Raw genomic sequence first — 109350 nt, 5'->3', positions numbered from 1 at the left:
TAGTCTGAATTAGACTAATAATTTACAATTAAAATAGCTAGTACAAGCTTGTTGAAAAAATATAATAGACCGAAATATGAACAGTAAACAGAGATATGTCGCGCCGAAAATTGAAATGCTTTTAATTGTATTGGAGAATAGCTTTGACAATTTCATCGACATGCACTCGTGCAATAAAGATAAATACATCCAGCCTAAAGAATGCAAGGTGTCAGGTTTATAATTTAACAATTACCTTAATGGACAAGAAATTAAAAATTGCATTTGCCGATGATAATGTATTGCACCTGAAAGTAATTGAGCATCTGGCCAGAGAAATGGGAAACTATGAGATGCTATACGCCTGCCATAATGGAAAAGAGCTTTTGCATCTGCTTGAGACAAATATGGAACAACCGGATGTGTGCATTCTGGATTTGCATATGCCGGAAATGGATGGCATGGAGGCCGCTCGCGTACTAAGAAGCCGCTATCCCATGATTCAATTGTTTGGTTATTCGGCCAGCGAAAGTGCAGATGAAAAAAAGAGGTTTCTTGATAGCGGTGTGAAAATCGTTTTCTCAAAACAATCTCCCCGAAAGATGTTGAAATCTATTTATCATTATACGAGGCTTTGTGAAAATCTGGACATTATTGATTTTGAAAAGAATTTATTAAGGAAATGGAATTTTGTAAATCAGCTGTAGCAAATGACGGGATGCAATTTGGTGCACTAAAACTGGCTGAATATGGTAGCAAGCTAGGTAAAAGGCTATACAGCAACTCGGTTTTTTCCATCATTCGAACATGCTCTCCTGTCAGCATAAAAATTGGCCCGACTATTTATGATTTTCCGAATAGTGAACTCATCTTTATTGGGCCGCATGATGAAGTGGAAATTCCCCAAGCTATCACTGGCGAAGGATATTTACTTTGGTTTACTGCAGATTTTTATCAAAGATCTAAACTCGATACCGAAATACTCAATTCCGAATTGTTTTTTGGAAGTCATTCCTTTCTTTCTATGCGGGACTATAGAACAGAGCTGGTGTTCAAGAATTTATTTGTAGAGCGTTTGAAAGGCTGCGCTGAGTACCGTACCATTGATATGATGGTTGCCCACCACTGCTTTGAGTCCTTGTTGCTCGAAGGATATCAAACTATGTTATCGCTAGAAACAACGTGTGGATCTGCAGAGATCGCTTCCGTTCAGCTGTTTAACAGATTTTCGGTCTTATTGCATAAGCACTACCGCGAACATACCAGTGTGCAGTATTATGCGGACCGTCTGCACCTCTCTCCACGAAAGTTGACCGAGTTGTGTTCTGCTGTCGCCGGAAAATCGGCTAAATGTGTGATATCTACTGTTGTGGCCCAACAGGCTTTGCGCTATATAAAGCATACTGATCTTTCGATATCTCAGATTTCCTATGAGATGGGCTTCTCGGATGAATCTAATTTTCGCAATTTTTTTAAAAGACAGACAGGTAGTAATCCGCTTGCCTATCGTCAAATTTAACTTTGGGAACTCGTTTATGCTTTTTTAGATTCTTTTTTGAAGTATAAATATGGACGCTTATTGGCCGGCATCCGGCGGGCAGTTCTCGGCAAGGCTTTTTTGTCGAGGATTCCACTGCCTAAGTATTTTAACAGCAAGGCATATAATCTTTCCGAGGTGAAAGCCGCCTGGTAATCTTTCCTAAAGTCGGCGACCATCGCTTCGAGTGTTTTTGGACTGTCGAAATAGTCGGATCGATAGATTATATAGGCGATGAGCTCGCGTTGTTGGCGATGGTGCTCGCTTTGGCTGTTGCTTTCATCAAATGAAGATGCCGGACTCGTTAATTCTTGATCCGCAAAGTAGCTCTTCTTAAATTCCTTTAAATCTGGTAGGTGTTCTTCGTCTATCTTTAAAGCTAAGGCCGCATCAAAGAAATCTGCTAGTTGAATGGCAAATGGCCGACAGATTTTTGAAAGGCTATCCACAGACAATGAACCGGTTTTACGGTAAGCACTCCGAATAGTGGATGTGGATACCCCTACAAAACTGGCCAGGCTCTCTAAGGTTAATCCTGTTAAATCGATGATTTCCAGTATTCTTTTTGAAATTAATTCTGCTATTTGCTGATCTGATATTTTTCCCATAATTCATCTTTTCTTGTCTACAGTTTTATCATGCGAGCGTATTGCAACACTGTTTAATCCATAAGTTCCACTAGGTACATGAGGGTCTACCGTTGCTTGTTTTAAGAAACTGATCTTCAAAGCTAGGTTAATAAAGTAATAAATAACGTGTAAGAAACAGGGATTATCGTGTGCAAATTCCCATTTCTTTCCAAAGTTCAGCGAGAGGTTTGTGTTATGACAAGAAATTTTCAAAATACCAAGCTGTGGAAATCTATATTTTTGTCCTACAGTCTGTTCTTTTCCTGTGCTCTACTTGCTCAGGAGAATAAAAATTTACCGGACAAGGTGCACCATGCTGAGCCCCTTTATAATGACCTTGTACGCGACCTTGGCGCAAGAAAAGGGGAAAAAGAATTTAATCTGGGAGCGGATATCAAACGAACAAGTCTAAAGGATGACTTTGGATATCTCATGGAGTATGAATTTGCACCAATTGATCGCTTAGGACTCGAGGTGGAAACGGATTTTGCCTATGCTAAAAGCCGTATTGCCAATGTACCTTCAACAAATCAATTGGAAAGATTGCGATTGTCGTCCCAATATTCATTCTATGTATCAAAAAAGAATGCGACAACCTTGGCTGTCGGGTATACACAGATCTTTAACTTTGTCAACGGTGGTACCGCCTTTAATCCTTTTTTTATAGCCGCCAAAAATTGGCAGCGTCATTGGCATACGTTAATTTACACCGGACCGGAGATTGCTTATCAATACGCCACATCCAAAACGGCTTTGAATTGGCAGGTCAATACGTCATTTCATTATACTGTACCGAATACCGATCATTTTGTCGGTGTTGAGATCAACCAGGAAATTTCGTCCGAAGGCATACATACAGTTTTGCATCCCCAGATCAAACTCGGCCTCAGCAATAAGTTGGCCATCGGTATGGCAGTCGGCTTACCGATAGGGGGAGCGGAAAATAGGCTAAGTTCCTTTTTGCGCATTATTTATCAGCTTTAGCGGAGCTGGTTTTTCTGATAGCAAAATGTTGCCAGCTGTCACCTATTTAACTTAAAGCAGTTATTTCTCCAGGTTTTAAAATCTCTTCGGAGGAAAATTTTATATCGATTATTAATATATAATTATTTTCAAATAACTATATTTGATCTGTCCATATTATTGAACTTAGTCGATTGTGTTTGAAAAAGCGCTAAAAATTCTATTGCTATTAAGCACTTTTTTTGCTATGCCTGTTTTTAACAGGTTAATGGCTTCAGGCTATTATGAAATCGAAATTCTTTCGGGAATTGATCCCTTTCACCGTAATATAGAATCTGTGGCCCGGGATAAACAAGGGTTTATCTGGTTTATTGCAGGAAGCCTTCTTTACCGGTATGATGGCATTGCAATAAAAGCATTTAATGAACTTTATACAGAACCTTTGGGTTTCACGGAAGTGAATAAACTGACCACCGATGATTTGGGGCGGTTATGGCTGGAGACAAGAAATGGGCTGTTCATCTTTGATACACAGCTATGGCGATTTATTCAAAAAGATATGTTTTCAAAAGGGCTCGTGGGCGAGGATGTCATTGCACTATTTAATCAAGGGAAAAATCTTTTTGTTGCAACCCGATCGGGTATTCTCTGGCAGATCAGCGGTTCTCGAAAAAAAAAGCTGATGGAGTTTCAGCCCGCTTTATCCGAAATGCGACGGCCGGTGGGTAAAAGTCTCCTTGCGGATGAAAGCAGGCTTTGGTTTGCTTACAACAGCTTACTCTTTTTTGTAGATTTAAAAACGGGGAAAACGCAGCATGTTCAGATGCCAAAAAGGGTCTATCAGGGGCTAGATGATCTATTTTTATTGGAAAATGGTCTGCTGCTGCGAAATTATGGCTTGGGTTATATGACCTTTGACGGAAGGGAATTTCACCAATTACATCTTCAGGGGCTCAATGCAGGTGATATGCGTGATTGGGCGCATTGGTCCTTTGCGGAAACGGAAAAGATCATATTCCTTTTCGGTGATGGCCGCTATTTTGAATTTAGAAATAACCTCGCAATGACGCTCTTACGTCAGGACAAACACGATATCCGCAGAAATCTGTTCAAATCAAGGCTCAACCAGCTTGATTTTAATGGGCACGAAGGTCTCTGTGCAACAGAGGATGGCTTGTATAGTCTTGCCAGAAGAGCCTTTGAGCTGAATTACTGGAACACGGGTACGGCCAGGGCAATCGTAAAACAGCAGGATAAGTACTATGTGGGGGGCTATGCTCCGTTAAAATATTTTACGCCAAATAACCTTGCCATAAAAGAATCAGCCCCGCTCAATAATTATTATGCTTTTCTGCCAATTGACAAAGACACTGCCCTTGTCGGTTTGGAGGGTAATTTTTTGGGTTTATTGGTCAATGGAAAATTTAGATCTTTATCATATAAAAAGGCTAAGGGCACCCTCGAGGATTTGTCCACCATGGTGTACAGCCTCTGTCACTATCGAAAAAACACCTATCTGGTTGGCACGTCCTGTGGACTATGGCTCTACAATCGCGATACGGGATTAGTTAGTCCGTTAAGGGATAGAATGGGAAAACTTGTTGGAATGGGCGAGCGTGTCAATTCCATTCAAGTACGACAACAGGTCATCTCCTATACCACCGAAAACGGTTATTTTGAATACTTGGCGGGCCGGCTGAGGAAAATTTATCCGCAACAAAGCGAGAAACTCCAGGTGTACAGCCATTCATTTCGGCATAATAAGGTTTTCCTGGCAACAAAAGGAAAGGGGCTGATAGCCATTGACGCAAGCACAGGACATGTTGATACCTATAACACGAATGGCGGGCTAGCACATAATGTGGTTTTTAATATGGCATGGGTGGATAACCTGTTGTTTTTGGGGACATTCCGGGGGCTGTCGATTTGGGACGGTAAAAATTTTTATAATGCTTATGCGATGCATGGGCTGCCATTTGAAGAATTTAATCAGGCTTCTATACTCGAAGATAAGCTTCAAGGGCAATTGCTTATCGGCGGTGTGCTCGGCTGTATTGCTATCCAGCCGCAGCAGTTTTTGTATAATCTGAAGCAGAAAACAGTGCCTCCGCCGGTATTGGCAACAATTTCTATGGGTACCGGCTCCGGGAATATCATAACTTCCTTCACACCAAAAGATGGCCAAGATACGCTGATTTTCGACAAAAAAATTGAATTTGCAAATCTTAGAATAGCAAAAATAGATGCCTATAAGCAAAATTATAAAATTTACTTTCGCCTCCGGCCTCACATAAAATCATTTCAGGAAGTGCCTGCGTCGGGAGAAATTAACCTTTCCGATCTGAAAACAGGCGAGTACGAACTTGAATTGAAGACGGTAAGCGACAATGGTCTAAGTGTGAAAACCAAGCGGTGGCTGTTTTATAAAAAGCCGAAATTTTATGAGACACAGCTTTTTTATGTGCTGGTTACGCTGGGGCTAGGCATTGTTCTTTATATCATCGCAATTATGCGATCTTCACAGCACAAGCGGGATAAAAAGCTCCGGCTGGAACTCGCGCGCGATCTGCATGACGAAGTTGGCGGCCTGCTTACGGGAATTGCGATGCAGACTGATCTTATGGCTATAGGTCAGCAGCCCGCGGGGCGGCATCAGTCGCTAGAAAAAATTGCAGCCTATAGCCGGGAGGCGGTACAAACGATGGATGATGTCATCTGGGCAATAGACTCGCGCAATAATAGCCAAGGAAGTTTAGAAGACCGGATGAGGTTTTTGGTTTCGCAGATCCTGCCGATGCAGGATGTCGATGTCAAATTTGATATAAATCTGCAGAGCGCCGGCCAGCTGCCTCAATATGTACGTCAGAATGTATACCTTATCTTTAAAGAAGCATTGCATAATATCTGTAAACACAGCCCAAATGCGAAAGTTGATATATTTTTAAAAATAGATCATCATCAGCTTATTTTAAAGCTGTCAAATTCCTTAAAGAAAATCGAAGGAACGACTTCATATCCAGCGTATGCAAGACGTCGCGGTCAAGGTACGATTAATATGAAACGCAGGGCAGAGGCTATAGGGGCTAAATTCGAAGCAGCAAGGTCCGAAGACCGTTATTGCATTCAATTAGTAGCGAAGTTTAAAGTGAATAAACTTTTTCTTGACTTTTTTAATTGATATGATGCAGCATAACCCTCAATTTTGGATAAGTTTAAGCTTCGCTATATTGGGGGGAGCTTTTTGCATATCAGGTCTTTTATTCCGCTTTTATCGTTGTTTTAAATACAGAGATATAGGACAGCTACTGATCAGTGTGGGGGTGATGGCCTTAATTTGGCATGTCATGATCTATTGCATGATCTATACGGGGGAAATTCAATATTATCCGCGTATTTATAACAAAGGGATACCCTTTTATTATCTGGTGGGCCCCTGCTTTTATTTTTATGTTTGGCTCAAATTTAATCCCAATGCCACACTGCCTAAATATTGGCTACTACATTTATTGCCCTTTTGCTTTGGATTGATTGATGTCATTCCGTATGCAATAGCCCCGCTAGAAGAACAGAAAAAACTGCTTAGGATGCTGGTGGAAGACATCCCCCTAGGATTTAAGCACCATTATGGTTTTGTGGATCAACAACTACATTATATGCTGCGATTTGGACTCGCTATTGCTTATATTATTGGACAATGGCGGTTATATTATAATGCAGATGTAGATGCGAAAGCCACAAAAAGAGAAGTGCTGATTTTTAACAGCGTTTACAGCATTTATCTTCTGCTGCAATGTAGTATCGTGTTAGCCATTATCCTTAACAGCAGTCAGGAGGCCTATATTCTTAAAAGTCTGGATAAGCTGGTCTGGGTAAGTTTTTGCTTTCTTTTGTTTAGCCTGTGGTTTATGCTGGATGGAAATAAAAAATCAAAATTATACTACATAAAATAAAACACACTTATCTTTATTTTTTATGCCAAACACAAAATTTAGACTTGCAATCATAGAAGACCGTATGCCTGTTCTCGAATCATTAAAATCTTACTTCGAGGATAACACTCAGTTTGATCTAGTGGTTGCTGCACGTGAACTTGATGAGCTGCTGGAAGCGAACTGGAGTCCTGAATGTTTAGATTTGCTGCTCTGCGATATTGGACTACCGAATAAAAATGGCATTGAAATAACTTGGTATATAAAGCGCAAATTTCCGCATATACAGGTCGTTATGTTTACGGTTTTTGATGATAAAGAACATATATTTCAGGCACTTTGTGCGGGTGCCGCCGGCTACCTGCTTAAAAGTACGCCGTTACCGGAGATGGAGCAGTTGCTCGTGGAAGTCATGAAGGGAGGTTCGGTGATGAGTCCGCAGGTGGCTCGTATGGTCATATCTCACTTTAACCCAGCACTCGAGCATAAAGTCGATTACCGGCATCGCGAACAGCTTACCCCTCGCGAGATCGAAATTGTTTCCCTTTTGCAACAGGGGTATACCTATAAAAAAGTTGCTGAAACTGCATTTATTAGTGTAGATACCGTGAAATTCCATATTAGGAATATCTATGGAAAATTACAGGTTAACAGCCGTTCGGAGCTTATGCTGAAATATAATAAACCGATTTGACAGAACTTCTTTTCGTGAAAAACAATACCTAAAGAAAATATGCTGCTCGTTTCAATCGATGGATTAACTATGCGGTGTGTACACTATCTGTTTTTGAGATCTTCTTAAGAGCATCTTAAGAAAATTCTATCTTACCGATAAATACCTATTTTAAGTTAAATTTTTTTGTGAAAACCACCCTTATGGGTAGGTAATCACTTTGCTTGTATTTTTAAATTTGTGATGCCATTTTAAAGCAACTTAATCTATTTAATTAAAAGTATGCAAAGTTATGATCTCCCACCTAAGCAATGTAGGGTGTTTTCGGTATTGCATGCAGACAGCGATCTGCTCATGCGAAAAATAATTTCAAATGTTTTCTCCAATGAAGCATTTCAGCTGGATTCCGCGGCCAATGGAAAAGAAGCCTTTGCCCTTCTGGAAGCGAAGGACTATCAGTATGATATCGTCATTACCGAAATGCATATGCAATATGCAAATGGATATGAAATTATCAATAAGGTGATGAAGGAATCGCCGCGCACCAGGACGCTTATCACATCCAACATGAGTTATCTCCATATCCGTGAGGGACTGGAAATTGTGCGTGAAGATTGTTTTAAAAAACCGCTGGTCGTGGGAAAACTATTGGAAAGAGTGAAGCTAATCATGGAAGGTGATACGGACGTTGCAGGACAATTACATCCAGAAGTTGGGTCGAAGGTCGTAAATATCTCCGAGAGCCAGAACAACGAAGCCGAGCCGCATCAAATGCAGTTAGATTCTTTCCTGCAAAATGCTAAAATAGCTCATTCCGAACAACCGCAGGGAATAGTTGCTGTACAGGATCTAATAGCTGTGGAGGAGCTGGTAGATGTGCATGAGATAGAAGAGGTACAGGAACAGATAGATATGCAGGCGGTGGTACGTGCGCAAGAAGATGCGATGAATGAGCTTTTTGTCGCTGAATATGTGGCAAGGGAAGAAATCTTGGCAATAGATATCGTACCTGAACAACCTGTTTTACTAGCGGCTACACAGAAGTTGCCAGTCATGTCAGGTAAACGATGGTGGTAAATAATTAGTACACACGAAAAATTTTATGTATACAATACAGTCATTCTCAAGCCTAATGCAGGCGACAAATTCCCCCTTGGTAAACACCGCCAATTCACTATTGACCGGCTTGAAAATACAAATGGGGCAGCAGTGGTATATCTGTGGTAAATTGGCACTAAATGAAGGGAATAGCCCTAGAAGACCGCTGAATGCATCTCCGGAATCATTGGAATGCCAACTGTTGTTTAAGGCAGCAATTTTAAGCAGTGGTGTCAACGCCGACACTCCGCTTATGGTAACCATCGGCTTGCCCAATAGCACCTATCGCTTGTATCGAGAAACAGCCGAACAAACGCTTCGTGGTAAACATATTATCCAGTCGGATCCCGCTGTTTATGGTGAGGACGGATCCGGTATATTACCAATTGAGGTCGCGCATATTGACGTTTTGCCGGAGGTGGTGAGTTGTATGGTGGCGTTGCGCAGAGGAGAAAGTTGTGAAAGGGGGGCTTTCTTCGTTTTTAGTTTTGGGTTTGGTACATTGGAAACTGGGCTAAGTACCGATGAAGGCGTAGTAGAAAATGCGATGGGGAGTGCTCCGGGTATGCATTATGCTGTCAATATCCTCCGCGAACAGCTGCAGCAGACGTATGACCTCTCTTTTCAGAGCATTCAGCAGCTCGATGAGGCTTTTCGAAACGGCTACCTCTATATTAACCGTAAAAAAATTGACCTTCAGGGACTGCGCAAAAAGGCGATACAGACCTATTATGCCGAAATTGTGTCACCAGCTTTGGGTGATGTGGTCAATGATAGAAATCTAGCTAAATCAAATCGAATCTTTCTATGTGGTGGTGGTGCGCATTATGGCGATCTCATCGACTGTATTCTCGAAGAGTTTGGGGATATTGCCGGTGTTAAAATTGTCGACCAGCCTGAATCCCTCGCTGTAAAAGGGTATTTACTCAATTCCATGCGTTACATTCAGGATCAGTCCAAATTGCCGGTCGGGATCGATATTGGGAATATACAAACGCGTGTTGCCCTTGCTGAAAATTAAGGTATGACGGTAGATCAAACTTTTATTGCGGTGATTCAAGGGATTGTGGCAACATCCTTTATTGGAACTTTTGTCGCTTATGCTGTGATCATGGTACTCCGTTTCCGAACGGCAAAAGCACAGCGTCGGCAAAATAAGCTTGACCAACTGATAGAAGATCGTATACTGCCGCAGTTTATTCAGGAAATGGGTAATGAAAGCGCGCATGTATCCATTGATCAGGCGGTGCTGGATGAGTTGGCGCTGATGGACAAAAGAAACCGCCAGACTCTAATTGATACTTTGATCCGTCTCCGATGGCATGTGGCCGGAACAAATGCGCTGATTCTTCATCGTATCTATGTGCTTCTTGGGCTAAATCTGGATTCATTGCAAAAGATGAAATCGCGCAAATGGTATCGCAATGTTCAGGGATTGCACGAGCTGACGCTAATGGACTACGCGATCTCCGATATTGATATTCTCCGATTCAATCTCAGTGAAGAATCTGAACTGCGCTCTGCCGCGCGAAGCGCTTTCATGCGTTTCAGCAAGAATGAGCCTTTCCGCTTTTTTGATGAAGTGCGCGATCCCTTGAGTATTTGGGAATTGATCGGTTTTTTTCGGATTCTCGAACAATCCCGCGATACCGTAAAATCCAATTTTGCCAACTGGATCCGTTATTCGCGCAACAAAACAGTTGTTATTTGCTGCATGAAGCTTGCTGCGCACGAGCAGAGCCTGGAGGCTATCGACAGTATTGAAGGATTGCTCAATGTGAACGACCATAGCCTGCGTTCGCATGCCATCAATGCGCTGGGGCATTTGAGGGCTGTACATACACAGGAAACGCTGATTAAAATGTATCCGAACCAGCCGGTAGACTGCCAGTGCGAAATCCTGTTTTCGCTCGGCATGTTTCGAACGCCGAGAGCCATGGAATTTCTGACGGAACAATTTCAATCGGCCTTTGATTTTGAAATTGAAAATCATGTTGCCGCGATACTCGCCCGTTTAGTACGCAACAAACAATTGGCCTGGAATCCTTTACATCTGCCTTCACGAAAAGAGCGCATTCTAAACTATTATCTGCACGAACAATAACGCACACAATATGATCCAAGATATAATTGACGTTTTCCAACTTTTTATATTTTCCTACAGTAGCCTGACCATGGTGATCTATGTCATCATGGCGGTGCTATCGTATAAGGGAATTATGTTATATAGACGGAAAAATAGAGAGCACTATACCCAAAATGTAATTTCGAGCCCACTTTCACCGGGCATCTCGGTCATTGCCCCGGCTTACAACGAGGGCCTGACAATCATTGATAATGTATATGCATTAATGCATCTGAATTATCCATTGTATGAAGTTATTATTGTCAATGACGGTAGTACGGATGATACATTGGAAAAATTGGTGCAGCATTTCGAACTTAAGGAAGTAGATCTCCCTTACAATGAAAAGATCAAAACGAAGACTGTGAAGCGCTTTTTTCGATCTACTAATCGTGCCTACGAAAAGTTGCTAGTCATTGATAAAGAGAACGGAAAAGGTAAAGCAGACGCTTCGAATGCCGGCATCAATGCCTCAAAATTTGATTATTTTCTCTGTACAGATGTAGATTGCATCCTGCATGAAGACACACTTTCCAGACTAATGCGTCCCATTTTAGACGAAAAGAGCCGGAGCCGCCTAAAAGACATCCAGGTGATACCCGATACCGGATACATCCACGTGGAGAACAATCAACGACGGGTCATAGCGGTGGGGGCGCCCCTGCGGATGATCAATTCGTCTGAAGTGGATAATGGAGTAATAACACGCTTTAAACCGCCACATAAAGTACTCCCACGTTTTCAGGAACTGGAGTATATTCGTGCATACCTGCTTTCAAAAATGGCGTGGAGCTCAATTAATTGTGTTCCAAATGTGTCTGGAGGACTTGGTCTTTTTGACAAGCATATTGCCGTTAAGGTTGGGGGCTATGATCCACGCTCATTTGCCGAAGATATTGATATGGTGACACGCATGAGTGTTTACATGATCCAGAATAATCACAAATATGCGATTCGGTATATTCCTGTTTCATTGTGCTGGACGGAAGGACCACAAACCTTGCCGGTATTCAGTAGACAACGTGTACGCTGGGCTAGGGGGTTGATCCAGATCATGCTGCTGCACCGTCATGTTTTATTTAATGTTAAGTTTAAAAGGCTCGGGCTGATAGTCTTTCCTTATAACTTTCTATTTGAGTTTTTGGCGCCTATTTTCGAGGTATTGGGGCTGTTGTTTTACATCTATCTTATTGTAATAGGCGCCATCAATTGGGAAAATACATTTACATTACTCGCTTTTCTTTATATGTTTTCCGTCTTGGTAAGCTCCATTGCCGTACTGTGGGATCAATTGATTGAAAGGCATTACCGCAAAACGAGTGAGGTGATAGGCCTTTGCCTGACGGCCTTTGCTGAGCCGTTTATTTATCATCCGCTCATTGTTTTTTTTAGTATTAAAGGCTACATACAGTCCATGTTCAGGCAAAAGCTGGTGTGGGGAAATATGCAGCGTAAAGGTTTTGCAAGCCAAAAATCTTCCGACAAAAATCAAGCTTAAGCTATTATGAATTTCCGTTATACTATTTTTATTCTCTTCCTGTTGTCTACACCTGTCCTGCAAGCGCAGACCTGGAATTCCGTGCGTGCCGAAAAATTGTACCAGCAGGCTTTGGTAGACATTAAATCTGCTCAACAGCAGAAAGCTTTAAAGTTATTGGAGGAGACCATAAAGCTGAATCCAGCCCATATCGATGCGCAGGTGCAACTTGCCCGAATCTATATGGCGCAGAAACAATATGATCAGTCGATCCGTACTGCACAACTGGTACTGCGTGCTTCGCCCCAATATGAAGATGTTTATTATTATATTATAGGTTCTTATTTATCAAAAAATCGACCTGCTGAAGCTTTGCGGTACGTCGAAATGGGATTGGCGCGTTTTGCTACCAATAAAGATTTCGGGATCAAAAAGCTTAATATATTGGATATGCTCAAACGCTATCAGGATGGAGATTCCTGGGCGCAGGTTCTTATACGGCGTTTTCCGACCGATGGGAGCGTAAGACTTGCTATGGCCGGTCATTATGAGGCAAAAGCGGATTGGTATAAAGGAAATAAAATGGATAATCTCGCCAATTCATATTATGAAAAGGCGCTCGAACTCGCGCCGAAAAATACAGATCTCATCGAAAAAATGAACAATATTGTGTCCCAAGGCGGTGATTATGATGCCCGAATTGCCAAGGCAAATGCGATATTGAACAGCGATAGTAAATCTTACAAAGCGTTATTCCAAAAGCTCAGTCTGCTACAGGAATCACATCGTTATGCAGAGGCACTAGAAGTGTTACGCCTGATCTTACGCTATTATCCGAAAGATAAAAAAGCCCTTGACCTAAACAATAGTTTACGGAAAGAAGCCGCCGGATATTATCAGAACACAGATACTTATGCTCTTTATCAGTCGATTTTGGATCAGAATCCAGGCGACCGGGAAGCCTTGGAAAAGGTGGTGGGCATCGCCGCTTCTCGGGGGGAGACGACACAGGCACTGTATTGGGTAGACCGTGCCTTACAGCGAAATGCAGCCGATCGTGTACTACTGCGCAGAAAAATGGATTTTGAATATCAGCTGCATCGCTATCAGACAGCGGCAGATATTGCTGTTAAGCTCTATGGGAGCAACGGTGATAAAGCTTTCCGATCAGAAGCATTGCAAATGATCAATGCCTGTGGGAGTTATTATTTGCAACAGCAACAAGTCGACAGCGCCATCGTTTACTACGATCGTACGCTTCACTTAGATCCGAGCAATATGCCAGCTCTGCAAGGGCGTATTTCCGCTCTTATCCTGCAAAACAATTTCTCCTCGGCCCTTCGGGAGCTGGAGCAGGCGATCAGTTATTATCCAAATGATGTCGATTTACAGTTAAAAAAGGCGGGTTTCCTGGCACAATCGGGCAAAATACAGCAGGCTGTAGCCTTAAGCGAAAAACTTTACGCCAATTATCCGGGAAATCCGAAAATTAAATCGCTTTATTTGGAGCAAAAGCTGGCCGCAGCCAATGCCTGCATACTGGTGGAAGAGTACGGAGAAGCGGAAACGCATTTTCGTCAATTACTCATTGAAGACAACGATAATAAAGAAGCCCTACACTACCTTTCTAATATTCTTGACCTCAGAAGACGCTATCCGGAAGCTTTGCTCGTTGTTCAGCAGGCCCTGCAAAGTTATCCGGGTGACCGCGAATTTCTTCAGAAGAAAGCTTCAATCCTTCATAATAGTACGCAGTATATGGCAGCTGCTCAGGTCGCCACTATGCTGCGGACAGAATATCCGTACAATCAAAAGTACCGTACAATGGTACAGGATGCATGGATGTCGGCGGGATTGGCTTTTCAAAAAAAAGGATTAGCCGATAGCGCAATCTTTTGTTTTGATCGCGTGCTCAAGGACAATCGAACAGATTCGCTAGCCTATAGTAATAAAATAAACCTTCTGATGGCAAAAGGAGACTTTGTATATGCCTTGCAGAGTGTGGATACGGCATTGCAGCATTTTGAGTATGCAGAACCTTTTCTCCTAAAGAAAGTAATCGTACTTGACAGTTTGGGGCGGTTTGTTGAAGCGGCACATTATGCCGATACACTCTCCAAGCGCTTCGATCTACGGAAGCACAGGGAATATGCAGCTCTTTTGCGAAGTAAAACCATGCAGAACGCTTTTGGAATTTCTTTGCTGAATAGCTCCTTTTCAGGTGTTGATGATAATCCAGCGCCACCTGCATACCGTATTGCGACACTATATTACACCCGTCGATTGTCGCCAAAAATAAGCTATGGTGCACAGCTGTTATTCACAGGAAGGCAATCTGGTACGGGCATTATGGGAGAAGGCGACCTGACGTATACGGCGAATAAATTGCTTTACTGGAATGCTTCGATAGGTATATCCAATAATGTGCTGCTCCCCAAATATAGATTGGCCTATTCGCTTTATCGACAGCTCGGAAAAGGTTTCGAAGGGGAGATTGGGGCGCGTTTTCTGGAAGTTGTCGCGATCAAAGCGGTATCAGTGGTTGCTGGTGCGAGCAAAAGTTTTGACCCTTTTCTGCTGAATGCACGAATCTTTGCCATCAAGGAGGAAAAGGATTTCTACTTTGCTTTTCAGGCAGGCGCAAAATATGAGCTTACTGAAGCCGATTTATTGCAGGCAAATTTTGGACTTGGAACTTCACCAGACGACAGAAGCAGGCTTATTCTATTGCCTGAATTGGGTGGTGTTATGAGTCGAAGTGTGGGCGCGGGATACAGACGTACAATAAATTATCGTACATCGATAGGTATAAATGGTACGTACACGAGTCAAAAAATTGGTATGGCAACATTTCGTAATCAATACGATCTACTGCTTGCTTTACAGGTGAAATTTTAACTCTAGCCAATAACTGAACAATGAATGGTACAATTTTAATTTTAGGCGCCGAAGGGTATTTGGGCTGGCCGCTAGCCATGAAGTTAGCGCTGCACCATCCAGACCAAAAAATTATATTGCTGGATAATGGCTGGCGCAAAAGCACGGTTGCCAATCTCGGATTTGGCCCTTGGTTACAGATCCCGCATCTCTCAAGTCGTATCGAAGTATTTTGCCAAAAATATGGTTTAGCTAATATGTGCGCTGTGCACGCTGAGGTTTGTTCGGACGAATTGGCAGAACTGATTCGCCGGGAACGGCCGCATACGATTTATCATCTCGCACAGCAGTGTTCGGCGAGTTATTCGATGTTGGGATTACAACAGGCTCTTTACACGATCCGTAACAATGAAGAAGGAAATATGCGTCTGCTCTGGGCAGTACGCGAGTATGTTCCGCAAGCCCATATTATTAAGCTTGGATCTTTTGGTGAATATGCCAAGGGCGGATTGCCGATCGCAGAAGGCTATTTTAAGCCTGGTTATCAAGGACAGTTGGCGTCGACGCCTTTACCTTACCCTAGGGCGGCAAACGATATTTATCATGTTTCCAAAATAAATGACTCGAATTACGTAGCGATGGCGGCGCGTACCTGGGGGCTTCGCATTACGGAAGTGATGCAAGCAACGGTCTTTGGTCTGCTAACATCCGAAATGGATGCCTCGCCTGATCTTTTTACCCGTTTTGATTACGATCCGATATTTGGAACGGTAGCCAACCGTTTTATAGCGCAGGTAGTTTCTGGTTCTCCGATGACAGTATATGGTAGCGGAAATCAGCGTACTGGACTCATGGCGTTGAACGATGCGGTCAATTCGCTGGCCCGATTTGCTGTAGATATACCACCGATGGGTGAACATCGTGTGGTGAACCATGTGACAGAAACACACTATTCCATCAATGAATTAGCGGCGGATATTGCTGACATCGCCAGGGGTGTTGGATTGGATCCCAAGATTTCTTTTACCTCCGATCTTAGAGGGGAAAGTGCTGCCAAGAAACCTATATACAGCATTGAGACAAGTTTGCAGGGAAGTCATTTGTATCATACCGATTTCCATACCGTGATAAGAGAATCCATTAGTCTTTTACAGAAACAATATAGTAGACTTCTATCGCATCATTTTTCACCCCATAGCGCCTGGAACGAATGTTCTGATGGGATAAATCTTGATCCTAAAAGAGTAGATGCCGTCCGAAAAATAGAAAATGAAGCGTATTGGGATCAGATCAGGATCAATACATTTCCTTCGACCCGGGTAAATCTGAATCCGGGCTGCCTGGCTACGTTGCCACAGGATCGGCTCGAAACCATCAAAAATCAGGTAAACGGCAATCCACTTTCTTTATATGCTTTAGGGAGGGAAGCTTTCAATGCCATACAAGAGGAATGTGCTAAATTGTGGCCGGCTATCGGTTATCGCTGTAATGTGACTACCAGCACATCTCAAGCCATGAATTTATTGGCATTGGCGCTTTTACGTAGGTTGGAGGAGGATGGGAAGAGGTGTTTTCAGGTCCTGACAAGTGAGCATGAACATCCGGGCGGTATTGGCCCCTTTGAACATTTGCCAGAATATAAGCTCACTTATCTCCCTGATGTTGTCCTCAATGACGCGGAGGAATTTAACAGATGCTTGCGCGAAATGCAACCAGACATCGTCTTCTTATCCCATGTCTATTATCCCACAGGAAAACTGATGCAAGACAAGTGGCGCCTGAGCAATATAAAAAAGGCTGTTCCGAATGCAATTCTGATTCTTGACGTAGCCCAGTCATTAGGGATTCAGCAACTTCCTTTTGGGGATGCCGATGTATTGATCGGGAGTACGCATAAATGGTTGCATGGACCGTTGGGTGGTGGTTTAGCTTGGTTCAAAGAAGATTTTGCAAGTTGGATCGGGGCCTTATATTGGAATAAGCAGCATCTTTTTGAAGATCCGCAAACCCATGGGTTCAGCATTCCAGGAGGGCAGGATTTCTTATTGTATGAAAGGTTGAGGCAAAGCTTAAAGCGCTATCGAGAAATTGGGCCGAAAGCGATCCTGGAGCGCAGTACCTATCTGGCAGCTTATTTGAAAAGAGAGCTTAATGGGATCTTGGGCCATGCGGGCATTACCCACTGTTTTATGGGAGATGATGTATCTCCGGTCGTAAGTCTACTGGTGTCAGATTATGATCCTTATCCGCTGTACGAGTTTTTGAGAAAGAAAGAAATCCATATTAAATGCATTAAGCACTGTAGAGTAGAAGCGAAGGTTGGACATGTACTGCGTTTTGGTATACCTTATTATGAAAATATGGGCCGCTTGCGCATGGTACTTGATACGATAGCTTCTTTTGTGGATTGTGCCATCATTGATAAGCAAGAAGTGGAGTTGACGGTATAGTTTAATGCGGGATGATGACGAATGCAAATTATAAACTGAACCTGTTCGTTCTTGTTGGATTACTGTTCATTAGCAGCTGTATGGCACAGCAAGTGGACATCGTTCGCGATAAGAAAGCCGAAACTGAAATCGTTATTTCCTCGCGTCCATCAAATTTGGAACGAAAGGCGGCTCTGGTATTACAGGAGTATATTAAACGTATTACTGGTGTACCATTAGCGATATTGTCGAGCCCTTCTGGGACGAAAAGACACGTAGTATATATCGGGAATAATTTTTATCAACAGCGGATTGGAAAGAAGGTTGGGCTTGGAAACGAAGGTTTTGAAATTAGTGTTCGGGACGGGCAAGTATATCTAACTGGAGGTTCAGGAAAAGGACTACTGTATGGAGTATATGAACTTATCGAGAAGCAATTTGGCGCTCGGAAATATGATCAAGGGCCTGCATGGGTTCCCAGGCGTTCGAGTCTGACGCTTCCTCAGGATTTCAATTTGCGTTTTGAGCCCCCTTTACGTTATCGGGAGTCTTACTACCCCGCTTCTGCAGATGCTGAATACCTGGATTGGCATCATTTGCATCGATTTGAGGACCTGTGGGGCTTATGGGGGCATTCATTTTTTAAAATTATACCACCGGAAGACTATTTTCAGCAGCATCCTGAATATTTCGCTTTAACAAACGGAAAGCGCAGTGCAACACAACTCTGTCTGACAAATCCTGACGTCCAGAAAATTGCAATCAATTATTTTCGACGGGCCATTGCCGATAATCCTGATGCGGTCTATTGGTCTATAGCGCCAATGGATGGAAAAGGTTACTGTACCTGTGATCGCTGTACAAAGGTTGATCAGGAGGAGGGAGGGCCTCAGGGTACGCTAATCCGATTTGTGAATCGTATTGCGGCTCAATTTCCAGAACAGAATTTTACGACCTTAGCCTATGGTTACACCGCAGAAGCTCCCAAAATAACTCGGCCATTGGACAATGTATATGTGTTGCTAAGTACGATAGATGCAACGCGGGAGCAGGGCCTGGCGGTTAATCCAACAGCTGCTACTTTTCGACGCCAGCTCAATGACTGGTCGAAGATCTCATCGCATATTTTCGTGTGGGATTATACCACGCAATTTACAGCTTATATAAATCCTTTTCCGATGTATGATCATTACCAGAGCAATATCGCCTATATGTATCAAAATGGTGTAAAAGGTATCTTTGAACATGGACCTGGCCATACGCTGGCTGATATGTCCGCCTATGCCAGTTATTTGCAGGCCAAAATCCTATGGAATCCTGAGCTAGATCAAGCTGAGGTGGAAGAGAATTTTTTGGACGGTTATTATGGTGCCGCATCAAAGGATATTAAAAAGTATCTAAAACAACTTATTGATGCTCGCAAAACAAGCCGCTCGACGCTTGATATATATGGTAATCCCATCCTTTCGCGACATGGATATCTAAGTTTAGAAAAGATGAGACTTTTTAAGGAACTTGTGAATAACGCGCAAAAAGCTGTAGCTGGGGATTCGAAATTTATAAGTCGCGTGAAATTGATTGCTTTAGGTCTGGAGTATGCAGCTTTGGAGCAGTCAAAGGCTTATGGTGATCATCCATTCGGCTTTTTAAACAGGAAAGCTGATGGTCAGTGGGTGGTCAATTCTAATTGGATGAAGCGCATTGATGAGTTTTTGGACCATGCACTTCGAGGCGGAGCTATCGAATTGGCTGAAACTGGTGGTAGTCTTGAGCAATACCGGCAGCAATGGATAACACTATTAAATAAACCCTATTTACCTTCATTGCTCCAAGGAATAAATCCTCAGTTTAAACCTTCTTTCTTGGAAGATTTTCCCGCCAATGGAAAAACAACACTGAATGATGGCTTATCGGGAACGACAGATTACAGTTACAATTGGCTATTATTTGATAGTAAGGATGTCGAGATTACTTTTCCTTTTCCGAATGAAACAATGGCTTCGCAAATTCAGCTTAATTTTCTATTGGATCCGGCGCATTATCTATTTCTTCCGGATGGAATAGCGGTAGAATCCTCAGAAGATAATATTTCGTACATGAACATCGGGACGTATAAGATCGATATTGGTCTTATTCCTGAAGGCCCGATATGTTTTCCAGTTTCATTTGGCCTAAAACAACAAAAAGCACGTTTTTTAAAAGTGAAAATTTCTTTTTCGCAGGAATTTCCGCATTGGTTTGAAGGGTCGAAGCATCGTAACCCGCTTTTTGCTATAGATGAAATTCACGTGAGAAAATAGAGACGGAGGATTTAGAAATATTTGGGTAATCTTAAAGGGAATTTTTCCTAAATTTATTGAACCGATTATCTGACCTAAGAAAATCATTATGTCATTAGGAAATGGTTTTTTGTCTTTTTTGCTGTATTTACCCTGTGCTATGCTTGGGGCTTTTTTTAGCTATAATTTGATTTGCTGGGGCTATCGAAAGGCTACTGTCGTTAATAGCGCAGGACTAATTTGGGAGCGGATAGCATTTTTTTGTTTACTTGCGCTCACGTTTTCGGCTATGTTAATAGCTGCTTTGAGTATCTCAGATAATGAATTGATCGTGTTGTGGCCGCAGAAATTATTTTATGCTTGTATTATTGTAGGAATTCCCACGCTCGTGATAACGACTTTTGTCATCCTTTTTAGATGTATAGAATCCTGGTCTGAATGCTGTTCGAGCCGCAGAAGAGCCCGATCTGGTTATTTGCTGTTTCTTACCATTTGGTTGTTTTGTTTTTTGGTGCAAGTTATCGTATACATCATGCTGATTAAGCAGATTAGCTGAATCGAGTCAGTAATCATCTTAGTATATAATGAATTAAGCTTGGAGTTTGAGTTCAAATCAAACCCGGAAATAGGTGTTTTAACGAAGTTTGTAAGGGTGTAAAAATAAATGGGGCGAACGCCTTCGCCCCATTATATCCATTAATATTATCAAGTCGAACGCAAAAAAAATGACTTGATGGCCCAAATGTAAAAAAATATTATTGAAATTCTCTAGTAAAAATTTACCATTATCGTGTAAAAATCTACGGGGTAGTTGAAGGGCTACATCATTCATAAAAAAAAGACGGCTAGAATTTCTAGCCGTCTTCGTTTGGTTGCCGAAGCTTTAATTATTACTATTTTTAGTTTGCACGTACGCAGCGAACGTTTTTGAATGATGTACTTAGTACATTTGCACCTAATGCGCTTACACCATTTAAAAGTTCTCCTGTATTGTTTGCCATATGGAATCTTGTCCCTAACGATGGAACAGGTAGTAGAGCGATTCCTCGGCCAGCATTACCATAATAACCCCATGTACCTGCGCCGACTAAGCCAACAATATTTGCGCCTTGTTCATTTGTCCACAATGTAGTTGCTCTACCGTAGCTGTCAAGAAGAGGAAGACCCAAGCTTACAACCTGGAAGTTTGAAATATCAACGCTAAGATCATTCAAGCCAACATTGGCTAAACCACCATTTCCAAGGAGAGGCAATATGTTTATATTTGAAATTTGCCCATTGTAATAGAAGCGTAGTCTGTTGGATGCGCTATTGATATCGCCAAAAGCATTGGAGCCTGAGGTGGGAGCCCCATTAGCTCCGGACGCAAGTGTGTATTGACCATAATTATATGGACTTGATGGTGCCAGTGATGAATTAGGAGCCGCCGTATTGACTAGTACAGATACAGTGTTTCCTAAAAGATTGGTAATGATGTTTAAAACACCGGTTAACCCTGTGGCATCAACAACTTGACCCAAACCTCCCAGCGCTCCTGTAAGAGAATTCAACTCGATGTCCCCACGAACCATATTGGCAAAATCTGCCTTTGCTGGTTGTTTCCAAAGTCCCGCTGGATAAACCAAAGCACAAGGATCTCCATTATTTGTCGTTGTGGTCGCAAATTGTCCAGGAACAATACTTCCGAAAGCAAAATAGCCATTTGCTCTAGCGGTCAGCTGATTATTCGCGTAGAATGCATAATTGCGGCCGTTTCCATTATTTCCTCTATAGAACAAGTTGGAGCGTGCCCATCTCACCGTACGGCCAGCATAACTTGTCACTAATGGAGATTCCACCACGTTTAACAACAAGCGATGGCTATTGCCCAATTGTGGTGTAACAGAAAATCCGAAGTTGGACGCTGTCGAAAAATAGGTGCGTGCTAAACTGCCGTCGACGTGGCTAATGTTTAGGTTTTGGACTTGAACATTAACTGCACTTTGTGCTGCTGTAGATGCGGTATAAACATAGGCAATTTTTGCATCATTGAAGGCAGGGTCAATATTTGTAAAGTTGGCATATGTTAAAGTTGGGGTAAAACTTGCTCCTGCAGTAACAGTTCCACCCAGCAATGCGATACTACCTGTTGCTAAATTTAAACCCGTTACGTTCACTGTAGGATTGCCTGTGATATTACCAAAAACGCCTTTGGTATTCAATTCAATTCCTATGCGTGAAAACTTATGACTGAATTGGATACTGATGTTTGAATTGGTTGCAAGGTTGACAGTTCCACTAGCATAAAGGACATCTTTATTTTGCGCAAGAGCAATTGATCCATTTGTTGGTGTAAGTGCAGGTTGATTAGCATCCGATGTATTGTAAGATAACGCGACCCATGTATACGTAGTCGCGGGATTAAGCCCTTCAATAGTACCTGCTGTTCCTGCCGTAAATTCCTTTGATGTAACTAACGTTGTTCCAGAATAGATATAAACAACATACTTTGTGCCGGATACCATATCTTCTGTGACACCGGGGGCAACATCAGCCGCTGGACCGCCGGAGCGTTTTACGCCGATCGCATCGCTAGTTATGGTTGGTAAATTGTTGTCCGTAGAAACAACCATGTCGACGTCCGAAAATGAATGTACTTTGCTGGTCGTGGCGTTCGATTTTGTCGAGCCGACCTTCACTGCGTCACCAGTACCGTTTGTCTTAATTCCGCCTACGGCGAAAGTAAGTACATTGCTTTTGTTTTCGACATTTTCAGTCTTGTTGTCCTTGGAACAACTTGTGATTAATGTCCCGGGGATTGCTAGCATTGCCATCGCAACAACCCAGTTCGCTCTTTTAGTCAGATTAAATCTCATTTTAGTGCTTTTTCGTGTTGTTAGAAATTTTGATGATAATGCGTTAAGCGCCTTCTCCGGTAGTGGTACCGTCTGGACCTGCTCCCCAACCGTCGGTTTGTGGTGTTACACCGGGTTGTGCCTGAGAACCTGCAGCAATACCTTGCTCAAGTTCTACAACGTGCTCCTTGATGGACGGAGCTACGTACATTTTTTTTGCGTTCTTATTCATGATAATATTATTTGGATAATCCATGCTGTTACCAACATGGGGTTTAAATTTAATGGACAATTTAACCCTCGTTTATTTGGTAGAAATACTTAAGCATATAACGGCTTGCCTTTGCGTATAGGCAATATATTGCTGTTATCACTTAGGTGCTCCTAAATTTTTTGTCTGTTTGTTGATTCCTAATTTAATTGTTAATACTTTTTTCGCTATCGGCTAGTAATACTTTTCCCGAATTGAATTGTAATATTACGACTTAATATCAACTTGTGCAAAAAAAAATTGTAAACTTTTTTTTCAACTATTATTGATTTTGTAATAAAACAACTTTCTTCATTGTTATTATTCTATAAAATGTTTCGGTTATTCTCTTTTATCGCTTTCAAATCTGAATTTAAGCGCGATAAAAGCTGGCCCTCTTCCTGCCATCTTTTTCATTAACAAGTCATCGTTTATTTTGTTTAACATTTTTTATAAAATATTTTTTTTGTCTAATTATTGTTTTATAATTAATATGTTTAAACAGTTTGTTTTTACAAGCCGATTATTCAATATTACGGGCTTTAATTGGAAATATATTTCCTGTTGTGATATGTGTGGTATTTTATTTTTATTTCTTTTTAGTAATTAAATATCTTTATATTCTTCTTTGTAGATGTTTAATTTGTCGAAATTCAATATTTTTATAGTCGTGTTATATTTTAATGATACACGATGTTGTTTGTGTTTTAAATTTTAAATTCATTTTATTTGTTTCTTTTGTTTCATCTTAGGAAAATTGCAGTTGCAACTAAACTGTTATCGCCTTAAGTTGTTGTGTTAAGAAGTGTTAAAAAACAGGCTTATTAATCTTAAAGTGAAGATTTATGGAAATGCCTGTTGGTTTAACTAAATGATTTTTTTGTTGTAAAATAAAAGATTTTTTGAGGGCTGTGTGGGGATAATTATCTAATATTTGTTTCGCCAACCTAATTGTATGCTATTTCATGTTAGTGTCTCTTATAGAATGGTTGGTAGATTTTAGTTGGAGAGCGACCTCTATAACGAACATTTGAGTTTTTCTGATGCGCTCTAAAAAACATATTGCAAACCCATGGTTTCTTTAGGAAATGAATTTTTTGTGTTTGGCTTTTATTTCCTAAATTGCCCCTATTTCAGTAATATGAATTGGTTGTCGGGCTTTATATGCATTAGATAAAAATATGGAATTTGGAGTTCATCGGGTCATTGGTGTAGCGCAGGAGCCTTCTGAAATTAAGGATGCAACAGCAAAAGAAAATTATGTTGTTCTTTTTGTGTCAAAGGGTGGCTGTAGCGTGGAGGTCAATAATCAGATTACAGAAATTGAAGAATTTTGTTTGGTGTTAATTCCAAGAGGTATAAAAATTGAAGCTAACCCAGATGAACAGCGGTCGTTTCTTATTATTTATTTTTCGGAAAGTTTTTTTGCACGTACGGAGATAGATACCGCTTTTCTGCATAACTTTAAATCATTCAATAAAAACGAATATACTTACCGTGTACTGCGTGTTCCTGCGGAATACGCGAGTTATTACGAATTTGTAAGCATGCAGCTTAAGCTTTCTAAGCAGAATTATAATCTGGCAATTTATCGCGATTTAGCGCATAATATCGTTAAACAGATTGTGCTCCTTGCGGCAATTTCTGCAGAGGATAGGCCGTCAAATGGATTAGTGGACCAAGGTGCTGATACAAAGCTGATAACACTTTTCCAGGAACTGGTCAAAAAACATGTAAAACAGGAAAAACAGGTCGCCTTCTATGCCGAACAACTCAAGGTCGGAAATAAAAAATTAACCAACTTAACTAAAGAAATTTTGGGAGCAACTCCAAAAGAACTTATTGTCAAAGAATTGCTACGTGTTAGTAAAAAGCTTATCGTTGAATCGTCGATGAGCATCAAACAGATCGCTTGGGAGCTTGGTTATGCTGATGTGAATAACTTCAGTACTTTTTTCTTGAAAGAAACCACCTTGACGCCCACTGAATACCGAAAAAGGTGGCAGAAATAACCCTTATAGTTAAATATCTTTTTGTTAGTTATAAACTCTTTTTGTAGTTTACGTTGCGCTGTTGTAGTTGAAGCGCTACAAGATTTGTGATTTATACTGTAGTTGTGTATTTTGCCTTATTCTCAGCTGAATTAGTTATATCTTTGCTTTAAACAGTTCGACCTTAATATTATTCGCAAAGCCAAGTATTAAAGTCTTGTGACATTTATGATGGGGCTGTTTGGTATTGATCTATTATTATTTAATTATGTATAACAGAAAAAGCTTAAATCTCTTCTTGGTGGGTCTTGCAGGGATTGTGCTCTTCGGGGCAAGTTGTTCAAAAGTAAAAGATTTGTACAACGAAACCGAAAAAGGATCTGATTCATCCACTCTTTTACCTGGGGGCGGCAATATTTCAGCCGATTTTATGTGGAATTCAACACGCTCTGTAGATGTGCGCGTTGCTGTAGACGATCAATTTAGCGGTAAATATTTTTATCGGGTTGAGATTTTTGATAATGATCCGACTTTGTCTAGCGGAGCAAATTTGCTGGCTGCCGGTCAGGCTAAATCAGGTCAGGACTTTGTTGGCAAGCTGATGATTCCGACAATTGCGAAATATGTCTATTTGAGAGAAACTAGTCCTCTGGGTATTGCTGCTATCAGCATGATTGAAGTTGGACAACAAAATACAATCACTGTCGACGGTGTAAAAGCCGGATCAAGCAGCAAAGCGAGTGTTTTGCGTGCTGCGACCACGACGAGTGCGTTGGCTAGTAGTAGCTTAAAGGCGGCAGCGGTTGAAGCTACATCAGTAGTGGTCCCTTCGGACGCGATCGCGCTATCGGGCAACTCGACAATTTCGGTCGAGTCCAATAAATCTTATGTCGTCAAAGCTGGTGTTACTTTTACAGGTAAGATCGATGCTAACAACGGGACGAGTAATGTGAAGATTTACGTACAGGGATCTTGGAAAAATACAAGCTTTGAACTAAACCTTGGAAGCAATAATGGACTATACATCACACAGGCGGGTTCGATTGACCTAGTGAATGTAACGCAGAATACAGTGGGTGGCTTTGTCAATTATGGCTCGGCTTCGCTTTCCAAAATGGAAACAAAAAACAATACCTTGTATGTAAACTATGGTACACTTACAGCTGATAAAGCGGATATCACCAATGGTAACTTTACCAACTATGGGGTGGCGACAATCCAAAATCTGAGCAGTACAACAAACGGTACAGTCGTGCGCAATGAGGGGACTCTTACTGTGCAAAATGCGACTTTGACCAATGCGACTTTGGAAGCTGTTTGTCATACGGTGATCAATTCATTAACAACCAATGGAGCAACTATTTCGGTTTCTCAAGGAGCTTTATTGAGTTTGGATAAATTAGATGCGGGTGGCACAAAAATTAATTTGGCAACAGCATCTATTTTGGAAGTGAAAACCCTAGCCAAATTTAACAGCCAGTCGAGCACCATGACTGGACCAAGTTCAGGTCAGGCATTGGCTCGTCTCAAAAAGGTTGATGTAAGTAACCAGTGGATGGCTATTACCTATGGTGGTAACCTAGAGGTAGCTTGCTCAGATCATACAGCGAATGCACAATGGAGCACCTATTATGTGATCAATAGTCCAGCAAAATTGGTTCCTTACGATAAATCGACCGTGGTGATTGCAGGGACTTCCTGTAATGCTGGCGGTAATAATGCCTCTGGTGGCAATCCAACAGATCAAACGGTGACTGAAGTTAATTTGGGTACATATTCTTACATCTTCGAAGATAAGTGGCCCGCTAAAGGTGACTACGACATGAATGACTGTGTGTTGGATATGAACATCACTAAATTTCAAAATACAGCGAATAAAGTGACTAAAGTGGCCTTGAAAGCAAAATTAAGATCAATTGGTGCTTCGATCCGTTTTTCGACCGCTGTGCAGCTTGATGGTATCGCAACGGGAAATGTCAAAAATGTGACGTATTCACGCAAGGATTTAGTAGGTTCTGCTCTCCCTCTCGGTGCAAATGGGACAGAGACTGGACAGACGTATGCTGTTCTTCCGCTATGGGATGATGCACACAAGGCTTTCGGTGTTTCTGATACGCGTTTTATATCGACTCAAACTGGTCAATATGCACCAGTGGAAGTGATTGTGACAGTGGAATTCAATACACCAATAGACAACTTTACGTATGGTACATTAAATGCCTTTATTGTAAACTTCAACCAAAACCTTGCTGGCCGAAATGAGGTACACCTCGTTGGTTATAAAGCGACCGATAAAATCAATAAAAGTTTGGTATTGAAGGAAACAGGCAACCTGTTGTCGGCTACCGATCCATTTAAGACAAAAGCGAATGAACCATTTGGTTTGTTAGTTCCGGTATCTTTTGTATATCCGTCCGAAGGACAGGCGATTACCACTGCGTATCCGCTTTTTGAATCTTGGGCGACGAGCGGAGGTAGCCAAAATACAGATTGGTATCTACATAGGAAATAATAAAATTTGCAACATCTTCATGTACCAAAGTAGTCTACTAGAAAGGAGTACTTTGGTATATGGAGATCGCTTAAATAACGCAATCCATACGCCTAAACCATTATATTCTAAAGACTGATGAAAAAAAAGATTCTAATAATTGATGACAAACCAGCAATTGGTCAGTTGATTACACTTTATTTAAGTGCAGATTATGACTTTCGTTTCTTTAGCAATGCGATGGACGCCTATAATTGGCTTAAGGAAGGAAATGTCGTGGATTTAATTTTATCGGATTATACCATGCCGGAGATGAACGGATATGATTTGTTGCTTATGATTAAGCAGAATGAATTTCTGAAGGGTATTCCAGTTATCTTTTTGTCTGGTGAGGATAGTTCCAATACGCGAATAAGCTTACTCGAAGCCGGCGCTGATGATTTTATATTAAAACCGTTCAATCCCCTTGAATTAAAACTACGGATTAAAAAAGCATTAAAATAATGCCTCAATATAGCGATTATATATACTTTGGTGATAATCTCGAAACTTTTGATTATTTTCATCAACAAGTCCAAGATATCTTGGGTGTTGACTTGAAGTTTTTTGATTCTTTCGAAGCCATGGATATGTATTTTCAAGAGCAAGAAGGGCAGTTTTTTTCTGTGGTATTCTACGAGAAAAGCAAAAGCCTAAGTAAAGATTTATCACGTTTGAAAAAGCTTGTCCAACATGGAAAAGATACATTGCTGATCTTGATAGGAAATGATCTTTCGCGTTTTGAGAAACAATCTTATTTTGAGGCTGGTATTACAAATACCATTAGTCCACGGGCGCATGCAGATGTTTTTGAAACGGTTAGAAAATATATTAAGCTATATTTTGAAGCGACAGCACAAACTGAGAAATTTAATACCACTAACACGTCTTTTCCTCAAATAGGCATCCCTTTAGGAAAAAGATTGTTTGATATTGCAGTTTCTTCGATTTTGATCCTCTTGCTTTCCCCGATACTGGCAATCGCTTATATTGCCATCAAATTGGAAAGTAAAGGTTCGGCAGTTTATAAGTCGAAACGGATAGGATCCGGCTATTATATGTTTGATTTTTATAAATTCAGATCCATGTATCCCGACGCTGACAAGCGTTTAAAAGAGTATATGGCACTTAATCAATATGCAGATGCATCGCTAAGTGTTAATCGTAGCACTGTGACCACTATGATAAGCGATGGTGATGCGCATCTTTTTACGACGGATGAGCTACGTGACGTACTTATTGATGATGATACGGTTGTAAAAAGTTCTGATAGTGCTGGAAGACAAAAAAAGGCGGCTTTTTTTAAACTTGAGAAAGATCCGCGTGTAACCAAGGTAGGTCGCATTCTCCGTAAATATAGCATTGATGAACTGCCCCAGTTGTTTAATGTACTTAAAGGCGATATGTCTATTGTGGGAAATAGACCCTTGCCGCTCTATGAAGCCGAGATGCTGACGACAGACGATAGTGTCGAGCGATTTATGGCTCCGGCAGGTATAACCGGTCTGTGGCAGGTAGAAAAACGTGGTGATAATGGAAGTATGTCTGATCAGGAACGAATAAAACTGGATATTGATTATGCACAGCATTATTCGGTCTGGATGGATTTAAAAATATTATATAAGACGTTTTCCGCATTCATCCAAAAGGCGGATGTTTAATAACATAAATATTTATTTCGATGAACTTATTGCTTAAAAGAGCTTTTTTGCTGTTGTGTTTAGTAGCATTCGGCCTATTGCTAAAAGCACAATCTGTAATGGATCCTACGGATATGGTTGATTTTACAAAGCTGAAATTGCCGCCCTTGGAGACCCTCTATCAAAATGCCAAACAAAGTCCCGGCGTGGAAATGTATGAGGCAAAAATGGAGGCTCAGGCTAATCAGCTGATAACCGAAAAGAGAAGCTGGTTAAAATATTTCAGGGTTGGTGGATCTTGGCAGTATGGCAATATCGCGATTAATTCAGCGTTTACGAATGAATATACTCCTCTTTTTTATCAGTCTTCTGGCGTAACCCAAAGCTCCTATTACGGAACTGCCGGAGTGAATATTCCTTTGGATGATCTCTTCGATCGAGGCAATAAAATCAAACGTCAGAAGATGGAACAGCGATTTACGCAGCTGGAATTGGACAAATGGCTTGATGAGCAACGTATCCGTATCGTCAACTCCTATACGAAAGTAAAAACAGCTCTTTCTACACTAAAGAAAAAAATTGAAGATTACAATATCGCCTTAGCGAATTACAAAATGACTGAGAATGAATTTAAGTCAGGCAATGCAAATATAAGCGATCTTAATACAGCAAAGAAGTTGGAGACAGAGGCTTATGAAATTCTGAAAACCAACGAATCTATTATTACCAATGAAATCCTTACCTTAGAAATCCTGAGTAAGACAAAAATTATAAGCCAATAGCATCATGAATATTTTCCATTATATCTTTCGGGCCATTTTCAGAATTAAGTGGTGGCTGTTGATTTTGCCGCTAGGTTTTGCCTTGCTGGCGATCTACCTGACTCGTCAAATGGATCGGCAGTATAAGACTGATATTACAATTTATACAGGTGTTATTTCAAGTTATGGAAGTGATCCGGGAGAATCCAATGCTTCGCAAGACTGGAACGTATTAAATAATTCGATCCAGAATATTATCAATACCATTAATTCGAAGGAAACGATCAAAAGGCTTTCCATGCAGCTTTATGCACGGCTTATGATTCACGGCGATCCTACTAAAGATAATGTCTATATTACCGCAAAACATTACAAGGAGCTTGTCGCAATTACCCCCAAAGACGTACAGAAGTTGATTGATAAGAGCTCGGAAGAGAATACGGTAAAGAATCTGGAAAAATATGAGAAAGCAGACCGTAATAATTTTGTCTACGGTCTTTTCAACTGGAACCATCCTTATTTCAGCTATAATGCTCTCCGCGAAAATATTAAGATCAACAGGGTAGACAATAGCGATATTTTACAGATCAACTATCAGGCAAACGATCCAGGGGTTGCTTTTCAGACATTGGATATTTTGAGTAAAGTTTTTGCGATCGAATATACCAATTTGCAATTCGGCAGTACCAACAATGTCATCCGGTATTTCGAGGCTGAGCTTGAACGTATAGGCCGGGAACTTCGCGGACAGGAAGATTCTTTGACAATGTATAACGTTGAAAACCGGGTGATCAATTACGATAAACAGACGGAAGCAATTGCTTTATTGGATAAAGAGTATGAACTACGACATCAGGATGTCTTATTTGTTTATAACAGTGCACAAGCAGCTATAAAACAATTGGAGTCGGGAATGGATGCCAATATGCGTGCGATCAAAAATAATACGGAGTTTTTGGCACGCATGAATCAGATTGCAGACATCAACTATAATATTTCAAAGATACGGACGTTGAGTGTAGATTCTCTTAAGCAAAAACAGGGCGGAGCTGATCTAGATGTACTGTCGCATGAACTGGATCAAAAGGAGAAGGGCTTCCGTTCGTTTATGGATCAATATACAGCGGAAAAATATACTAAAAACGGCTATCCAAATGCAAATTATGTAAAGCAATGGGTAGAAGAACTTCTACGTTTCAAACGCTCGGAGGCGGAACTTAATGTCGCCCGTGATTTTAAGCAGGAGCTGGATCATAAATACACCCAATATTCACCTATTGGCTCTGTCTTAAAACGTAAGGAACGTGGTATATCCTTTACCGAGCAGTCTTATTTGTCAATCTTATCCAGTTTAAATGCCGCGCGGTTGAGATTAAAGAGTTTGGAAATGAATTCGGCTACGCTAAAAGTGATCAATCCGGCAAGCTTTCCGTTAAATGCACTTCCGCATAGCAGAAAATTGATTGTATTTGCTGTCTTTTTTGGGACTGTGGCATTTATACTTGGAATATTACTTATTATTGAACTTTTTGACCGTACGTTAAGAGATAAAACACGAACCGAACGGATTACAAAAGGAAAAGTGATTGCAGCGCTACCTAAGCTTGGGAAAAGTGGTGTCAAACAGACTAAAATTGAAGAAAGAGCGATCCATGTTTTGGCCAATAGATTATATGGTTTTTACAACAACTCAAATCCTATAAATTTTATCAATATCGTCAAGTTCTCTTCAACACTAGATTTGGGCTCACTGACAGACATTTTAACAGCCTACTGGCAGGGATTGGGTATTAATGTACTGGCCTATAAAGAAGGAACTGATTTTAGTGCAGAATCGAGGGAATATTTAGTGGATGGTGCCTGGGCTGAAAAACTCGGTAATTATGATATTTCATTAGTCAAGCATGGCTCTATGGCATTACGCCCTATTCCTTCTCTATTTTTAGAGCGCGGGATGGCTACGTTATTGGTATTAAGGGCTGACTCGGTATGGAAAACAGAAGATGAGTTGATGTTTGCAGATCTATTGCAACGTTCTGCCGGTAAACCAATCGTAATTTGCCTGATGAACGCTGAAAAATATGTTGTGGAAGAGTTTACAGGAATGTTGCCTCCGTTTACCTTTTTGAGACGCCTGGAATATCAATTGGGTAATTTTGGTCTGACATCGCTGGGAAAATAGTGGGCTATGATGCAGTATGATCATACAAAATCGATGATAACCAGTCGGCATTTGCTCCTGCTTTTCCTTATACTCGGGGGATTGGCAGGGACTTGCATTTTTACTTTTGCAGGTGTGTCATCGGCTATGGTGTTCTATATGTTGCCTGTATTTCTATTGGTTATTATTGTCCTGCTGTCTTCGCCAATAAGTTGTTTCTTTCTATTATATATTGTATCCTACCTGGTGATGGGTTTTGGTCGCTATATCACATTTCCGCTCCCGGTAGGCGTCATACTCGATCTTTTGATCTTATTTAATTTTCTCTCGCTAGCTTTACATTTTATTCGGGGAAATCCTTTAGGCAAGGTTTACTTTAATTCTTTTCTCCTGATCTCCATCCTTTGGATGCTCTATTGCATGCTGGAGATTGTAAATCCAATGTCCAGTTTTGCGAACTGGATAACGACAGTCCGTAGCATTGGAATGCATATTGTCTTATTTCAATTATTGGTTTTTATTAGTCTGGATAATATTGCCAAATTGCGCTTATTTTTTAAAGTTTGGGGTATACTTGTTCTGTTGGGAGCTTTAAAGGCAATAGGCCAAAAATATATTGGTTTAGACCGATTCGAGTCTGCTTGGCTATATACATTCGGCGCTCATACGCATGTTATTTATAGTGGGATCCGCTACTTTTCGTTCTTTAGTGATGCAGCAAACTTTGGCTGCCATATGGGCTTGGCTGTGGTAGTTTTTACGATCTTAGCTATTTATGAGAAGCAGGCAAAAAGACGTTTTCTTTATATTTTTGTTGTCGCTTTTGCGGCTTACGGGCTAATGATATCCGGGACAAGGGCCGCTATTGCTGTTCCTTTTGCAGGCTTTGCTTTCTTCATTGTCCTTGTAAAGGAGTGGAAGTGGATAATCTTTGGTCTTTCTTTATTAATAATGGCTTTTGCTTTCTTTAATTTAACGACCATTGGCAATAGCAGTTCCGATATCCGTCGTATGCGGACGGCTTTCTCTTTTTCAAAGGATGCTTCCTTTAATGTTCGCTTGGAAAACCAGAAAAAAATGCGAACCTTTATGGGCGACCATCCGTTTGGTATAGGATTGGGCGGGTCTAAACATGCGAATGAAGGAGATGCAATACATGGTATCGCAACAGATTCTTCCTTCGTTTTTATATGGGTAGAAACGGGGATCTTCGGTCTTATTTGCTATATTATTTTATGTCTCACGATATTGGGATATGGCACATATTACGTGCTATTTCGACTGAAAGATAGGCGGATCAAGTCTATTGCAATGGCTTCTGCAGCCGGACTTGCAGGAATTATGGTCGCGGGGTATGCGAATGAAGTGCTCCATCAAATGCCTACTGGGCAGACCGTATACATTCTAATGGGGGTTATTATGCTTTCGCCTTATTTGGACAAAAAATTGAGCGATGACATCAGAACCGTATAAAATATCTTTCATAACGGTCAATTACAATGGATTGGCCGATACAATTTCCCTATTGGAAAGTATTCTAAATGCAAGACTATCTTTTGCATATGAGGTTATTGTCATCGATAATGGTTCGTTAAAAGATGAATATAGTCTGATCAAACATCAATTTCCTAATATCAAAGGCTATTATAACCGAATGAACCTGGGATTTGCAGGAGGAAATAACTTGGGGCTGGAAATCGCTACTGGTGAATTTATTTATTTCTTAAATAATGATACACTGCTTCCAGAAAACGCCGATAGCGAAATTTTGGGCATGTTAGAAGTATTTGCGCTAGATTCACAAGTAGGTGGAATTTCACCTAAGATAATGTATTATCAACCCAAGGGAATGATCCAATTTGCTGGGTGTACACCGCTGACATCAATTACCCTACGTAATAAACAGATCGGTTATCGGGAAATGGATAAAGGTCAATATGATACAAGCATGGAGATCCCCTATTTGCATGGTGCAGCTATGGTGGTACCCAAAAGAACGATCAGAGAAATTGGTATGATGTCGGAGCTTTTCTTTCTTTACTATGAGGAGTTGGACTGGAGCTGTCGGATCAATAAAAAGTATAAATTAGTGTATTTTGCAGCTGCCCATATCTATCATAAAGAAAGCGCTTCCACGGGCCAGGACTCCCCATTAAAAACATTTTATCTGACACGTAATCGCTTGTTATTTGCTTATCGAAATAGGTCGGGGATGAGCCGGATTTTGGCTTTTTTTTATCTTATTGGGATAGCGAATAGTACAAGATTGATTAAATTTGTTTTTTCGGGTATGTGGAGGCATATTGGCGCAGTATGTTCAGGGACATGGTCTGGGATTAAATTATTTTCTAAAAAGAATCTAAGCTGATGGAAACGGTTTTGTTTGTTATTGAAACATTGATTTTTATTCCTTTCCTTGTCTGGATCATGTATTTCTTTGTTTTTGCAGTCGGCTTTCGCATTCCTAAGAAATTATTCTTTGAACGATCGAATATTCAACATCGATTCCTTATCATATTTCCAGCATATAAGGAGGATGCAGTAATTGTTGATAGTATACGCTCTTTCTTAAAACAAGACTATCCAAAAGAGCTTTTCGAAATTATCGTTGTTTCTGATAGTATGACGAGAGAGACAAACCAGGAACTTGAAGAGTTAGGCGTTCGAATACTTATTCCTACGTATGAAAAAAGATCCAAAGCAGCTGCTCTAAATCTGACAATGAACGTTATCAAAGAAGAAGATTTTGATGGCGTTGTTATATTGGATGCTGATAATTTAGTTTCTCCAAATTATCTAGCACTCGTCAACGATTGCTTTGCATCTGGCGCGGTTGCCGTCCAAACACATCGCATAGCAAAAAATAGCAATACCGATACCGCATATCTCGATGGGATCAGTGAGGAAATAAATAATTCAATTTTTAGGCAGGGGCATGTGAACCTGGGGTTACCCGCCGCATTGACGGGTTCGGGCATGTTGTTTGAAATTAAGTGGTTTAAAAATACGATGGCTAAAATAAGCTCCATGGGAGAGGATAAAGAGCTGGAGTATTATTTGCTCGTAGATAAGATATTTACGGTTTATTTGGAAGATGTGTATGTACTAGACGAGAAAGTACAGAACCGTCGCGATCTATCCAATCAGCGAAAAAGATGGATTGCTGCTCAAATTGACACTTTTTTGAATACTTTGAAGCGATTTCGTACAATAATTCGTACCCGCAACTGGCCTATGCTCGACAAACTGATCCAATGGTCGATTCCGCCCCGCATTATTTTGCTCGGGATGGTTCCTATTTTGGGCTGTATCGTCTATTTGGTAGCTCCAGCATTGGCCTATAAATGGCTTATACTCTATGGCTTGTTTATCGTGTCACTTGCTCTGGCTATACCTAATAGATTTTATACGCGCAGGACTCTGCTCTGCTTTTTAAAATTACCATTTATTTTTATGGCAATCTTACGTAGCTTTATGGGAATCAAATCGGGACGTAATACTTTTGTGCATACACCGCATGGCGAAAAAAAAGAAGACAATAGTAATTGAGGCACAACGAATCTTTCGCCTTAATAAACACGGGATGGATTTTGTGGCATTGGAAGTAATCCGTGCGCTTCAAAAGTTGGATACCTTTAACCGGTATATTATTGCTGTTGGACCGGGAGAGGACCGCTGTTTGGAAGGTTCAGCAAATTTTGAGATTAAAGTTTTGGAAAGCTCTAATTATTTTATTTGGGAGCAACTTCTCTTACCTAAACTTATTAAAACCAGCAATGCGGATATCCTGCACTGTACCTCCAACACTGCCCCATTGGGGTTATCTATTCCCTTGGTACTTACGTTGCACGATATCATCTTTATGGAGAAAAAGATTGGTAGCAATTCGTCCATGTATCAAAACTTGGGCCGTATCTATAGGCGTTGGGTCGTGCCACGTGTATTGAAAAGGGTTCATACCGTCATCACTGTCTCTAACTTTGAAAAAAGAAATATCGAAGCGGCCTTTCCGCATCTACAGAAAAAACTTATCACAGTCTATAATGGTGTAAGTTCACGATTTAAATCGATGGATATACCTTCGGAAAGTACGTTTTTAAAGCTTGAGAAGGGGGCTTTTTGGCTTCTTTTAGGTAATACGGATCCCAAAAAAAACCTAAGGAATACTTTGATGGCTTATGCTTTTTATTTGAAGAGAAGCAATTACAAGAAAAGGTTGCTCCTGGCCGATTTAGATCATACATATTTGGAAAAATTATTAAAAGAACTTGATCTGTTGACAATAAAAGATTTTATTGTAGTCGAAGAATATATAGCTCATGACAAATTGGTTGAAGTTTACAATGGTGCTTTTGCTTTTTTGTATCCTTCTATCCGGGAAAGCTTTGGACTTCCCTTGCTTGAAGCTATGGCTTGTGGCACACCTGTGGTTACTTCAAATACATCGGCTATTCCTGAGGTAGCCGGGGATAATGTGGTATATACAGACCCGATGGATATCAAATCCATTGCAGCAGGCATGTTGAAATTAGAAGATGAACCACAGTTATATGGCTCGCTTGTTAGTAAAGGTTTGGCGCGAAGCGAAGCTTTCAGTTGGCAACATACAGGGAAACATACATTAGCAATATATGAAAGCGTACATTCATAATCATCCTAAGTTCAAGCGCTTACTGCACTGGTTTATCATGAATCCTGTGCGTACACGGCCGCGATGGTATGTTCGTATGCTGCAGTTTTTTTATGTTAAACGGGGGACGGGTTCGGTGATTTATGGTAGTGTGCGTCGTGATCTGGTTCCTTTTCGTACATGTATTATAGGGTCTCGATCCGTGGTCGAGTCATTTGCTGTATTGAATAACGCTGTCGGCGATTTATTTATCGGCAACAATAGCCGAATAGGAATTTCGAATACGATCATTGGGCCAGTGACGATTGGTAATAAAGTGAATATCGGTCAAAATGTTCTTATTTCAGGATTAAACCACGCATATGAAGATGTGACCAAAGCTATTGCAGACCAAGGAGTCAGCACCGCTCCAGTGACGATTGCTGACGATGTCTGGATCGGCGGGAATGTCGTTATTTTAGCAGGTATTAGCATAGGTGAGCATGCTGTAATAGGCGCGGGCTCTGTGGTTACAAAAGATGTTCCGCCATATAGTGTTGTCGTTGGAAACCCGGCCAAAATTGTGAAAAAGTACGATTTTAATCTTAATGCCTGGATCAAACCATGAATGAAAGACCGTTGATTAGCATTATAATGCCTGTTTATAATACAGCTATGTATGTTGATCAGGCTATACAGAGCATTATTCATCAGGAATATGCTGATGTTGAACTTATACTGATCAACGACGGTTCGACCGATCAAAGTCTCTCGATACTGGAAAAATGGAGTTCATGCGATAACCGTGTCAAATTATTTTCCCAGGAAAATCAAGGCCTATCTGCTGCCAGAAATAGAGGCCTTTCTCTTGCGAACGGCCAGTATATTTATTTTATGGATAGTGATGACCTGCTGCGTGCAGATGCACTATCCATGTGTTTGGATTATTGTGAAAAGAAAGACCTCGATTTTGTTTATTTTGATGCTTCGGTTTTTGCGGATAATTCGGATAGCTCCATACTAAAGGATTTTAATTATTCCCGACAAAAAATGCCGGCTTATACTGTTTTTAGTGGGTCGGACGCATTGCAACAGCAACTGAACACAGACGACTTTTTCTCTTCAGCTTGTATGTATTTAATTCGTAAAGACATACTTGATCGTAATGGATTTGGATTTGAACCCGGTATTGTGCATGAGGATGAGTTGTTTACAGTCTTATTGTATCTAGCGGCAGCTCGAGTTGCTTATATCCCAGAGCAATTTTTTCAGAGGCGTGTCAGGCCAGATTCCATTATGACAAGCCGATTAAAACTTTTTAATATAACATGTTACTTCACAGTTGCCCGGCGTTTGAGGGAGTACGGACGAAAGTATTCGGATAGCAGACAAATTATTGAGTTGTATCTGCATCGTATGTTGGACGCAGTGGTATGGAAAGCACATGTGCTATCGACCGCTGACCGCTGGAAAGTATTTCTGTTGGTTTTAACGCATTGGCGAAGATATGTTTCATTTAAAACGATCGGAGTTCTACTGTTTAAGAAAGGCTTTTTGCATGGATAACATAAAAAAGGAAATCGTTTCTGGGGTATTTTTCACGGCATTGGCCAAATATGCGAATTTGGTGATTTCGCTGGTCGTTACCGCGGTTTTAGCACGATTGCTCGCACCAGATCAGTTTGGCGTAGTGGCCATAGCTACGGTGGCGATTGCTTTTCTAAATTTAATAGCTGATTTCGGACTGTCTCCTGCAGTTATACAGCACAAAGAGCTGGATCGAAAGGCATTAGGCTATTTATTTTCCCTTTCTGTATATATTGCTATCACTTTGTCAGTACTATTCTTTTTGTCTGCTGAAATTATTGAGAAATGGTATGGACAGCCCCAATTGAAACCAATCTGCCAATTGCTGGCGCTAAGCCTATTTTTTTCGGGAATTACCGTAGTTCCTAATGCCTTATTTTTTCGCGATAGGTTATTTAAGTCGATCGCTTTACGAAGTTTGATTGTTCAAATTGTGGGCGGCGGTCTATCTATAATTGCTGCCTTTAAAGGAATGGGGGTGTACGCGCTTATTTTAAATCCGATATTCTCATCACTATTGATTTTTATTATTTCATATCTTAAGTATCCGTTAAAATTTAGCCTACGTTTTTCATTTCAACCTCTTCGGCCTTTATTTTCTTATTCTATTTTTCAGTTTTTATTTAATATTATCAACTATTTCAGCAGAAATTCGGATACGCTATTAATCGGTAAATATCTAGGCATGGTACCGCTGGGATTCTATGACAAATCTTATCGATTAATGTCATTGCCACTCCAAAACATAACGCAGGTGATTACACCAGTGATCCATCCGATATTAAGTCAGAAGGGAAAGGATAATGAATATCTTTATGAGGCAAATCTAAAATTAACCAGTTTATTGTCGCTGATCGGATTTCCGCTTTCTGTTTTCCTTTTTTTTTCGGCTGAAGAACTCATTTTATTATTTTTTGGACCGCAGTGGGGATTAGCTATTCCTTCCTTTAAAATATTGAGTCTAACGGTCGGGATCCAATTGATACTATCCTCATCGGGCTCCATTTTCCAAACAGCTGGTGATACCAAAAACCTGTTTATATGCGGCTTGTTTTCGGCCGTATTAAATGTTGCGGGAATACTATTTGGTGTATTTTACGCTAAAAGTATTGACGCAGTGGCTATGTGTTTATTGGTTACATTTAGTGTCAATTTTGTACAGGCGTACTGGCTAATGTATCGCGTGGTATTCAAACGGAGTATGGTTGGCTTTTTCAATAGCCTATGGCGCCCCATCTTTTTTGCACTCCTACTTGGGCTTATTTTTCATTTGGTAGTAGGGTACTATTTGCCCGATAATTTGGGGTTTCGCTTAGCACTCAAAACTGGTATCTATGTTTTTTCTATGATCTTAATGATTTGGTTCGGAGGGTATCGCAATCTGCTGTTGGCATTTTTACGTAAGTCATCAATTCAGTAAGATGATATTATCTATCAAACTTTTTCATTAAAGCATTTTGATCATTTTTTCTTGTATTGATATTCTTTTCGTATTTTCCAGTCCAGCAGCAAAAGTATTTAACAACAATCGAACGTGAAGGTTCCAGTGAAAGATAAATCGTATAAGGTACTTTTTTTAGTATTCCATGGTTTTAGTGAACATAATGGTATAAGTAAAAAAATATGGGGTCAAATTAATGGTTTGAAATCCAATGGCGTCGATGTGCAGCTTTGTTATTACACTGTAGAGAGGAATGGATCACGTGTATGGAAGATCGGAGACGAGATTCTTAGGGATTTCGGTAGAGGTCCAATAGCCAAAATACGTAAACGTATAGACTATCGGGCGATTTCAGAATACGTACGGAAAAATAAGTTCCAACTGATTTATATCCGGTCCGACCATAATGCCAATCCTTTCACATTAAACATGGTGAAGAAGATGCGGCTTTCGGGCGCAAAGGTGTTATTGGAGATTCCGACTTATCCCTATGATCAGGAGTATGTCACCTTGCGCATGCGCCTCGAATTGGCAATAGACCGTCTTTATCGTAAAAAGCTTGCAAAGCAATTGAATGCGTTTGTGACTTTTTCTGATGTCCGAACAATTTTTGGGCGGCGAGCGATCCCTATCTCCAATGGGATAGACTTCAGTGCCATTCCAGTTCGTAAACCGCAGGAAGGAGCAGAAAAACGAACGATCCATTTGTTAGGCGTTGCGGAAATCCATTATTGGCATGGATTTGACCGGCTGGTTCGCGGGCTTGGTATTTATAAACAAAGTCACCCTGATTGCCAAATCATTTTTCACTTGGTGGGACAATTCAGCAGCGAACGTGAACGCTCATCTATTTTGGAACCGATAGCACAATTCAATCTTCAGCAACACGTCGTCTTACACGGTCCGCTTTGGGGAGAAGAATTGGATGCCATATTTAATCTGGCCGACTTTGCAATCGGTAGTTTAGGCCGTCATCGCAGTGGTATACAGGTCATAAAAACCTTAAAAAATAGAGAATATGCAGCGCGCGGAATTCCCTTTATCTATTCGGAATCTGACGCTGATTTTGACAGTAAACCTTATGTAATTAAAGCGAGTCCTGATGAATCCGCTATTGATATCACTAAAATACTGGAATTTTTAAAGAAGGAGAAATTTGACCCATCCTGTATTCGAAATAGTATTTTGGACTTATCATGGGCCGAACAGATGAATAAAGTGCTGCAAGCAATTTAATGTTTAATAAAATAATTGACGCTAGGATGGCTAAATGGTATACACAATATGTGAAGGTCTATGACCAGGAAGTGGGTTCTGTAGATAACGATGTTATCGAAAAGGTTCGGGCACAGATTCAGCTTTCTTCAAGTTCTGACCCGATTATTAGTATTGTGGTCATCGCTTATAATGAAGAAAAGAAGCTTTTGGCATGTCTCTGGTCTTTAGCAGAACAGCGGTGTCATTTGCCCATGGAATTAATTGTCGTTAACAATAATTCGACGGATCAAACGGAATCACTTTTAAAGCGACTTGGTGCGACTTATCACAATGAACTAAAGCAGGGCCCGGGCTTTGCTAGGCAATGTGGTCTTGATCAAGCACGGGGCAAATTAATGCTTTGCGTAGATGGAGACACTATGTATCCCCCAGGCTATGCTGAAACGCATATAAAAGCATTAGATAGACCAGGTATATCCGCCACATGCAGTTTGTGGAGTTTCTTGCCCCGAGCTGGGCAGTCGAGAACTTTCCTTTGGTTTTATGAAGGACTTCGGGATATTTACCTGAACCTGCAATTTATAAAAAGGCCTGAATTATGCGTGCGGGGGATGGTTTTTTCCTTTAAGACCGAGCTGGGGCGCAAGGTTAATTTTAGGACAGATATAAAACGTGGCGAAGACGGGTCAATGGCTTTGGGACTTAAGGCCTATGGAAAGATTCATTTTATTAGAAGTTCAAAGGCGCGGGCGATGACGGGACAGAATACAATCTCTGCCGACGGATCTCTTGCGAATAGCTTTTTTGTCAGGTTGCGCAAAGCGATAACATCCATGGGTGGGCTATTTTCGGGAAAAAAGCATTACCAGGATGAGGAATCGAATAGGATTCAGTAAAAATAATTGTCTATTTTTGTCTAAATTCTATCCGCCTATGCTTCAATTTGTCTTCTGGACTTGTATATCCTTAGTGCTATATACCTATATCGGTTATGCTATCATAATTTATATATTGGCAAGATTATTTCCATACCCTATTGCCATAAAGGGGATGTTTCAAAATAGCGACGGGAATGAGCTTCCGCCATTGACCCTATTTATTACAGCCTACAATGAGTCCGAAATAATTGCAGATAAGATGCTGAACTGCCTTGAGCTTGATTATCCTAAAGATAAATTAAACATTCTTTGGGTTATAGATGGAAGTACTGATGATAGTCGTGAGCGGTTAGCAAAGTATCCGATGGTAAAGATTATCGGTTCAGCCCATAGGAAAGGTAAAACAGCTGCCGTTAATCACGGTATGGAATATGTGAAAACTCCAATTGTCGTCTTTAGCGATGCAAATTGTTTACTGAATGCCGGGGCGTTGAAAATTATTGCTCGCCAATTTGAAGATCCGACAATTGGCTGTGTCTCGGGTGAAAAAAGAGTGGCTTTTGATAATGACGATACTGTTTCTTCAAAAGGTGAGGGAGCCTATTGGAAATATGAGTCGCTATTAAAAAAATTGGATTACGAATTTTATTCTGCTGTAGGTGCCGCTGGAGAATTGTTTGCTATACGGACAGAATTATTCGCTGCGATGGAGGAAGATACCTTGTTAGATGATTTTATGCTATCCATGCGCATCGCATTAAAAGGCTACCGTATTGCATACACAGCGGATGCCTATGCTGTTGAATATGGCTCGCTGAATATGGAAGAGGAAGGAAAAAGGAAACGACGTATTGCTGCTGGGGGATGGCAGTCTATAGGAAGATTACTGCCGTTACTAAATGGCTTTAAATTTGGAAAGTTGAGCTTTCAATATATTTCACATCGTGTATTGCGTTGGTCTGTTACACCTTTTGCGCTTTTTACACTCTTCCCCTTGGCGGCAATTCTTGGATATCGGTGTTTGTCACCTCTCAATGTGTTTTCTGTCATTTTTGTGCTTCAGTGTGTCTTTTATCTTTGTGCGGTTTTAGGGTATTTGATGCGAAATAATCCCAATAGTACAAAGTTGTTTTATATTCCATATTACTTTCTGTTTATGAACATCAATGTAATACGCGGGATTTATTATTTGTTTAGTAGAAGCTTTATTGGTGGCTGGGAGAAATCTCAAAGAAAATAATCTAATGAATGTTATGGATAAAAAAATATTACATGATTTAAAGTTCTTGGAGAAGGTCTTGAATATGACTTGTGATACATTGTTGCTGGTGAATAAAGATAATATATGTGTAGATGCGATAATGAAGACAAACAATCCGGTTTTAAATTCCGATATTGATATAGTTGGGAAAAATTTGTTGTCTATTTTACCTCAGCCAACTTCGGCGCTTATCGAACATGAATTTAACTTTTGCCGCAAAACAGGAGAGACTTCCAATCTAAATTACGACCTGCCTACTGAAGAGCAGATGTATTATTTTAAGTTCGTCATTCACAAATTTGACGAGGAACATCTGATTTGCCAATATCGGGATATCACGCAGCGTAGTAACATGAAGTACCGCCTTAAATCTGCATTGACCGCCCAACTTGAGGTGGGGAAGGTCGCTATGATTGGGCATTGGACTTATGATCTGCAGCAGCAGGAGTTTACGCATAATGGCTATTCGAACCTTCGAAAGAAAAATCTTGAAGAGCCTGAGAAAATCGCTTTGCAGGATCTGCTCGCACAGGTTCACCCGGATGATAGAAAGAAGATGGAGGCTTTTCTGCATAATGACGCTATTGAGTATAGCACATTTGAGTACCGGATAAAACAGCCCGATACACCCATCACGTATGTACGGGCGACAAAATATGCGAAACGCCTTGAAAACAATATTCGTATCATAGATGGCTTTTCACAGAATGTAAGCGATTTTATTAAGAATCGAAATGAACTTGAAATGGTGCTTGCTGTTGTTGATAATGCACCATACAGTATTTTCGCATGCCATAAAAATGGGAAGATGGCTTTTGCGAATAAGGCATGCCGACAGCAAAATGGCCTGAAAGAAGAAGAGATCATTGCTGACTTAAAAGTTTTTGAATGCCTGCGGGAGTTTACAACAGAAGAAGCCTGGGCCTTATCTGTGCAAAAAATCATTTCTGCCTCGGGTTATTATCAATATCGTTGTGATACAGTGTATCCAGACCTGGATATAATTGGCTCAGAATGCAGTTCGTTGATGATCAAAAATGGTAACGGTGAAGATATCATCTGGACCATCAAGCGGGATATTTCGGATCAGCTTCGTTACGAGGAGCAGCTATTGCGTTCAAAAGAAGCTGCTGAGGAATCTGAGCGGTTAAAATCTGCATTTATCTCCAATATGAATCATGAAATCCGGACGCCGCTTAGCGCCATTATGGGCTTTGGAAGTATTATTGCCGATACGCCAGATCCTGAGCTGCGAAAGGAATATGGTGAGCTCCTCAATGCAAATAGCAGCCAGCTGCTACGGCTGATAACGGATGTATTGGAAATGTCACAGATGGATGCAGGTAAAGTAAGGTTAAAGAATTCGGACGTGTCCCTTAAAGGAATATTAAACGAGCTATCGATGAGTTTCTTGTCAGATGAGGAACAGCCAGCTATAATTTTTGACATTCCTGAAAAGGAATTGGTGACACGTTTGGATCGTGGAAGAGTGATTCAGGTACTTGTCAATTTAATTAACAACAGCTTAAAATTTACACCACCTGAGGGTACTATACACGTTGGTTACAGATTAAGTAATGATCATGTAGAATTCTATGTTATAGATAATGGTATTGGCATAGCCAAGGAAAATCAACAGTTGATCTTCAATAGATTTTATAAGATTAATTCAATGGATAAGGGTACGGGATTGGGGCTGGCAATTTGTAAAGGTATTGTTGAGCAGATGAATGGACAGCTGGGTGTCGAATCGGAGCTTGGACAAGGAGCTACTTTTAGCATAAGATTGCCCTTAAGCGAACAAAATTAAAATAGCATACAATGAGTAAAGATATTGAATTTAGGCCATTGAGCATCTCCGGGTTACTGATCCGGATTGTCATCCTAATGGTGGCTATGCTTTCCTCCTTATCGTTTTTGGCTTTGTTTATTTCCCCACAGACTACTGTTATTTTCCAATGGATTGGTGTGTTGTTACCAGGGCTTATATGTAGTAATTTTCTTTTTTTTATTATCGGGGTATATAAGCGTAGTTGGTACAGTATTTGCCCTTTAATAGCACTATTGGCCAACTTTCATTATTTCATAAAAGTAATTCAGATAAACGGGATAGCGCAAACAGAAACGACAGACATACGTTTCGCATCTTACAACGTTCGTGAATTCAAAATGATTTTTAATCTATCTTCGATGCAACAGATTGCTTCCTATATTGATTCGCAGCGAGTAAATACCTTATGTTTACAGGAAGTCCCTTCCGACTGTTCCGTGTCGGAACTCAAGCAGTCGTTTGGCCAGTTTCAATATTTCATAATGACAGGGAGTAAATCCGGGCAGAATCAACTTGCTATCTTAAGTAAATTTCCGCTGGACTCAGTACAGGCTGTTTCGTTTAAAGAGCGGCCCAATTGTGCACTTTTTGCCGACCTTTCCCTCAGAGGAGAAAAGATCAGGATCGGAAACTGCCACTTGCAAACAACAAATTGGAACCAGGTAAAAGGGGATTTACTGCCTGCTGAGAATACGACCTTTAAATGGTGGAATGCAATTAAAACAATGTCTGAAAATTTTAGGCTGAGAGGTGGGCAGGCTGATTATTTAAGAAATTTAATCGATCAATCTTCTTTTCCTACGGTTATTTGCGGTGACTTTAATAATAGTCCTAATTCCTATAGTTATCATAAAATTAAAGGAAACTTAAAGGATGCTTTTCGCGAAGCAGGGAATGGCTATGGATATACTTACAGTAATTTAATGAAGCTCTTTCGCATTGACTTTGTATTCTTTTCTGGAGCTACTTTTCAGGCTGTAAATTACAGAACAGGCGATGTAGACTATAGCGATCATCTTCCTGTATTGGTTGATTTTAAAGTAAACTGATATATAACATTTTTGCTACACAAATTATGGGTGCAATTATTAGTGTATTATTGATTTATGAATTTTATAAAAAGGATAGCATCCTTCTAGACAGTGTCTAAACAAGCTAATAATGATCTATGGAAATCGATTTTTCAATGTATAATATTCTGATCTTAGAGGATTCTGAGCTCAATCTTTTTGTGCTAAAAGAGATTTTAGAACGTGAGCACTTCAACGTATTCTCCGCTTCCGGTGCTAAAGGGGCATTTGAAAATTTGCAACAGCAAAAGATAGATCTTATTTTAATGGACGTCATGATGGGGAATACCAACGGATTTGATCTAACCAAGGAACTGAAATCCATGGAGCTCTATAAGCATATTCCAGTGTTATTTATTACGAACTTAAAATCGCCGGATGATGTTGTACGTGGATTTGATAGTGGCGGTGTAGATTATATTCCGAAACCTTTCAATAAAAAGGAATTACTTCAGCGCATCAAACATCAAATCAAGCTTATTGAATCGAGCCATACAATTGCAAAGCAGACAGCACAGCTTCAGGAAGCAATATTAAACCGCGATAGAATGTATGCTATTCTGGCACACGATCTCCGAAGTCCGATTTCTTCGCTCAAAATGATCTTAAATATTTTGACTATGAGTCCTGAGGGAAGTGATACTGGGTATGGAGATATGATCAATACAGGCAATGATATTGCGGAACAACTTTTCAGTGTTTTGGACAATCTGCTTAAGTGGACCAAAAACAGCCTGGGTGTATTGAGCTATATGCCACAAGAAATTGAGCTCGATGAAATGATCAAAGGTGTGGTGGAGACTCTTCAGCCTACAGCTAAATTAAAAAATATCGAAATTCAATTAACATTACAATCCGGATTACAAATCTTTTTTGATGCGGATATCATGAAAAGTATCTTAAGGAATCTTTTGATTAATGCTGTGAAGTTTAGCCATGAAGATTCCCTGATTAAGCTGAATTTATACCGAGATGGAGATGATGTTCTTGTTGAATTTGTCGATACGGGGGTAGGAATGAGTGTGGAAGCACAACGCCAACTGCAAGAGCAGATAATGGAAGAGGGAAAGATAACCCCTATGCGGGAGAAAGGTAAAGGTTTAGGTCTATGGGTAGTTTACCATTTTATCCATCAAAATGGTGGAGCATTCTTTTTTGAGTCGGAAGAAAATGTCGGCTCCCGTTTCGGTTTTCGTATTCCGCTAATGGACACAGCATCTAATCGGTAAAAACTCGAAATTATAAATTGATAATTTATGTATAACCTAAAAAAAAGAATTCTGGTTTCGGGTGGAGCTGGATTTATAGGGTCTCATCTTTGTGAACGTTTATTGAACGATGGTAATGAAGTGGTCTGTATGGACAATTTTTTTACTGGGGATAAATCGAATATTGTTCATTTGCTACAGAATCCCTATTTTGAGCTTGTGCGGCACGACGTGACGGAGCCTTTTTTGGCTGAGGTTGATGAAATATATAATCTGGCCTGTCCAGCAAGCCCTGTTCATTATCAGTACAATCCAATTAAAACCATTAAAACTTCGGTGATGGGAGCGATCAATATGCTTGGGCTTGCAAAACGGGTCAACGCACGCGTTTTACAAGCTTCTACCAGTGAAGTATATGGCGATCCGAAGGTTCATCCGCAGCAAGAAAGCTATTGGGGAAATGTAAATCCTGTCGGTATTCGATCTTGTTATGATGAGGGAAAGCGATGTGCAGAAACGCTCTTTATGGATTATCACCGACAGCATCATATTGCGATAAAGATCGTACGGATATTTAATACTTATGGTCCACGCATGCACCCTCAGGATGGACGTGTAGTTTCTAATTTTATTATGCAAGCTCTTCAAAATAAAGACATTACCATTTATGGTGAAGGCAATCAGACTCGTAGTTTTCAATATGTAGATGATCTGGTAGAAGGAATGATCCGCATGATGGCTACTGAAAAGTCTTTTATTGGGCCGGTAAACATTGGTAATCCCAATGAATTCACTATACTACAATTGGCGGAACAGGTGATTCTACAAACTGGATCAAAATCAAAGATTAAGTTTTTACCATTACCACAGGACGACCCACAACAAAGAAAACCAGACATTGAACTTGCGAAGAAAAGCTTGGGTTGGAATCCTACAGTTCAACTGGAAGAAGGACTGTCCAAGACAATAGCGTATTTTAAAACATGTTTATAAAGTATTAACGCCAATCTGTTATATTATTGCTTTATCCAGCGATAACTTGCGCTTTATGCTGCGTGATATGATCAAGAAGCGTTTCATTTAAAATTGGTGAGGTTTTCAACATCTCACGAATGGGGTATTTCTCAACAATATTTTTTAAAGCGTCCAGATGGCGCTGATGGTGCAGGTCAGTTCCCACAAAATCATACATGCCTGATTTCAATAGAGTCATAGCAATGGCTTTCACATCGACACCATAATATCGGCTTAATGAAAGGAGATTTAACTGTAGCAGACAACCTGCATCTTTAATTTGCTTATAAATATTAAAATTGCTATGGTAATAATTATAGCGTTCGGGATGCGCAAGAATGGGTTTATACCCTAATTTTTGAATATCTCTAATCGTGTGGAATAAAGCTTTCGATTCTGAAAGGTACGACATCTCGATCAGCACATAACCACCGGGCATGACGCACAATTCATTTTCACGAATTAGTAAAGGAAGATTTTCGTCAATCATATGCTCGGCAGCGCCAAATATATCCACATTATTGGCCGAGTTTTTTAGTCCCTCGACAAGCGAATCTTTCGCATGTTCAATACTGAATTTGGTGTTTTGATGAACACCAGCCATGATATGTGGCGTACAGATAAACTTTTTAAGGCCTAAGCGTTGAAGCTCCTGTATATAATGTAAGGACTGTTGTACAGAATCGCTCCCATCGTCAATACCTGGCAACAGATGATTATGCATATCTACTTCTAGAAATTCCAATTGCGCAAAAGAGCGAATAGATGAAGTCTTTTTCCCAAACAGGTTGCTAAAAAATCCCATGATGTACATTAATTATGTTGTGAAAAATAGTTTAGTTAAGGAGCGGCGTTTCAGTTTATATTAAGCGGAGAAGTAAAAATTTAATTCCTTTCCATGACTATCAATAAATTAACACAAACAATATGCCAATAATCATGTTAGTAACTAAGGTGTTGCATAGAATGCCGGATTGTATCGAAGGATGCCGGTAAATATTGGTCTTTTATGAGCCTGCATTTTAAATTATAATGATATTTCATAATATTTTGTCAATGTAACAGTTTCGGTATAATAGTTGCTTAATCCACGTTGATAAATTGATCGAATGATTAGGGTTCTTTTTTAATGATATTTTATCAAAGAGGTGTTTGACGTGTGAAAATTTGACTATCTTGCGTCTCCTTTGTAAAATATTGTAATAAAGCCATATCAGATCGTGTTCGTTTGTCGCAGACACGGTCAGTAAAATTTTAATTAAATAAGAGAAAAAGCTATGATGGGTTCTCTAGGAGATTTAAGAAGGCGCCTGAGAAAGGACAATCCAAGATGGGTCATTTTAATGATCGATATGTGGTTTGTATTTGCAAGCTACGTCTTTTCTAATTTTGTGGTCAATAACTTTAAGGGGGTATTTGATATCGGATTGATGTTGAAGAAAGTTGTCGTGATATTGCTGATATACCTTTTAATGTTTTTATGCTATGATACTTTTAGGGGTATCGTTCGGCAGACGGGTATTCGGGATACCATTAAAATCTTTAAAACAGTTGGTTCTGCCTATGTGATTTTAATGCTGTTCACCTTCATTATTAAAGCTATTTTTGAGAAAGGAACTTTGGCGGGAGATTATCTTAGATTGTCTTACGGTGTGTTGACTATGCAAGCCACAATATTGCTGGTTATTATGGTAGGCGCACGTGTAATCTATCGGACAATTTACGAATATCTCTTCTTGCCTAGCCGGAAAGGTGAAAATGTGTTGATATTTGGAGCTTCGAGACCAGGCCTAGTATCATTCTCCTTATTGAAGGAGGATCCGAGAACGAAATATCAAGTAGTTGCTTTTGTGGAAGATAAGATATCACGGATAGGAAAGCGATTAGCAGGAATTAAAATTAAAGATATTACCGAGATTACAAAAGACTATGTCGAAAAATGCCAAATTACTCAGGTCATCATCGCAGTTGAAAATAATGACCCCGAGCGTTTGGAATATGTATCAGACTGGTTCCAAAATATTGGACTTGAACTCAAAATCATGCCGCCGGCACGAATTTTACTTAATTCAGGAGCCAAACGTGAAATCAGGCCACTAAAGATTGAAGATTTATTGGGACGTAAGCCGATCAAATTGGATCATCCTGAAATTGAACAAGAGATGCAAGGGAAGGTGATTTTGGTGACCGGCGCCGCCGGATCCATCGGTTCGGAATTGGCCCGTCAGATCGCCAGACGTCACTATAAGACGTTGATTCTATTGGATCAAGCCGAGTCTGCGCTATATGATATCCAGCAGTCGATCAGGGCTACACAGCCTGAGCAGATGCATTGCGTGGTTGGTGATGTGCGTAATTATGCCTTTATGCAGAAAATTTTTGCGCAATACAAACCCGATTTGGTTTTTCATGCCGCGGCTTATAAGCACGTGCCATTAATGGAAGCGAACCCCTACGAGTCGATTCAGACCAATGTATTGGGAAGCAAAAATGTGGCTGATCTCTGTATGCAATATGGCACTAAAAAGATGGTCATGGTATCTACGGATAAGGCTGTTAACCCAACCAATGTGATGGGGGCGACTAAACGCATGGCTGAGATTTATGTGAGCAGTTGCAGTGGTAAATCCAATACGAGTTTTATCATTACACGTTTTGGAAATGTACTTGGTTCAAATGGTTCGGTTATCCCGCTCTTTGAGAAGCAAATGGCAGAAGGTGGCCCACTTACCCTGACCCATCCTGAAATCACGCGTTTCTTTATGACCATACCCGAAGCATGTCAATTGGTACAAGAGGCTGGCGTGATGGGTAAAGGAGGTGAGATCTTTGTGTTCGATATGGGCAAGTCTGTTAAAATCATCGATCTGGCAAAACGCATGATCAAATTGAAAGGTTATCGTTACCCGGAAGATATTGATATTAAAATTGTTGGGCTCCGTCCTGGCGAGAAAATTTATGAGGAATTGTTGGCAAATAATGAGAATACGGTAAAGACACACCATCCAAAAATCATGATCGCAAAAGTAAATCACGATGAATTGTCGCTTAAAGCAGAACGTATTAATGCGATCTGTCAGCGGATTTTGGATGCTGATACTAAATTGCCAGATTTTATGGAGCTTGTTGCCGGAATGAAGCAAATTGTTCCGGAGTTTAAATCCCAAAATTCGGAATATGAAGTGCTGGATACAGTGGCGGAGGAAAAGGAGATCGAATTGATTCATGAATCCGCAGCGGAGGTGCCGGTATATTCGTTGGTAAAGAATGTATTGTAATGCTATTATAAAACAGGTAAGTTTTAGATAATAGCACGATAAAGAAGTGAAAAGCCCTCTGAATAGAAGGCTTTTTTTGTTTATTCCATTTACTCATGGATTAAAACTTGTCAATTAACAAAAATCATCCTAATTTTAGCGAACTATTTGGTGAACTCATCATTCGCAGACCAATGGTCTAAACATTCGAGAATCATTATATGAATAAAACAATTTTAATTACTGGAGGAGCAGGCTTTATAGGTTCACACGTTGTCCGTGAGTTTGTTCTGAAATACCCTGAATATCAAATTATAAATTTGGATGCTTTGACCTATGCTGGTAATCTAGAGAATTTAAAGGATATAGAGCATTTGCCAAATTATACCTTTGTTAAGGCGGATATTACGGATCAGCAAGCTGTCTCGGCTATTTTTCAAGAATATCAGCCCGATGGTATTATCCATTTGGCTGCAGAGTCGCATGTCGATCGTTCAATTGTCGATCCCATGGCTTTCGTTATGACTAACGTGATTGGAACGGTCAATTTATTGAATGCGGCGAAGACAATTTGGAAGGATAATTTTGAAGGAAGGAGATTTCACCATGTATCAACGGATGAGGTGTTTGGCGCGCTCGGTGACACTGGATTTTTTACGGAAGAAACAAGCTATGATCCCCACTCACCGTATTCGGCCTCCAAAGCAAGCTCCGATCATTTTGTGCGCGCTTATCATGATACTTATGGCTTGCCTATTGTTTTAACGAACTGCTCCAATAATTATGGACCGAATCATTTCCCGGAGAAATTGATTCCGCTGTGCATTCATAATATTTTAAATCATAAACCGCTACCTGTTTACGGTGATGGGAAATATACTCGCGATTGGTTATACGTAATAGACCATGCAAAAGCCATCGACCTCGTTTTTCATGAAGGGAAAAATGGCGATTCCTATAACGTGGGTGGATTCAATGAATGGCAAAATATAGACCTGATCAAGGAGCTGTGCAAACAAATGGATGAGAAATTGGGGCGTGAAAAAGGCTCCTCAGCACAGTTGATTACCTTTGTGAAAGACAGACCTGGTCATGATTTGCGCTACGCCATTGATGCCACGAAGATTAATCAGGAATTGGGCTGGAAACCATCAGTAACTTTTGAAGAAGGTTTATCCCGGACGATAGACTGGTTCTTAGCTAATCACGAGTGGTTGGGTCACGTGACTTCTGGTGATTATCAAAAATATTACGACAACCAATACAAAGACGCATAGCATGACGTATACGGAAACAAAATTAAAAGGCTGTTTTATACTTGAACCGACTGTATTTGAAGATGAGAGAGGTTATTTTTTTGAATCTTTTAATGAAAACAAACTAACCGCCATACTCGGTTACACACCGCACTTTGTACAGGATAACCAATCCAAATCACAGTTTGGTGTGGTGCGAGGTCTACATTTACAGGCCGGTGAAAATGCGCAGGCGAAATTGGTCCGTGTTGTGGAAGGTAAAGTATTGGATGTCGCTGTCGATGTGCGTCCAGGATCACCTACTTTTGGGCAGCATATTTCGGTTGAACTTTCGACTGAAAATAAAAAGCAATTATTTGTTCCTAGAGGCTTTTTGCATGGCTTTTCTGTATTGTCTGAACATGCGGTCTTTTTCTATAAATGTGACAACGGCTACCATAAAGAGTCGGAAGATGGTGTAAATCCATTGGATTCAGAATTAGCGATAGACTGGCAAATTCCTAGCGAACGAATGATTCTCTCTCAAAAAGATCAGAAGGCACAATCCTTTGAAGAGTTACGTTTGAAATTAATATCATAGGATATGCGGATTGTTATAACCGGAGCTTCAGGACAACTTGGCTCAGAACTAAAAGATCTTTTGTTGGATAATACCCAAAAGGAGTGTTATTTTCTAGACCGGAAACAATTACCATTGGATCAAATTCAGATCATACAGCAAATTTTGGCAATGTATGAGCCGGACCTTATTATTCATGCGGGAGCTTATACGGCTGTGGATAAAGCGGAAGAGGATCAGGTAACGGCTGATTTGGTCAATCACGTAGCTTGCGAAGAGATCGCACAATACTGCCATCTACATGGTACACGCCTAATCGCTATTTCGACAGATTATGTTTTTGACGGGTCTTCTGCTTCTGCTTTAGCAGAAACTGCCCATACAGCCCCTATCAATGTATATGGACGAACGAAACTGGCCGGGGAACAGGCAATCCAAAAATGGTGTCCTGAAGCAATCATCATACGTACCTCTTGGGTATATTCCACCTACGGCAAAAATTTTGTTAAAACCATGTGTCGTTTAATGGATGAGCGTGATGAAGTAGGTGTCATTAAGGATCAAATTGGAAGCCCGACCTATGCGAAGGATCTAGCCTCGGTAATAGTAAAAATTGTAGATTCCTACGAATGGGAGGGTGGTATTTATCATTATAGCAACGAAGGTGAAATTTCTTGGTACGATTTTGCTGTAGCAATACGTGATTTCCGATCGTTCGATTGTCAGGTAAAACCGATTCCCACAAGTGCGTACCCCACACCTGCTCGCAGGCCAAAGTATTCGCTACTTGATAAATCAAAAATTAAGAGAATATTTGGCGTGGAAGTGCCGGATTGGAAAATAAGTCTGGGCGATATGCTCGCTGAAGGATTTAAAGATAATTAGAAAGAATAAGGAGACTTTGTCAATATCGTTGTAAAGTCTTTTTCGTTAAATAACAGTAAAATGAAAGGAATTATATTAGCTGGGGGCTCAGGGACTCGCTTACACCCACTTACATTGGCCGTAAGCAAGCAATTAATGCCTGTATATGATAAACCTATGATATACTACCCCTTGTCGACATTGATGCTGGCTGGTATACGCGAGATTTTGATTATATCGACACCGCAAGACTTGCCAAATTTTGAAAAGTTATTGGGGGATGGTTCGCAATTAGGCTGTCGCTTCGAATATAAAGAGCAGCCTAGTCCAGATGGACTGGCGCAAGCATTTTTGCTTGGAGAAGAATTTATTGGTGAGGATAAAGTAGCCTTAATTTTAGGCGATAATATCTTTTATGGCTCAGGGCTTTCAAAACTATTGCAATCATCGGCAGATCCTGATGGTGGGGTAGTCTTTGCCTATCCGGTGCAGGATCCGGAACGGTATGGTGTCGTTGAATTTGATGAAAGAAATAACGTTATTTCTATTGAAGAAAAGCCACAATTTCCAAAGTCGAATTATGCTGTTCCTGGCGTTTATTTTTATGACAACGAGGTGGTTAGGATTGCTAAGAATATAGAGCCTTCTCCTCGTGGTGAGCTCGAGATCACGGATATCAATAAAGAGTATCTTCGCCGGGGCAAATTAAAGGTCGGTATTTTTGATCGTGGCACAGCATGGTTGGATACCGGGACTATACAGTCGCTTATGCAAGCAGGTCAATTTGTGCAAGTAATCGAGGAGCGGCAAGGAATGAAAATAGGAGCAATTGAAGAAGTCGCTTACAGAATGGGTTACATTGATGTCCAGCAGTTGCTAAAACTTTCTGTACCTCTCTGTAAGTCAGGGTACGGAGAGTACTTAAAGCGAATTGTAAAAAGCTTTTAATCATTTATTAGCATTCTGTTTTCTGGGACAGAATGCTATTTTGGTATATGAACGATAAATGTACTTCCAAAACCTTCGCTACTTTCAACCGTAATCGAATAACCCATACGGTTTGCAAATTCATGGCAAAGCATTAGGCCGATACCTGCTCCCTTTTCTTCAAAAGTGCCTTCTAGACTGTGTTGCTGTTTCCCCATATTTTTAAGTGCAGCAATTTTTCGCTCGTCCATTCCAATTCCCTGATCTGTAATTGAAATAAGTACTTCGCTGTCTGTTTCCCGCTGGTCGAAAATAATAGTCTTACCACTAAAGGAAAACTTAATAGCGTTGTTAAAGATATTGCGAATAATAAATTCAAATCGTTTAACATCACTTTGGATGGTCAATTGAGGGGAAATACGGACGTCTATTGATAAATTTTTTAGATTAATCCGATCGATAAATAATGCCTCACATTCCCTAACAATTTGATAAGGTGAAATTTCCTGTATTTCAAGCTTTTCATTTGCCATTTGTTGCGAAGACCATACGAGTAGGCTGTCGAGCATTTTGGAAGCTGTTGTAACTTGATTGCCTATATTGATTAGCATACTTTTAATTTCGTCTGCTGGAAGGTCGACAATTTTGGATACAGCAAGCAGCGCTTGGAAAGTTGACAAAGGACTTCGGAGGTCATGGGAGACAACGGAAAAGATGCTCGATCGAAATCGATCTGCCTGGACAAGATCTTCATGTTGATGCCTGATCTCGGCGGCTTGCTGAACGACTTTCTGTTTTTCTTCACGTAATAGTCTGTTCTTTTTGATCAGTAACAGTACCATAACTGAGATAATTAAAAGGACAAAGAAGGTGGCTAGCCAAATCAATTTTATCCAATGGGCTTCTCGTTCTACATTCGCGTTTTTCAGTAATAAGTTTTTATTTTCAAGCTCTTTCTTGTCGCTTTCATACTTTTCGCGGAGTTCTTCCCGGATACGTACGCGGAGGACTTCGGCATCTTCGTGAAACTTCCGATCCGAACTATCTTGATCGCTCAGTATTAAATGTGCATCCTGCGCTTTGATTGCTTTTGCTATTTTGTCAAAATCCCCTTGAAGATCTTCCGTCAAATTTGTAAAACCGCTTTTTGCGATCACACTTTTGATAAGAGCTACTTCTTTTGCTGCCAGATCAAAACGCTTTTCTTTGACGTAAATATTGGCTCGATTAATACGGGCATAACTTTCACCAACAGGGTCTTTTTTTGTCGTGGTGATATCAATTGCAAGGTCGGTATAGTACGTACTCCACTCGAGTTTATCCGCCTTGAGATAGAGATAGCTTAGTAAAATGTAGGTGTTAAATAGATCAACTTCCGGCGCATTGGCTTTACAGAATTCAACCGTTTTTACTAAGTAGTTAATAGCATGGTCTACATCCTTCTTGTTTTCTCCATTCAATGCATTTTGCGCATATATATTCCCAATATTGGTTGATATATTGGCTCGATTCCTGGTATCATGAATTTCCTTTGAAAGGTCTAGTGCTCGTTGGTAGTATTTTAAAGCCTGATCGGGATCATAACTCTTATTAAAGACATTTCCTATGTTAAGGTAAGAAAGCATCACCCCTTTCTTATCGTTACGTTCTTCCCGCTTTTTGAGTACGTTAAAATGGGTTTTTACACTTTCATCGAACTTATTTAGCTTCAGATATATAACACCTTGGAGATTAAGCAAGTCAATTTCCAACGCTGAAAACTTCTTTTCTGAAGCCATATTAATGCCTTTTGAAACAATTTCCTGTGCTTCTTGGGGATTGTTGCGGTAAATTTCTGAGGCGGTTTTATAATAAGCCAATACTCGGGTCGAATCGTTGCTTGCTTCCGCGAGTTGCTTGTCTAACTTGTCCCAGCCACTATTTTGGCCGTAGGCAAAAGAGCTGAACAACATTGTTGAAATAAAAGTAAATAAGATAGAGAGGCGGCTCATCGGAATTTTTTTTCAAATATAATTAAGTTTTTAGTAAAGTTTAGATCGCTTTTGGTAGCGTTGTCAATCGCAGATAATGTTATTATCTTGAATTTTCCAACAAGGAAACTTGAATTTCTAAATAATAAAAATTATATTTATATAAATTGTTTTCAATCTATTTGTTGGTCTTAAGTAAATTATTGTGAAATTCATTTTTAACGTTGTTAATTTTAATTGGGTCTGAATTTTATTTTGGCTATTTTTTTCTTTAGAAACAATTTTAAGGACAGGTTTGTCTTTACTACAATAGGTTGATCAGACTGGGATGAATATAGCGTGAGAATTAGTTAAGCTTATAGTTTTCAATTTAATAAAATGTGAAATATCATGATTACAGTTGGGATAATTGACATAGATGAGAAACAGCGGATACAAACAAAGGAATATATATCCAGAAACAATAAATCTGAATCAACAATACCGATACATGTACTGTTTGATCAGGATACACTTGCTTCTTCCCGTCGCAACCAAATCCCTGATGTGATGATTATTGATATTGATCATCAAGATAGCTTGATTGTTGAACGGGTTAAAAGCCTGTTTCCACGTGCCGAAATAGTAGTACTGACCAATAATTGCGATGTAAAGGTGGTGCGTAGTTGCTTTAGACAAGGCGCTGTGGGCTATATGCTGAAGAAGACATGTCTGCAATCGTTAAAAAACGCGATAACAATGACCTTGGGAAATGGTTCTTTTATTAGTCCTTCTGTCAATCGTGCTTTGATTGAGCAGGCGTTCAGCGCCAAGCAATCTGAAAATCTGTTGACCGCGCGCGAGTTGCAGATCGCCAATGGCATTATTGAGGGGCTTAGTTATAAAATGATTGCCCAAAAATATGCGATTTCCTTGGATACCGTCCGTATTTATATCAAGCGAATTTATAGAAAATTTCAGATTAATAGCAAAGGTGAACTGATCGCTCAATTGACCGCTTAATAATTCGTTACATGAATATGTGACTGCCTAAATTTCGATCTCTTTAAATTTAGCCTGATTTTTATGGATACTTGAATGATATGCGATGCCAATAAGAAGCCTTTTAATTTTTGTGTTTCTTTTCTGCTATACTGCGCTTTTCTTATCCATAGCGAAAAGTCAGCAACGATACGATATTGCCTATCATTTCGAATACGATTCCCTTCGGATCACGCCATCCCAAACATTTTCAAACAAATTAATTATTGTTAACTACACGGATCGAGCAATTGAACTAAGCCCTGAGTCCAACGATACGAAGGCATTGCAGGGATTGATCAAATTGCCACCATTAATACAGCTGAAGGCACATGAAACGAAAAGCTTTCCCTTGAAATACATGACCGACCGGCGGACGATCTCGGATGCAATACAAAAATTTAGTATCGGGCTGCGTTCGAAAGAGGCTGCTGTCAATATACAGCCCCCGCAAATTTTCTATACAAAAATGGATGTTCAGGCAGCGCTATCGATTCAATCTGAACAACCGGAGTATTTTATAGATCAATCTACAGGGCAGGCACAGTTTCTGGTGCGTACTGTCAATACGGGATTGGTACCACTGACATTTCAGCTTCAGTTTGCAAATGTTCCTTCTGAACTTGAAATCATCGGGGAAACTTTACCAACCACCTTGGCGGCAGGGGGACAATCTGTTTTGCGATTTACAGCCCATATGCGAGCCAAGAAAGTGGCCACAGATGTCGACCTGTCGATGGTGGCGATCGGGGCTGGTGGCAAGCAACTGGCCGCCAATCGGGTCCACATTATGACCGTCGGGAGCGTGAAACGTTTTGGATCCGATATGAACTTACAGAATCAGCCCTACAGCAATATGGCTGCCTTACGTTATCTGAGTATGGGGCAGGATATCCATGTTTATCAACTTCAGGGCTATGGAAATCTTGAATTGAATAAGGGAACTTCGTTGAGCTATCGCATGAATATGGATTATTTTCAAGACCAGCATGCTTTTACGATGTACGATAGTTACCTCGATTATCAGACTGAAAGATGGGGGCTGAAGGCTGGTAATATTTACGAAAACCTGGATCAATATGTAAACGGCAGAGGTATGCGGGCAAGTTATAAGTTTGATAAGTCCCGATCCATTAGTGTATATGCTGTGCAAAATAATTATTTCCTATGGAATCAGCTGAATACTTTTTCGCCCGGAGGCGGGGTCCTGGGACTTAAGTATGCCTCGACATCTGAAAAAAATCAAGAAAGAAGCCTAGCATATTTGCATAGTAGCGATAATTATCGAAATGTCCGGAGTCACCTGCTCAGTGGAAAAGGATACAAAGACTGGTCGGAGAATCAAAATCTTACCTGGGAAGCTGGTACAAGCATCGAAAGGGTAGATATTGGTGGTCAAAAGGCGGCGTTCGCTGCTGGCATAAATTATAATGGGATTTTTGAGCAGTTCCAGATTTCAAGTTCCAATTATTATAGCTCACCTTATTATGTAGGGCTTAGGCGAGGGTTGCTGCAGTCGGATTCACGTATTGTTATTCCATTGGATGACATCAAAAGTCTCTCGGCCAGAATAAGCTTTATGGATAATCGGCCCAAGTATCAAATTGGCGATCGGAATTACTTTTTTAACAATAGTAATCGGATTGAAATTTATGAACTTGGGTATCGTACGGCGTTTGGGCGACTGAAGATTGATCTGCGGCCTTATTGGATGAAGCAAGGTGCTGATTATCACAGCTGGTTAGGACTGGGAAGTAATGCCGTAAACTGGAAGTCGAATTCAGTAAGAACCGTTGCGGACCTTAATTTTTTTACGAAATCCCATCGTTTCTCACTTCAGACCGACTATGGTTATACCTACAGAAATACCGCTGAAAAGCCGATAGCTCCTTTTCACTCCCTGCGGGTATCGGGTAACTATGACCATGCACTCGTTGGCTTTAATGCATTTGTTCAGATCAATCCTTATTATTTGAGTGATCTTTTGGCTACCTATACCAATTCGAACTATAGCATGTATTCGCTAGGACCTAATACACATTTTGAGGCATTCGGTCATAATCTACAGGTACAGCTGGCCACCATGTACAGTTATTATGGTTTTTCGCGGAGTAACAATTTGTCCATCAATGGAAATGCGCGTTGGCGAATGAAAGACAACTGGAGTCTCACTGCAGATATTTTTTATACGTTTATCAGAGGGAAATCACTGTTTATGACAGATCCAATAAATCCGCCACAACCGCAGCCACTAGATCGCTATTCCTTTAACAACAGGCAGATCAGAGTGGGGATAGAAAAGAGTTTTGGACGGACAGGTAGTTATAAAGGCTATAGCTTAGCGTTGACTTGTTTTGACGATAAGAACAACAATGGAATCCGGGATGATGATGAGCCATTTGTGGAATCTGTGTTGATTCGAATTGGAAAGGAAGCAGCCATGACAGACGCGAAGGGACGCGTTAAATTTGTTGAAATGGAAGCGGGTTCTTTTTCAATTCAAGCGGAGAACAATCAAGGCTGGATTTCACAGGGACCGTCGACCGTTGTGCTAACCAAGAACAAGTCTGTGGATATACCCCTTATCAAAACTAAATCTGCCAGGGGCAAAATACAGTTAATTGCCACTAAATACCTGGAGTCTAAGCCTGATCTGAGTGGTATCCGCATCACCGCCATTGACCGTCGGGGAAAGAAATACAATACATTGACCAACGAGGACGGCGCATATATTTTCTATTTGCCTGTAGGCTTTTATAAGTTGACGGTTGATTCGGAAGGGATGCCTTTTGTTATTGAAAATTCGAATTGCGAAGCAGAAGTGAAAGCCGAGGGACTGAATGAGCTTCCATCCTTGCGTTATCGGGATCAACGACGCAAAGTTGGCATTAAAAGATTTTAAGGAGCTACAAAGCTATAGATGATATTCGCGGTATAAGTACCTGCCGGTTTACCCAGCAGATTGCTGGTCTGCGAAGCGGGGATGCTGTACTGCATATTGAGTGTGCGATCGATGACGGGATCGGCATTTTGGATGAGCTGTTGGGCCGTTGTGGACAGGGTAACTGTGTTTACTCCAGTTTGGCCAGTCATTGGACCAATACGCAAAACACTTAGTGGAATACTGTTGACCCCAGAGGTAAAACTGGAAGTAGTGGCACGAACATATAAGTTGTAGGGCGTCGTCTTACTCAGTTTTAAATGGCTGGGCACATTTGTACTGACTCCGTTAACATAATTACTGGTCGTCGTAAAAGGAAGGTTAACGGTTTGCTGATTTGCGACAATTTCTCCGAGGTCGCTGACCACAATAGTTAAATTCCCACTGGCCTGCGCCTGTACCGGTGTTGTTGGATAGGTGGCCGATGACGACTTGTTCCAGGAATAAGTAAGAGGGACAGTATAGGTGCCGGCCTGTATAAAATTGCTTTTAAGTAAGGCCGATCCGATTGTATAGGTATGTGTAATCGAGCTATTGTTGTTGGTCGCAACAGCTATTCCGGCAGCGCTTGTCAGTGCCTGATAACTGGTTGACAGATTGGCCACGGTTGCTGTGCCGACTCCGCTTAGTGTGGCGCTCACTGTGGAGACAGGTGAAACAGGCAATGTATTGTAGGGAAGGCCAGTACTAAAACTAAACTGAGCGCTGCTTGTTCGGATACTTGGGACGTAAGGTACGGTGCTTGATACTGGTATAATCTGATTGGCGCTGATTCCATTGGCAGAACGGTAAAAACTAAGATCGTTTACAGCTATATTCGTTGTTCCTATACTGCTTGGGGGAATGATAAATCCGGGGATGGTGATGGATAGCGTGAAGCTTGCTGGAGAGATTGACCCCGCCAATACTCCTTGCGTGTAAAAGCTGACATCATTTGTAAATACCCCTGCAGTCCAGGTCTGGCTCGCTGTAGCAATGCGTGCATTGGCGTTTACCGCGCCCGAAGCGACACTAGCCACAGCCGCATAGAGTACACCGCCACTAGTTGATAGGGCGACTTCATTATTTGTGCCCAACCCAAGTAATACAAGACTGCCAATACTCGAAAGTTTCATATGCACTAAACTGGCCGGAAAACTTCCACTTGTCGTGCTGGTAAAATTTGCTGCAGTGGATTTTACGGAAAAAGAAGGAAGTAAGGTGATTACACTTGTATAGTTGCCCGCGTTAATAGCCGTATTATAGTCGGTTCTCGCCTGTATATTGGCTTGCGGTAAGGTGATGGACGTCGTTTGTGCATGAATATGCTGCCCAGAGAAGCTAAAAAAGCCCAGGAAACAAACCGCAACATTGCGCTTAATATGTAATTTCTTTTTCTGCAATTTTTAAATCATATTGGCTGCCCGCATCTAATATGGCGACGGCAAGATAACGTCCTGCGGCAAGTTTCTCTGGAAGATCGATTTGCACCCATTGATCCGAGCTCGGGAGCATCGCGATAGCGACGGCCTTAATAGGGATTTCCTCTCCTGTCTCTGTATTGGTTAGCTCAAAACGCACATAAGCATCCTTGTTAATCTGTCCTGTATTTTTAACATGTATATCCATCCGGCGCACAGATTGCCCCGTCTGACTTGGAATAATATGCCTATCCTCAACAGCAAGGAATTCCAGATCTCCAGGATTTAATCCGGAAGGAGTATGGTAAACCTGAATGCCTACCTCAATAAGCACGTTCATATTAAGGCCATGTTGAACAGCTGCTTTTTGTTCTTTCACTTGTGTGAAAAAAAGCATGGTGTTGCTTAGCTGCTGTGGAGCTGGGTCTTTGGGGATCGTCATAGAAAGATTCACCGATTTGGTCTCTCCCGGAGCCAGGCGTACCGTGTTTTCTGAGAGCGTAAGCCATGCCGCATTTGATTGCTGTTTTTGGCCCGGAGAATAATATTTTTTTACCCCAATGGAATCGCGGTCCCAATCTTTGAGGTTGGCGACAAAATAGAGCTCAGCGTTCGAGGTGTTGCTAAATGTAATCACCTGAGAAACCGTCTGTCCCGGCTCGCCAGTGAAAAAAATGCGGGAGGGAGAAATTGAAATACCCTGTCCATAGATCAGGGTATTACAGATGTAAAGGACGAATAGTGTTAAATAATATCTCACAAAAGAAAATTATCGTTCTAATTAGCGTTGTGTAGCAGTGTAAGTAACAGTTGTCGAATAGGCTGATGCAGCGAGATTAAGCAAAGAAGCTGGATTCGAAATCGTATAATCTACGGTGTAAGTTGCGCCTGTCGTGGCTGTTGAATTATTGACCAACGGTGCTGCTGTTGTGCTGAGCGGTACGTTGGTAACCGGAGTTCCGCCATTCGCTGTCGCTGGTGGAACAGTTACGGTGACAACATTCAATGCTGGTCCGCCTGCCGGCGCAAACGCTGCTGTTGCAGCAACAGTCAAATCGTAAGGCTTGTTGCTGACCACGGTGAAGTGTGCCTCCTTCTCTACTGTCTTAGCGCCCGCATAATCGGCTGCTGTCGTATAATTAAAATTGACAGTAGGAGCGGCCCCCAAGGTGATCGAAATGGCATCCGTCAAATTGATGTTGACGGTGACCGGAGTTGAGGTCGCTGTCACTTGTGCTTTGGCTTGATTTCCAAAACATATGGCTGCAAATGCAATGAGGGGTATAAATAGGTTCTTTTTCATAATTTCCTCTATTTTTGGGATTAAACTCTCGTAAAGTTACTCAGCAACTGTTCGAAATGCAATGTCGATAAGTCACATAATGATGTTATAAAGTTGAGTGAGATGGCTGTTTCTTTTTGCTGGAAAACCCCGTTGAGGGCATCGCAGCAGGTGGAGCGTGGCCTGTCTGAAAAATTACTGGAAACAGCGTATATTTGCAGCCAAATGTCTGAGTCCAAAAGAATTTACCAAATCGATCTGTTTCGTTTTATCGCAGCATCTGCCGTCGTATTATATCATTATTTATATCGGGGGTATGCTGCCGGAAATATGTCGCTATTGGGTTTCGATGGCGTCGGAGAATATTTTAAATATGGCTACCTGGGCGTGGACTTATTTTTTATCATCAGTGGTTTTGTGATCGCTTTTTCCATCAAGCATCTTTCGTTGCGTAAGTTCTGCTATTCCCGTTTCAAGCGTTTGTATCCGATGTATTGGATTTGTTTGCTGTTGACTTTTACCGTTTCTTATTTTTGGGGCGCACCACGTTATCATGTCACATTTACACAGCTATTGGCCAATCTAACCATGGTCCAAAAACTATGGGGACAGGGGGATGTCGATGGCGCTTATTGGTCGCTCTATGTAGAGTTGAAATTTTACCTGATCATCGCCTTATTCCTTATTCTGAATCAATTTAAAAAAATAAGTTTAGATTACCTGGTGTATTTTTGGCTGCTATTGTCCAGCGTGCGCTTTTTTGTTGGGCCTTCGGAAATTTATGACGCACTCCACGAGTTCTTTTTGCTCGATTGGAGCGCCTACTTTATTGCTGGAATTATATTTTGTCAGCTCTTTTTACATGGGCCCAAAGTCCAGCATTTTGTGGCCTTACCTTGGTGCTTGTACATTTCCATCGATGGTGCCGTGGGGCGCATTCATTGGCTGGAACGGACTTTCCACAGTGACTTTTCTTCTTATATTATTGGAGCGACCATCGTTGTGTTTTACCTGCTTATGTTGCTGGTTTCCTGTAAAAAGCTCCAGGTGATCAATTCGCCGAAATTCGTTAAAATTGGCATGTTAACCTATCCGCTGTATTTAATCCATCAACACATCGGCTTTATCATTTTTAACCATTTGCACCCCTATTTAAACAAATACCTGTTGCTTTCGGCTGTTATTGGTTTTATGCTTGTTGTTGCTTATCTACTGAGCGATCGGATTGAACCATGGATTATAAAGCGTTTTAAAGCATAAATAAAAGGCCCGAAGGTAATGATTACCCCGAACCTTTCTGGTTTTCATAGGAGATATAGTTTTTTAGCTGGGTTGTTTTGGGAACCAAGCTGAAGTCATGAATCGTTTACGGCTTTGTCTTAGGGCTAGAAAACTAGATTTCCTTGATAGATAAGTGATTTTACGGGCGATATTCTTGAAATAGCTTCTGCCGAACAACTCGCATCAAGGAAGGCAATATCTGCACTGTCGCCGACCTTTGGCCATTGCATATTGCCTTTGTCATCCAATGGAGTAGGGCCCGCGGTAGCAAGTTTCAGCATACGGGATAGCGCAAATTCGGTAGCCTGGCCGTATACCTGAGCTGCAAGATTAGCTTTTTGTAGTACACTGCCTGTCCCGAAAGTATTCCAATGGTCTACAATGCTGTCATTGCCCGTCATGACCTTAACGTTGTTTTCCATAAGCGTTGGAATAGGCATAATTAAGCCACCGAATGGGATCGTAGACACGATACCGATTTGTGCAGCACCAAGTTTCTCGGCCATTTCCTGTTGTTTGGCTTTTTCCAGTCGACCAAGCACAAAACAATGGCTGAGGTAGGTCTTGCCTTTGAGAACAGGATTCTCGTTTACTTTATTAATTAAGTATTCTACAGTTTTCAAACCTGATTCTCCGGATTCATGTAAGTGAATGTCAATTCCTTTGTTGTTATCTAATGCCAGTTGAACCGTAAAATCCATTGTTTTTTCAATAGCGCCATCAATAGAAAAGGGATCGACCCCACCGATAAAATCAATATTGGTTTTCGCTGCTTCCTTCAGATAAGGCACCGAATCGGTATAGAAGACACCATGTTGTGGAAAAGCAACCAATTCAGCGCCAAATCCATTTTTCTTATTTTCAAGCGCAAGTTGCAGATGATGTAAAGAATCTAGTTTGGACGTGGGTTCAATATTAACATGGCTACGTGCAAAGGCAGTGCCCTTGGATTGTAGCAGTTCGATTAGTTTTTCTGCTTTATGGGTAGAGTTTTTAAGCAGTTCGGGCAACATTTTCTGTTCAAGAGCAATCATACCCTTTACCCCCCCCGGGCCACGTCTTACGGCCTGCCATTTGTCGCCATAATAGGTCTTGTCCAAATGGATATGCATATCTTTAAAAGAAGGTAGCATCAAAAGCCCTTTTGCATCGATCGCATCAGCACTGTTGCTGTTGGCACTGATATTTTTGATTTTCCCGTTTGCGATCTGAATGGAAAAAAGACCGGTCTTTGTTGCGGTTACATTACCATCACCATCGTACTCAAATCCGGTTTCCAATAGCACGTTTTTCAACGTATAGCTTTTTTTACCTTGGTAGCCACTCAAAAGTCCTTGATGAGCCATATTATGTCGATTTTCTGCAAATAGCATTCCCGGGATGAATGTAGCACCCGCAAGTGCTAGAGCAGAGTTTCTGATAAATTCCTTGCGAGAAAGGGCCGTTGATTTCATTTGATTTCCTATTATGTTATTTTGTGACCGGAATAAAAAGTCTACCAGTCTTTTACAAAGTTACATAGCCGGTATCCCATTTTTGCTGGGATATTTCTGCCATTCTTTGTGTGATTTATCTTTTTTTGATTTTGCTTTCAAGGAACTTAGGTGCTCCCTCCACATGAATATTTTCTCTAAAGTCGCTCGGACTTGCTCCGGTTTGCTGTTTAAAAAAGTTCGAAAAATAAGCTTGATCTGCAAAACCCAATTCAAAGGCAATTTCTTTGATGGACCGCTCGGTGCTTTGCAAAAGACGTTTGGCTTCAATGCTGATCCGTTGGTGAATAAGTTGTGTGGCTGATATTTTCAGATTTTTTTTGCACAGTATATTGAGGTAATTGGGCGAAATATGAAGCTTTTCGGCATAAAAAGCCACGAGCTTTTGCTCCCTAAAGAATTCATCAATGAGCATATTGAACTTCGCCAGTCGTGGAACAGATTGATAGACTTTGAATTCGGTGAAGGCAGACTCCGCCTCGCGGCTTACAATCGCAGCAATGACTCCCGCTCGGGCGGTTATCAATGGAATAAGTGAATTTTCTCTTTTTAACTCCTGCTTCACAGATTCAAATTCATAATGCAATTGTGCAAAAGCATCTGCAGTGAGGTCAATGACGGGATGGTTTTGGTAATTGGTAAATGAAAAGCGGAAAAATGGAGCAAAGTGTTCAAAAAAAGATCGTTCAATCATAAGTTGATAACCTATGGTACCCGCATAGACATGCCATTTGTGCATTTGCCCCGGAAAGAGCACATGAACCTGATGATCTTTGATGACATGGTCAATCGAATCGATGGTATGAACCCCCGATGCTTTATCGAACAGATTTATGATAAAAAAGTCATGCTTATGCGGTTTGTCTATGAGCCGTTCGCCATGTAGTTCATTAAATAGGAGTTCGTCGCGCCCTGCAGTCTGTTCCTTGCGGAAGCCATCCAGACCGATTACTGGTGCCCAAATTTTTGAATTTCGTTTATCCATAGTAGATCATATCGAATCTAAAATACAAAATACCACGGAGTAATCGATCATAGCGCGCTGAGTTTGCATAGGTTTTTATGGGCATAGTTATAGTGGCGTTGCTACCTGCGCTTAGTATGGGCATAGTATAGTGGTGGCGTTACCTCCGCTAGGGCACAGGAGGATTTGTGGGCCCGTGGACGACAGTAGACGCGACGGACGGTAGTTAAAATCTGGAGAATATCGGCTAAAATAAACCTATGTTTAATGATGTATACTCATTAATTTTATAAATGTCAAATAGACAGCAATACAAAACATCTTCTTCGACTTTGGAGGCTTAATAGGCTGCTTTTTATCTTGTTTGTCATCTTTTGACGACAATAAAAGGAAAAGATACGGTGACAGCGCTCATTCAGCTAGAAGGTGATCATTAAACATTAAATCATTTAGCGAATAATAAATAGCGATATGAAAAGATATACGATATATTTTGCAACAATTCTTACGATTTTTATCAAAACGACAGCTATAGCTGTGGCGCAGAGTGGGGATCAGATCTTGGACGGTATTGGTGAGACAGGCATGGTGGCCCGTTATGTCTTTGATGGTGATTTTAAAGATTGGTCGCGCAATGGACTACACGGTAAATTCCAGGGCACAAAAGCTTCATTTATTTCAGATAAGCAATTTACAAAGGTACTGTCGCTCGCAGGAGGAAAGGATGATTTTGTCGTACTTCCACCGCAAGTGCTCAATGATCTCGAGTCGATCAGTATAACAGGCTGGATGTACTTACGTGCCGCGCAGTCTGGCCAGTATTTATTCGATTTTGGACAAGACATCGCCCGGCATTTTGCTGGAACACCAACAGGGACAGCGCAGCAAAATGGCTACATGGGGATAATCGCCCCAAAGAAGACCGACGTAAAAAATGCCGTGTCTTCGGCTGTGCCATTAAACAAATGGGTGCATCTGGCCATTGTGGTTGACATAGCTTCAGGAGCTATGCAAACGTATTTAGATGGTATGCCTGCTGGAGAGGTTAAAGATATCCCACAGGAGTTGGCTGAAGTTTTTGGACAGACGGGTAGTAAGAGGACTTTATACATCGGAAAATCCCTGTTGGGTGGCCATGTAAGTTTAAATGCACTATTGCATGATTTTCGCATTTATCGTGTGCCACTGAATCGAAACCAGATCGGCATGGTATACAGAAATGCATTGAAGGGTGTTCGTGAAGATATTACTTCTAAGGGTAAGGCTGAGGATGACTTACCGCGATTTCCAATGAACAAAGCAGAGCTTTATAATGCCTTTTTAACGGGGGTAACAGACGTGACCGTGGAAACGGAGGTTGGTGAGCTGCCCCGATTGCCGAGTTATGTCGCCGGAACCTATAAAGACGGTATGGTAGGACCGAAAGTGCGTGTGTTGTGGCCTGCACCAACCGACAATAGTGCCGTCTCGCAGCAAACAGCTTACACAGTCACGGGGCGTGTTCCCGGGACTGATCTGAAACCGAAAGCCATCATTACAGTTAAAGGGAAGGTAAAGTCCAACTTGCCTAACTTAAAATTGGAAGCATTTCATTTGGATCAGGTTTCCCTTAATACGGATGTAAAGCATCATCAAACGAAGTTTATTGAAAATCGGGATAAATTCATTGATACATTGGCAAAATCGGATCCCAATTCATTCCTTTATATGTTTCGTCACGCGTTTGGGCAGAAGCAACCGGCAGGTGCGCAGCCTTTGGAAGTGTGGGACAGTCAGGATATCAAACTGCGTGGTCATGCTACAGGACATTACCTGACGGCAATTGCACAGGCTTATGCTAGCACAGGATATGATAAAGCGCTCCAGTCAAAATTTTTGGCGAAGATGGATACCATGGTCAACGCGCTTTATGCCTTGTCAAAGTTGTCGGGCGCGCCGAGGCAAGGGAAAGGAGCGGGGCAAGCCTATGTCGCAGATCCTGCCTCGGTACCTTATGGTCCCGGTAAATCGGCTTATGATTCTGACCTGAGTGACGATGGAATCCGTACAGATTATTGGAACTGGGGGCTAGGTTTTATCAGTGCATATCCCCCGGATCAGTTTATTATGCTCGAGCATGGCGCAAAATATGGCGGGCAGAAGAACCAAATTTGGGCTCCTTATTATACCCTGCATAAGATCTTGGCCGGCCTGTTGGATGTTTATGAGGTAAGTGGAAATAAAAAAGCATTGCAGATCGCGCAGGGAATGGGCAATTGGGTGTATACGCGTTTAAATCAAGTCCCGACCGACACACTGATCAAAATGTGGAATACCTATATCGCCGGCGAATTTGGCGGGATGAATGAAGTGATGGCAAGGTTATACCGTATAACGGGTGAAGAGAACTATTTAAAAACCGCCCGTTTATTTGACAATATTGATATGTTCTACGGCAACGCAGCGCATGCACATGGACTGGCCAAAAATGTAGATACTTTTAGAGGGCTACATGCCAATCAGCATATTCCTCAAATTGTGGGCAGTATGGAACTATATCGGGTGTCCAATGAGCCTCAATATTATAAAATAGCGGACAACTTTTGGTATAGGGCCACCAACGATTATATGTATAGTATCGGTGGTGTGGCTGGGGCAAGAAATCCGGCTAATGCCGAATGTTTTATTAGCGAGCCGGCGACATTATATGAAAATGGATTTTCTGCAGGCGGGCAGAACGAAACCTGCGCAACCTATAACATGTTGAAATTGACAAGTGACCTGTTTATGTTCGATCAGCGCGCAGAGTTGATGGATTATTATGAACGTGGATTATACAATCATATCTTAGCGTCTGTTGCAGAAAATAGTCCAGCAAATACGTATCATGTGCCTCTACGCGCGGGATCTATCAAGCAGTTTGGAAATGCTGATATGAAAGGCTTTACCTGCTGTAATGGTACGGCTATTGAAAGCAGTACCAAATTGCAGAATACGATCTATTTTAGGAGCAAGGATGATCAGGCGCTGTATGTCAATCTCTATATTCCTTCTACCTTACATTGGACGGAACGCGGAATCAGCGTCGAGCAACAAACAAGTTTCCCGAAATCGGATCAAACATCGCTTAAGATAAAGGGGAATGGCAAATTTGAACTTCATGTGCGGGTGCCAAGCTGGGCAACAAAGGGATTTTTTGTTACAATCAATGGTGTTGATCAAAAAATCAAGGCTAAGCCTGGAACTTACCTGACCTTAAACCGTAACTGGAAAGACGGGGATGTGATCAGCCTTAAAATGCCATTTCAGTTTCATCTGGACCCGGTTATGGATCAACCCAATATTGCCAGCCTATTTTATGGGCCAATCTTATTGGCAGCCCAGGAACCTGCAGCAAGAAAAGACTGGCGTAAAGTAACGTTAGATGCCAACGATATTGCTAAGTCGATTAAAGGGAATCCCGAAACATTGGAATTTTACATTGATGATGTACTTTATAAACCGTTTTATGATACCTACGGACGTCATTCGGTTTACCTGGATGTCAGTTTAAAATAGGAGGCCAGCAGTGTATTCCTAAATCTTTCCCAAATTCAAGGTATCTTTGTCAGAAACAATTGTGTGTGTGAATTGTCATTTATAGTTGGCATATCGATGCTGTTTACAAAGGTTCTCATTGCGTTAAAGAAGGTAAGATGAAAGTACTCCTAATTGAAGATGAAGAAGAGTTAAGGGAAATAGTCAAAGCGTCATTAATCAAAGAAGAATATACGGTAGAAACCGCCGGAGATTACCGGGCAGCACTTGAAAAGGTTGCGGTATATGACTACGATTGTATATTGCTCGACATCATGTTGCCTGGAGGAAATGGTCTGCAGATCCTCGATCAGCTCAAAAATGAAGGCAAGTCCGATAATGTGATCATTATCTCGGCAAAGGATTCTTTGGACGATAAGCTAAAGGGACTCGAGCTTGGAGCCGATGACTATTTGACAAAACCCTTTCATATTGCGGAGCTGAACGCACGGATTAAAGCCGTGCTGCGAAGGAAACAACGGGAAGGTAAGCATACGTTGGAAATGGGCAACATCGTGTTGGACCTCAATGAACGCTGCTTATTTATTGGGCAGGAGCCTGTACCGTTAAATAGGAAGGAATTTGATATGCTCAACTACTTCTTATTGAACAAAAATAGGCTGGTCAGCAAAAGTGCACTGGCAGAACATGTATGGGGCGATAATACGGACCAGGCGGATAATCTTGATTTCATCTATTCACAAATAAAAAACTTACGCAAAAAATTCTTGGCTAATCATGCTGATGTGGATTTTGAAGCAGTGTACGGAATTGGTTATAAACTTGTCGAAAAATGAAATTAGCCAACCAAACGCTAAAGTATCTTTCGATCTCTGTGCTGGTGGTCATCGCGCTTTGGTCGACCCTGTTCTATTTATTTATGCTGGAGGTGATCCACGATAATATCGACGAGGAACTCGAAAACCAAAAACGGCTCATTATTCAGGAACTTTCCAACAATCCCACTGTAGCTCCAGATTTGGAGTTTGGGGTAAATAACTATAAGGTGCGCCAAATCTCCGAAGAACAAGCTCTTAAGATGCAAAATGTTTATAAGGACACCATGCTGTATATGCAGGACGATGATGATCCCGAACCGGAACTGGAACCCGTCCGAATGTTGACGACAGCATTTGAACATCAAGGACATTATTATGAACTTTCGATCATCAACTCGATGATCGAAGAAAGTGATCTGATCAAGAATCTCTTTTACTCCGTTGTTATCTTATTTATTCTGTTGGTCATCAGTATCGTATCCATCAATAAAGTCGTAATACAACGTTTATGGGGCCCATTGTATACTTTCTTGGATCAGTTGACACGATTCCGTTTGGGCAAAACCAAGGAGAAGCCTGCTATGGATACGCAGATCCAGGAATTTAAAGATCTCGAGCGAGCTGTCGCTACCTTAATTCGCCATAACGAAGAAAGCTATGAACAGCAAAAACAGTTCATTGGCAATGCTTCGCATGAATTACAGACACCGTTGGCCATTATGATCAACAAATTGGAAATAATGGCGGAGACGGAGGGGCTAAACCAGGAACAGGCGGAGATTGTGGCAGCGGTATTAGCAACTGCCGAGCGGCTTGTTCGCCTCAATAAATCCTTGTTGCTGCTGAGTAAAATTGAGAATAAACAATTTTTGTACAACGCGGATCTTCCGTTCAATGCCTTGGTACTGAATATTGTGGCGGAGTTGGAGGCTATTGCTGCGTTTAAAAAGGTAAGCATAACTGTTGTTCAAGAAGATCAGCTGAGTGTACAAATGGATAGTGCTTTGGCCAACATCGTTGTGTCAAATCTCCTGCGTAATGCGTTGTTCCACAATAAATTGGGGGGTGAGGTGAATATCCGTATAACGAACAAAGGACTGACCGTGTCCAATACGAGTACGCATGCCGCCTTGGATGCTAAACTGGTATTTTCCCGTTTTTATAAGTCAGATGCAACATCCAAAGGTACTGGCTTGGGGCTGGCCATTGTGCAGGCTATCTGTCACCTCTATGGTTTTGCGATCGTCTACCAGTATGAAAACAACCAGCATAGCTTTCAGGTAAATATGTTCCCTTAGAAAATATTCCAGGAGCAGGCATGTGTTCCTAAATCTTTACAGATTCGCTTTTTTACTTTGTAGTATACTAAAAAATAGAATCATGAATTGTAAATTAATCTGGAGTGCATTCGTGCTTGCACTGACAACAACAGGAGCTATTGCGCAAGATATACCACAAAGTCAAGTGCCCGCTGTAGTGGTGAACAGTTTCCAACAGAAATTTCCAAAAGCCAAAAAAGTGGAGTGGGAGGTGAAAGGTAATGTGTATGAAGTGGAATTTGAAACGGGCTTATTTGGTACAGATCAGGAAGCTTGGTTTCAACCTAACGGAAAAGTTTTGCGGTATAAAACTGAAATCAACAAAAAAGAATTGCCGAAGAGTGTGCTGGACCGGGTGAAGAGAGATTTTCTGGGCTATCGCATTGAAGACGCAAAAAAGATTACCGCTGAGCAGAAAGTGAGTTATGCGTTTGAAGTGAAAAATGGCAAAGAGGAGTGGAAGCTGGTACTCGATCCACAGGGAAATGTGCTGACGAAGGTAAGGGACTAAGCCAATATTGCTGTAAAAAATAACGCTTTGATGATTTTACCAACTGCGGACGTCGGGAAAATGACCTGTGTAAAACCACCTTGCCAACAAATTGTGAATAGCAAGGCGGTTTTTTGTTTTGGGACTAATCTTCTCCTCCCTCTGCGTGGAGTTCAAAAGATAGCTTAATTTGATCTTGGCCAGCAAACTTAGTGGCATAATCCGAAGAGTTCCAATCAGCACGGGTAACTTTTGCTTTTGTGGTCGCATCGTTAAACTTGCGAAGTACAAAGACTACATTTTTTTCGCCTTCATTATCTTTTCCTGCTGTAAAGTACGTGATGATTCCTGTTGTCTCCGTTGCTCCATTGACTGCAGAGCCATCACCGTAGGTAGTTTCTTTCGTTTGAAAGATTGCTCCGCTTCCTGTACTGCTATTCGGATTTAAAACAAAAGAACCACCTGTAAGGAAAGCCTTATAGTAGTCTGCTGTTGCTTTATTGACAATGTATTGCCCCTGGATTTCTTTTGAAGAAGCATCAAATTGTTTTAATTCAATTTTATAGATACCTGCGGGATGGAGGTGAGCATGTCCTCCTGCCAATGCTGTTCCCTTGTCATCAAAGCTGATAACAATTGGTTCTACCTTTTCTTTGTCGGCAAGATCATGGAAATGGTCGCCATGGGCTTCGCCGGCTACTTCCGTAAATATAAGCTTATAAGCAACTTTGGCATCTGTACCTTGTATGGTCAATGGCGATTCTACTGTAGTTGTATTGCCGGCTTTGTCGGTTACTGTAAAATGAAAATGATAGGCTCCAGCGGGTGCATCTGCCGGAACATCGATGTGTTCATGAAATGTTGCATTTTTTACACCAATGTATTTCCCATCCGTATAGGCTTTTGTAAACTTATACTGACCACCACCTTCTTGATGAACCTCTATTTCGATCTTAGCAATGAGTGCTTCGGCGAGAATATCGCCTTCAAGATGTAGGTCTGATCCCGCCTGAACCGTTTTGTTATTGCCACTGCCGATTTCGAGTGCGCTGATCTGGGGCTTTGCAAGTGCTGGAATTTCCTCGTTATCTTTCTTACAGGATGATAAAAAACCGAAAAGAAGTGTACTTAACAGGAAGAAGAAGCGAATGTTTCTAGTTTTCATGTAAAATGGATTTAATTAAATTGAGTTGATAAATATGTATGGTATTATTCGAGTATACGGATGCTGATTCCTTTTTGGCTGCTCCATCCCGCCAAGTCAGTCACCTGGATCATAAAATGATAATTGCCGGGATCGATATCGGCTGGTACATCAATCTTTAATTCGGCATCGTATTGCTGTGGCTGACCCGGAATATTGACCGTCTTGACTAAAGTAAAGGGTTTGATAGGCGTTTTGATAGGTTCTATAGTACACTCTCCGATTTCTGTGCTATGCGAATGATGGTCAAAATTGTGGTGTACATCAATACTATAGCTGCCGAGCGCTACATTGTCGGATAGCTTACTGTGGAAAGTAAAGCTTGTACCGCGTTTGATGGTGCTGCATTGTTTTGGAAAAGCCGTTTCGGAATCGATGGCGATGACCGGTTTTTCGGTGTCGATGCTTTCCTTATCTTTCTTGCAGGCAACGGCCATCGTAAGTAACACCGCGATAAGTGTATATTTTTGGACTGTTTTCATAGGAGATCCTTTCATTTTTAAATTTTTATTCATTCGTATATCTTTTATTGTTAGCATGCCTGTGTGATGTTCGGTTATTCAGGTGTCTTCGTTACAAATTGTATAAGAGTTCACTGTACGCTTCGATTCACGTAATTCATTGCGATCAAAGGCTTATTTAAAGCGGTTGTCTTTCGGTAGATGTTATTTTTATTCTTCATTCACGGTGATTCATGTTATGATCTGGACTGTTTTCCAAAGGGAACTCCAACGGATAGAATAAAATTCCTCCCCTGTTCAGGCAATGAGATCAGCCGATAAAAGCTGGTATGGTCCATATACTTCTTGTCAAAAAGATTTTGAACCTGCAAGCGTAATTGAAGGGCAGATCCCGAAAACCGAAGCTGTGTTCCTGCTCGAAAGTTGAAGACCTGATAAGCTGCTGTGGACTCTTCTGGCGGAACAATATGATGCTGCGCAGCTGTCCATTTACAATCGACGGAAAGGTAGGTCTCTTTAAAATATTTGCTGTTTTTTGCTGTCCAGCTGATGTCCATCAACGCTGAGGGTGCCGGAGAGAATGGAAGTGTATAGCCTTTCTTTGCACCCGATAGTTGTTCTGATCGGACATATTCGCCCAATAATTCTACTTTCCATTGTTTCAAAAGCTGATAGCTGAGCTTCAATTCAGCTCCATAGCGGCGAACACGGCTTTCCATATATTCAAAGATTTGATTGCCGGCACCATAATATTGATCGTAGCGCGACGTGGGGTTGAGGTAGATATAATTGGAAAAGTAATTAAAGAACGGCGTAAAGGCGACAAAGACTTTTCTGGGACTCCAGGTCAATGATAAATCCAGCTGGTAGGATTGTTCGGGGGACAAGGATTGATTGCCTTTTTCATAACTGAAGTAGTGATAGTTGACACCATTAGCACCGAGCTCCTGTGCAATAGGAGCCCTGAAACTCTTTCCTACATTGATTTTTGTTTCCAGATCTCCGAATTGATGTGCCGCTCCTAAAGACCAAACCAGGCTATTGAAACGGCGACTGAGCGCTGAAGCCCGAACTATTCTTCCCGACTGATTGTCTTCCAGCTGTGATTCGAACCAATCCCGATAAGGTGACGTCTGAATATGGCTGTAATCGTAACGCAACGCCCCGTACAGCATCGTTTGGTCCGCGAGCTTGTATTGATCGTATACGAATAGGCCCATTGCTTTTTGGTTAAATGAGGGGATGAGGAAGCCCCAGCCATCGATCCGATTGTCCTGATACTCTCCATTTGCACCTAGGCTAAGTCGATGTCTGGCCAACTCAAATTGGTCTTTTACAGTGATACTATAGACCCGTTTGTCATACAACCTTTCCAAATTGATCGGGACAGTCATATCGTTTGGATAAACGGGAGGCATATAACCATGCGCGGTGTAATTGTTGTACTCTTGGCGGTAGTTTTTCTGATAACCCAGGTCTATCCAAAGCTTATGCTTATCCAGATCGATAAAGTTGCGGTTAATAATCTTCAGGTGATTGACCGTCTGGCTAGGGAAACCAATGTCACGACTGGATTTGTCATAAAGAGCTGTATCTACGCCCCGCGGTTCCAAGCCATGCGCATTGGCAAAGAAGCCAAGCTTTGTATGATAATTACTCAGGTAGAAAATTGAAGAAAAACGATCCGATAGATATCCACCACGTAGTTGAAAATGTGTTTCTCGTCCTGCTGTGTTGCGAACATGCCGATCTTTCAGGCGTACCGCATAATTGTAGACATAGACGGTATCTGTGGGCACTCGGTAATCGCCATATTCCAAGTGCGTGAATCCGCCTCCAAATACCCAATTCCCCTTTCTACCCTGTGCTTGTAGCGATCCGCCAAACGTCGCGTTGTTTGACTTTGTCAATAGGTTAAACTGCCCTTTAAAACCTGTCTTCTGTAGTTCCGCTGGCGGTGCTAACCGGACCACACCCCCAATAGCATCTGAGCCATAGAGAAATGAGCTGGCCCCCTTAAGTACCTCGGCACTTCCCACACTGAATTGATCGATTTCCAGTCCATGATCCAATCCCCACTGCTGGCCTTCATGTTTAATGCCATTTTCTACCGTGGCCACACGATTAAATCCGAGCCCTCTAATCTGCGGTTTAGATTGATTGGCACCTATGCCGATGGCGCTGACACCGGGAAGTCGGCTTAATGTCTGCATTAAACTCCCGCCTTGGTATTTTTGTATAGAGTCGGCAGTCAACAGCTGAATCGATAACGCACCCTCTGCTGCGCGGTGATAACGTCGCCCGCCAACTTTAACTTCTTCAAGCTCGATGCTCTTCTCCTGTCCATAGCAAGGAAAAAATAGTTGTTGTGCTGCGATAATTGAAAAAATAATATACCTATTCATCTATGTGGATTCGATTCGTAAAGCGTAAGTCGTGCAATCCATATATATCCAACTTGTATGTATTGCAATTAAGTTGCAACAAATATAGGGAAAAGATTTTAAAAGCAATATAGTTGCATTATAATAAGCGGAATTGACTGTACGATACAGTGGCAAAGTTTTTGTTGCTTTTTGGCGCCTGAAGAGTATAAAAAGCATGTTTTACAAGTAGTACATACGATGATATATGAAGTTAAGTGAAGAATATTCTATTAAAGTTGCCGCATTGCAATCGGCTGAACATCAATTGACAGTTGACCTTTCGAAACGCATTACGCCCGATATATGGCTTGATGTCCTGATTTATTTTGAGCACAACTTGCAGCAACCCAGTGCGGCTGCACTTTATGATGCATTATTTGAAAAAGGAACTGATTTTGCAGCAAACTTATATCTGAACGAAGAGGATTATTCCTTTTTTATTGATAAAATAAGGACAATATTGGAGCGCTATGCTGCAATCAATCCTCACGCATGGGTGGAGCTTGGCTTACAGCATATTTTATGCCGCCGACATGTGGTGGATAAAGAAAAAGCTTCCCTTTATTTGAAGAGGGGCATCGATGCTGGTGTTGAATGGGCAAGACCTCTTTATTTATACTACAATTATTTAGGCATGCTGGCTGCTATCGACCGCGATAGCGCCAAGGTCGAACTGGATGAGCTCGCGTTGGGCGGAGATCGCTGGGGAATAGCTTATGCTGCCCATATCGATGTCTGGACCGATAAATACGAAGAAGTCTTTGACCGTATACAGGTGCTCAAGCAGTCTCCGGAGCGGAAACTACTGCGTCATTATTATGAGGCGCTACAATTTTACTATGCGCGTAAAGAGGATAGGGGCAAACGCCTGGAAACCCTGGAAGAGGGTATTGCGATGGCTGAATCTCGTTACTGCAGATTTGTGCTGAATGAAATAAAACGTGCGGAGGCGACTTCCTTAATTGAACAGGAGCTTCTTATACCGGAATATCAAGAGCTGTTTGAATACGGAATGATGGATGCTGCGGTGCAAATAGCACTTATCAAACTTCAGGTATTAGGCAATGAAAATAGGGAAAAACAGGATTTCGAAGAACCGCTGTGGTATCTCCAGAAAGCATATGATTATAATAACAATTATGCAGGCTATCGTCTTGCTTGTCTCTATCTCTATCAGAACGCGCTGCAGGACATCGAAAAGGGATTATCTTTATTGCATCTGCTCGACGAGAAAGATAATTATGTGGAAGCGCAGGTTGAACTTGCTGAAATCCTCCTCGAAGGTCAGTTCCTCCCAAAGAATGAAACATCAGCATTCCAGCGCTTCAGCGCAATGGCGGAAAAAAATATTGCTTATGCGAAGTTGCGCCTAGGCAACATGCTCGAATCTGGTTACGAGGGTTTGGCTCCGGATTACAAAGCCGCCTTTGATTATTATCAGGATGCCGCAAAAGATAAACTGCCACAAGCTTTATATCAAGTCGGCAGATTCTTAAAGTATGGAATCCATAATGATGCGCCTGATCTGGCAGCTGCATTGCCTTACTTCGAGGAAGCGGCAGTATATAATAACGCTACTGCGCTGACTGAGATGGGTTTAGCTGCTGAATTAAAATCCGAACCGGATTATAAATTGGCCTTTGATTATTTCTCGCGTGCGGCAGATCTTGGCTATCCCTATGCCTATTATTTAAAAGGTATTTATTTGGAAAATGATTATCACCAGTCCGGAGCTCCCCAACCGAAAGCAGCTTTTACCACCTTTGAAACCGGAGCCGGGATGCAGGAGCTAAATAGTATATATGAACTGGCGCGATGTTACCGGGGGGGCATAGGTACGGAGATAAATCTGGACCGGATGATTGCTTTATACCAACAGGCTGCTGAACGAAATCATGTACAGGCTTTGACAGATCTGGGTCTCTGTTATGAGTATGGTTATGGATTGAACCAAGATACATTTAAAGCACAGGAAAATATTAAGAAAGCTGCCGATCTGGGGTTCCCTTATGCAATTTACGTATTGGGACGATATTATTTGACCGGTTTGGTGCAACAGAATGTAGCACATGGTCTTCAGCTTTTGGAAGAGGCCGCACAAAAAAATGTAGCTGAGGCACTCGTGCTGCTTGGCGACTACTTTTTCTTCGACTATGATCAGCGGGAAGAATACGACAAAGGCTTTGATTACTACACGCGTGCCGAAAAACTTGGCTATCTGACGGAGGGAATTGGCATGTGCTATGAGTTTGGTATCGGCGTGGAAGCACAGCCAGCAAAAGCATTTGGATATTATACACAAGCTGCGGAGCGAGGAAATCAGCAAGCGAGCTACCGATTGGCCCGTTGTTATTATTTTGGAATAGGTACCGAGATCGATAAAGCAGCCGCCTATGGGTATTTTATGGAAGTAGCGCAGCAAGGGAATGTGTATGCCACTTACTTTGTTGCGGTGCAACTGCTGGAAGGAGATGGCGTACCGATGGACCTTCAAGACGGAGTCGAATGGCTTATGAAGGCCGCCGAAGCCGATCATGCTGACGCACAATATAAACTGGCCAACTGTTATCTCATGGGGGATGGGGTAGAAGAAAATGAAGATCTTGCCCTGGAGTGGTTTGAACGGGCGGCAGACAATGGACATGATGATGCTATTCGATTGACAAAGAAAACGAGAAAGTAAGAAAAACATGCAAGAAGAAAAATCCTATTCCTTTCAGGTCAATCTGAAAGGAATGATCGCACTGCTCTCAGAACACCTGTATAGCGATCCCAATACATTTATTCGGGAACTGCTTCAAAACGGCGTGGATGCAATTACAGCATTGAAACACTTGGATGAACAACATCAAGGAAAAATAACGATTGAGCTGCCAGGCACTGAACAACCGAAGTTTCTGTTCAGCGATAATGGAATAGGCCTAAAGGAGGCCGATATTCATCAATTTTTGTCGGTTATCGGGGAGAGCTCAAAGAGTAAGGACATCAAGGATGCTCAGGACTTTATCGGTAAGTTTGGTATTGGACTGCTTTCTTGTTTTGTGGTCAGCGATGAGATTATTGTTGAAACAAAGTCCGCTCTTGAACAACTGCCTCTACGTTGGACGGCCAGAGCTGAAGGGGACTATAAAATCGAGCGTCTGACAGAAGATATTCCTGTCGGGACACGGGTTATCCTAAGCCCTAAAAAGCAATTCTCCTATATTTTTGAAGGGGATTATTTTGAGAAAAAAATTAAGTTTTATGGAGATGCGCTGCGAGAAACCATTTCTATTGTGGTGGGAGGTGCCGAAAAGATCATCCATAAAGAAGCACCTAAATGGCTGGCTCCATCGGTTTCGAAGGCGGAACTGCTTGCTATAGGCAAAGAACTCTTTCATGTCAACTTTTTGGATGCAATTCCATTTGAAACGACGGCGGGTAAGGCAAAGGGTGTGTTGTATATTTTACCTTTCCGTACGCAGTTTAGCAGTAAGCAGCGTCACCGAATTTACTTGAAGCGCATGTTTCTTGCCGAAGAAGATCAGTCTATTTTGCCAAATTGGGCCTTTTTTGTCCGGATGCTTGTCAATACAGAGGAACTTAGTGCTACTGCCTCACGGGAGTCTCTGATGAAAAATGATCTATTGCGGCAGGCGCGAAAAGAAATTGCAGCTGTGCTCAAAACGTACCTGCAACAAGTGAAGAAGATAGACTTCGATATTTATATACGTATTATCCAGACACATTATCTCCATTTAAAAGCTTTTGCGCTCGATGATCCCGACTTCCTGGCTATTTTTTTAGCTGATATCCCGTTTGAAACCAATCGCGGACAGCGGAGTTTCCAAAATATCATCGATCAACAACAGCAGCTCTATTACTGTGCTGATTTTGAGGATTTCAAACAGATTGACCGTATGGCCGATACACAGGGAATGATTCTTGTGAATGCTTCTTATACCTTTGATACGGAGTTGCTCCGCAAGATCAAACAACGATACCCCGACTATAAGATAACAGAGATGTCGCCAAATCAGCTCCTGGAAACATTTCAGCCGATTCATGAGGATGAGCAAAATCAATATGTTTCTTTTCAGAAAGAAGCGCAGCGCATTTTGGACGATTACAGCTGTATCCTGGAAATTAGGCGGTTTAAACCGATTGATACACCAGCTATTTTTACAAAAATGGACCAAAATAGTGTAGAGAGTACGATTAGCCAATTAAAGGAAAATGCAAATCCTTTTGCGCAGGTCCTCAAGACATCCAGGCCGAATAAGATCCAGAATACCTTATGTTTAAATGCGGATAATCAGCTGATCAGCACCCTAATGGATATTAAAGATGCCTACATGCTGCGTTCAGTCATTGAAGTACTTTACGTGCAGGCACTCATTTTGGGCAAGTACCCGGTCCAGGAACGGGAAATGAAGGTCATGAACGAAGCCCTAAAGAGCCTCATTGTAATGGGGCTGGATAATTTTGTGAATCTTTAACGCGGTGGAGGGATTTCTACACTAGGTCAGAATTTCCCTTTACCTTTTAGAGAGCTTATTTAAAAAGGAAATATTTCATTAAAAGAAGAGAATAAGAAGATGTATACACTTAAAATTCAGAAACTGCGCAATCAGGTTGCACGCGTAGACAATACCTTGGAGAAGGTTAATCTATTGACACAGGCTATACGGATTGCAGATGAAAACCAAGATATTGAATGGGGATATGACCTTCGTTTAGATTTAATCAGTGAAGAGATAGACCTCGCTTTTTCAACCGAGTCGTTACCCGCATTTGCGTGGATATTACAAGCTTACGATGAAAATCCGGAACTCTTTAATGAAGAAGATTTCTTATGGCAATACAAATGGATGATGTCCGAATTATACGATAATCCTGCTGTCAGCCGTGAGCAGATTGAAGCAGCTTTGGGCGACTTTGAAAAACGCTTGATTCGTAACGGTTATGGAAAGCGTGCCATACACAATGAAGAGCTAAGTGATGCCCTTGCGCAAAAGGATATAGCCGCTGTCGAGCGCGCATTGAAGAACGTAAATGCTGTGCAGAGAGATGACATGAGCGACTGTGAAGCCTGTGAAATGGATGCCGAAGTATCAGCAACACTATTACAGTATGGATATGCTCCTGCAGCCGAGAAAGCCTTGCCCTTAATTGAAGGGCAGTTTACCTGTTCACATGTCCCTTTGCGTACGGCCGTGAACCTGGCTTATGAAGGTCTTAAGCAAGGTGATACCGAACAAGCGGATAAAATGGCGCTGCTGGCAGAAAAGGAGGTTTTTAAGAAAGAAAAGGATTCCGCAATTTTGATCTCGACAATTAAACTAGCAACCTATTTTTCCTATACCGATAGTGGTAAAGCCAAGGAATGGATCGAACGTTTTTTACCTTGGGCCGATGGTCCCGAAAATAGATCCATGTTCCAATTGGCCTGCTACATCGCCGAAGCCATGAAGAACTTCGGTCCCGACGAACCTTTTATACTTGAGCTCGGCAATCAGCATAATCTTTTTCAAGGGAAAAATACCTACACCGCAAGTGAACTGGCGACCCATTATGGGAAACTAGCGGATCAACTTGCAGACCGTTTTGATCAACGCAATGGCAATCACAACTTTCGCAATCAGTTAATGTCCCTTTAGCTTGAATGGCCCCGGAAATCCCTGATTTCCGTGATGAAATCCCGATGATTTGAAGACTATCTTTGTGTAAATGAGCATTTAATGCTGAAATATAAAGAAAAAATAGATCAACAATGATTAAACAAATTATTACAGGCATGGTGACCGTAGCGGTATTGACTATGTCAAGTTGTAGTACGGGAGAAAAAGATCCTGCAGCATACAACAATTCGATCATTACTGTTATCAACAGTAGTGAAACACATGTGACGGAGATGAATGCCGCAATGAATGGTTCCGATTATACGAAAGCCGAACAGGTACGTGCTGATTGGGAGAAATCTCTGAATGATGATATCAAGAAAGTAGAAGATCTGGGAGATTTCAAAGGCGATGCGACATTCCAAAAAGCAGTGCTTGATGGCTTAAATGGGTATAAGAAAATCGTTACAGAGGATTATCCCAAATTGATTGAGCTCCGAAAAAATAAAACACCAGATGCTACCAAAGAGTCTGCATTGCTTGACAATATCAATAAAGCGTTTGAAAATATGAGCAATGGTGTCAATAAAGCATCTACAGCATTTGAAAGTAAATATAAAAGTTAAAATCATTGCATGCGCAGTTCGGTAAGCCACATCAGCAAAAATGATGTGGCTTTGTTTTTTGCCGTGCAGCTATTGTCGCTTGTGAAACACGGGGTCCTAAAATCTTTGGCGCAGTATTGTAGGACAGCACCTAGCAAAACAAAATGCTAACAAACGTTAAAACCCCTAAGGCTGAACTTGAATTTCATATTTTTATGTAGTTTTACGTGAAGCTTGGCGGAGAGTGCCAAGTATAAGTGAATACAGTCAAAAGAGTTTATGCGATCAAAAGCTATTGACAAAAACAGATTTCAATGAAAGCCATATCAATTTTAACTGCTGTGATTTTGTCTTCCTGCGCCAGTATACTAATGACAGCCAGCGCCCAGGAAGCCACAAAAAAATTGGATTACGTAGTGCTTATGAACGCTGATACCCTTTATGGAAAAATCTCCTCCATCAAGGATCACAAGCTCAAATTTGAAAATCAACAGAAAGAGAAACTAACTTTTACCCCAGATCAGGTATTTCGTGCTTACTGGGAATCAAAAAGAAAAGTCTATGCACCCTCTTATGTCGAAAATGGCTTGGAACCTGTTCAGGGAACTTCTCCACAAGTATTTCAAATAGGTCGATATTATACAGAGGAGCCAACTTTTGCTGAAGTGCTGGTTGATGGAGAAATAATGGTTTATTATGTGTCTAATTTGAATCTCGGTGGTGGCGGCGGAATGATGTTTGGTACAGGCGGTGGTGGTACGATGTTATCCATTGGAGTCAGTAAGTCTAAATATGCCTATGCATTAAAAAAGTCAACCGGTGAGGTGATTGAAATAAATAGCAATACGAATGGACTTTTTAGCAACAGCAAAAAGAAGCGGACAATTGCTTTGGGGCGTTTGATCAATGACGAACCGGAGCTATTTGCTGAGTTTGAAAATGAAAAGAAATACGATTATGATCTTTTTATAAAGTACGTTATGCGCTACAATGAGCTTCAACTTTCAAAAACCTCATCCGAGGAGAGAAAGAAACTTATTATTTATTGATATTTTTTTAATTACTGATTCTGCAATTAAACGAATTTATGATACTTACAATCTTTATTGTACTGACTATAGTTGCCGCTTACGGCTTTTGGTTGCTATTTGAAAAAGCAGGACGCAAAGGCTGGGAGGGAGTTGTGCCCGTCTATAGTCAGTGGATCCAATCACGTATCCTAGGCAAGAAGACCTGGCAGCTGATCCTTTTACTGGTTCCGATCGTTAATATTTTTGTATTTTATAATCTCTACCTCGATTTTATTCATTGTTTTGGTAAAAGAAGATTTTGGGAAAACTGCGCCGCAGTACTGGTCCCTTTCATCGTTCTGCCACTTTGGGGCAAAGATAAAAATGTGCAATTTCTAAATGGGCTATACACCAAAAATCTGAAAGCAGCGCATGCCGAAGGTCGCGGGGCGACAAAGGAAGCTGAGTTGGAGATCGCACATCAATCTTATATGGATTATAAGAAGAAATATCCCTATAAAAAATCAATGGTGCGTGAATGGGCCGACGCGATTGTGTTTGCAACTGTCGCTGCAACGCTAATTCGTGGATTTCTATTGGAAGCATTTATGATTCCATCGGGTTCTATGCAGCAGTCTCTACTCATTGGCGATTATCTTTTTGTGAGTAAACTAAATTACGGTCCCCGCATCCCCAATACACCAATAGCCTTTCCTTTTGCACATCATACGATGCCATTAATAGGAGGGAAAGCCTTTTCTGAACTCATTAAAATTCCTTACAAACGATTGCCCGGATTTCAAGAGATCAAGCGGAATGATGTAATCGTTTTTAATGCACCTGCCGGTGATACGGTTGCTGTGGAAAATCAGGACTCGCCCTATTATGATTTGGTGCGTAGTATGGGACGTGAAGCCGTACACCAACAATTTACGATTCAGACCCGCCCAGTAGACAAACGTGAACATTTGATTAAGCGATGTGTGGGAATGCCGGGAGATAAAATCGGTATGAAAGAAGGGGTACTGTTTGTAAACGACAAACCAGGTTTTGTCGCCCCGGAAAGTCAGATGGATTATACCGTGATCACCGATGAGACTGGTCTGGACGAACAGCGCTTGAAAGATATGGGAATAGAAGTCTCTCTCATTCAGCCCGGCGCTTATCTCATCTTTTTAACCCAAGAACAGGCGGCAATGGTGAAATCCTGGTCCAATGTCAAATCCATGCAAATGAACTTGGAAAAACCGGGAGTTGCCCAAGCAAACACCTTTCCAAACGATCCGCAATACAAATGGAACTACGATAATTTTGGCCCCTTTGTCATTCCTAAGAAAGGAATGACTATTCCATTAAACGCACAGGCCTTTCCACTATACGAACGAGCTATCCGTGTGTATGAAAAGAACCAATTGGAAAAGAAATCGGATGGGTTTTATATCAATGGAAACCGAACAGATTCCTACACCTTTAAAATGGATTATTATTGGATGATGGGCGACAATAGGCACAATTCGCTCGATGCGCGGGATTGGGGGTTTGTTCCGGAAGATCATATTGTCGGAAAAGCATTATTTACCTGGATGAGCTGGAATGCAGATGGTAATGGACTTTCCAAAATACGTTGGAATAGAATTTTTAAAGGTATCCATTAGGGTAACAGCAGCCTAAAAAGAAAAAAGGGGAAATGNNCATTTCCCCTTTTTTCTTTTTCATTAGCCCCATTGCTCCGTGTGGATCGCTGTACAGCAGAAAAAATCTGCAAAAAAAATCTTGCTGATTAACCGTATTAAAACCTCCAGTCATTACGGCAGATAGACTTTGTCATTCAATCAGTTACTTGTTGAAGTACTTGAGATTTAAGTGTATTACATATTTTTGTAACTATCTAATTTATAGATTGTTATGGTTTATTTTAATTGTTTTTTTGATTCAATCGAATTAATTTAGCTCCCATAAATAACCCAATTAACAATTATTTGAACGCTAAATTCCCATAAATTATGGCCAAAAAATTAACGCTCTTGATTTCAAGTGTAATTGCATGCACTTATATGGCAAATGCACAAAATCGGACAGTCAGCGGTACAGTGGTAGATAGGCAGGGGAAGCCAATTCCACAGGTATCCATTAAACTAAAAAATCGTTCCGGGGGAACTACAACAGATGATCAGGGGCGGTTTTCTCTACCCGTTTATCCCAAATCAGTCATTGTGCTTTCAAGCGTAGGTTTTCTAAACAAAGAACAGGATGTTGACGGACAGACATCCTTAAATATAACGCTTGAGCCCGGCAATACCGAGTTGACCGAAGTGGTGGTGATCGGCTATGGAACAGCCTCCCGAAAGGATGTCACTGGATCTATCGCAAGTGTAAAGGCCGAGCAATTGGAAAACGAGAATCCACAGAGTGTTTCGGATCTACTGAAAGGCAACATTGCTGGTTTGAGTGTTTCACAAAATACTTCTGCGAAAGGAGGCGGAGATCTGTTGGTACGGGGTAAGACGACATTAAGTGCATCAACCTCACCTTTGATCGTGTTGGACGGAATCATCTACAATGGACAGCTTGCTGATATTAATCCCAACGATATACAGACCATAGACGTGTTGAAGGATGCCAGTTCATTGGCCGTCTACGGAGCGAAAGCTGCTACGGGTGTTGTTGCCATTACGACCAAGAAAGGAACGAGCGATAAACCTCTGCTAACAGCTAATACCAATTGGGGATTAGCAACACTTGCACAGAACCAGCGCGTGTATAAGGGACCTGATTTCCTACAATGGCGGGCGGATGTAGGCCGCGCTGGAGGAACCAAACCTGCCTATTTTTATGACGATCCACGAAACCTCCCCGCTGATGTAACTTTTGAGCAATGGCTTTCGGGGGGGAATAAAGATTTAGACCCTGTCGATATCTGGTTAGATAGACTTGGTCTTGTCGCGAATGAAAAAGCCAATTACATGGCCGGTAAGACGATTGATTGGTACGATGAGATCTTCAGAACCGGGATCCGTCAGGATCATACCGTCAGTATGAGCGGAAGAAAAGAAGATGTCAATTACTACATGTCAGTCGGCTATAATAAAAATCAAAATCTGATTGAAGGAGGTGAGTTCAGTACATTTCGCGCCCGCTTGAATCTCGAGGGAAAAGTGACGAACTTCTTACGCATGGGTGCTAATGTACAATATGCTGACCGCGATGAGGGGGCAATTGAAGCCGATTGGGCCCAGTTGACAAATTTATCCCCCTATGGTGATAAATATAACGCCGATGGTACATTGAGAAGAATACCGACAGACGATAGTGGATTGAATGCGCGTAACCCCTTCTTGAATATGACGTACAATGAACGGATGAACAAGCAGAATACCCTTTTTGCAAGTCTTTTTGCTAAGGTTAATCTGCCTTTTGGCATTAGCTATCAGTTTAATTTTAGCCCTGGAGTCGATATGTATCGTACGTTTAACCATAACTCCTCCGCCAATCCCAATGTGACCATTGTGGGTGGTTCGGCAAGCCGCGATCAGGAAACACGCTACAACTGGCAGATCGATAACCTGTTGAAATGGAACCGAAAGTTTGCTGAAGTCCATAACGTAGACGTGACACTTTTGGCCAATTCCGAGAAATACCAGACCTGGTGGACGCAGGCGGCTAATCAGGGATTTGTGCCTGGAGACTACCTTGGCTACCATAATCTTGCCAGTGGAAATCTGCCGACTGTCAATAGTGAAGACAAGGTATATACCGGCGATGCACTGATGGCCCGCGTTAATTATAGCCTTATGGATCGCTATAATTTAACATTATCGGTGCGTCGCGACGGATACTCGGTATTTGGGGTGAACAGTAAAAGAGCGACCTTCCCAGCGGTGGCTGGAGCATGGACCTTCACGGAGGAGTCCTTCATGAAAAATATTTCATGGCTCAACTACGGTAAATTGCGTCTCTCCTATGGTATCAACGGGAATAGAGATCTACGTAATCCAGATAATGGAACTGTAGATCCCTATGCTGCATTATCGCAACTGACGGTCAATAAATATCAGACAGTGGATGCCAACGGTACTCCTGCCGAGGTCAATACCGTAGTGATCGGTTCACGAATGGGCAATGAAAACCTCAAATGGGAACAAACAACTTCACTCAATGCAGGCTTGGATTTCTCGATCTTAAAAGATCGGATCAGTGGATCGGTCGATGTATATAGCAAAAAGACAAATGATCTTTTGGTCAAACAGACGCTTTCCAGTGTGTCTGGCTACCAATTTGTTTATTCCAACTTGGCCGAAGTGAAAAATAAAGGACTCGAACTCAGTTTGACCAGTCGAAATATTGTCGATGGGAACGTCAAATGGAATTCTAATTTTATTCTTTCCTTAAATCGCAATAAGATTTCTCGCCTGGCAACAGCCAATGATGATCCGGGGAATGGCTGGTTTATTGGGCAAGATATTGATGTGATATGGGATTACAAAGTCTTAGGGGTATGGCAGGAAAATGAGGTTGAGGAGGCGAAAAAGTATACGAAGGCGAGCATTCGCCCGGGAGATTTCAAGCTCGAGGATGTCAACGGTGATTATGTGTACAATGACGATGATAAACAATTTATCGGTTATCGCTCGCCCCGCTTTACATGGTCGCTTCGCAATGAGTTCAATATCTTCAAAAATATAGACTTCTCCTTTCAGCTGATTTCCAATTGGGGGCAGAAAAAACAATTCAACCAGGCAAAGAACAACCCCGGAAGTGTTGGTTTTATGCGTTCCACATCTTACATTCAACCCTATTGGACACCGGAAAATCCGACAAATGACTATGCACGTTTGGGTAGCGGTGCCAACGGAACCAGCTTTAATGTTTATTGGAAAAACAGTTTTATTCGGTTGAATAATGTGTCCCTCGCTTACTCTTTGCCAAAAGCGCTTTCCGAACGCATGAAAGTAAGAAATCTTAAAGTATATGTCAATGTAAACAATGCGGCGGTATATGCGCCAGTTTGGAACTATTGGGATCCGCAGAATGATGGACCTACACCACGCTATTATACACTAGGCTTGAATGTATCCCTTTAATCAAATCAAGAACATGAAGAAAATAACTATAAAAGTAGCGGCCGTTGTCGCATCAATATCATTGTTGGCGACAAATGGATGTAAAAAGAGTTTTCTCGACTCCGATCAGCTATCACAATATTCTCCAGATAACCTAAACAACGTCGATGCCCTTAAAGGAGTCTTGAATGCTTTGGGAAAAGCAGCGCGGGGCGAATTCTTTGGTGACGCTGCTCCCATGTTGTCTGAATCTATATTTTCAGATGTCGCTGTGGAAGGAACGACTGATAAGGCTACACCGGCGCAGAATTTGGTCTCTTTGATTACTCCCGATGCCAATCTCAATAGTGATGACTTTAATAAAATAGGTTGGTATTGGACAAACTTTTTCGCTGCGGTCCGTTCGGCAAATACCATTATTAGCAACATCGACCGCCCAACCTACAGCTCGGACGCTCAAAAAAATGAAATCCTGGGAGCAGCCTATTTTTATCGCGCTTATTTTTATTACAGATTAGTGCACGAATTTGGCGATGTGCCCCTGCAGCTGAAAGATCTTTCGGCACCGAAATACGATTTCTATTCGACCAAAAGAGAGGTCATTCTGAAAAAGATGAAAGAGGATTTGGAATTTGCGCAACTATGGGTGAAAGATGGCGGCAATAAGGGGGATGTGACCAATGGTGCAGTAAACCATCTGTTAGCAAAAATAGATCTGGCATTAGGTGACTTCGATGGTGCTATAGTTGCGAGCAGTAGAGTGATTGATGGGGGTAAATATGCTTTAATGAAGAGCCGTTTCGGCAGTACCGCTGCAGACCTGACAAAAAATGTCGTTTGGGATCTGCATCGCATGGATAATAAAGCGATACCAGCCAATAAAGAAGCGCTATTTTTGGTAATCGACCGTCAGACATTGCAGGGGCGTACGGACCTGGGGTCTCAGTTGATGCGGAATACTGTTCCGGCTTGGCATTTTGCAAATTTGAAAATCCCACAGGGAGGTCTCCAGGCGATTGTCGACGCCGTGAATGCAGAGATCCCACTGACACGAATGTACGGCCGTGGTATTGGCCGCTACCGGGGTACGTACTACAGCACCAAAGAAATATGGACAGATAATACAGATTACCGGCATGCAAAGGGGATGTGGATGGATATGACCGATCTGGTGTATAACAATCCAGCCATCAAGGCCTCGAAAGATCCTGCAATTAGTAGCCTTTATGGGAAACCCATCCAACAGTTTACGAGCCAAAATATCGATAAGGTATTTACCAACGGTTCGTTGGATACCATTCGGCACTGGTTTGGCTGGCCGCATTACAAGGTCTTTATCAATTCGACCAATCCATATGCCGAAGATCCAAATTGGAATCCACCGCGCGGAACAAACACGGACTGGTATGTATTCAGGTTGGCAGAAACGTATTTATTACGCGCAGAAGCTTACATCTGGAAAGGTCAACAGGCGCAGGCTATGGCAGATATCAATGCCGTTCGTGGGCGCGCAAATGCTGAACTCTTACAAAATGCAGCAAAAGTGAATATTGGTACCGTACTGGATGAACGGGCAAGAGAGTTATTTTGGGAGGAAGCGCGTAAAACCGAGCTGACACGTATCGCCTATATTTTTGCGCAGGCCGGTATTCCAGCTTATAATGGCAAAACATATAGCATGGCCAATTTCTCGCAAAAAAATTTCTTTTACGACCGTATTATTGAAAAAAATTCCTTTTATCGCAACAAGGTTCCCACGGTGCAGGGTGTACATTATGAAATTGCGCCATACCATGTGCTATGGCCTGTGCCCGCATCCGCGCAACGGTTTAATACCAACGGGATGATCAATCAAAACCAAGGCTATGCGGGAGCAGAGAACAATGTGCCGCCGCTCGATAAGATTGTTGATTAAGAGTGATGGTCGGCTTGTAAATGAGCACTAGATGCTTTCTGATAATTTTGTTATTTTGATCTTCTAAAACCGGATAGGATGCGTTTCCGAATACGAATGCCTATCCGGTTATAAATAACCAAAGAAAGAGGCGAGACGAGCTATGTATACTGTAAGAAGAATGAAAATACGGGGATTTGCGCTATTGATATTGTTTTTTCAAATGGCATTGCTATTTGGCCAAAACCCTATTACGCTGTTGCCCGGTACAGCCGAACATATTTTTAAAACCGCAGAAGTATACTACCTTGAAGATAGCAGCAACGCCCTGTCGTTTGCAGCAATACGATCACCGGAACAGGCGCAACAATTTAAACCTAATGAGCGATACTATCCCAAAAATTTCAATCGATCCTCAACCTATTGGTTTAGGGTGCGAATGTCTTTTGATCAACATATAACCCGCGACCGGGTTATTGAATTATTCGATCAAACTGCCGATATCGTGGAGGCATTTATTCCTAATGGAACTGGCGGTTTTGTCCATTATCAGGCCGGCGCTTCGATCGATTTCGAGAATAGGCAATTTATGCACAAGAATTTTGAATTTCTAATTCCTGCATTGCCAAAAGGTACTTACGAGGCTTATTTTAAGGTGCGATCGCGACAGATGGTCAACGTAATTTTGGTCTATCGTACACTAGATCGTTTTGTTCAATATACGCTGACTGAATATTTTACGTTCGGCCTGTTCTATGGGATGATCATTCTGTTTAGTTTCAATAATTTACTCATGTATTTTGCTGTTAGAGGACGCCAATATCTATATTATGTCCTCTATATATTATGCGTAGGGTTATATGAGATGTCTTCGGACGGTATCGCTTTTCAGTACCTATGGCCCGAAAATCCTTGGTTCAATCATTACGCAACAGCAGTTTTTGTCTGCTGTGTCAGTGTGTTTGCCTTGTTATTTACGAAATCCCTGCTTCATGTAAAGCAAAAAGAACCCAAATTAAATCGTTTGTTGGATCTGGTCATTATGTTGAGAATAGCATTCTTTCTCTACTGTTTAGGTTTTAATCAGAACTGGTTTATCTACAAATTTGTTGAGGTCGTTCCCTTGTCAGTTGCCTTTTTTTCTGGGATATGGCTTTGGAAGAAAAACTATCGTCCAGCCCGGTATTTCGTGCTCGCTTATACGTTTCTTTTCCTGGGCTTTGTGTTGAAAGTAGTCTATGTATTGGGCTATGCGCGTTTTATACCCAGTTCGATCGGGCATTATAGCATCACATTTGGTTTTGTGTTGGAGATGACTTTTCTCTCATTCGCGATTCATGATAAAGTTCGGCTCCTGAAAAGCAAGAAAGAACGGGCACAAAAGAGAGTTATTGAACAGATGCAGATCAACGAGAAACTCCAGGAGAAGCACAACAGGGACCTCGAACGGAAAGTGCAGGAGCGCACGCTGGAGGTGATGCAGAAATCAAAAGAACTGCTTGAGAAATCCGAAATTATTAATGATCAGAATCGCGAACTGAAAGAGATGAATAGCCTATTATGGGCTCAGTCGGAAGAAATTGGCCGCATGAACCAGTTGTTGACCAAGGATAATAAAAACTTGCAGACCAATATTGAGCGGATTACCGATGACCGGGTGCTTTCCAAGGAAATGAATTTTGAAGAATTTGGGGCAAAATATCCGGATAAGGAGACCTGTTATAAGGTTTTGTCCGATTTGAAATGGAAAAAAGAATATCGTTGTATAAAGTGTGGGTACGATAACTATTGTGCCGGGAAAACACCCTATAGCCGAAGATGCACCAAGTGTACCTATGAAGAATCTGTGTTGAACAATACGATTTTTGAAAACGTCCGTATTCCAATTAATAAAGCTTTTTATCTGGTTTATCTCGTCCATTTCCATCAGGGTGACATCTCTTCCTATAAGCTTTCGCAGAAATTGGGTATTCGGCAGAGTACCTGCTGGAATTATGCCAGCAAGGTAAAAGATATCTTGACAACAAGTGGTAAAAGACATAAAAAAAATGAAAAATCAGGTTGGACGAGATTGGTGCTGCAGGCACTGGATCGACCAACATAAATGCTATACATGAATATTTTATTTAAACAACTTATCAACCTATGCGCTATAGGCTGTCTATTTTTATCGTGGAACGTACATGCGCAAACCGTATTGGAGGGAAGAGTTTCAGTTGATTTCTCGTCAAACTGGAAATTCAGGAAATACGCTGATTCCGTGGGCCGGATAGCGAAGCAAAAGCAACAAACCGTGAACCTTCCACACAGCTGGAATATTGCTGATGTCATGGACGATACACCAGGCTACTATCGCGGTGCCACGCAATACCAAAATACCTTACGTTGGAAAACGAGCTGGCAAAATAAACGAATTGTACTTCATGTGGGGGCAGCCAATCAGGAAGCACTTATATTGGTCAATGGAAAGGAAGTAAAAGCCCATCGTGGGGGCTATACGGCTTTCAATGCAGATATTACAGATTATTTGTACCGAAAGGAAAATGCACGGAATACCATCGCCATTCAAGTCAACAACCGCTTCAACCAAGATATTGCGCCATTAAGTGGCGATTTTACATTTTTTGGTGGTATTTACCGAAAGGTGTCTTTGCTCCTGTTGGGTCAGATCCATTTTGCTGATCCGGAGTACGGAAGTAGTGGTTTGCGCGTAAATGCAAAGATTGACTCACGAGAAAATGCAACGATTAATCTTGATGCAGCTATTCAGAATGCTTCAGCATCTCAGCAAGCGGTTTTGATTGAAACTACGCTTGTTGATGCCGATGGGGTGACGATAAAAAAAGTACGGCAGAAAGAAACGCTGAAACCCCATTCACACAGCAATTTCCAACTGAACATGGTTCAAATTGAGCAGCCAAGATTGTGGTCGCCAGAGCTGCCGTACTTGTATCGTTTGATAACGCGGATTTATGATTCCAAGGGCCGGCAGCTGGACCGTCTGGATAATTCCGTGGGCTTCCGCTGGTTTTCATTCGATCCCGAAAAAGGCTTTTTTTTAAACGGGAAACCACTGAAACTAATCGGTGCAAGTCGGCATCAGGATTTTAAAGGGATGGGCAATGCTGTTCCCGATAGCCTGCAAGTACAGGATCTTGTGAAGTTAAAAGCAATGGGCGGAAACTTCTTGCGAGTAGCACATTATCCGCAGGATCCTGCCGTGCTGAAAGCCTGTGACAGTTTGGGACTGTTGGCATCGGTAGAAATTCCACTTGTGAATGAGATTTCAGAAAGTCCTGCTTTTGCCGATCACAGCTTTCAGATGCAGAAAGAGATGATCAGGCAATATTTTAACCATCCAAGCATCATTATCTGGGGCTATATGAATGAAATCTTTCTTCGGCCTCATTTTCCGAAAGATAAAGACCGTCAGGAAAAATATTTTAAATCGGTGGTATCATTGGCGCAGCAATTGGAAACACTCACCCGTAACGAAGATTCAACCCGCTATACCATGATTGCCAACCATGGCAATTTTGAGCTCTATCATCGGACAGGACTGACCAAAATCCCGATGCTTGTGGGCTGGAACCTGTATCCGGGCTGGTACGGAGGTAAAATTGCTGATTTTGGGAGACAGCTAGAACATATTCATCAGCAGTTGCCCGACAAGCCGCTCCTGGTTACCGAATATGGCGCGGATGCGGATTATCGCATACATGCCGATAAACCGATACGTTTTGACAAAAGTGTGGAGTATGCAGTCCGGTATCACCAGGGCTATCTCAACGAATTAATCAAGAAACCCTTTGTCGCTGGTGGAGTGGCCTGGAATCTATCCGATTTTAATTCCGAAACCCGCGAAGAAAGTATGCCGCATATCAATACCAAAGGTCTGTTGACTTGGGATAGGAAAGAAAAAAACACCTATTTCCTTTATCAGGCTTATCTAAGACCCGAACCTTTTATTAAGATAGGTGTCACGCACGGGAAAAAATGGGGCGTGCGGACTGATGCTGACTCTGCCTTGCTAGGCTCCGGATGGCTGCAGCTACCCATATTCAGTAATGCTGATTCCGTGGAGCTCCTGCTGGATGCTGTGTCGTTGGGCGCAAGAAAGCCTGTGGATCGGATGGTCATATGGCCTGTAAGTCTAAGCCGTGGATCACATACCGTGAAAGCACGGGCTTTCCATAACGGAAAATTAAGCGGTATGGATGAATCCATGTTGGATTGTGAGGTATTACCCTATGATCTGAAGAGGGATAAAGAATGGCAGGAACTCCGCATCAATGTTGGTGACAATCGGGAATACACTGACTCGTTAGGAAACCGGTGGTTCCCGGATCAGCCTTATGAAAGAGGAAGCTGGGGGTATGTTAAAGGCGAAAAGTATCGTCTGAAAAATACAGGGCGGGAAAACCTGGGGACCGATGTAAATATTAGAGGTACAGGAGATGATCCGCTCTTCCAAACACAATTGCAGGGACTGGAATCTTACCGATTTGATCTGCCTAATGGCGATTACGAGATCGAATTGTTCTTTGCCGAATTGGACGGTCCGAATGATAAGGAGAATCTCTTGTATGATCTCGAGCAACGGGAGAAGAAACAGGATCAAAAGGGGATAGATCGCGTTTTTGACATCCGTATTGGCGACCGTGCTCTTGCTACCGATGTCAATGTCCGGCGTGAAGTCGGGGTATTTAGGGTACTTCGTCGAAAATTTCCACTGAAAGTGAACGGCGAAGGCAACTTGGCGATTTCTTTTATTCGTAAGAAAGGTGAGCCGATGCTAAATGCGATCCGATTAAAAAAGATAAACCAGTCAGTCAACCCATAAAAAATGAAACTTATGCAGCCATTTAGAAACTATATTAAGCCTGTTGTAGCGGTGTTGATGATACAGCCTGCTCTTGCAAAAACAAGCGCTAATCTAAGTAAAGCAACCTATGCCGGGGAGCATAGAACTACAGCAACTGCCGTCGTGGCACATGAGCCTGATCCACGTGAACTCGCGGAAAGTCCACATAGCCTAGGTGAAATAGCTGCGGCGAAAGGCAGGTCGCAAGCCGCTGCTGTGAAAGATAAATCCCAAGCAGGCAGTCCAGAAGTCTTCATCCAAAAAGGACGAATAGGCCTTAACTTCAGTAAACGGCTGATCGATAAAAAGATGAAAGGGCCCTTTCTGATCCGGCGGAGCCTGGGCAGGCTGGGCGATTATCAAACTATTGCCAAAGTCACGCAGACCAAATTTATGGATCAAGTGCTTGAAGGTAGTCCATACGACTACTATTATGAAATCCAGACGGTAAAAGGAGAGTTTGTTGCACGATTGAGTTTGGAACTCCAGCTTTTTGGTGAAAATACGTTGATTTATAGTCCAACAGATCATCAGGAGCTTGTCGGCAGAGAAGTCAATCAGCTCCATGAGCAGATGTTCGGACAGGAATTCAGTCCCAATCGTTATGCCATACTTTTCAAGTCGGGGGACTACAAGTCGGCAGGACTATTTAAGATTCCTTTTTATGTGCAGATTGCTGGATTGGGCAAAGTGCCTTATGATGTTGCGGTTTCAAATATACATACGCCGCCTCATCTTGCCGATGGGAATGGGACATGTACATTCTGGCGTGCTGCCGAAAATCTTTCTGTTATTGGTCCCGAGAGCTACGAGGAAGAGCAAACATTTAAATGGGCGGTTTCCCAAGCTGCCCCACTACGTCGTATTTATTCCACACGAGTGGTGCGCAATCAATGGGCAAATGGATGGGTTAGTGGAGGTTATACTGCGGACTGCTATTTTGAAGCGGCAGCAGGTTCCAAAAATCAGCAGCAGTGGTATACACGAAACTCATTTCTAAACAAAGGAAGAGGGAAGTTTGAGGAAATTAAATACAACTATTGCTTTCAGGGAGTCGATTTTGGGCCTTCTGTCGATAAAAATAGCTATCAAAATAATTGGGCAGCAGGCGGGAATGTGACAGTGATTTCAACAACACCTATAATTCGCGAGAAGCCTTTTTTATTTTTTGATGAGGATGGGCGTTATAAGGTTTTTCGCCCGGCATTACAACATAATCATAAAGGTGTATCCTATACGCGGAACAATATGGGGGCGGGAGATATTATTGATGTGGAGAAGGATTTTTATGTTGTTAAGCCCGGCGATTCAGCAGCGGAAATGAACCGACAATTGCGGCGCGGCAAGCATTTGCTGATTACGCCGGGGATGTATGAGTTATCCGAACCTCTTCATGTCAGCAAGGCCAATACCATCATACTTGGACTTGGGTTGGCTACCTTGATACCTGGTTCAGCAAATCAGCATACGGCAATTGATGTTGATGATGTCGCGGGTGTTACTGTTGCTTCATTGATGTTTGATGCACATTATAGCTCCCATAGTTTGATCCAGGTGGGTCAGAAAAAGAGCGGGATAAGACATGACAGTAACCCAACCTTGCTGGCTGATCTATTTCTGCGTATTGGCGGATTTCGAGCCGACAAAGTTCATGTCGATCAATCGGTTATTATCAATAGTAATGATGTGATCGGTGATCACTTTTGGATATGGCGTGCCGATCATGGGGTGAAGGGCAGTGTTGGCTGGGATATCAATACGACACGCAATGGTTTGGTGGTCAATGGAGACTATATGACCATGTATGCCTTGTTCAATGAACATTTTCAGGAATATCAAACCTATTGGACCGGTAATTATGGCCGTGCTTATTTCTTTCAATGTGAAAGCCCCTATGATGCGCCGAATCAGGCGGCCTATCGAAGTGAGGCGGGGACACGCGACGGCTTTGCAGCTTATAAAGTTGCCGATGAAGTGGTGCAGCATGAGGCTTATGCATTTGGAATATATGATGTGCTGGTCAATCCGATACGCATCGAAAGTTCGGTGGAAGTTCCGGTAAAACCCGGTGTAAGGCTCAAACATATCTGCAACAACAGCTTATCCAATGGTCCCAATCGTGGCTACGGCTATGTTATCAATCAAGTTGGAAAAAGTACGTACAATACTTTTCGGGATAACCGGACGTATGTGGTGGAGTTTCCTTGATGAGCAATTGATTTAAGAAATTACCGCATAGGTGGACGAAATACAAAACTTTTCGTGAAAAAAGTTTTGACGTTACAAAAAAATTAAGATTTTTTAACATTTTGAAAATAGCGAAATCGATTGCGTAATAAAACGCAATCGATTGTGTTTTCAAAAGCTCCATTTTTAGCAAAATCGAGGTTTTGATATATTGATAAATTGGGAGATTTTAGTGTCGAAAAGAACACTATAAACCAAACCCAATTTATGGAAATGGACATCTACACCAAAAGGAAGTGGACGAGAATAATCCCGCTTCTATTTAGCCTAATGCTGTTCCAGTTATTCGCTTTTGCACAAACGAAAATAACGGGAAAAGTACTAAACAATAATCGACCTCTGCCTGGGGCAACGGTTTTTATTAAAAATAACGCAAAATCTGTCACCTCGACCAATGGTACGGGAACATTTGAAATTCAAGCCAAATCAGATGATATTCTGGTTGTCAAAAGCGTTGGATTTGAGACGCAGGAGATCGCTTTGGGGGGGAGACAAAATGTCTCGGTGAATCTAGTTGAATCAAGCAACGAACTTGGAGAGGCGATTGTGACAGGATATACAACAATCAATCGTAAAAAAAGTACAGGTTCGATTGCGAGTGTGACTAGCAAAGATATTGAAAATCTTCCTGCTGCAAGTATTGACGTCTTGCTGCAAGGAAAGTTACCGGGAGTAAACGTTCAGAACTTCACCGGACAACCTGGAATGAAGACCTCTTTGGTTATCCGCGGAAATACCAATATTCCCCGCTCCAATAATGATTTTGACGCCGACAATTTGACGAGTAACCCACTGTATGTCATTGATGGAATTCCTACATCAGAAGATGAAATCAAAAGTTTTAATGTTACTGGAACCAACTTTCTTGCAAGTCTAAACCCCAATGATATCGAGTCTGTTGACGTTTTGAAGGATGCATCCGCAGCAGCGCTATATGGAGCGAGAGCAAACAACGGTGTTATTTTGATCAAGACTAAGCGTGGTCAGCTGGGACGTCCAAAATTTAGCCTAAATACCTATCAAGGATATGTGACTAAACCGGCAACAGTTGCTACACTGATCGGTGCGGCAGAAAGAAGAAAGAAACTGGAATTGATTTATAAGTTTGCGAATGATGCTCAACTTCAAACGATACCTCAGCTATTGACAGATAGTTTGAATCCGGCATTTAATAATAACAATGATTATCAGGACTTATTTTATCAATCTGGATACGTACAGAACTATGACCTTTCTGTTTCTGGGGCTACCGAGAATTTAAACTATAGGGTCAGTGGCGGGATGTATAATGAAAAAGGAATTGTAAAAAGTACTGGTCTAAAGCGCTATTCTTTTACAAGTAACTTGATTTTTAATATCACCAAACAATTGGAATTTCTGACTAACTTCAAGGCTTCGACCAACAGACGGATGGACGGTAAAGGGAGTACGGAGTTCTTGAAGACCAACAGATACCGCAGTGTTTTTGCTATTAATCCAGTGGATATGCCAACATCATTACTGGGTATGAGTCAGGACGATATCAATAGTATTGTGAATCCCTATGACTATCAGCGCAACGACAATATCAATGTGGATCTAAGTGGAGTCGGTGAATTAAGATATACGTTCTTAAAAGATTTCCGTTTGAGCACGCGTAGTATTATTAACTATTCTACGGCAAAAAATGATTTTGCTTCACCATCTATTTTGAACTCTGATGGTTTAGCCTACGCAAAATCCACTTATACCCAGTACAGAAAATATTTGTTGACCAACTCTTTATTATGGACAAAGTCCTTAAATGATGTACATAACTTTACGGCGACGGCAGTTCAAGAATATGAGACACGTAAAAATGAGGGCTTGTATTTGCTAGGAAAGGATATCCCAAATGACAATATTCAAGTAATTAAAGGCGTAAGTTCTCAAAATCTGAATGGATATTCTGATCAATCGACCTATGCAAAGTTGTCATTCCTCGGAGCGTTTCATTACGATTATAAAAGTAGATATTTATTGGATGCCGTATGGAGAGCGGATGCTTCTTCAAGATTCGGTAAGAATAACAAATGGGGATACTTCCCATCTGTAGGTGCTGGATGGATTGTCTCGGAAGAACCCTTTATGGAATCCAAAGAATGGGTAGATGAATTGAAATTGCGTGCTAGCTGGGGACGTACTGGCGATGAAAGTAGCATCGGTGATAATGACCGCTATAATGCATTTGTTGCTGGAGATGGATCTTATCCTGGTAACTCTGGAAATACTTATGGCGGCAGCACAGCAGTTATTCCAAACTATTCGGGTATAACCAATGATAACATCACCTGGCAGAAATCTGATACTTGGAATGCTGGATTTGATGCATATCTATTAAAAGGCAGACTTACGGTAAATTTTGATACCTATGTAAGAACAACAACAGGACAGATGTTGCAAATCTGGATACCAGAGTATTCAGGCTACTTGCAAACGTTTACGAATGCTGCCGGGGTTAGAAACTCAGGGGTAGAGATCAATATCCAGGGAAAAGTATTTGAAAAAAGTAAAGAGTTTCAGTGGATTCCACAATTGAATTTATCATTTAACAAAAATGTCGTTACAGCATTGCCTAACGGTAACCGAGATTTGTATTATAGTCAAGGGGTGTATGTTGTTGGTAAACCTTTGAATATGTTTTATGGCTATCTTGTGAACGGTGCCATCAGCTCATCCAACGACATTATTGTAAACCCATATACTGGAGCGGTAGGTGCTACAAAGTGGGGGACATTGAAACCAGGTTACCCAAATTGGGTAGATGTGAATGGTGATTACAAAATTTCAGATGCCATTGGTGAAAATGATATGACCTTTTTCGGCGATCCCAACCCTAAAGTGACTGGCGGTTTTACTAATAACTTTACTTACAAGGGCTTTTCTTTACAAGTCTTGACAACGTTTACCTTCGGTAGAGATATTATCAACAGTACTTTTGCGCGCCGTATGTCTAATGGATTCTTCTATGGAAACCCTAAGGATCTATCTAAAGCATCGATCGGAGATTTAGACAAGTATGATTTTTGGCAACAAGAAGGCGATATGGCTAGATACCCTGCGGCAAATCCATATATGGGATTGTATGCTTGGAGAGCCGGTCAATCGATGTTTATGGAGCCAGGATGGTACGTGCGCATCAAAAATATCAACTTAGCATATCGTTTCAATAAAGGTCAAAATCCTTGGATGAATCGTTTAGGAATTAATTCACTCAGATTATATGGTACAGTGGATAATGTTCACATGTTCCAAAAATTCTCAGGTGTTGATGCCGAAATGGTTGATGCGAGAGGCTTTGATTATGGTGACGGTTATCCATTGCCATCGAAGTATACTTTAGGTGTTCAATTCGAATTTTAATAGCTAGCAATATGAAGATTTTAAAAATAACATATAAAAAGATAGGAGTAGTCGCGACTCTTTTCTCCGCTATGATTCTAGGATCATGTAACAAGCAATTGGAGAACAATTTAATTAATGATACCTATGCGGATACTTTTTGGAAGAATGAAAAAGATTTTACGGGTGCAACCCTGGGAATGTACAGTTTATTCCGAAAGGCCATGGTTACAAACCAAGCTTTTTTCGCTTGGGGAGATACGCCTGTTGGAATTTTGACAACCAGCGAGGGTACATTGCATTCGGATATCTATACGAGTGGTAGCTTTAAATTGCCCTATCGGGAAGGGGGAGGACTTAACTGGACAAACTGGTACCGTGTGATAAATGAAGCTAATTTGATTATCAAGAGGATTCCGGACATTTCGGAAGATAAATTTTCCCCTGGAACCAAAAACTACCTTCTTGGTGAAGCTTACTTTATGCGTGCACTTTCCTATTTCTATATGACACGGGTTTGGGGAGATCTTCCTTTACAAACTGAGCCGACAGAAACAGCTGATCAGGCGGTATTGATTGGCCGGACTTCAACCGATGATATTCTCAAATTTATTGTTAGTGATGCGCAGAAAGCTTCAAGTTTATTGACTTGGGAAGGGGTTGACGGACTAGGTCGTCGTCGGGCAAATAAAGCTGCTGCTTTGGCCTTGTTAACACATGCGACTGCCTGGCAAAATGACTACGCGAAAACTGTAACATATGCGGATTCCATCATCAATCGTCCAGATCTTTTTACATTGCAAGCAAAAGAAAATGTACGTAATGTTTTTAAAGAAGCGAGTGCAAAAGAAAACATATTCGTCTTTACAAATAAAGATGCAGAAAATGAATCCGCTTCCTACCAAGGTTTGGATGTTTTTACTCAGGCTGTAGGCTTTATTACGGTAAGTAATAGTATTTACGTAAATATGCCAATGGCAGTCCCAGTCTATTATGTGACGAATACAAAGTTAGAGGAAATGTATGGTAAGGAGGAAGATGGTGACACCAGAAGAACGGACTTCTTCAGAAATATTACCAATTCGGAAACTAATTCGCTGATGAAGTATTCTGATATTGTCTACAAAAATGCGGCGACCAATTCAGATCCTAGGATCGAAAGCAATTTGGTGATTTTTAGATTGGCCGATATGGTTTTGTTAAAAGCGGAGGCTTTAAATGCGCTGGGAAAGGATAATGAAGCGTTGATAGCGGTAAATTCGATTAGAAGCAGAGCAGGAGCCAAAACCATGATTAGCAGTAGCGGAGCAAATCTTAAGCGAGATATACTGAAAGAAAGACAACGTGAATTGATTGGCGAAGGTCATTGTTATTTTGATATTGTTCGAAATGCCTGGAAAACGAAAAATAATAATCTTTTCGTGCAGTTGGCTTCCTGGAGTATGGATGCTACACGTATGGAACAAAAAGGTTATCTATTCCCAATCGAGAATAGCATTTTGAACTCGAACCGATTAATCTCTCAGAATCCTTATTGGATGGGCAAATATTAAGTGAATCAACATGAAAAATACATTTATATATTTAAGTATTATTGCTTTGGTAACAATTTTTAGTTGTAAAAAAGAAGCGGTAATAGATGGTGGCGTCAGTGATCCACATGTCAATATGACAACCTATGATTTCTTGAAATCACATCCACAGCACTTATTCGATACTACCTTGATGATTATCGATAAAGCTGGATTAAAAGATAAAGTCAACAGCGCGGGAACCTTTTTTGTCCCTACAAATTATTCCATTCGTAATTTCCTGTTAGCGAAACAGAATGAATGGCGTAAAAAAGATGAACGACTTAACTTTAATCTGGATTCATTGTTTAAATATTATCCACAAAAAATGCTCCAGGATTCGATGAGTGTCTATCTTTTCTCTGATCGCATCGTTCGGGATAATTTAACTGAATCGGGAACTATATTCCAGACACAAGAACCAACTACAAAACTCTTGGTGACATTGGAAAAATCAACTAGTGGAGATTATTTGGAGGATGGTATCATTTCTCAAGGGCCTAAATTGCTCTATTTAACCAAGATCTACGGTGAGCGTGATGTCATGAAAAATGGCTCATTATCTGATCCTTCAGGAAAAGCAAATCTGAATGACACCAAATTGCTCTGTCAGACATCAGGTATTATTTCAACGACAGGCATAGTACACGTGTTGAATAACCAGCATATTTGGGCATTTAGAAGATAAATTAATTGGTATTAATATGAAAAATAGATATAAGATATTTGCATACATCGGCGTATTGGCATCCTTAATGTATGTAGGTTGTAAGAAAATTGAGGTTGGCTATTTGAGCGATAATATCCGTTATGGATCAAATCCGATTGCTGTAGATCAGGGAACCTTTTATATAGCAACTGGAATTATCCCAGATGCTTCAACGCCACCGTTTACTGTCACTCTATTGGATGTCCGTAATAAGGCGACAGGAAAAAGGGAGGAAACTTTTTTTAAGGAATATGATGTTACTGTTTGGAAAGAGAAATACGATCCGAAAACAGATACAACACTTGAACTGATTAATAGTAAACGAGGTATAGAGAAGAAATTGCCATTTACTGTTCTAGAAAAAAGTGGTCAATTTATGTTCACTCAAGCGACTGATAATGTCCCAACTGGAGAGTATGAGGTTGATTTACGTGTTCAAAATCCAAAAGGTACAAAAGATTATAAGAATATAACAACGATCAAGTTGTCTGCTGTAAAAGAATATACCTATGAAAATGTTCCTTACTTTATCGCGGTTGAGGCAAATAGCGAAACAGGTATCCGTTTCCCTTATGATGATCAATGGATTGATCAGACCAAAGGGCAGAGCACTAGTTTGACCTTAAATATTAAACGTGTAGCAGACGGTCCAAATCAAATTGTATTGAAGGTTTACGACAAAAATGGAGCATTATTTCCGGGTAGTGCTTTGGACAGAAGGCCATCTGGCAATGATTTCCTTAAAACTTTAGCGACTTTCGCTTATAAAACAACAGTTACAGACACAGCTGTAGTCTATGATTATGCGCAAGTGAGATTTCCGGATGTATATTGGGATAGTCAGTCAAATGGGATTAACTGCTATTACAGAATCCAATCGAAATGGATTCAATCAATAGACTATGCGGATACTAAAAACTGGAACCCGCCGACAGATATGAAGTATTTGACTTATGATAAACCTGTAAAACTTAACATAAGGTTTAATACGAAGATTTATAAGGCCGGAAAGTATATTTATGAGCTTCATCTGAAAGCGACGAAAAATCCAACGGCGAAGTAGGAAGCATTGCGTTTAGATTATAGCTGACTATATTGAGAGGGAGAGTGTGAATTAATACTCTCCCTTTTTTGCTAACAGAAAATTATAACCCTTTTATATTTTTTAATTAAACTTAAATTTTTATGAAAAATTTTAATTTCCTTATCCTATTGTGTGTTTTGATCGGTATCAATTCAGGTTGTTCAAAGCCTGATGTTAACGATGTTGTAAAAAATGTAGATTCTCCAAATCGAGTTTTAAAGGCTAATCAGCTCACACAGCCGACAGTTACTTTGCAGGCATCAAGTACAGGAACAGCTATTACTGCAAATGTGAGCTTAAGCAACTTTGACCCAAACTATGTAGTTACTGAGGTGAGTGTTAGTTGTAACGGCACAGATGGAACTGTTATGAATAGTGTTTTGGGGACAGGAGGAGGAAATGTGATATTTTATGGAATTAAGGGATTTAGCTATACGGTTGTCGCTACTGTTTCCTATTTATCCAAGACTGGATCCGCAATGTCTCCAATTACAAAAACATCGATACTGAATATTTCTCAGCCCGGAGGTAGCGCATCATGCACTTATCCTCCAACATTGGCTTATCCCAGTTTTCCTTCGGTCATTGATAGGAATGGGAGCTATTTGTTTATGGAAGATGGCGAATTATTTGTTTTATATCCAACTGATAATAGAATTAATGTGAACATAGTAGTATTATATAGAGAAAGAGGATCTAATCAAGAGTGGCGCCAAACGGATCCAATAAATTCAATAGGAGCTTATTTTCCTGGAATCGGACAACTTACTCTTGTACGAATTGTCGGATTAAAGCCTACAACCGAATATGAACTTAAATCCGCAATTCAATGTAATGACAAACTTGTTTTTACACCTGAGTTATTCTTTGCATCAACGCTAGCGATGTAAATTTTGTCTTAATTTTTAAGCTGTTTTACTGATTTTTTATATAATACCTTAATTAATGATGAAAAGAAAATTTCTTGCTGTTGGACTCGGTCTTATGCTATGCGCCAATCTAAAAGCTCAAACCGCTCAGGATTTTAAACAAACCTATGCTGATCTTGCTGTATTCGAAGATCCTTTGGCGTTAAAACTAAAAAAGGGGATTAAGAAAAAACAGCTCAATCAGATTGCTGATACAACACTACGCCGGGTCGCGCAGTCCATACTTGATGGCAACTATAATAAGGAGTATAAATATGCAACCTATTATGCCTTGTTGAATCCGACAACTTTAGGGCATCAATTAAGTATTGGGGACGGTTATAGTAAATATGAAAATATGACCGGTGTGTATCTTCCCAAAGGGAAACATATTGTTATCGTGGACGGCATTGCAGCTGGTAAAGAGGTAAACCTTGTTGTGCCCAATTGGTTGCGAAAAGCTCCCAATCCGCAGGAACCTACAAAAGACCCGAAAGGGTGGGGACTGGAAAAACAGGAATTCAGATTGCAGAATGGTGTCAATATTATCCAGCTCGAGGACTACGGAAGTTTAGCCTATATCGATTATTTCTCAGAGGAACCTGAAAAGGAAAACCCGATTACAGTTCATTTTCCGACAGGGCAGGTAAATGGTTACTTTGATCTTAAAAAACAGGGAAATAAGGAGTGGGATAGTCTGATCGATCATGCTGTATTTCCAATTATGGACGCAAAAGGTGAGCATATTCAGACGGCTTATCCAATAGAGGCATTGAAGCAGTATGCTTATGGAAAAGGCGTCGAGCTAATTCGTAATTACGATTCACTGGTGTATAGACAACATCGCTTAATGGGATTGGAGAAGTATAATAAAGTACCGAAGAATCGTATTCTCGCGCGGGTGAACTATAATTATTACATGTTTCGTGATGGTGATGGGGTTGCCTATATGGGCGATAAAGTTGGTTACGCGATGAAGATGGTGGTAACGCCGGAATCGGTGATTAAAGGAGATCCTTGCTGGGGTTTCAGTCATGAGGTGGGCCACGTACACCAGACACGTCCAATGTTTAATTGGGGTGGTTTGGGTGAGGTGAGCAACAACCTGTTCTCCTTATATGTAACACGTTCATTTGGTAATAAAACTCGGGTTTCAGAACAGAACAATTTTGAGAAAGCGAAGACCAATATTATTGAAAAACGAATTTCTTATTTGTCCGATCCGGATGTATTCGATCGTTTGATTCCTTTTTGGCAGTTACAGCTCTATTTTGAGGGTGAGGGAAAACGCCCCGATTTTTATGCTGATCTATTTGAGGCTTTCCGTCAGCAGAATATGAGTAAACCAAGAAGACAGCGTTCAGATTGGAGTTCAGATCGCATGATGGGTGAGCGTAATCCTGCCGTCCATCAGCTGAATTTTGTTAAAACAGCCTGCGAAGTGGCCAAATTGGATTTGACGGATTTCTTTGATAAATACGGATTCTTTTTCGTTGGTACCTTGGAATACGACGATTATGGAAAGTATACCTATACCATGACGCAGGAAATGGTTGACGCCTGTCGTCTGGCAATTAAAAACATGAACCTACCCAAGCCTAAGGCTGATCTTACAGCATTAAGAGACTAGGATAGGTAAACTGGCGCAAATGAAGCTCCGAATCGCAGTGAATGATTCGGAGCTTCTGTGTTTAGTGAGTATAGCTTGTGGATCTCGTGATTGTCTTGACGTTTTAAAAACTGAATGAACTTCCTGTGAGAAATTCTTTCTATCCTCTTTTAAATTGAATAAGATGTTTTTAGCTGTGATTCAATTATACCTTGATACCTACCTTATGATAGGACATAAACTTTTAGGGGAGAGGCGAGTTCTAAGTGTGTATTTATGCGTTGCTGAGCCCTAGCATTCTTTTGTGCCTTTATAGCGTGTTTTTCCGAGTTGTTTTCGTGTTGCAGCGTCGCTGCGGAGTTTTTCGGCTGCGGTTCATTCCGCCATTGGCCCCTTTTCGGGGCATTCAGGGGATATGGTCGCGTTCGGAGCGTCATTTGCCCGTGTTGGCAGCTGGGTGAGTGCGGGCTTAGACTCGGACTCAACACGGACTCAACACGGTTGCAGGGCAAATCTGCCCCGAGCATGGTACAAAGCAGGTGGAGATGGGAGCCGAAGGTTCCCGCAAGCCCTGCGCAGCAGCCGGAGCCCTGTCCACGAGGCGGAACCCTAGTTTGCCCTAAATGAGCCATGCTTCCCCAGTAAATAAAGAAAAGTTGAGAGCTTCTTATTCCTTAGGTTAGCTTTTGTTTATATTTAGCTTAGTAATAAGTTAGGGTTTGCTTAGCTATAACCTATACTATACCTAAACTAAACCCTAAACTAAATAAACAAGCAGGAAAGTATGACTGCAAAAGAAGGTATTCCGGAGCCCTGTGTTCTGCCATCTTTCCGACCTACCGATATCCGCCTATCCCCTGTTATATCCTGCATTGCGGTGTCTTTCCGCTGCGATCTTTCCGACGGGACAATTTTCCGGCCCTACCGATATTCTTCCGTCCATCAGTTGCGCGCGGCATCTCGTTCCCGGTATTGGCTGCTTATGTTTGCCGCTGCAGGCAGTGCTGAAATCCCTCTGGAAACTCTTTTCGTCTCTTCCTTCGGATAGCTGCGTCCTAAAATGAAAAAGAATCTCGCACCCTTACAGGCAGTTAAGGGGAAA

Annotated in this window: 75 protein-coding genes; 62 read left to right on the top strand and 13 right to left on the bottom strand. The window is 41.4% G+C overall.

Annotated elements, in window-relative coordinates:
* Positions 1–239 precede the first annotated feature (239 nt).
* Complete coding sequence (locus tag B3P16_RS22815) at positions 240–686, top strand: response regulator (RefSeq protein ID WP_286844538.1); 447 nt, start codon at positions 240–242, stop codon at positions 684–686.
* A complete protein-coding gene (locus B3P16_RS22810) occupies positions 662–1498 on the top strand; it encodes a helix-turn-helix domain-containing protein (RefSeq protein ID WP_286844535.1) in 837 nt (278 codons plus the stop codon). The genes B3P16_RS22815 and B3P16_RS22810 overlap by 25 nt, the downstream gene beginning before the upstream one ends.
* 14 nt (positions 1499–1512) lie before the next feature.
* Here B3P16_RS22810 and B3P16_RS22805 read toward each other — a convergent pair whose 3' ends face one another.
* Positions 1513–2124 (bottom strand): helix-turn-helix domain-containing protein, encoded by a 612-nt coding sequence (locus B3P16_RS22805; RefSeq protein WP_286770362.1) that lies wholly within the window; start codon positions 2122–2124, stop codon positions 1513–1515.
* Positions 2125–2340: 216 nt separating this feature from the next.
* Here B3P16_RS22805 and B3P16_RS22800 point away from each other — a divergent pair, with 216 nt between their 5' ends.
* From B3P16_RS22800 to B3P16_RS22750, 11 genes are all read left to right on the top strand, one after another.
* A complete protein-coding gene (locus B3P16_RS22800; RefSeq protein WP_286770363.1) occupies positions 2341–3129 on the top strand; it encodes an HAEPLYID family protein in 789 nt (262 codons plus the stop codon).
* Positions 3130–3355: 226 nt separating this feature from the next.
* The gene (locus B3P16_RS22795; RefSeq protein WP_286844532.1) at positions 3356–6286 is read left to right on the top strand and encodes a histidine kinase; all 2931 of its coding nucleotides are present in this window, start codon (positions 3356–3358) and stop codon (positions 6284–6286) included.
* 1 nt (position 6287) lies between these two features.
* Positions 6288–7058 (top strand): hypothetical protein, encoded by a 771-nt coding sequence (locus B3P16_RS22790; RefSeq protein WP_286844529.1) that lies wholly within the window; start codon positions 6288–6290, stop codon positions 7056–7058.
* 22 nt (positions 7059–7080) lie between these two features.
* A complete protein-coding gene (locus tag B3P16_RS22785; protein ID WP_286844527.1) occupies positions 7081–7731 on the top strand; it encodes a response regulator transcription factor in 651 nt (216 codons plus the stop codon).
* Positions 7732–7992: 261 nt separating this feature from the next.
* Entirely contained in the window at positions 7993–8787 is a 795-nt protein-coding gene (locus B3P16_RS22780) for a response regulator (protein WP_286844526.1), read from the top strand.
* A gap of 25 nt (positions 8788–8812) precedes the next feature.
* Complete coding sequence (locus B3P16_RS22775; protein ID WP_286844525.1) at positions 8813–9829, top strand: ParM/StbA family protein; 1017 nt, start codon at positions 8813–8815, stop codon at positions 9827–9829.
* A 3-nt stretch (positions 9830–9832) separates the two neighbouring features.
* Positions 9833–10912: a HEAT repeat domain-containing protein gene (locus tag B3P16_RS22770; protein ID WP_248932889.1), complete on the top strand. Its 1080-nt coding sequence runs from the start codon at positions 9833–9835 to the stop codon at positions 10910–10912.
* 10 nt (positions 10913–10922) lie between these two features.
* The gene (locus B3P16_RS22765; protein ID WP_286844523.1) at positions 10923–12431 is read left to right on the top strand and encodes a glycosyltransferase family 2 protein; all 1509 of its coding nucleotides are present in this window, start codon (positions 10923–10925) and stop codon (positions 12429–12431) included.
* Positions 12432–12437: 6 nt separating this feature from the next.
* Positions 12438–15308, top strand: a complete 2871-nt coding sequence (locus B3P16_RS22760; RefSeq protein ID WP_286844520.1) for a tetratricopeptide repeat protein — start codon at positions 12438–12440, stop codon at positions 15306–15308.
* A 20-nt stretch (positions 15309–15328) separates the two neighbouring features.
* A complete protein-coding gene (locus B3P16_RS22755) occupies positions 15329–17737 on the top strand; it encodes an aminotransferase class V-fold PLP-dependent enzyme (RefSeq protein ID WP_286844519.1) in 2409 nt (802 codons plus the stop codon).
* A gap of 11 nt (positions 17738–17748) precedes the next feature.
* A complete protein-coding gene (locus tag B3P16_RS22750) occupies positions 17749–20016 on the top strand; it encodes a DUF4838 domain-containing protein (protein WP_286844517.1) in 2268 nt (755 codons plus the stop codon).
* An 878-nt stretch (positions 20017–20894) separates the two neighbouring features.
* Here B3P16_RS22750 and B3P16_RS22745 read toward each other — a convergent pair.
* Together B3P16_RS22745 and B3P16_RS22740 are read right to left on the bottom strand one after the other, a co-directional pair.
* Positions 20895–22850, bottom strand: a complete 1956-nt coding sequence (locus tag B3P16_RS22745) for a fimbrillin family protein (RefSeq protein ID WP_286770374.1) — start codon at positions 22848–22850, stop codon at positions 20895–20897.
* A gap of 43 nt (positions 22851–22893) precedes the next feature.
* Complete coding sequence (locus B3P16_RS22740) at positions 22894–23061, bottom strand: hypothetical protein (RefSeq protein ID WP_153848297.1); 168 nt, start codon at positions 23059–23061, stop codon at positions 22894–22896.
* Positions 23062–24260: 1199 nt separating this feature from the next.
* Between B3P16_RS22740 and B3P16_RS22735 the strand changes: the two genes are divergently transcribed.
* The 20 genes from B3P16_RS22735 (at position 24261) to B3P16_RS22640 (ending at position 48258) form a co-directional block, all read left to right on the top strand.
* Positions 24261–25091, top strand: coding sequence for a helix-turn-helix domain-containing protein (locus B3P16_RS22735; RefSeq protein WP_286844515.1), 831 nt, complete (start codon positions 24261–24263; stop codon positions 25089–25091).
* A gap of 247 nt (positions 25092–25338) precedes the next feature.
* On the top strand, positions 25339–27582 hold the full coding sequence (locus tag B3P16_RS22730) for an LruC domain-containing protein (RefSeq protein WP_286844513.1): 2244 nt from the start codon (positions 25339–25341) through the stop codon (positions 27580–27582).
* 117 nt (positions 27583–27699) lie between these two features.
* Entirely contained in the window at positions 27700–28065 is a 366-nt protein-coding gene (locus B3P16_RS22725; protein ID WP_286844511.1) for a response regulator, read from the top strand.
* Positions 28065–29261, top strand: coding sequence for a sugar transferase (locus tag B3P16_RS22720; protein ID WP_286844509.1), 1197 nt, complete (start codon positions 28065–28067; stop codon positions 29259–29261). The genes B3P16_RS22725 and B3P16_RS22720 overlap by 1 nt, the downstream gene beginning before the upstream one ends.
* 20 nt (positions 29262–29281) lie before the next feature.
* Complete coding sequence (locus tag B3P16_RS22715) at positions 29282–30022, top strand: TolC family protein (protein ID WP_286844507.1); 741 nt, start codon at positions 29282–29284, stop codon at positions 30020–30022.
* Between the two features lie 4 nt (positions 30023–30026).
* Positions 30027–32183 carry a hypothetical protein gene (locus B3P16_RS22710; protein ID WP_286844505.1) on the top strand — a complete coding sequence of 719 codons (2157 nt, stop codon included), beginning with the start codon at positions 30027–30029 and terminating at the stop codon, positions 32181–32183.
* A gap of 6 nt (positions 32184–32189) precedes the next feature.
* A complete protein-coding gene (locus B3P16_RS22705; protein ID WP_286844502.1) occupies positions 32190–33635 on the top strand; it encodes an O-antigen ligase family protein in 1446 nt (481 codons plus the stop codon).
* A complete protein-coding gene (locus B3P16_RS22700; protein WP_286844499.1) occupies positions 33616–34530 on the top strand; it encodes a glycosyltransferase family 2 protein in 915 nt (304 codons plus the stop codon). The genes B3P16_RS22705 and B3P16_RS22700 overlap by 20 nt, the downstream gene beginning before the upstream one ends.
* On the top strand, positions 34530–35711 hold the full coding sequence (locus B3P16_RS22695) for a glycosyltransferase (protein WP_286844497.1): 1182 nt from the start codon (positions 34530–34532) through the stop codon (positions 35709–35711). Before B3P16_RS22700 ends, B3P16_RS22695 begins: the two co-directional genes overlap by 1 nt.
* Positions 35680–36813 carry a glycosyltransferase family 4 protein gene (locus B3P16_RS22690; RefSeq protein ID WP_286844495.1) on the top strand — a complete coding sequence of 378 codons (1134 nt, stop codon included), beginning with the start codon at positions 35680–35682 and terminating at the stop codon, positions 36811–36813. Before B3P16_RS22695 ends, B3P16_RS22690 begins: the two co-directional genes overlap by 32 nt.
* The gene (locus B3P16_RS22685; protein ID WP_286766793.1) at positions 36794–37399 is read left to right on the top strand and encodes an acyltransferase; all 606 of its coding nucleotides are present in this window, start codon (positions 36794–36796) and stop codon (positions 37397–37399) included. The genes B3P16_RS22690 and B3P16_RS22685 overlap by 20 nt, the downstream gene beginning before the upstream one ends.
* Positions 37396–38337, top strand: a complete 942-nt coding sequence (locus B3P16_RS22680) for a glycosyltransferase (protein ID WP_286844493.1) — start codon at positions 37396–37398, stop codon at positions 38335–38337. The genes B3P16_RS22685 and B3P16_RS22680 overlap by 4 nt, the downstream gene beginning before the upstream one ends.
* The gene (locus B3P16_RS22675) at positions 38330–39778 is read left to right on the top strand and encodes a lipopolysaccharide biosynthesis protein (RefSeq protein WP_286844490.1); all 1449 of its coding nucleotides are present in this window, start codon (positions 38330–38332) and stop codon (positions 39776–39778) included. Before B3P16_RS22680 ends, B3P16_RS22675 begins: the two co-directional genes overlap by 8 nt.
* 114 nt (positions 39779–39892) lie before the next feature.
* Positions 39893–41035 (top strand): hypothetical protein, encoded by a 1143-nt coding sequence (locus B3P16_RS22670; protein ID WP_286844488.1) that lies wholly within the window; start codon positions 39893–39895, stop codon positions 41033–41035.
* A 26-nt stretch (positions 41036–41061) separates the two neighbouring features.
* A complete protein-coding gene (locus B3P16_RS22665) occupies positions 41062–41913 on the top strand; it encodes a glycosyltransferase family 2 protein (RefSeq protein WP_286844486.1) in 852 nt (283 codons plus the stop codon).
* 115 nt (positions 41914–42028) lie between these two features.
* Positions 42029–43135 carry a glycosyltransferase family 2 protein gene (locus tag B3P16_RS22660; RefSeq protein ID WP_286844484.1) on the top strand — a complete coding sequence of 369 codons (1107 nt, stop codon included), beginning with the start codon at positions 42029–42031 and terminating at the stop codon, positions 43133–43135.
* A gap of 13 nt (positions 43136–43148) precedes the next feature.
* Positions 43149–44966 (top strand): PAS domain-containing sensor histidine kinase, encoded by a 1818-nt coding sequence (locus B3P16_RS22655; RefSeq protein ID WP_286844481.1) that lies wholly within the window; start codon positions 43149–43151, stop codon positions 44964–44966.
* 11 nt (positions 44967–44977) lie between these two features.
* Positions 44978–46036 (top strand): endonuclease/exonuclease/phosphatase family protein, encoded by a 1059-nt coding sequence (locus B3P16_RS22650; RefSeq protein ID WP_286844479.1) that lies wholly within the window; start codon positions 44978–44980, stop codon positions 46034–46036.
* Between the two features lie 119 nt (positions 46037–46155).
* Positions 46156–47286 (top strand): hybrid sensor histidine kinase/response regulator, encoded by a 1131-nt coding sequence (locus B3P16_RS22645; RefSeq protein ID WP_286770393.1) that lies wholly within the window; start codon positions 46156–46158, stop codon positions 47284–47286.
* 27 nt (positions 47287–47313) lie between these two features.
* The gene (locus B3P16_RS22640; RefSeq protein ID WP_286770394.1) at positions 47314–48258 is read left to right on the top strand and encodes a UDP-glucuronic acid decarboxylase family protein; all 945 of its coding nucleotides are present in this window, start codon (positions 47314–47316) and stop codon (positions 48256–48258) included.
* Positions 48259–48289: 31 nt separating this feature from the next.
* Here the strand turns inward: B3P16_RS22640 and B3P16_RS22635 are convergent, their stop codons facing one another.
* Complete coding sequence (locus B3P16_RS22635; protein WP_286770395.1) at positions 48290–49084, bottom strand: tyrosine-protein phosphatase; 795 nt, start codon at positions 49082–49084, stop codon at positions 48290–48292.
* A gap of 472 nt (positions 49085–49556) precedes the next feature.
* On the opposite strand from B3P16_RS22635, the gene B3P16_RS22630 reads away from it, so the two are divergent.
* The 5 genes from B3P16_RS22630 to rfbA all read left to right on the top strand — a co-directional run bounded on the left by B3P16_RS22630 (position 49557) and on the right by rfbA (position 55163).
* The gene (locus B3P16_RS22630; protein ID WP_286844476.1) at positions 49557–51557 is read left to right on the top strand and encodes a polysaccharide biosynthesis protein; all 2001 of its coding nucleotides are present in this window, start codon (positions 49557–49559) and stop codon (positions 51555–51557) included.
* Positions 51558–51757: 200 nt separating this feature from the next.
* Complete coding sequence (rfbB, locus tag B3P16_RS22625) at positions 51758–52813, top strand: dTDP-glucose 4,6-dehydratase (RefSeq protein WP_286844473.1); 1056 nt, start codon at positions 51758–51760, stop codon at positions 52811–52813.
* Position 52814: 1 nt separating this feature from the next.
* Complete coding sequence (gene rfbC, locus B3P16_RS22620; protein ID WP_286844471.1) at positions 52815–53372, top strand: dTDP-4-dehydrorhamnose 3,5-epimerase; 558 nt, start codon at positions 52815–52817, stop codon at positions 53370–53372.
* Positions 53373–53375: 3 nt separating this feature from the next.
* Positions 53376–54236, top strand: coding sequence for a dTDP-4-dehydrorhamnose reductase (rfbD, locus tag B3P16_RS22615; RefSeq protein ID WP_286844469.1), 861 nt, complete (start codon positions 53376–53378; stop codon positions 54234–54236).
* A gap of 60 nt (positions 54237–54296) precedes the next feature.
* Positions 54297–55163 (top strand): glucose-1-phosphate thymidylyltransferase RfbA, encoded by an 867-nt coding sequence (rfbA, locus tag B3P16_RS22610; protein ID WP_286770400.1) that lies wholly within the window; start codon positions 54297–54299, stop codon positions 55161–55163.
* A 35-nt stretch (positions 55164–55198) separates the two neighbouring features.
* Here the strand turns inward: rfbA and B3P16_RS22605 are convergent, their stop codons facing one another.
* The gene (locus B3P16_RS22605) at positions 55199–57133 is read right to left on the bottom strand and encodes a tetratricopeptide repeat-containing sensor histidine kinase (RefSeq protein ID WP_286844467.1); all 1935 of its coding nucleotides are present in this window, start codon (positions 57131–57133) and stop codon (positions 55199–55201) included.
* A 369-nt stretch (positions 57134–57502) separates the two neighbouring features.
* Here B3P16_RS22605 and B3P16_RS22600 point away from each other — a divergent pair, with 369 nt between their 5' ends.
* Entirely contained in the window at positions 57503–58114 is a 612-nt protein-coding gene (locus B3P16_RS22600; RefSeq protein WP_286844465.1) for a LuxR C-terminal-related transcriptional regulator, read from the top strand.
* An 85-nt stretch (positions 58115–58199) separates the two neighbouring features.
* Positions 58200–61034 carry an MSCRAMM family protein gene (locus B3P16_RS22595; protein WP_286844464.1) on the top strand — a complete coding sequence of 945 codons (2835 nt, stop codon included), beginning with the start codon at positions 58200–58202 and terminating at the stop codon, positions 61032–61034.
* Here B3P16_RS22595 and B3P16_RS22590 read toward each other — a convergent pair.
* From B3P16_RS22590 to B3P16_RS22580, 3 genes are read right to left on the bottom strand one after another with little or no spacing between them, the layout of a single operon-like run.
* Positions 61031–62455, bottom strand: coding sequence for a hypothetical protein (locus B3P16_RS22590; protein WP_286844461.1), 1425 nt, complete (start codon positions 62453–62455; stop codon positions 61031–61033). The two genes, B3P16_RS22595 and B3P16_RS22590, sit on opposite strands and share 4 nt — an antisense overlap.
* Positions 62430–63233, bottom strand: a complete 804-nt coding sequence (locus B3P16_RS22585; protein WP_286844459.1) for a hypothetical protein — start codon at positions 63231–63233, stop codon at positions 62430–62432. The genes B3P16_RS22590 and B3P16_RS22585 overlap by 26 nt, the downstream gene beginning before the upstream one ends.
* Before the next feature lie 21 nt (positions 63234–63254).
* A complete protein-coding gene (locus B3P16_RS22580) occupies positions 63255–63776 on the bottom strand; it encodes a hypothetical protein (protein ID WP_286844457.1) in 522 nt (173 codons plus the stop codon).
* A gap of 102 nt (positions 63777–63878) precedes the next feature.
* Here B3P16_RS22580 and B3P16_RS22575 point away from each other — a divergent pair, with 102 nt between their 5' ends.
* The gene (locus B3P16_RS22575; RefSeq protein WP_286844455.1) at positions 63879–65015 is read left to right on the top strand and encodes an acyltransferase family protein; all 1137 of its coding nucleotides are present in this window, start codon (positions 63879–63881) and stop codon (positions 65013–65015) included.
* Between the two features lie 125 nt (positions 65016–65140).
* Here B3P16_RS22575 and B3P16_RS22570 read toward each other — a convergent pair whose 3' ends face one another.
* Together B3P16_RS22570 and B3P16_RS22565 are read right to left on the bottom strand one after the other, a co-directional pair.
* On the bottom strand, positions 65141–66490 hold the full coding sequence (locus tag B3P16_RS22570) for an amidohydrolase (protein ID WP_286844452.1): 1350 nt from the start codon (positions 66488–66490) through the stop codon (positions 65141–65143).
* Positions 66491–66605: 115 nt separating this feature from the next.
* Positions 66606–67514, bottom strand: a complete 909-nt coding sequence (locus B3P16_RS22565) for a helix-turn-helix domain-containing protein (RefSeq protein WP_286770408.1) — start codon at positions 67512–67514, stop codon at positions 66606–66608.
* Positions 67515–67964: 450 nt separating this feature from the next.
* On the opposite strand from B3P16_RS22565, the gene B3P16_RS22560 reads away from it, so the two are divergent.
* From B3P16_RS22560 to B3P16_RS22545, 4 genes are all read left to right on the top strand, one after another.
* Positions 67965–71030 carry a beta-L-arabinofuranosidase domain-containing protein gene (locus B3P16_RS22560; RefSeq protein WP_286844450.1) on the top strand — a complete coding sequence of 1022 codons (3066 nt, stop codon included), beginning with the start codon at positions 67965–67967 and terminating at the stop codon, positions 71028–71030.
* Positions 71031–71167: 137 nt separating this feature from the next.
* Positions 71168–71845 carry a response regulator transcription factor gene (locus B3P16_RS22555; protein ID WP_286844448.1) on the top strand — a complete coding sequence of 226 codons (678 nt, stop codon included), beginning with the start codon at positions 71168–71170 and terminating at the stop codon, positions 71843–71845.
* A complete protein-coding gene (locus B3P16_RS22550; protein WP_286844445.1) occupies positions 71842–73125 on the top strand; it encodes a sensor histidine kinase in 1284 nt (427 codons plus the stop codon). Before B3P16_RS22555 ends, B3P16_RS22550 begins: the two co-directional genes overlap by 4 nt.
* A gap of 82 nt (positions 73126–73207) precedes the next feature.
* Positions 73208–73657, top strand: coding sequence for a PepSY-like domain-containing protein (locus tag B3P16_RS22545; protein ID WP_286844442.1), 450 nt, complete (start codon positions 73208–73210; stop codon positions 73655–73657).
* 124 nt (positions 73658–73781) lie between these two features.
* Here B3P16_RS22545 and B3P16_RS22540 read toward each other — a convergent pair whose 3' ends face one another.
* The 3 genes from B3P16_RS22540 to B3P16_RS22530 form a co-directional block, all read right to left on the bottom strand.
* Positions 73782–74801: a DUF4625 domain-containing protein gene (locus B3P16_RS22540; RefSeq protein WP_286844439.1), complete on the bottom strand. Its 1020-nt coding sequence runs from the start codon at positions 74799–74801 to the stop codon at positions 73782–73784.
* Positions 74802–74845: 44 nt separating this feature from the next.
* Positions 74846–75322: a DUF4625 domain-containing protein gene (locus tag B3P16_RS22535; protein WP_259655420.1), complete on the bottom strand. Its 477-nt coding sequence runs from the start codon at positions 75320–75322 to the stop codon at positions 74846–74848.
* Between the two features lie 215 nt (positions 75323–75537).
* Positions 75538–77706: a TonB-dependent receptor gene (locus B3P16_RS22530; RefSeq protein ID WP_286844436.1), complete on the bottom strand. Its 2169-nt coding sequence runs from the start codon at positions 77704–77706 to the stop codon at positions 75538–75540.
* A 226-nt stretch (positions 77707–77932) separates the two neighbouring features.
* Here B3P16_RS22530 and B3P16_RS22525 point away from each other — a divergent pair, with 226 nt between their 5' ends.
* From B3P16_RS22525 to B3P16_RS22445, 17 genes are all read left to right on the top strand, one after another.
* On the top strand, positions 77933–80410 hold the full coding sequence (locus B3P16_RS22525) for a tetratricopeptide repeat protein (RefSeq protein WP_286844435.1): 2478 nt from the start codon (positions 77933–77935) through the stop codon (positions 80408–80410).
* Positions 80411–80417: 7 nt separating this feature from the next.
* Entirely contained in the window at positions 80418–82205 is a 1788-nt protein-coding gene (locus tag B3P16_RS22520) for an HSP90 family protein (RefSeq protein ID WP_286844434.1), read from the top strand.
* 99 nt (positions 82206–82304) lie between these two features.
* The gene (locus tag B3P16_RS22515) at positions 82305–83366 is read left to right on the top strand and encodes a hypothetical protein (protein ID WP_286766815.1); all 1062 of its coding nucleotides are present in this window, start codon (positions 82305–82307) and stop codon (positions 83364–83366) included.
* A 113-nt stretch (positions 83367–83479) separates the two neighbouring features.
* Positions 83480–83953 (top strand): LIC11966 family surface protein, encoded by a 474-nt coding sequence (locus B3P16_RS22510; protein WP_286770419.1) that lies wholly within the window; start codon positions 83480–83482, stop codon positions 83951–83953.
* A 293-nt stretch (positions 83954–84246) separates the two neighbouring features.
* On the top strand, positions 84247–84981 hold the full coding sequence (locus B3P16_RS22505; protein ID WP_156167628.1) for a hypothetical protein: 735 nt from the start codon (positions 84247–84249) through the stop codon (positions 84979–84981).
* A gap of 38 nt (positions 84982–85019) precedes the next feature.
* Positions 85020–86597: a signal peptidase I gene (gene lepB, locus B3P16_RS22500; RefSeq protein WP_286844432.1), complete on the top strand. Its 1578-nt coding sequence runs from the start codon at positions 85020–85022 to the stop codon at positions 86595–86597.
* 348 nt (positions 86598–86945) lie between these two features.
* Entirely contained in the window at positions 86946–90023 is a 3078-nt protein-coding gene (locus B3P16_RS22495; protein WP_286754015.1) for a SusC/RagA family TonB-linked outer membrane protein, read from the top strand.
* A gap of 13 nt (positions 90024–90036) precedes the next feature.
* Positions 90037–91917 carry a RagB/SusD family nutrient uptake outer membrane protein gene (locus tag B3P16_RS22490; RefSeq protein WP_286844430.1) on the top strand — a complete coding sequence of 627 codons (1881 nt, stop codon included), beginning with the start codon at positions 90037–90039 and terminating at the stop codon, positions 91915–91917.
* Between the two features lie 202 nt (positions 91918–92119).
* On the top strand, positions 92120–94000 hold the full coding sequence (locus B3P16_RS22485; protein WP_286844428.1) for a 7TM diverse intracellular signaling domain-containing protein: 1881 nt from the start codon (positions 92120–92122) through the stop codon (positions 93998–94000).
* A 9-nt stretch (positions 94001–94009) separates the two neighbouring features.
* Entirely contained in the window at positions 94010–96739 is a 2730-nt protein-coding gene (locus B3P16_RS22480; RefSeq protein WP_286844426.1) for a glycoside hydrolase family 2 TIM barrel-domain containing protein, read from the top strand.
* A gap of 12 nt (positions 96740–96751) precedes the next feature.
* On the top strand, positions 96752–98968 hold the full coding sequence (locus B3P16_RS22475) for a coagulation factor 5/8 type domain-containing protein (RefSeq protein WP_286844425.1): 2217 nt from the start codon (positions 96752–96754) through the stop codon (positions 98966–98968).
* A 246-nt stretch (positions 98969–99214) separates the two neighbouring features.
* Complete coding sequence (locus tag B3P16_RS22470; RefSeq protein WP_286844423.1) at positions 99215–102388, top strand: SusC/RagA family TonB-linked outer membrane protein; 3174 nt, start codon at positions 99215–99217, stop codon at positions 102386–102388.
* 11 nt (positions 102389–102399) lie between these two features.
* Positions 102400–103920: a RagB/SusD family nutrient uptake outer membrane protein gene (locus B3P16_RS22465; protein ID WP_286844421.1), complete on the top strand. Its 1521-nt coding sequence runs from the start codon at positions 102400–102402 to the stop codon at positions 103918–103920.
* Positions 103921–103930: 10 nt separating this feature from the next.
* Positions 103931–104626 (top strand): hypothetical protein, encoded by a 696-nt coding sequence (locus B3P16_RS22460; protein ID WP_286844420.1) that lies wholly within the window; start codon positions 103931–103933, stop codon positions 104624–104626.
* 16 nt (positions 104627–104642) lie between these two features.
* Positions 104643–105710 (top strand): DUF5007 domain-containing protein, encoded by a 1068-nt coding sequence (locus B3P16_RS22455; RefSeq protein ID WP_286844418.1) that lies wholly within the window; start codon positions 104643–104645, stop codon positions 105708–105710.
* A 122-nt stretch (positions 105711–105832) separates the two neighbouring features.
* Entirely contained in the window at positions 105833–106621 is a 789-nt protein-coding gene (locus B3P16_RS22450; RefSeq protein ID WP_286844416.1) for a hypothetical protein, read from the top strand.
* 55 nt (positions 106622–106676) lie between these two features.
* Positions 106677–108269 (top strand): M60 family metallopeptidase, encoded by a 1593-nt coding sequence (locus B3P16_RS22445; protein ID WP_286844415.1) that lies wholly within the window; start codon positions 106677–106679, stop codon positions 108267–108269.
* Positions 108270–109350 lie beyond the last annotated feature (1081 nt).

It is taken from the genome of Sphingobacterium sp. UBA7631 (genome assembly GCF_002483935.1).
Lineage (GTDB): Bacteria > Bacteroidota > Bacteroidia > Sphingobacteriales > Sphingobacteriaceae > Sphingobacterium > Sphingobacterium multivorum.
The sequence above is the reverse complement of the archived record's forward strand: the minus strand, read 5'-3'. Positions and strand labels throughout refer to the sequence as shown.

Coding starts and splice junctions, on each gene's coding strand:
- B3P16_RS22815 (WP_286844538.1), top strand. CDS start 240: ATGGACAAGAAATTAAAAATTGCATTTGCCGATGATAATGTATTGCAC.
- B3P16_RS22810 (WP_286844535.1), top strand. CDS start 662: ATGGAATTTTGTAAATCAGCTGTAGCAAATGACGGGATGCAATTTGGT.
- B3P16_RS22805 (WP_286770362.1), bottom strand. CDS start 2,124: ATGGGAAAAATATCAGATCAGCAAATAGCAGAATTAATTTCAAAAAGA.
- B3P16_RS22800 (WP_286770363.1), top strand. CDS start 2,341: ATGACAAGAAATTTTCAAAATACCAAGCTGTGGAAATCTATATTTTTG.
- B3P16_RS22795 (WP_286844532.1), top strand. CDS start 3,356: ATGCCTGTTTTTAACAGGTTAATGGCTTCAGGCTATTATGAAATCGAA.
- B3P16_RS22790 (WP_286844529.1), top strand. CDS start 6,288: ATGATGCAGCATAACCCTCAATTTTGGATAAGTTTAAGCTTCGCTATA.
- B3P16_RS22785 (WP_286844527.1), top strand. CDS start 7,081: ATGCCAAACACAAAATTTAGACTTGCAATCATAGAAGACCGTATGCCT.
- B3P16_RS22780 (WP_286844526.1), top strand. CDS start 7,993: ATGCAAAGTTATGATCTCCCACCTAAGCAATGTAGGGTGTTTTCGGTA.
- B3P16_RS22775 (WP_286844525.1), top strand. CDS start 8,813: ATGTATACAATACAGTCATTCTCAAGCCTAATGCAGGCGACAAATTCC.
- B3P16_RS22770 (WP_248932889.1), top strand. CDS start 9,833: ATGACGGTAGATCAAACTTTTATTGCGGTGATTCAAGGGATTGTGGCA.
- B3P16_RS22765 (WP_286844523.1), top strand. CDS start 10,923: ATGATCCAAGATATAATTGACGTTTTCCAACTTTTTATATTTTCCTAC.
- B3P16_RS22760 (WP_286844520.1), top strand. CDS start 12,438: ATGAATTTCCGTTATACTATTTTTATTCTCTTCCTGTTGTCTACACCT.
- B3P16_RS22755 (WP_286844519.1), top strand. CDS start 15,329: ATGAATGGTACAATTTTAATTTTAGGCGCCGAAGGGTATTTGGGCTGG.
- B3P16_RS22750 (WP_286844517.1), top strand. CDS start 17,749: ATGATGACGAATGCAAATTATAAACTGAACCTGTTCGTTCTTGTTGGA.
- B3P16_RS22745 (WP_286770374.1), bottom strand. CDS start 22,850: ATGAGATTTAATCTGACTAAAAGAGCGAACTGGGTTGTTGCGATGGCA.
- B3P16_RS22740 (WP_153848297.1), bottom strand. CDS start 23,061: ATGAATAAGAACGCAAAAAAAATGTACGTAGCTCCGTCCATCAAGGAG.
- B3P16_RS22735 (WP_286844515.1), top strand. CDS start 24,261: ATGGAATTTGGAGTTCATCGGGTCATTGGTGTAGCGCAGGAGCCTTCT.
- B3P16_RS22730 (WP_286844513.1), top strand. CDS start 25,339: ATGTATAACAGAAAAAGCTTAAATCTCTTCTTGGTGGGTCTTGCAGGG.
- B3P16_RS22725 (WP_286844511.1), top strand. CDS start 27,700: ATGAAAAAAAAGATTCTAATAATTGATGACAAACCAGCAATTGGTCAG.
- B3P16_RS22720 (WP_286844509.1), top strand. CDS start 28,065: ATGCCTCAATATAGCGATTATATATACTTTGGTGATAATCTCGAAACT.
- B3P16_RS22715 (WP_286844507.1), top strand. CDS start 29,282: ATGAACTTATTGCTTAAAAGAGCTTTTTTGCTGTTGTGTTTAGTAGCA.
- B3P16_RS22710 (WP_286844505.1), top strand. CDS start 30,027: ATGAATATTTTCCATTATATCTTTCGGGCCATTTTCAGAATTAAGTGG.
- B3P16_RS22705 (WP_286844502.1), top strand. CDS start 32,190: ATGATGCAGTATGATCATACAAAATCGATGATAACCAGTCGGCATTTG.
- B3P16_RS22700 (WP_286844499.1), top strand. CDS start 33,616: ATGACATCAGAACCGTATAAAATATCTTTCATAACGGTCAATTACAAT.
- B3P16_RS22695 (WP_286844497.1), top strand. CDS start 34,530: ATGGAAACGGTTTTGTTTGTTATTGAAACATTGATTTTTATTCCTTTC.
- B3P16_RS22690 (WP_286844495.1), top strand. CDS start 35,680: ATGGCGAAAAAAAAGAAGACAATAGTAATTGAGGCACAACGAATCTTT.
- B3P16_RS22685 (WP_286766793.1), top strand. CDS start 36,794: ATGAAAGCGTACATTCATAATCATCCTAAGTTCAAGCGCTTACTGCAC.
- B3P16_RS22680 (WP_286844493.1), top strand. CDS start 37,396: ATGAATGAAAGACCGTTGATTAGCATTATAATGCCTGTTTATAATACA.
- B3P16_RS22675 (WP_286844490.1), top strand. CDS start 38,330: ATGGATAACATAAAAAAGGAAATCGTTTCTGGGGTATTTTTCACGGCA.
- B3P16_RS22665 (WP_286844486.1), top strand. CDS start 41,062: ATGGCTAAATGGTATACACAATATGTGAAGGTCTATGACCAGGAAGTG.
- B3P16_RS22655 (WP_286844481.1), top strand. CDS start 43,149: ATGGATAAAAAAATATTACATGATTTAAAGTTCTTGGAGAAGGTCTTG.
- B3P16_RS22650 (WP_286844479.1), top strand. CDS start 44,978: ATGAGTAAAGATATTGAATTTAGGCCATTGAGCATCTCCGGGTTACTG.
- B3P16_RS22645 (WP_286770393.1), top strand. CDS start 46,156: ATGGAAATCGATTTTTCAATGTATAATATTCTGATCTTAGAGGATTCT.
- B3P16_RS22640 (WP_286770394.1), top strand. CDS start 47,314: ATGTATAACCTAAAAAAAAGAATTCTGGTTTCGGGTGGAGCTGGATTT.
- B3P16_RS22635 (WP_286770395.1), bottom strand. CDS start 49,084: ATGGGATTTTTTAGCAACCTGTTTGGGAAAAAGACTTCATCTATTCGC.
- B3P16_RS22630 (WP_286844476.1), top strand. CDS start 49,557: ATGATGGGTTCTCTAGGAGATTTAAGAAGGCGCCTGAGAAAGGACAAT.
- rfbB (WP_286844473.1), top strand. CDS start 51,758: ATGAATAAAACAATTTTAATTACTGGAGGAGCAGGCTTTATAGGTTCA.
- rfbC (WP_286844471.1), top strand. CDS start 52,815: ATGACGTATACGGAAACAAAATTAAAAGGCTGTTTTATACTTGAACCG.
- rfbD (WP_286844469.1), top strand. CDS start 53,376: ATGCGGATTGTTATAACCGGAGCTTCAGGACAACTTGGCTCAGAACTA.
- rfbA (WP_286770400.1), top strand. CDS start 54,297: ATGAAAGGAATTATATTAGCTGGGGGCTCAGGGACTCGCTTACACCCA.
- B3P16_RS22605 (WP_286844467.1), bottom strand. CDS start 57,133: ATGAGCCGCCTCTCTATCTTATTTACTTTTATTTCAACAATGTTGTTC.
- B3P16_RS22600 (WP_286844465.1), top strand. CDS start 57,503: ATGATTACAGTTGGGATAATTGACATAGATGAGAAACAGCGGATACAA.
- B3P16_RS22595 (WP_286844464.1), top strand. CDS start 58,200: ATGCCAATAAGAAGCCTTTTAATTTTTGTGTTTCTTTTCTGCTATACT.
- B3P16_RS22580 (WP_286844457.1), bottom strand. CDS start 63,776: ATGAAAAAGAACCTATTTATACCCCTCATTGCATTTGCAGCCATATGT.
- B3P16_RS22575 (WP_286844455.1), top strand. CDS start 63,879: ATGGCTGTTTCTTTTTGCTGGAAAACCCCGTTGAGGGCATCGCAGCAG.
- B3P16_RS22570 (WP_286844452.1), bottom strand. CDS start 66,490: ATGAAATCAACGGCCCTTTCTCGCAAGGAATTTATCAGAAACTCTGCT.
- B3P16_RS22565 (WP_286770408.1), bottom strand. CDS start 67,514: ATGGATAAACGAAATTCAAAAATTTGGGCACCAGTAATCGGTCTGGAT.
- B3P16_RS22560 (WP_286844450.1), top strand. CDS start 67,965: ATGAAAAGATATACGATATATTTTGCAACAATTCTTACGATTTTTATC.
- B3P16_RS22555 (WP_286844448.1), top strand. CDS start 71,168: ATGAAAGTACTCCTAATTGAAGATGAAGAAGAGTTAAGGGAAATAGTC.
- B3P16_RS22550 (WP_286844445.1), top strand. CDS start 71,842: ATGAAATTAGCCAACCAAACGCTAAAGTATCTTTCGATCTCTGTGCTG.
- B3P16_RS22545 (WP_286844442.1), top strand. CDS start 73,208: ATGAATTGTAAATTAATCTGGAGTGCATTCGTGCTTGCACTGACAACA.
- B3P16_RS22540 (WP_286844439.1), bottom strand. CDS start 74,801: ATGAAAACTAGAAACATTCGCTTCTTCTTCCTGTTAAGTACACTTCTT.
- B3P16_RS22535 (WP_259655420.1), bottom strand. CDS start 75,322: ATGAAAACAGTCCAAAAATATACACTTATCGCGGTGTTACTTACGATG.
- B3P16_RS22530 (WP_286844436.1), bottom strand. CDS start 77,706: ATGAATAGGTATATTATTTTTTCAATTATCGCAGCACAACAACTATTT.
- B3P16_RS22525 (WP_286844435.1), top strand. CDS start 77,933: ATGAAGTTAAGTGAAGAATATTCTATTAAAGTTGCCGCATTGCAATCG.
- B3P16_RS22520 (WP_286844434.1), top strand. CDS start 80,418: ATGCAAGAAGAAAAATCCTATTCCTTTCAGGTCAATCTGAAAGGAATG.
- B3P16_RS22515 (WP_286766815.1), top strand. CDS start 82,305: ATGTATACACTTAAAATTCAGAAACTGCGCAATCAGGTTGCACGCGTA.
- B3P16_RS22510 (WP_286770419.1), top strand. CDS start 83,480: ATGATTAAACAAATTATTACAGGCATGGTGACCGTAGCGGTATTGACT.
- B3P16_RS22505 (WP_156167628.1), top strand. CDS start 84,247: ATGAAAGCCATATCAATTTTAACTGCTGTGATTTTGTCTTCCTGCGCC.
- lepB (WP_286844432.1), top strand. CDS start 85,020: ATGATACTTACAATCTTTATTGTACTGACTATAGTTGCCGCTTACGGC.
- B3P16_RS22495 (WP_286754015.1), top strand. CDS start 86,946: ATGGCCAAAAAATTAACGCTCTTGATTTCAAGTGTAATTGCATGCACT.
- B3P16_RS22490 (WP_286844430.1), top strand. CDS start 90,037: ATGAAGAAAATAACTATAAAAGTAGCGGCCGTTGTCGCATCAATATCA.
- B3P16_RS22485 (WP_286844428.1), top strand. CDS start 92,120: ATGGCATTGCTATTTGGCCAAAACCCTATTACGCTGTTGCCCGGTACA.
- B3P16_RS22480 (WP_286844426.1), top strand. CDS start 94,010: ATGAATATTTTATTTAAACAACTTATCAACCTATGCGCTATAGGCTGT.
- B3P16_RS22475 (WP_286844425.1), top strand. CDS start 96,752: ATGCAGCCATTTAGAAACTATATTAAGCCTGTTGTAGCGGTGTTGATG.
- B3P16_RS22470 (WP_286844423.1), top strand. CDS start 99,215: ATGGAAATGGACATCTACACCAAAAGGAAGTGGACGAGAATAATCCCG.
- B3P16_RS22465 (WP_286844421.1), top strand. CDS start 102,400: ATGAAGATTTTAAAAATAACATATAAAAAGATAGGAGTAGTCGCGACT.
- B3P16_RS22460 (WP_286844420.1), top strand. CDS start 103,931: ATGAAAAATACATTTATATATTTAAGTATTATTGCTTTGGTAACAATT.
- B3P16_RS22455 (WP_286844418.1), top strand. CDS start 104,643: ATGAAAAATAGATATAAGATATTTGCATACATCGGCGTATTGGCATCC.
- B3P16_RS22450 (WP_286844416.1), top strand. CDS start 105,833: ATGAAAAATTTTAATTTCCTTATCCTATTGTGTGTTTTGATCGGTATC.
- B3P16_RS22445 (WP_286844415.1), top strand. CDS start 106,677: ATGATGAAAAGAAAATTTCTTGCTGTTGGACTCGGTCTTATGCTATGC.